General features: G+C 47.7%; 99 protein-coding genes, 6 tRNA genes, 1 other RNA gene, 7 pseudogenes, 1 riboswitch and 1 other annotated feature (2 of these 115 running past the window's edge). Of the genes and pseudogenes, 67 read left to right on the forward strand and 46 right to left on the reverse strand.

Annotation, left to right across the window (positions count from 1 at the left end; genetic code table 11):
• The 15 genes from ABNN70_RS03765 to cspD all read right to left on the reverse strand — a co-directional run.
• Positions 1-549 carry the 5' end (the start) of an MFS transporter gene (locus tag ABNN70_RS03765; protein WP_353948787.1) on the reverse strand. It extends 717 nt beyond the left edge of the window, so only the first 549 of its 1,266 coding nucleotides appear in the window; it begins with the start codon at positions 547-549; its stop codon lies beyond the left edge, outside the window.
• 481 nt (positions 550-1,030) lie between these two features.
• An RNA gene (ffs, locus tag ABNN70_RS03770) (signal recognition particle sRNA large type) lies at positions 1,031-1,296 on the reverse strand.
• A gap of 21 nt (positions 1,297-1,317) precedes the next feature.
• Positions 1,318-1,410, reverse strand: a tRNA-Ser gene (locus ABNN70_RS03775).
• A gap of 112 nt (positions 1,411-1,522) precedes the next feature.
• Positions 1,523-3,712 (reverse strand): anthranilate synthase component I, encoded by a 2,190-nt coding sequence (locus ABNN70_RS03780; protein ID WP_353948788.1) that lies wholly within the window; start codon positions 3,710-3,712, stop codon positions 1,523-1,525.
• A gap of 223 nt (positions 3,713-3,935) precedes the next feature.
• Positions 3,936-4,409, reverse strand: coding sequence for a tRNA adenosine(34) deaminase TadA (gene tadA, locus ABNN70_RS03785; protein WP_353948789.1), 474 nt, complete (start codon positions 4,407-4,409; stop codon positions 3,936-3,938).
• A 112-nt stretch (positions 4,410-4,521) separates the two neighbouring features.
• Positions 4,522-5,787 (reverse strand): uracil permease, encoded by a 1,266-nt coding sequence (gene uraA, locus ABNN70_RS03790; protein ID WP_353948790.1) that lies wholly within the window; start codon positions 5,785-5,787, stop codon positions 4,522-4,524.
• A 125-nt stretch (positions 5,788-5,912) separates the two neighbouring features.
• The gene (locus ABNN70_RS03795; RefSeq protein ID WP_353948791.1) at positions 5,913-6,554 is read right to left on the reverse strand and encodes a Bax inhibitor-1/YccA family protein; all 642 of its coding nucleotides are present in this window, start codon (positions 6,552-6,554) and stop codon (positions 5,913-5,915) included.
• Positions 6,555-6,794: 240 nt separating this feature from the next.
• Positions 6,795-6,944, reverse strand: a complete 150-nt coding sequence (locus ABNN70_RS03800; protein WP_165364225.1) for a YpzG family protein — start codon at positions 6,942-6,944, stop codon at positions 6,795-6,797.
• Positions 6,945-6,972: 28 nt separating this feature from the next.
• The gene (gene sspK / locus ABNN70_RS03805) at positions 6,973-7,131 is read right to left on the reverse strand and encodes a small acid-soluble spore protein K (RefSeq protein ID WP_129928602.1); all 159 of its coding nucleotides are present in this window, start codon (positions 7,129-7,131) and stop codon (positions 6,973-6,975) included.
• Positions 7,132-7,254: 123 nt separating this feature from the next.
• Complete coding sequence (locus ABNN70_RS03810; protein WP_129928601.1) at positions 7,255-7,776, reverse strand: DUF6241 domain-containing protein; 522 nt, start codon at positions 7,774-7,776, stop codon at positions 7,255-7,257.
• Positions 7,777-7,876: 100 nt separating this feature from the next.
• The gene (gene clpP, locus ABNN70_RS03815; protein ID WP_353948792.1) at positions 7,877-8,464 is read right to left on the reverse strand and encodes an ATP-dependent Clp endopeptidase proteolytic subunit ClpP; all 588 of its coding nucleotides are present in this window, start codon (positions 8,462-8,464) and stop codon (positions 7,877-7,879) included.
• A gap of 198 nt (positions 8,465-8,662) precedes the next feature.
• Positions 8,663-9,382 (reverse strand): YjjG family noncanonical pyrimidine nucleotidase, encoded by a 720-nt coding sequence (locus ABNN70_RS03820; RefSeq protein WP_353948793.1) that lies wholly within the window; start codon positions 9,380-9,382, stop codon positions 8,663-8,665.
• Between the two features lie 161 nt (positions 9,383-9,543).
• Complete coding sequence (locus ABNN70_RS03825) at positions 9,544-10,434, reverse strand: RimK family alpha-L-glutamate ligase (protein WP_353949370.1); 891 nt, start codon at positions 10,432-10,434, stop codon at positions 9,544-9,546.
• A gap of 605 nt (positions 10,435-11,039) precedes the next feature.
• Positions 11,040-11,112, reverse strand: a tRNA-Arg gene (locus ABNN70_RS03830).
• Positions 11,113-11,279: 167 nt separating this feature from the next.
• Entirely contained in the window at positions 11,280-11,483 is a 204-nt protein-coding gene (gene cspD / locus ABNN70_RS03835; protein ID WP_129928597.1) for a cold-shock protein CspD, read from the reverse strand.
• A 462-nt stretch (positions 11,484-11,945) separates the two neighbouring features.
• Between cspD and ABNN70_RS03840 the strand changes: the two genes are divergently transcribed.
• Positions 11,946-12,602, forward strand: coding sequence for a deoxynucleoside kinase (locus ABNN70_RS03840; RefSeq protein ID WP_353948794.1), 657 nt, complete (start codon positions 11,946-11,948; stop codon positions 12,600-12,602).
• Between the two features lie 69 nt (positions 12,603-12,671).
• Here the strand turns inward: ABNN70_RS03840 and ABNN70_RS03845 are convergent, their stop codons facing one another.
• The 13 genes and pseudogenes from ABNN70_RS03845 to dnaA all read right to left on the reverse strand — a co-directional run bounded on the left by ABNN70_RS03845 (position 12,672) and on the right by dnaA (position 29,284).
• Positions 12,672-12,818 (reverse strand): hypothetical protein, encoded by a 147-nt coding sequence (locus ABNN70_RS03845; protein ID WP_353948795.1) that lies wholly within the window; start codon positions 12,816-12,818, stop codon positions 12,672-12,674.
• A 25-nt stretch (positions 12,819-12,843) separates the two neighbouring features.
• Positions 12,844-14,129 (reverse strand): annotated as a pseudogene (gene serS, locus ABNN70_RS03850) (serine--tRNA ligase).
• A 39-nt stretch (positions 14,130-14,168) separates the two neighbouring features.
• Positions 14,169-14,391, reverse strand: a binding site (T-box leader).
• Between the two features lie 51 nt (positions 14,392-14,442).
• The gene (gene pdxT, locus ABNN70_RS03855; RefSeq protein WP_353948796.1) at positions 14,443-15,018 is read right to left on the reverse strand and encodes a pyridoxal 5'-phosphate synthase glutaminase subunit PdxT; all 576 of its coding nucleotides are present in this window, start codon (positions 15,016-15,018) and stop codon (positions 14,443-14,445) included.
• 10 nt (positions 15,019-15,028) lie between these two features.
• The gene (gene pdxS, locus ABNN70_RS03860) at positions 15,029-15,913 is read right to left on the reverse strand and encodes a pyridoxal 5'-phosphate synthase lyase subunit PdxS (RefSeq protein WP_129928593.1); all 885 of its coding nucleotides are present in this window, start codon (positions 15,911-15,913) and stop codon (positions 15,029-15,031) included.
• Between the two features lie 197 nt (positions 15,914-16,110).
• The gene (locus ABNN70_RS03865) at positions 16,111-17,451 is read right to left on the reverse strand and encodes a serine hydrolase (protein ID WP_129928592.1); all 1,341 of its coding nucleotides are present in this window, start codon (positions 17,449-17,451) and stop codon (positions 16,111-16,113) included.
• A gap of 117 nt (positions 17,452-17,568) precedes the next feature.
• Positions 17,569-19,035, reverse strand: a complete 1,467-nt coding sequence (guaB, locus tag ABNN70_RS03870; protein WP_129928631.1) for an IMP dehydrogenase — start codon at positions 19,033-19,035, stop codon at positions 17,569-17,571.
• A 334-nt stretch (positions 19,036-19,369) separates the two neighbouring features.
• A complete protein-coding gene (locus ABNN70_RS03875; protein WP_353948797.1) occupies positions 19,370-20,455 on the reverse strand; it encodes an HD domain-containing phosphohydrolase in 1,086 nt (361 codons plus the stop codon).
• Positions 20,456-20,485: 30 nt separating this feature from the next.
• A pseudogene (gene gyrA, locus ABNN70_RS03880) lies at positions 20,486-22,950 on the reverse strand (DNA gyrase subunit A).
• Between the two features lie 132 nt (positions 22,951-23,082).
• Positions 23,083-25,002 (reverse strand): DNA topoisomerase (ATP-hydrolyzing) subunit B, encoded by a 1,920-nt coding sequence (gene gyrB, locus ABNN70_RS03885; RefSeq protein WP_353948798.1) that lies wholly within the window; start codon positions 25,000-25,002, stop codon positions 23,083-23,085.
• An 80-nt stretch (positions 25,003-25,082) separates the two neighbouring features.
• A complete protein-coding gene (gene recF / locus ABNN70_RS03890) occupies positions 25,083-26,207 on the reverse strand; it encodes a DNA replication/repair protein RecF (protein WP_353948799.1) in 1,125 nt (374 codons plus the stop codon).
• Between the two features lie 16 nt (positions 26,208-26,223).
• The gene (yaaA, locus tag ABNN70_RS03895) at positions 26,224-26,445 is read right to left on the reverse strand and encodes a S4 domain-containing protein YaaA (RefSeq protein WP_129928587.1); all 222 of its coding nucleotides are present in this window, start codon (positions 26,443-26,445) and stop codon (positions 26,224-26,226) included.
• 29 nt (positions 26,446-26,474) lie between these two features.
• On the reverse strand, positions 26,475-27,617 hold the full coding sequence (gene dnaN / locus ABNN70_RS03900; RefSeq protein ID WP_353949371.1) for a DNA polymerase III subunit beta: 1,143 nt from the start codon (positions 27,615-27,617) through the stop codon (positions 26,475-26,477).
• Positions 27,618-27,850: 233 nt separating this feature from the next.
• Positions 27,851-29,284, reverse strand: a complete 1,434-nt coding sequence (dnaA, locus tag ABNN70_RS03905) for a chromosomal replication initiator protein DnaA (RefSeq protein WP_129928586.1) — start codon at positions 29,282-29,284, stop codon at positions 27,851-27,853.
• Positions 29,285-29,930: 646 nt separating this feature from the next.
• On the opposite strand from dnaA, the gene rpmH reads away from it, so the two are divergent.
• The 10 genes and pseudogenes from rpmH to ABNN70_RS03955 all read left to right on the forward strand — a co-directional run bounded on the left by rpmH (position 29,931) and on the right by ABNN70_RS03955 (position 38,760).
• Complete coding sequence (gene rpmH / locus ABNN70_RS03910; RefSeq protein ID WP_129928585.1) at positions 29,931-30,065, forward strand: 50S ribosomal protein L34; 135 nt, start codon at positions 29,931-29,933, stop codon at positions 30,063-30,065.
• 245 nt (positions 30,066-30,310) lie between these two features.
• Complete coding sequence (gene rnpA / locus ABNN70_RS03915; protein ID WP_129928584.1) at positions 30,311-30,667, forward strand: ribonuclease P protein component; 357 nt, start codon at positions 30,311-30,313, stop codon at positions 30,665-30,667.
• The gene (gene yidD, locus ABNN70_RS03920; protein ID WP_129928583.1) at positions 30,667-30,939 is read left to right on the forward strand and encodes a membrane protein insertion efficiency factor YidD; all 273 of its coding nucleotides are present in this window, start codon (positions 30,667-30,669) and stop codon (positions 30,937-30,939) included. Before rnpA ends, yidD begins: the two co-directional genes overlap by 1 nt.
• Before the next feature lie 4 nt (positions 30,940-30,943).
• Positions 30,944-31,723, forward strand: a complete 780-nt coding sequence (gene spoIIIJ, locus ABNN70_RS03925; RefSeq protein ID WP_353948800.1) for a YidC family membrane integrase SpoIIIJ — start codon at positions 30,944-30,946, stop codon at positions 31,721-31,723.
• Positions 31,724-31,970: 247 nt separating this feature from the next.
• Positions 31,971-33,349: pseudogene (gene mnmE, locus ABNN70_RS03930) on the forward strand (tRNA uridine-5-carboxymethylaminomethyl(34) synthesis GTPase MnmE).
• 53 nt (positions 33,350-33,402) lie between these two features.
• Entirely contained in the window at positions 33,403-35,295 is a 1,893-nt protein-coding gene (gene mnmG / locus ABNN70_RS03935; RefSeq protein WP_353948801.1) for a tRNA uridine-5-carboxymethylaminomethyl(34) synthesis enzyme MnmG, read from the forward strand.
• Between the two features lie 18 nt (positions 35,296-35,313).
• Positions 35,314-36,021 carry a 16S rRNA (guanine(527)-N(7))-methyltransferase RsmG gene (gene rsmG, locus ABNN70_RS03940; protein ID WP_353948802.1) on the forward strand — a complete coding sequence of 236 codons (708 nt, stop codon included), beginning with the start codon at positions 35,314-35,316 and terminating at the stop codon, positions 36,019-36,021.
• A 95-nt stretch (positions 36,022-36,116) separates the two neighbouring features.
• On the forward strand, positions 36,117-36,980 hold the full coding sequence (gene noc / locus ABNN70_RS03945; RefSeq protein ID WP_353948803.1) for a nucleoid occlusion protein: 864 nt from the start codon (positions 36,117-36,119) through the stop codon (positions 36,978-36,980).
• Positions 36,981-37,145: 165 nt separating this feature from the next.
• The gene (locus ABNN70_RS03950) at positions 37,146-37,907 is read left to right on the forward strand and encodes an AAA family ATPase (protein WP_129928577.1); all 762 of its coding nucleotides are present in this window, start codon (positions 37,146-37,148) and stop codon (positions 37,905-37,907) included.
• Positions 37,900-38,760 carry a ParB/RepB/Spo0J family partition protein gene (locus ABNN70_RS03955; RefSeq protein WP_129928576.1) on the forward strand — a complete coding sequence of 287 codons (861 nt, stop codon included), beginning with the start codon at positions 37,900-37,902 and terminating at the stop codon, positions 38,758-38,760. Before ABNN70_RS03950 ends, ABNN70_RS03955 begins: the two co-directional genes overlap by 8 nt.
• Here the strand turns inward: ABNN70_RS03955 and yyaC are convergent.
• Positions 38,755-39,381 carry a spore protease YyaC gene (gene yyaC / locus ABNN70_RS03960; RefSeq protein ID WP_353948804.1) on the reverse strand — a complete coding sequence of 209 codons (627 nt, stop codon included), beginning with the start codon at positions 39,379-39,381 and terminating at the stop codon, positions 38,755-38,757. The genes ABNN70_RS03955 and yyaC overlap by 6 nt on opposite strands.
• Positions 39,382-39,770: 389 nt before the next feature.
• On the opposite strand from yyaC, the gene ABNN70_RS03965 reads away from it, so the two are divergent.
• The 5 genes from ABNN70_RS03965 to ABNN70_RS03985 all read left to right on the forward strand — a co-directional run bounded on the left by ABNN70_RS03965 (position 39,771) and on the right by ABNN70_RS03985 (position 43,910).
• Positions 39,771-41,153: a glycine--tRNA ligase gene (locus tag ABNN70_RS03965; protein WP_129928574.1), complete on the forward strand. Its 1,383-nt coding sequence runs from the start codon at positions 39,771-39,773 to the stop codon at positions 41,151-41,153.
• Positions 41,154-41,190: 37 nt separating this feature from the next.
• Positions 41,191-41,430 (forward strand): DUF951 domain-containing protein, encoded by a 240-nt coding sequence (locus ABNN70_RS03970; protein ID WP_353948805.1) that lies wholly within the window; start codon positions 41,191-41,193, stop codon positions 41,428-41,430.
• A gap of 115 nt (positions 41,431-41,545) precedes the next feature.
• Positions 41,546-42,646 (forward strand): redox-regulated ATPase YchF, encoded by a 1,101-nt coding sequence (ychF, locus tag ABNN70_RS03975; RefSeq protein WP_129928572.1) that lies wholly within the window; start codon positions 41,546-41,548, stop codon positions 42,644-42,646.
• 364 nt (positions 42,647-43,010) lie between these two features.
• Positions 43,011-43,178 (forward strand): hypothetical protein, encoded by a 168-nt coding sequence (locus ABNN70_RS03980; protein WP_353948806.1) that lies wholly within the window; start codon positions 43,011-43,013, stop codon positions 43,176-43,178.
• Positions 43,179-43,307: 129 nt separating this feature from the next.
• The gene (locus ABNN70_RS03985) at positions 43,308-43,910 is read left to right on the forward strand and encodes a CadD family cadmium resistance transporter (RefSeq protein WP_129928571.1); all 603 of its coding nucleotides are present in this window, start codon (positions 43,308-43,310) and stop codon (positions 43,908-43,910) included.
• Between the two features lie 282 nt (positions 43,911-44,192).
• Here the strand turns inward: ABNN70_RS03985 and ABNN70_RS03990 are convergent, their stop codons facing one another.
• Positions 44,193-45,449, reverse strand: a complete 1,257-nt coding sequence (locus ABNN70_RS03990; RefSeq protein ID WP_353948807.1) for an amino acid permease — start codon at positions 45,447-45,449, stop codon at positions 44,193-44,195.
• Positions 45,450-45,596: 147 nt separating this feature from the next.
• On the opposite strand from ABNN70_RS03990, the gene ABNN70_RS03995 reads away from it, so the two are divergent.
• The 5 genes and pseudogenes from ABNN70_RS03995 (at position 45,597) to rpsR (ending at position 49,651) form a co-directional block, all read left to right on the forward strand.
• Complete coding sequence (locus ABNN70_RS03995; protein ID WP_353948808.1) at positions 45,597-46,541, forward strand: LysR family transcriptional regulator; 945 nt, start codon at positions 45,597-45,599, stop codon at positions 46,539-46,541.
• Positions 46,542-46,815: 274 nt separating this feature from the next.
• Positions 46,816-47,025 (forward strand): annotated as a pseudogene (gene rpsF, locus ABNN70_RS04000) (30S ribosomal protein S6); the annotation flags it as partial.
• Positions 47,026-47,198: 173 nt separating this feature from the next.
• Complete coding sequence (locus ABNN70_RS04005; protein WP_129930918.1) at positions 47,199-48,527, forward strand: IS1380 family transposase; 1,329 nt, start codon at positions 47,199-47,201, stop codon at positions 48,525-48,527.
• A gap of 335 nt (positions 48,528-48,862) precedes the next feature.
• Complete coding sequence (ssb, locus tag ABNN70_RS04010) at positions 48,863-49,384, forward strand: single-stranded DNA-binding protein (RefSeq protein ID WP_129928567.1); 522 nt, start codon at positions 48,863-48,865, stop codon at positions 49,382-49,384.
• Between the two features lie 36 nt (positions 49,385-49,420).
• Positions 49,421-49,651: a 30S ribosomal protein S18 gene (gene rpsR / locus ABNN70_RS04015; protein WP_353948809.1), complete on the forward strand. Its 231-nt coding sequence runs from the start codon at positions 49,421-49,423 to the stop codon at positions 49,649-49,651.
• A gap of 107 nt (positions 49,652-49,758) precedes the next feature.
• Here the strand turns inward: rpsR and ABNN70_RS04020 are convergent, their stop codons facing one another.
• The 4 genes from ABNN70_RS04020 to ABNN70_RS04035 form a co-directional block, all read right to left on the reverse strand.
• The gene (locus ABNN70_RS04020) at positions 49,759-50,331 is read right to left on the reverse strand and encodes a DUF420 domain-containing protein (RefSeq protein WP_353948810.1); all 573 of its coding nucleotides are present in this window, start codon (positions 50,329-50,331) and stop codon (positions 49,759-49,761) included.
• An 83-nt stretch (positions 50,332-50,414) separates the two neighbouring features.
• The gene (locus tag ABNN70_RS04025; protein ID WP_129928564.1) at positions 50,415-51,062 is read right to left on the reverse strand and encodes an HD domain-containing protein; all 648 of its coding nucleotides are present in this window, start codon (positions 51,060-51,062) and stop codon (positions 50,415-50,417) included.
• A gap of 1,246 nt (positions 51,063-52,308) precedes the next feature.
• Positions 52,309-52,770, reverse strand: a complete 462-nt coding sequence (locus tag ABNN70_RS04030) for a chemotaxis protein CheW (protein ID WP_129928563.1) — start codon at positions 52,768-52,770, stop codon at positions 52,309-52,311.
• Positions 52,771-52,842: 72 nt separating this feature from the next.
• Complete coding sequence (locus ABNN70_RS04035) at positions 52,843-53,775, reverse strand: cation diffusion facilitator family transporter (RefSeq protein ID WP_353948811.1); 933 nt, start codon at positions 53,773-53,775, stop codon at positions 52,843-52,845.
• 453 nt (positions 53,776-54,228) lie between these two features.
• Here ABNN70_RS04035 and ABNN70_RS04040 point away from each other — a divergent pair, with 453 nt between their 5' ends.
• The 16 genes and pseudogenes from ABNN70_RS04040 to ABNN70_RS04115 all read left to right on the forward strand — a co-directional run bounded on the left by ABNN70_RS04040 (position 54,229) and on the right by ABNN70_RS04115 (position 69,780).
• Positions 54,229-55,173: a YybS family protein gene (locus tag ABNN70_RS04040; protein WP_353948812.1), complete on the forward strand. Its 945-nt coding sequence runs from the start codon at positions 54,229-54,231 to the stop codon at positions 55,171-55,173.
• A 59-nt stretch (positions 55,174-55,232) separates the two neighbouring features.
• On the forward strand, positions 55,233-57,209 hold the full coding sequence (locus tag ABNN70_RS04045) for a DHH family phosphoesterase (RefSeq protein WP_353948813.1): 1,977 nt from the start codon (positions 55,233-55,235) through the stop codon (positions 57,207-57,209).
• Positions 57,210-57,653 carry a 50S ribosomal protein L9 gene (gene rplI, locus ABNN70_RS04050; protein ID WP_353948814.1) on the forward strand — a complete coding sequence of 148 codons (444 nt, stop codon included), beginning with the start codon at positions 57,210-57,212 and terminating at the stop codon, positions 57,651-57,653.
• Between the two features lie 69 nt (positions 57,654-57,722).
• Positions 57,723-59,089, forward strand: a pseudogene (gene dnaB / locus ABNN70_RS04055) (replicative DNA helicase).
• A 285-nt stretch (positions 59,090-59,374) separates the two neighbouring features.
• Positions 59,375-60,661, forward strand: a complete 1,287-nt coding sequence (locus tag ABNN70_RS04060) for an adenylosuccinate synthase (protein WP_353948815.1) — start codon at positions 59,375-59,377, stop codon at positions 60,659-60,661.
• Between the two features lie 116 nt (positions 60,662-60,777).
• Positions 60,778-60,851, forward strand: a tRNA-Met gene (locus ABNN70_RS04065).
• A gap of 5 nt (positions 60,852-60,856) precedes the next feature.
• A tRNA-Asp gene (locus ABNN70_RS04070) sits at positions 60,857-60,929 on the forward strand.
• A gap of 12 nt (positions 60,930-60,941) precedes the next feature.
• Positions 60,942-61,014: transfer RNA gene (locus ABNN70_RS04075), tRNA-Phe, on the forward strand.
• 304 nt (positions 61,015-61,318) lie between these two features.
• On the forward strand, positions 61,319-62,035 hold the full coding sequence (gene yycF / locus ABNN70_RS04080) for a response regulator YycF (protein WP_129928556.1): 717 nt from the start codon (positions 61,319-61,321) through the stop codon (positions 62,033-62,035).
• Complete coding sequence (gene walK / locus ABNN70_RS04085) at positions 62,032-63,843, forward strand: cell wall metabolism sensor histidine kinase WalK (protein ID WP_129928555.1); 1,812 nt, start codon at positions 62,032-62,034, stop codon at positions 63,841-63,843. Before yycF ends, walK begins: the two co-directional genes overlap by 4 nt.
• Positions 63,840-65,174 carry a two-component system activity regulator YycH gene (gene yycH / locus ABNN70_RS04090; RefSeq protein ID WP_129928554.1) on the forward strand — a complete coding sequence of 445 codons (1,335 nt, stop codon included), beginning with the start codon at positions 63,840-63,842 and terminating at the stop codon, positions 65,172-65,174. Before walK ends, yycH begins: the two co-directional genes overlap by 4 nt.
• Positions 65,171-65,977, forward strand: a complete 807-nt coding sequence (gene yycI, locus ABNN70_RS04095; RefSeq protein WP_129928553.1) for a two-component system regulatory protein YycI — start codon at positions 65,171-65,173, stop codon at positions 65,975-65,977. The genes yycH and yycI overlap by 4 nt, the downstream gene beginning before the upstream one ends.
• 63 nt (positions 65,978-66,040) lie before the next feature.
• A complete protein-coding gene (locus ABNN70_RS04100) occupies positions 66,041-66,829 on the forward strand; it encodes an MBL fold metallo-hydrolase (protein ID WP_129928629.1) in 789 nt (262 codons plus the stop codon).
• A gap of 179 nt (positions 66,830-67,008) precedes the next feature.
• Positions 67,009-68,250, forward strand: coding sequence for a trypsin-like peptidase domain-containing protein (locus tag ABNN70_RS04105; protein WP_353948816.1), 1,242 nt, complete (start codon positions 67,009-67,011; stop codon positions 68,248-68,250).
• Positions 68,251-68,801: 551 nt separating this feature from the next.
• On the forward strand, positions 68,802-69,281 hold the full coding sequence (gene rlmH, locus ABNN70_RS04110; protein WP_353948817.1) for a 23S rRNA (pseudouridine(1915)-N(3))-methyltransferase RlmH: 480 nt from the start codon (positions 68,802-68,804) through the stop codon (positions 69,279-69,281).
• A gap of 250 nt (positions 69,282-69,531) precedes the next feature.
• Entirely contained in the window at positions 69,532-69,780 is a 249-nt protein-coding gene (locus ABNN70_RS04115) for a PepSY domain-containing protein (protein WP_129928550.1), read from the forward strand.
• A 798-nt stretch (positions 69,781-70,578) separates the two neighbouring features.
• On the opposite strand, the gene ABNN70_RS04120 is transcribed toward ABNN70_RS04115, so the two are convergent.
• Positions 70,579-71,472 (reverse strand): SDR family oxidoreductase, encoded by an 894-nt coding sequence (locus ABNN70_RS04120; RefSeq protein WP_129928549.1) that lies wholly within the window; start codon positions 71,470-71,472, stop codon positions 70,579-70,581.
• Between the two features lie 108 nt (positions 71,473-71,580).
• Between ABNN70_RS04120 and ABNN70_RS04125 the strand changes: the two genes are divergently transcribed.
• A complete protein-coding gene (locus tag ABNN70_RS04125; RefSeq protein ID WP_353948818.1) occupies positions 71,581-72,837 on the forward strand; it encodes a DUF2075 domain-containing protein in 1,257 nt (418 codons plus the stop codon).
• Positions 72,827-73,561, forward strand: coding sequence for a tRNA pseudouridine(38-40) synthase TruA (gene truA, locus ABNN70_RS04130; protein ID WP_353948819.1), 735 nt, complete (start codon positions 72,827-72,829; stop codon positions 73,559-73,561). Before ABNN70_RS04125 ends, truA begins: the two co-directional genes overlap by 11 nt.
• A gap of 76 nt (positions 73,562-73,637) precedes the next feature.
• Here the strand turns inward: truA and ABNN70_RS04135 are convergent, their stop codons facing one another.
• Together ABNN70_RS04135 and ABNN70_RS04140 are read right to left on the reverse strand one after the other, a co-directional pair.
• Complete coding sequence (locus ABNN70_RS04135; protein ID WP_353948820.1) at positions 73,638-74,585, reverse strand: NAD-dependent epimerase/dehydratase family protein; 948 nt, start codon at positions 74,583-74,585, stop codon at positions 73,638-73,640.
• The gene (locus ABNN70_RS04140) at positions 74,582-75,913 is read right to left on the reverse strand and encodes a UDP-glucose/GDP-mannose dehydrogenase family protein (protein ID WP_353949372.1); all 1,332 of its coding nucleotides are present in this window, start codon (positions 75,911-75,913) and stop codon (positions 74,582-74,584) included. The genes ABNN70_RS04135 and ABNN70_RS04140 overlap by 4 nt, the downstream gene beginning before the upstream one ends.
• A 155-nt stretch (positions 75,914-76,068) precedes the next feature.
• Between ABNN70_RS04140 and ABNN70_RS04145 the strand changes: the two genes are divergently transcribed.
• Complete coding sequence (locus tag ABNN70_RS04145) at positions 76,069-76,884, forward strand: UTP--glucose-1-phosphate uridylyltransferase (RefSeq protein WP_353948821.1); 816 nt, start codon at positions 76,069-76,071, stop codon at positions 76,882-76,884.
• Positions 76,885-77,197: 313 nt separating this feature from the next.
• Here the strand turns inward: ABNN70_RS04145 and ABNN70_RS04150 are convergent, their stop codons facing one another.
• The 4 genes from ABNN70_RS04150 to ABNN70_RS04165 are packed head-to-tail and all read right to left on the reverse strand — an operon-like array spanning position 77,198 to position 81,027.
• Positions 77,198-78,349, reverse strand: a complete 1,152-nt coding sequence (locus tag ABNN70_RS04150; RefSeq protein WP_353948822.1) for a glycosyltransferase family 4 protein — start codon at positions 78,347-78,349, stop codon at positions 77,198-77,200.
• Positions 78,346-79,104, reverse strand: coding sequence for a glycosyltransferase (locus ABNN70_RS04155; protein WP_165364220.1), 759 nt, complete (start codon positions 79,102-79,104; stop codon positions 78,346-78,348). Before ABNN70_RS04155 ends, ABNN70_RS04150 begins: the two co-directional genes overlap by 4 nt.
• Positions 79,097-80,200 (reverse strand): glycosyltransferase, encoded by a 1,104-nt coding sequence (locus ABNN70_RS04160; RefSeq protein WP_353948823.1) that lies wholly within the window; start codon positions 80,198-80,200, stop codon positions 79,097-79,099. Before ABNN70_RS04160 ends, ABNN70_RS04155 begins: the two co-directional genes overlap by 8 nt.
• A 44-nt stretch (positions 80,201-80,244) precedes the next feature.
• A complete protein-coding gene (locus ABNN70_RS04165; RefSeq protein ID WP_353948824.1) occupies positions 80,245-81,027 on the reverse strand; it encodes a TIM barrel protein in 783 nt (260 codons plus the stop codon).
• Between the two features lie 223 nt (positions 81,028-81,250).
• Here ABNN70_RS04165 and ABNN70_RS04170 point away from each other — a divergent pair, with 223 nt between their 5' ends.
• From ABNN70_RS04170 to ABNN70_RS04220, 11 genes and pseudogenes are all read left to right on the forward strand, one after another.
• A complete protein-coding gene (locus ABNN70_RS04170; protein ID WP_353948825.1) occupies positions 81,251-82,363 on the forward strand; it encodes a glycosyltransferase in 1,113 nt (370 codons plus the stop codon).
• Between the two features lie 152 nt (positions 82,364-82,515).
• Positions 82,516-83,727, forward strand: coding sequence for a pyridoxal phosphate-dependent aminotransferase (locus ABNN70_RS04175; RefSeq protein ID WP_353948826.1), 1,212 nt, complete (start codon positions 82,516-82,518; stop codon positions 83,725-83,727).
• Between the two features lie 177 nt (positions 83,728-83,904).
• Positions 83,905-84,198: a hypothetical protein gene (locus tag ABNN70_RS04180; protein WP_353948827.1), complete on the forward strand. Its 294-nt coding sequence runs from the start codon at positions 83,905-83,907 to the stop codon at positions 84,196-84,198.
• Between the two features lie 133 nt (positions 84,199-84,331).
• A complete protein-coding gene (locus ABNN70_RS04185; protein WP_353948828.1) occupies positions 84,332-84,850 on the forward strand; it encodes a hypothetical protein in 519 nt (172 codons plus the stop codon).
• A gap of 472 nt (positions 84,851-85,322) precedes the next feature.
• Positions 85,323-86,348 (forward strand): NAD(P)-dependent oxidoreductase, encoded by a 1,026-nt coding sequence (locus ABNN70_RS04190; RefSeq protein WP_353948829.1) that lies wholly within the window; start codon positions 85,323-85,325, stop codon positions 86,346-86,348.
• A gap of 340 nt (positions 86,349-86,688) precedes the next feature.
• Positions 86,689-87,660, forward strand: coding sequence for a ketopantoate reductase family protein (locus ABNN70_RS04195; protein WP_353948830.1), 972 nt, complete (start codon positions 86,689-86,691; stop codon positions 87,658-87,660).
• A 130-nt stretch (positions 87,661-87,790) separates the two neighbouring features.
• Entirely contained in the window at positions 87,791-88,984 is a 1,194-nt protein-coding gene (locus ABNN70_RS04200) for a phosphopentomutase (protein ID WP_353948831.1), read from the forward strand.
• Positions 88,985-88,999: 15 nt separating this feature from the next.
• Positions 89,000-90,301 carry a pyrimidine-nucleoside phosphorylase gene (locus ABNN70_RS04205; protein ID WP_353948832.1) on the forward strand — a complete coding sequence of 434 codons (1,302 nt, stop codon included), beginning with the start codon at positions 89,000-89,002 and terminating at the stop codon, positions 90,299-90,301.
• 220 nt (positions 90,302-90,521) lie between these two features.
• Positions 90,522-91,171: pseudogene (gene deoC / locus ABNN70_RS04210) on the forward strand (deoxyribose-phosphate aldolase).
• A 70-nt stretch (positions 91,172-91,241) separates the two neighbouring features.
• Positions 91,242-91,313 (forward strand) — tRNA-Glu (locus ABNN70_RS04215).
• A gap of 255 nt (positions 91,314-91,568) precedes the next feature.
• On the forward strand, positions 91,569-92,771 hold the full coding sequence (locus ABNN70_RS04220; RefSeq protein WP_129928533.1) for an NAD(P)/FAD-dependent oxidoreductase: 1,203 nt from the start codon (positions 91,569-91,571) through the stop codon (positions 92,769-92,771).
• Positions 92,772-92,851: 80 nt separating this feature from the next.
• Here the strand turns inward: ABNN70_RS04220 and ABNN70_RS04225 are convergent, their stop codons facing one another.
• From ABNN70_RS04225 to ABNN70_RS04235, 3 genes are all read right to left on the reverse strand, one after another.
• The gene (locus ABNN70_RS04225; protein ID WP_129928532.1) at positions 92,852-94,156 is read right to left on the reverse strand and encodes an O-acetylhomoserine aminocarboxypropyltransferase/cysteine synthase family protein; all 1,305 of its coding nucleotides are present in this window, start codon (positions 94,154-94,156) and stop codon (positions 92,852-92,854) included.
• Positions 94,157-94,290: 134 nt separating this feature from the next.
• Positions 94,291-94,395: riboswitch (SAM riboswitch) on the reverse strand.
• Between the two features lie 187 nt (positions 94,396-94,582).
• Positions 94,583-96,079, reverse strand: coding sequence for an aldehyde dehydrogenase family protein (locus tag ABNN70_RS04230; protein ID WP_353948833.1), 1,497 nt, complete (start codon positions 96,077-96,079; stop codon positions 94,583-94,585).
• A gap of 114 nt (positions 96,080-96,193) precedes the next feature.
• Positions 96,194-97,162 carry a Gfo/Idh/MocA family oxidoreductase gene (locus tag ABNN70_RS04235; RefSeq protein ID WP_353948834.1) on the reverse strand — a complete coding sequence of 323 codons (969 nt, stop codon included), beginning with the start codon at positions 97,160-97,162 and terminating at the stop codon, positions 96,194-96,196.
• A gap of 587 nt (positions 97,163-97,749) precedes the next feature.
• On the opposite strand from ABNN70_RS04235, the gene ABNN70_RS04240 reads away from it, so the two are divergent.
• The 11 genes and pseudogenes from ABNN70_RS04240 (at position 97,750) to rlmN (ending at position 108,584) form a co-directional block, all read left to right on the forward strand.
• Positions 97,750-98,547 carry a transporter substrate-binding domain-containing protein gene (locus tag ABNN70_RS04240; RefSeq protein ID WP_353949373.1) on the forward strand — a complete coding sequence of 266 codons (798 nt, stop codon included), beginning with the start codon at positions 97,750-97,752 and terminating at the stop codon, positions 98,545-98,547.
• Positions 98,547-99,239: an amino acid ABC transporter permease gene (locus ABNN70_RS04245; RefSeq protein WP_129928528.1), complete on the forward strand. Its 693-nt coding sequence runs from the start codon at positions 98,547-98,549 to the stop codon at positions 99,237-99,239. Before ABNN70_RS04240 ends, ABNN70_RS04245 begins: the two co-directional genes overlap by 1 nt.
• Positions 99,240-99,257: 18 nt before the next feature.
• Positions 99,258-100,001: an amino acid ABC transporter ATP-binding protein gene (locus tag ABNN70_RS04250; RefSeq protein WP_165364228.1), complete on the forward strand. Its 744-nt coding sequence runs from the start codon at positions 99,258-99,260 to the stop codon at positions 99,999-100,001.
• 178 nt (positions 100,002-100,179) lie between these two features.
• On the forward strand, positions 100,180-101,367 hold the full coding sequence (locus ABNN70_RS04255) for an NRAMP family divalent metal transporter (RefSeq protein WP_353949374.1): 1,188 nt from the start codon (positions 100,180-100,182) through the stop codon (positions 101,365-101,367).
• Positions 101,368-101,397: 30 nt separating this feature from the next.
• Positions 101,398-102,156 carry a 5-oxoprolinase subunit PxpA gene (locus tag ABNN70_RS04260; protein ID WP_353948835.1) on the forward strand — a complete coding sequence of 253 codons (759 nt, stop codon included), beginning with the start codon at positions 101,398-101,400 and terminating at the stop codon, positions 102,154-102,156.
• Positions 102,157-102,171: 15 nt separating this feature from the next.
• Positions 102,172-102,971, forward strand: a pseudogene (locus tag ABNN70_RS04265) (putative hydro-lyase).
• 111 nt (positions 102,972-103,082) lie between these two features.
• Positions 103,083-103,796: a 5-oxoprolinase subunit PxpB gene (gene pxpB / locus ABNN70_RS04270; RefSeq protein WP_129928524.1), complete on the forward strand. Its 714-nt coding sequence runs from the start codon at positions 103,083-103,085 to the stop codon at positions 103,794-103,796.
• On the forward strand, positions 103,793-104,785 hold the full coding sequence (locus ABNN70_RS04275) for a biotin-dependent carboxyltransferase family protein (RefSeq protein WP_353948836.1): 993 nt from the start codon (positions 103,793-103,795) through the stop codon (positions 104,783-104,785). The genes pxpB and ABNN70_RS04275 overlap by 4 nt, the downstream gene beginning before the upstream one ends.
• A gap of 112 nt (positions 104,786-104,897) precedes the next feature.
• Positions 104,898-106,241 (forward strand): C1 family peptidase, encoded by a 1,344-nt coding sequence (locus ABNN70_RS04280; RefSeq protein ID WP_353948837.1) that lies wholly within the window; start codon positions 104,898-104,900, stop codon positions 106,239-106,241.
• A 144-nt stretch (positions 106,242-106,385) separates the two neighbouring features.
• A complete protein-coding gene (locus tag ABNN70_RS04285) occupies positions 106,386-107,444 on the forward strand; it encodes an AI-2E family transporter (protein ID WP_240697238.1) in 1,059 nt (352 codons plus the stop codon).
• 60 nt (positions 107,445-107,504) lie between these two features.
• Positions 107,505-108,584, forward strand: coding sequence for a 23S rRNA (adenine(2503)-C(2))-methyltransferase RlmN (gene rlmN, locus ABNN70_RS04290; protein WP_129928521.1), 1,080 nt, complete (start codon positions 107,505-107,507; stop codon positions 108,582-108,584).
• A 323-nt stretch (positions 108,585-108,907) separates the two neighbouring features.
• Here rlmN and ABNN70_RS04295 read toward each other — a convergent pair whose 3' ends face one another.
• Positions 108,908-110,095 carry a glycosyltransferase gene (locus ABNN70_RS04295; protein ID WP_353948838.1) on the reverse strand — a complete coding sequence of 396 codons (1,188 nt, stop codon included), beginning with the start codon at positions 110,093-110,095 and terminating at the stop codon, positions 108,908-108,910.
• A 334-nt stretch (positions 110,096-110,429) separates the two neighbouring features.
• Here ABNN70_RS04295 and ABNN70_RS04300 point away from each other — a divergent pair, with 334 nt between their 5' ends.
• The gene (locus tag ABNN70_RS04300) at positions 110,430-111,689 is read left to right on the forward strand and encodes an MFS transporter (RefSeq protein ID WP_353948839.1); all 1,260 of its coding nucleotides are present in this window, start codon (positions 110,430-110,432) and stop codon (positions 111,687-111,689) included.
• Between the two features lie 97 nt (positions 111,690-111,786).
• Here ABNN70_RS04300 and pepT read toward each other — a convergent pair whose 3' ends face one another.
• A complete protein-coding gene (pepT, locus tag ABNN70_RS04305; protein WP_129928518.1) occupies positions 111,787-113,022 on the reverse strand; it encodes a peptidase T in 1,236 nt (411 codons plus the stop codon).
• A 225-nt stretch (positions 113,023-113,247) separates the two neighbouring features.
• Between pepT and ABNN70_RS04310 the strand changes: the two genes are divergently transcribed.
• From ABNN70_RS04310 to ABNN70_RS04325, 4 genes are all read left to right on the forward strand, one after another.
• Entirely contained in the window at positions 113,248-114,201 is a 954-nt protein-coding gene (locus ABNN70_RS04310) for a TerB family tellurite resistance protein (RefSeq protein ID WP_240697237.1), read from the forward strand.
• A 103-nt stretch (positions 114,202-114,304) separates the two neighbouring features.
• Positions 114,305-114,508: a hypothetical protein gene (locus ABNN70_RS04315; RefSeq protein ID WP_353948840.1), complete on the forward strand. Its 204-nt coding sequence runs from the start codon at positions 114,305-114,307 to the stop codon at positions 114,506-114,508.
• 1 nt (position 114,509) lies between these two features.
• Entirely contained in the window at positions 114,510-114,761 is a 252-nt protein-coding gene (locus ABNN70_RS04320; RefSeq protein ID WP_129928515.1) for a M15 family metallopeptidase, read from the forward strand.
• Positions 114,762-115,320: 559 nt separating this feature from the next.
• Positions 115,321-115,343: the 5' portion of a PTS sugar transporter subunit IIC gene (locus ABNN70_RS04325; protein WP_240697242.1), read on the forward strand. The gene runs 1,006 nt beyond the window's last position; the window shows 23 of its 1,029 coding nt (coding positions 1-23); it begins with the start codon at positions 115,321-115,323; the stop codon falls past the right edge of the window.

Below are 115,343 nucleotides of genomic sequence, written 5' to 3' on the forward strand. Positions count from 1 at the left end.
GATCAGCGCACCGAGTACATAGGTCACAGCATCAATGAGAAACCCCATACGCTTAAGATGATCGGGCAGCAATGCCAGAACGGAAACGGCCAACATCGGCCCGATAATTTTGACACATTCATTTGCCATTTGGAAAGAAGAATTAGCCGTCATTCTGTTCTCCTCTTCAACAGAAGCGACAAGGTATTTTTGAAAAGCGGGGTCCCGGTACGCATTGATAAAGGCAATCCAAAATGCGGCAAGAGCGTACAGCCAAACATTCAACGGAAAGAAAATAACAAGCAAAATAACTAACGCGCTTACCCAGTTTGCCACAATTAATATATTTTTAGGGTTTCTATGTTCGATATAGATCCCGGAAAACTGGCCGCCAATCAGCCCTGCAATCATTTCGGCAGCCGTCAGGATCATCGTCACCAGTACATCCTGTGTGTGATTATAGACGGCTACAATCATCAGCATATAGGTAAACCAGGTACCAAGCTGCGAGATAATAACCGAACCCATTAAATAAAATAAGTCCCGATCTTTTTTAAAAAGCTTAAGCATGCTACCATTCTCCCAATCTTTTTATTAGTCAATCTTTTTTGAATTCTGACGGAAGGGCATCGGCCATTAACGTACTGAGGTAACAGCTTAAGTCCTTGTCGCTCTCTCATTTTTTCATAGAAAATGAGCCGATCACTTTTATCAAATTGTTGTGAATAGTATAATAATGGATTGATTTAATTACAATAGCTTTGGAACGAAAGGGAATAATTTTAGTTCAGCTGGGTCTGATTAAAGAAGGTCAATCATTAATTGACAAAGCCATTTCTATTAATAGAGCATTGGATAACGTGAAGTTCGCCAATGCAATAGTAGAAGAAGTTGAACAAGAAACGGGATTATTATCTTTAAGCCGATAACATGATTCCGTCTAATTGAATAGTGCTGCTGTGCCATATTTCAGAGGATGAAGTAAAAAGATGTCAATAATAAACAGGAGCTGCCGGAAGATTTCCGACAGCTCCTGCTGATATTTTTAACGCCGTGCACCTTTTGTCGATGAGAGCGCCATAAGCGTTTCTTAAGCCGCCAGCTCAGCCCAGGTAGCCCCGCGGCACACGAAAGGTCTCACTTACTGCTGCTTCCTTCCGGACCTGACAGGGTTCGCGAGTTTCCGTTGCGCAGGACCTGAACGTCCACACCACGTACTTAAGGCTGCCTTACAGTGCACAGACCTCGAAAAGGGATTCAACCCCGCTATAGCGGATTGCGGGCTACAGGGCACCGCTGCCTCCCCGTCTAGCACGGCTAATTTGATAACATAACAAATGGCGGAGGCGAGAGGATTTGAACCCCCGCGGCGCCGAACGACGCCCTAACTGATTTCGAGTCAGTCCCCTTCAGCCACTTGGGTACGCCTCCACTGATTAAATCCGTAACGGGAACTAGTTTAACATAAATTGATACCCGATACAAGCACCAGATGAGACCGCACCCGGCAGCGGGCGTCCGCTTCGTTTTCATTGCCGCGCCATCATACAGGCTGGGCGCTGACCATCCGAATGACGTTTTCCAGAATCTTCATACCGACATTTCCTCCCATTGTCATCATCGACTCCGGGTGAAACTGCACAGCAGCTACCGGCAAACTCCTGTGTTCCACAGCCATCACAATCCCGTCTTCCGTTTCAGCCGTCACTTCCAGCGGATCGGATACCACGCGCGCATGAACCGAGTGATACCGCCCGGCTGTGAACGTATGCGGGATTCCCCTGAACAGCATCGAATGAGGATCAGTGATAATGGCAGATGGCTTGCCGTGCACGGGAGCCGGAAGCAGGTCCAGACTGCCTCCAAAATAGCTGACCAGTCCCTGCAGACCAAGACAGATGCCGAATAACGGCAGCCGCCGCTCAAGACAGAGCCGGATCGTTTCATCCATATGATAGCGTTCCGGCCTGCCCGGCCCCGGCGAGAGAACGACCAGATCAATCGGTTCACCGCCTGCTTTAATCATCCGGCGGGCGGCAGAACTGCGAAGCACGGTAACATCAGCGCCAAGATACTGGAAGTAACCTGAAAGCGTGTGGACGAATGAATCCTCATGATCGACAAAAAGCAGATGAAGATTTCGGCCCGGCACCTTCTTTTTCTCCTTAATGACTGGCCCTGCAGGCTCCCCATGTGGTTTGAGCGCTTCAAGGAGTGCCGCCGCCTTGGTCAGTGTTTCCTGCTCTTCCCTCTCCGGATCGGAATCATACAGCAGGGTCGCCCCGACACGAATTCTGGCTATCCCTTTCTGAAGGCTCAGGCACCGGAGTGCAAGCCCTGTATTCATTCTGCCGTCGAAACCGATCCAGCCGACCGCGCCGCCATACCAGCCCCGTGGGGTTTTCTCATGATGTTCGATCCACTTGATCGCTTCAAGTTTCGGTGCTCCGGTAATCGTCACTGCCCACATATGGCTGATAAAGGCATCGATGGCGTCAAATTCCGGCCGAATCAGTCCTTTGATATGATCCACTGTATGAAAAAGATGGGAGTACGCTTCAATTTGCCTGCGTCCGACGACTTCGACGGATCCCGGTACACAAATTCGTGATTTATCATTACGATCCACATCCGTGCACATCGTCAGTTCGGACTCCTCTTTAGACGAACCCAGCAGCGTTTTAATCTGCTCGGCGTCTTCGATCACCGATCCGCGCCTTCTGATTGTCCCGGAAATTGGAGAGGTCTCGACCGTCGCCCCATCCACCCGAACGAACATCTCCGGTGAACAGCCGACGAGAAACTCTCCTTGATTCAGGTGTATCAGAAAGCCGTACGGACTCGGATTAATCTTCTGAAGACGCCGGAAAACTTCGGATGGCCGGCTCTGACAAGGCTGCACGAGCAACCGGCTGGGAACGACTTCAAACAGATCACCCCGTTTGAAAGCCTGCCTGGCTTTCCGCACCATAGCGGCATAATCTCCTTTTCTGTCAGCATCTGCTGACTGCGCCTTCGCGCCATCCGGATGAAACGGAAAGGTTTTTCCTTCCCGTGCCAGGCTTTCCGTAGTCCTCCCACCCACACGAAATTCATAGGAAATGCGGAATGCTTCATTCTTTTCCCGGTCGGCAACAATCAACTGATCCGGCAGATAAAGCTGAAGATCATTCTGCCCGGGATCCCGGCTCTTTGCGAGCGGGAACGATTCAAACTGCAGGATCAGATCAAATCCGAACGCTCCGTATAATCCAAGAAAATCATCGTCAGTCCGGAAGAGGCTCTGAATCTGTCTCAACAGGGTAAACAGCGAGGGTTGCCTGGTCCTGTTCTCTTCCTTCAGGATGGTTTGTGCTCTGCTTTTCATTATGGTGCCCGACAGACAGTCCGGATCCTGTTTTTCAATAGAAAAGGCAGGACTGCTCAGATTATTTTCCAAATAAGCCAGGATAAGCCGTCCGCGGGCATTCAGTGATCGAATCACAAAGGTATCCTTTTTTGCTGTCAGTTCAATAGGCGGATTGACAAAACCAACGTCCCATCTGGAATAGCGTCCTGGAAAATGATACGTACTGGAGTAAAGAGCCCCTTTGTGCTCATCAAGGGCATCAATTAAATTTAAGAGGGATTGATCGGCTGAAACGGGGATCTGAGTACGCGTGATTTCAAGACCGGCACCTGCCGAATAGGCGACGGTCTTCTGCGCGTGGTCTTCCTGTGAGAAAAAGTTCATTTACGGTCCTCCTGTATAAAAGATTTTATACAGAAGAGCATGGTTATTCAGAATGAAGAAAAGGGGAAAAAGAGGTTCGTACTGAACCCTGTTTCATACGTATTCTTTACTTCTCTCAACTCTGCTCTTCTATACTCTGCTCAAACTGAACTGTTCTGTTCTCAGCTGTATTCCTATCATACCCGGACCGCCGTAATAATTCAATCCCCCGACGCTTCACGGATCAGGAATGCTTTCTCCTGCTGCGCAGTTTTTGGAAAAAATCAGACAGCAGCCTGCCGCATGCTTCGCGGAGAACGCCGCTTTCCACCTCCGCTCGATGATTAAAACGCGTCTCCTGCACGAGATTCATCAATGTTCCGGCACAGCCAGCTTTCGGATCCGGTGCCCCGTAGACCAGACGGTCCACACGCGCCAGAACAATCGCCCCGGCACACATCGGACAGGGCTCCAGCGTGACATACAGCGTGCATCCGGTCAGTCGCCACGAGCCAAGTTTCCGGCTCGCTTCGATAATCGCAAGTAATTCGGCATGGGCGGTAGGCTCCTGCAGCTGCTCGCGTCTGTTATGTCCACGCGCGATTACCTGATTGTCCTTGACAATCACCGCACCGATCGGAACCTCACCGAGGGTCTCCGCTTTCTTCGCTTCGACAATCGCAAGCCTCATAAACCGTTCATCTGATTCAGCTGCCATCTGCACGACCTCCCTTCCTGCCTGATTAAAGTATAGCGAACATCTGTCCACCAGACAAAAAAGCATCCGTAAGCCGGATGCCCGTTTATAGAATCATTCACACGACATACTGTTATTCTTCGTTTGACCAGTGCAGCTTGTTCATTAAGGCAAAGAACAGGCTGAGCAGAATGCCGACAAGCGTTGCAAGCCCCATACCATTGAATGGAACAAGACCGATCTGGATCGTCGCCCCGCTGATACCCGCCGCAAAAATAACGGTGGCTAAAATAATGTTCTGGGATTTTGCAAAATCAACTTTTGATTCAACAAAAATTCTAAAGCCGTTCGTCGCAATCACCCCAAACAGAATCAGCGAAATGCCGCCGACAACCGCCGAAGGAATGGTTGTAATCAGTGCGGACAGCTTTCCGATAAAGGACAGCAGGACGGCAATCACCGCCGCACCGCCGATGATCCATGTTGAATAAACACGTGTGATTGCCAGAACACCAATGTTTTCTCCATAGGTGGTGTTCGGAGTGGAACCGACAAACCCGGAAATCACCGTGGAGATTCCGTTACCGAAAATGGAACGGTCAAGCCCCGGGTCTTTCATCAGGTCCCTGCCGACAATGTTCCCGGTCACAATCAGGTGTCCGATATGTTCGGCAATCACCACAAGGGCGGCCGGAAGAATAATTGAGATGCTTGAAAAATCGAAGGTCGGTTGATAAAACGTCGGCAGGGAAATCCATCCTGCCTCAGCAACCGGTTTGAAATTCACCAGTCCGACCCCTATGGCAATGACATAACCGGAGACCATGCCAATTAGAATCGGAATAATCTTGAAAAATCCTCTGAACAGCACCCAGCCGAGCAGCGTAATCGACGCCGTCAGCATCGATGTGACCAACGTCGCCGCGTCAGGTGACCATTTCTGCCCGGCGGCTGCAATCAGTCCGGCGTTCTGCGCCGCCGTCGGAATCAGCTGCAGTCCGATAATAGCGACAATCGATCCCATCGTTACCGGCGGAAAGACAACATCCAGCCATTTTGTCCCGACCAGGTGAACAATCAGTGAAATGATAATAAAGACCAGTCCAACGGCAATAAACCCTCCGAGCGCCGCCTCATAACCTTTGCCTCCGATGACATAGAGCACAGGGGAGATAAAAGCAAAACTGGAACCGAGGTAAGCCGGAATTTTTCCCCGACAGATGAAAATATAAATCAGTGTACCGATCCCGTTCATCAGCAGTATGGTTGCCGGGTCGACTTTGAAGATGATCGGAACCAGAACGGTCGAACCAAACATAGCGAATAAGTGCTGAAAACTTAAAGGAATACTTTCGAGCAGCGGCAGCTTTTCATCTACCTGAATCTCGCGCTGCGACACGTTCAATCCCCCCATATTTATTTTTTCCTGTCTAGTATACCCGATTACAGGCAGGCAAAAAAGGGCAAAAAAAAAAGAGATATCCAATCGAATACCTCCTGTTGCAGGTGACTTATTCAGATCAGTCAGTTCTTCGACCCGATACCGATGAACTGAAGGATATAAAGGAACAGGTTGATGAAGTCCAGATAAATCGATACAACAATCATTGGAATATCTTCATCACTGAACCCGTGTATAGTCAGTCTGCTGAAATCAAACAGGGTATAGCCGATAAAAATCAGAATGCCAAAGCCTGAAAAGGCCATCATGGTCGTACTTGAATAGGGAACAAAAATGCCAACGAGTCCGACGAGAATCAGAGCGATCAGGCCAAGAAACAGAAATCCTCCCAGAAAAGAGAAATCACGTTTGCTGACCATCGCATAGACGGCAATCGCACCAAATGAAGCGGTCGTTACAGTAAACGCCTGAAGGACAAGAGTCCCTCCGAGTAAACCGGTATAAAAGGCAACCGCCGAATACAGAACCAGGCCGGAAATGAACATAAAAGTATACATCAGCATATAGCCGACCGACTGACGTTTTCTGACAAACATCATTAATACAATCAGACCGATTTCCGCAATCCAGAGCGGCAGCCTCAGTGCATCAGGCAGGTACTGCCCGGCATACAGACCGACAGCTGTGGCCAGAAGACCGGTGAAGAAGACCCCAAACAGTTTAGAATAAGGCTTCCGTAACGTGCGAATTGTGAATGTTTCCATAACAGATACCCTCCTGTTTATCCTGTTATCACTTACGTATATGTCACCATCAAAGTTTCCAAAGCCAGAGTATTTTTACAGAATTCCATTTTAAGCAGAGGTTTATACTTTAAAATGGATCACTTCTAACAAGCTTATATTCATTATACATTTACCGTCGGAAAAAACAAAATAATTTAAGTATGAAAAAGCGGTCCCTCTAATCAGAGAACCGCTTTTTCCTGCCCTTCCATCAAGGATTTACTTTTGACGGCGTCTTGCGCTCACTTTCAGAATCTTTCCCGCCTGCGTCATTTCCGTTTCGCCATTAACCTGGACTGACGAATGCGTAGCATGGGATTTTTGAAACAGATCATTTGTGTTGCCGTTAATAACCGGTTCCTTTTTCACGATCATCCCTCCGCGTGCTGGTGATTCGTTACTTGCGCTGATCATTACGATGCGCAGAAAACATACGCTCAGCCGGACGGTCCTTAATTGAACCCTCTGCACGTTTCGACGCGTGCTCTTCTTTTGCTCCCGGCCATAGCTCATTTTCATTCTGAACGCTGTAGGTTGTTCCCGGACGATCCGTCATTTTTTAAAATCTCCTCTCTGAAAGGGTGGTCTTATTATGCTTCTGCACTGTAAAAATATACACACGGGACAAAAAATGGTTTACGAACAGGCAACATCCACCTGCCGGCGCGGCAGATGGACCCTATTTTTTCTTCAGCTGCGAAGCCACATAATCCTTTTCCTCCTGTTTCGTCAGAAGCCCTTCAGCCTTACCCACTGTTCCGCCCTGCAGCTCCCAGATGGCGTTATGATCCTTGTCCGCACGGGAAAAGTCGCCTTTTTCCCAGCGCGTCACTATTTCCTGATAAACCGCTTCATTGATGAACTCATTCTGACCAAGTGCTTCCTGCAGCCAGTTAATTCGGGCTTTCGTTATCTGAATAAATCCCCACTTCTGATCTGCCTTTATTTTCTGATGAGACATTTCATGAATCAGCATCTGCATATCCTCATCTGTCAGGTCATTGATCACCTTATTTTCTCCAAAGGGATTGGTTTTGTCGTCAGGATCTGCCGCGTTAATTTCCTCCAGCATTTTTTGCGTGACCTGGTGTCGCACTTCATTTGTCTGTTGCTTTTGAAAAAAAATATAACCCGCCACGACAAGTAACCCAATCATGAGAAGGCTTCCAATGGCAATGAGCAGTATTCTTTTAATTGTCATCCACTCCCCGTTCTCTCTCTTAAACTCAACTCATCCTACTGTAGAAAACGTGCCGGATCAAGAAAAAACGGGTGCGTCCCTTGCGCACCCGAGTGATCAGTCACAGTGACTGAATGATTTTATCAACAAATCCATAGGATCTGGCTTCCTCAGCGGTCAGGAAGTGATCACGGTCCGTGTCCTTCTCAATCTGTTCCAGAGACCGTCCGGAGGTTTCGGACAGAATTTTGTTCAGCTTCTCTTTTGTCTTCATAATATGCCGGGCAGTGATTTCGATATCACTCGCCTGTCCCCTGGCGCCGCCAAGCGGCTGGTGAATCATAACTTCCCCATTTGGCAGGGAGAGGCGTTTACCTTTTGTTCCTGAAGTAAGAATAATGGAAGCCATAGAGGCCGCCATTCCGACACAGATCGTCTGAATATCCGGCTTAACGAAATTCATTGTATCCAGAATAGCGAATCCGGCTGTTACGGAACCGCCCGGACTGTTAATGTAAATCGATATATCTTTTTCTGAATCCTCGGAAGCAAGAAACAACAACTGGGCAACAATGCTGTTAGCCAGCTCGTCATTAATTTCCGATCCGAGGAAGATCACCCGGTCCTTCAGAAGGCGAGAGTATATATCGTACGAACGCTCACCACGATTGGACTGTTCAATAACATATGGGATAAAAAATGAAGACATGTTTCTTCCTCCTCTGTGTGCAACATCTGTCATTCATGATCAGACAGTTATCTGAAAAAACGCTGTCCGGTATCTCTTTATGAATCCATAATAGCATACATGGAAAGAGAGTGATAACGCCGGAGATCTCCGCGACCGATCCACACTTTTTCTTTATAGAAGCGCAGAAATTTCGAAGGATCCGGAAAAAGGCTTTGATCATAAATTCCGAAATTCCGGACCCCCTCCAGGTCCGCCCAGAATCCCTTTCAGCTCAACCAGACGTTTCATCTGGTAAGTCGGAGCGTATTGACCCGTGTTCTGCACACCGTCCGGATTAAACCAGCAGGTGTCCAGTCCGGCCAGATACCCGCCTTTTATATCTGAACTCAGTGAATCCCCGATCATCAGTGCCTGGTCTTTTGAAAAATCAGGAACCCGGGCAAAGGCATAATCAAAAAAAGCCCGCATCGGTTTCTGATAACCCGCCGTCTCTGACACAAAGATCTTCCTGAACAGCGGCAGAAGGCCGGAGTCACGAAGTCGTCTGAGCTGTGTGCTTCGGACACCGTTGGTAATTACATACAGATTATACCGGTTATGAAGCAGGCGGATCATCTCCAGAGCTCCGTCAACCAGCTGATGTCCTTCGCTCAGATACTCACGGTATTTCTTTTCCATAGCCGGTCCGTCAACCCTCTTACCGTAATGTCGAAACAGACGGGAAAAGCGCTTATTCAGAAGCGAATCCCGATCCGCTTTTCCCTGCTCTATGACCTGCCAGATGCCCTGATTGATCCTCCGGTAATGGGCCATAATCCTGTCGGTCAGTGGGACATGCTGACTGGCAAACAATTTATGCAAAGCCTGATCTTCCGCTGCCCGGAAATCCAGCAAGGTATTATCTACATCAAAAAATAATGTGCTGTATGGTTTCACCGTGTTTCCCCCTGATCATACCGTTCATGATAAGAAACCTGCCCGCTTTATCGAAAAAAGTCCGCCCCGCCAAAATTTCTGCCTGAGCAGGCTGTTTGCAGCTGCGTTTTTTTTGAAAGAACGGATTTTACCCTGTTGGTACATTATTTTGTTCGTACTGACTATTTTTGAACAGTCGGTTCATGCACCTCATGATAAACGGAAGTGGCCACATAGTTAAATAACTCTCTGGGAATATCCACATCCGATACCTTTGAGATGGTTCTGAACCCCGCATTGCCATTAACTTCACAAACCGTAAGCCCATTTTCTGTAAACAGAAGATCAATGCCGCAGAACTCCAGATTCAGCGCTTTTGCCGTTCGGGTACACAGGGAAATTATTTCTTCCGTTGTTTTATAAAGTGCAGCATGTCCGCCTAACGCATAGTTTGCTCTGAAACCGGAGACGGATTTTCTCAGGACACTGCCCAGTACCCGGCCGCCCAGCACATAAACCCGGAGATCCTTTCCGAAACTTTTGTGGATGAACTCCTGACACAGAAAGTATCCCGAAGTCTTTGACCAGGCTTCGTCAAAATCGCTCTTATTTCTGACCAGAAAGACGTTCTTTCCCTGTGAGCCTTCAACTGCCTTCATTACAAACGGCTTTCCGTCAAACTGTTTACGGAGAAACGGATAATTTTTTTCCATCATATAGATCATCCCGGGTGTGGGAATTCCCGCCCGATTGAGGATCTGCGCGGTGACCACCTTATTCCGGGCTTGAAACATGGCCAGGGTTTTATTGATGACTCTAATTCCGGACTGCTCAAGCTGCGAACCGACAATCCGGTTATAACAGCGCATCACGACAAAATCCGGCTTTTGCAGCTTCCTCCCCCGATAATAGAAAACCGGTTTCTGATCCATATCAATGACCAGCTGTTCAATAAAGATAACCGCCAGATCAATATGATGTGTCCCTGCTTCCTCTCTCATCCAGTCAAACGCGTTATTGCCATATCTGTTATGTACCACGGATTCGGAATAGACTATCCATCCGTATTTCATGATGCTCACCAGCTTGTTCTCATGTTCAGTCACTAATGACTATGCCATCCACACTGTCCGTGCTCCTTTACAGTATGTACGGGCTTTTTAATAAACAATCAGGAAGAGATGCCTGTTTCTCAAAAAAATCCGGGTTTTCGACTTTCTACGAGCATAGCACACCGGCCAGGCTGTGTCGATAAACTGACGGATTCTGAAGATACGGATTCATCCCTGCCTGTTCGAGCATTTTCACAGATCAGTAACCTGTATAAAATCTTCTTTTTCGGCAGAAGGTTCCACGTGTAACATATGTGCCCGTATACAGACTTTTTCGCTTTCCCCGTCAGCCATCTTCAGGGCAGGGGAATAATTTTACATTCGGCGCTTTCTGCACGGCTTTATCCTGAAAGCCTGGGAGTCGGCAAATTTGCCGTGTCCCCTCGCTCTAAAAAAAGTGTACTCAAATTTGAGCCGTCGCATTTCCGATAGATCGTTGCATCTTTTACCCGTTATAATCGCTTTTTCAAACTAAAGGGCACCATTCAGGCACCAGTTATCATGCCAGATCAACAAAAGGGATCCGATCAAACGACCGAATCCCTTAATTTAAAAGCATTTTTTAATGGCCCTGGGGGGAATCGAACCCTCGACGCACGGTTTAGGAAACCGACGCTCTATCCACTGAGCTACAGAGCCAAATCTCTGACGCCTTTTTAAGCGACATTCTATATTATACAAAAAGATGAAGGCTTTGAACAGGGCAGGCCATCCTTCATTGAGAATTTTATTAAAAAAACAGTGCATAATAAAAGCAGCCCTTTTTTAGAGAGGACTGCTTCCGTATCACCGGCTATGGCCGAAGATCACAGTTTTACGACGTTTGCTGCCTGAGGTCCGCGGTTGCCTTCAACGATGTCGAATTCAACTTCCTGACCTTCTTCAAGCGTCTTGAAACCGTCGCCTTCGATTGCAGAATAATGTACGAATACGTCATTTCCGCCTTCAACTTCAATGAAGCCGTACCCTTTTTCTGCGTTAAACCACTTTACTTTACCGTTCTGAGCCATAGTATAGCTGCCTCCCTAAAACCTTGCGCTGCCCGCGCGTGAAATAAAACCATCCACCATCTAACACATAATCAGATTACATGAAAACAGACCCCTCCAGAAGTAAAAACTACTACACTTCAGGGAAGGGTCTTCATTCTTACGTCCAGATCTTATATTAAGTAGTAAAATGGTTTATTAAAATATAACACATCTCCCATAAAGTGTCAAGCTTTACAGGATCATTTGAAAACGGAAACGAACCTTCTATATCGCGATTTTACGATATGATGCTTTCATCCGCTTCTGCCAGTTCCATTTTACCCGCTTTATTATTTTTTATTCACTGACCCGAATTCTTTAAATTTTTGTTCGCTTTTCAAACCACTTCTGTCATGATAGACTTAATGGAAATGTAAATGATCTTGTTAGGCAGCCGCTTCCTGACGGCTATTTTTATTTCAGAAAGGCGATTGATTTTTTATGGAAGAAACGCGTGTACCGTCAAAATGCCTGATTACCGTTGCCGGAATGGTCGGTATTGGTAAAACAACGTTCACTAAAGCCCTTGCCCATAAGCTGCATTACCATACTTCACTTGAAAAAGTGGACGGCAATCCATATCTTGATGCCTTTTACAGGGATTTCAAACGATGGGTTTTCCAACTTCAGATCTACTTCCTCGGGGAGCGGTTCAAGGAGTCGAGACGAATCGAAGAATCACCATACGGATTTGTCCAGGACCGTTCGATTTATGAAGACACCGATATTTTTGCCCGAATGCACTATGAAAAGGGGAACATGTCCAGGGCAGACTATCGTACATATACCAGCCTGTTTGAAGCGATGGTCATGACGCCTTACTTTCATCATCCGGACCTTCTGATCTACCTTCGCGGATCACTGGATGCGACAATCCGGCGAATTAACAGACGCGGGCGAGGGCTGGAAAAAGAAACGCCGGTCAGTTACTGGACCGAGATGCATCAGCGCTATGAAAAGTGGATCAGTCATTTCAACTCCTGCCCGGTGCTTCAGATCGATATTGACGATTATGATCTCGTCGGGGATCCCAATTCATTCAGCCGCATCATTCCCCAGATTAAAGACAAACTGGCCAGCGGGGCGGTGAATCGCTGAAATTTTATACCTTTTGATAGGTACAAAAAGCGCGGGATCACCATTTATGCTCCCGCGTTTTTTCATGGTCTATTTTTTATTGCTGCTGTCTTTTTCTTTCACTTTTTTCTTTGCCGTCATTTCCTGCTCTGCTTTTTTCGGATGGAGGGTAATCCCCATATCCTCGATCATTCGTGTCAGTCTGGTCTCAGTATCAACTTTCTGATGAAAGGGCATGTTTTAAAACCTCCCGGACATGGAATTAATTCACAGGCCTGATCACATCATGATTTCTCATGTAGGGACGCAGGGCTTCAGGAATGACTACACTGCCGTCTTCCTGCTGGCAGTTCTCAAGAATGGCTGCAACGGTGCGTCCGACGGCGAGTCCTGAACCATTCAGCGTATGCACATATTCCGGTTTTGCTTTTGGCGCACGCCTGAAGCGGATATTGGCCCGGCGCGCCTGAAAATCTTCGAAATTGCTGCAGGAAGAAATCTCACGGTACGTATGCTGACTCGGAATCCAGACTTCAAGATCGTATTTTTTGGCAGCAGTAAAACCAAGATCGCCGGTACAGATGCTGACAACCCGGTATGGGAGGTTCAGTCTTTTCAATACATCTTCGGCATGACCGGTCAGTTTTTCCAGTTCATTGTAAGAGTCTTCCGGTTTGACGAAGCGGACAAGCTCGACTTTATTGAACTGATGCTGACGGATGATCCCGCGCGTATCACGGCCGGCTGATCCCGCTTCGGAACGGAAGCAGGCGCTGCATGCCGCATACGCAATGGGCAGCTGGTCTCCGCTCAGAATCTCATCACGATAATAATTCGTCACAGGAACTTCAGCTGTAGGGATCAGAAAATAATCTCTTTCGTCAGCGATCTTAAAGGCATCTTCTTCAAACTTCGGCAATTGCCCGGTACCTGTCATGCTGTTACGATTAACCATATAAGGCGGCATCATCGTCGTGTAGCCGTGTTCATCTTCATGAAGATCCAGCATGAAACTGATCAGCGCACGTTCCAGTCTGACGCCGAGCCCCTTATAAAAGACAAACCGGCTGCCCGTCACTTTCGCTGCACGCTCAAAATCAAGAATATCAAGACGGGTTGCGATATCCCAGTGCGGTTTCGGCTCATAACTGAATTTTCCCGGTTCCCCCAGAAGCGGATAGGCTTGTTGTCATGCTCATCTTTACCGACCGGAACGCTCTCATGCGGAATATTCGGTATGGAGAGCATGACTTCGTGAAGGGCACTTTCCACCTGATTCAGTACCCCATCCAGCTGCTTAATTTCCGAACTGACTTTGCGCATAGAGGTAATTAAATCTGAAGCGTCTTCCCCGGCCCTTTTTTTGGCAGCCACCTGGGCCGATACTTCATTTCTCTTTGCCTTTAATACCTCTGTTCGGCTGATCAGATCCCGCCGCTTCTTATCGAGCTTCGGAAACTTCCTGAAATCAGCGAGATCCTCTCCGCGTTTGTCCATCTTCTTTTTAATCTCATCATAGTGATCACGTAAAACTTTCATGTCCAGCATGTGTTTTTCCTCCTGATAAATAAAAATCCCGTCCCAAAAATCAGGGACGGGATTTAACCCGCGTTGCCACCCAAATTGCCGAATTGAACGCTGACGTTCATCCAGCCACCTTAATCATGATAACGGATTTGATCCGCACAGGCATCTTAAGCCTGCTTCACTCTCTGGGATGGATTCATGAGTCATCCTTTACCGCTTCTCATCTCCTGCGGCTCTCTGAAAAAGGATGATGGTCACTACTAATTCCCATCATCAAGTCTGCTTTGGTTTACTTACTAAGAATTTACAATAAACTCTGTAAAAATGCAAGCATTCACCGAGATTCTTCCACAATATTGACAAAATATCGATGCATGCCCCGGTCGGCGGTAAGTTCCGGGTGAAAAGCACAGGTCAGAAAGCGACCCTGCCGGCAGGCAACAATATGTCCTTTATAAGTGGACAGCACTTCCACCTGATCCCCGGCACTTTTAATATAGGGCGCCCGGATAAATACGCCGTTATAATGTTCACCGACGTGTTTAATATTCAATTCCGCTTCAAAACTGTCCACCTGTCTGCCGAAAGCATTTCTTTTCACGTCAATGTCGAGAAGCCCCAGATGGGGACCTTCACGTCCTTCAATTTTTTTGGCCATCAGAATCAGACCGGCACAGGTACCGAAAACAGGACGGGTCTGAGCATACGTTTTTATGGCTTCAAAAAGACCATATTTATCCATCAGCCGGCGCATCGTTGTACTTTCTCCGCCCGGAAGCACCAGACCGTCAAGCCCGTTCAGATCCTCTGTATTTTTGACGGATACGCCTTCCGCCCCGGACTCCTTCAATGCCTGGATATGTTCACTGACGGCCCCCTGAAGCGCGAGAACTCCAATTCTTAATGTCATGACCTTCACCTCATTCTCCGCGATCCTGCATGCGGTCTGCCGGCTGAAGCGTGCCCATATCAATGCCCTTCATTGGTGCACCCAGACCTTTTGACAGCTCGGCAATCCGTTCATAGTCCTGATAATAAGTGGTTGCTTCGACAATGGCACGTGCAAATTTAGCCGGATTTTCCGACTTGAATATGCCGGATCCGACGAAGATACCGTCTGCTCCAAGTTCCATCATCAGCGCCGCATCGGCAGGTGTTGCCACACCGCCGGCAGCAAAGTTGACGACCGGAAGACGCCCGGCTTCTTTGATCTGCAATAATATTTCATAAGGGGCACCCAGTTCCTTCGCATAAACCATAATCTCATCCGGAGACATGCCAACAACTTTACGTACCTGACTGTTAACCAGACGCATATGCCGTACCGCTTCCACAATATTTCCGGTTCCAGGTTCGCCTTTCGTCCGAAGCATGGCTGCGCCTTCTCCGATTCTTCTCGCAGCTTCACCCAGATCACGGCAACCGCAGACGAATGGGACGGTGAATGCTTTTTTATCTATATGAAAGACATCATCTGCAGGTGTCAGCACTTCACTTTCATCGATATAATCCACTTTCATTGATTCAAGAACGCGCGCCTCAACAATATGGCCGATCCGCGCTTTGGCCATCACCGGAATCGTCACCGCATGCTGAACCTCTTCAACAATTTTCGGATCTGCCATTCTAGCGACTCCACCGGCTTTTCGGATATCTGAGGGCACCCTCTCAAGTGCCATAACAGCAGTTGCTCCTGCCTCCTCCGCTATTTTGGCCTGCTCGGCATTGACCACGTCCATGATCACGCCGCCTTTCTGCATTTCAGCCATGCCTCTTTTTACTTTTTCTGTTCCCCTCTGGCCCATGACTAACCCTCCATTAAAATCTTTATTGTTTATTAGCTATTATAAGGCTACTGTTATCTCTGGTAAACCACTGTGTTTTCGTGTGTATTGCAGAATAATGCAGGGCATCTGCCAATTGAACAGGTCGGCACACGACTGTAAGAAAAAGAGCCAGTCCCGGTCAGGTTGCTGGCTCTGTAAATATTACCCGTTTCGCCTTAGAAAAGTCCGGCGATCCATGAAAAGATTCCTGCAAAAAAGTTTCCGATACCCTGGAACATACGTACAATCCAGCTGCTTTTTTCCACCCCTTCGGCAGCGACAACCGGTACCTGGTTATTCTCCTTATAGAGATGTCCGTATGCACCGTCTGTTGCAGAAAGCGTCGCATAGCCTATCTTCTGGCCCTTTTTAACCGGAGCTTCGAGCTGTCCGTCTCTATTCAGCAGTGACTTGTTGAGCGTCACTTTGAAACGGGGATTTGACTCTTCGCCATTCCGGGCAGTCAGGTTCACAGATTGACCAAATGCCGCTCTGACAGAATCTTTTTTGCCATTATTGACTTTAACAGCCTTCTGACCTTTCACGACCTGATTTTTTTTGGCAATCGTTTTCTCTGAAAATTGCTGATAGCCGTAATCAAACAGGGCCCGTGTCTGCCCAAAACGTTCATTTTCGGATGGCGTCCCCATGATGACACTGGCCAGGCGATGTCCATCGCGGTTAACCGTACCGGTGAAACAATATCCGGCCAGATCCGTATGTCCGGTTTTTAAACCGTCAACACCTTCATACTTATACTGGTTCATATTGGCGCCAAATCCCGGAAGCATGTAATTCCAGTTCACCATCTGAACGGGTGAATCAACACCTGCTGTGAAATTCTTCAGAGGGATACTGGAAATCGTCAGTGCCTCCGGATAATCCCTGACCATGTGATAAGCTAATTTGGCGAGATCACGCGCAGACAGCAGATTACTGTCTTTTTCATCGCCGTAGGGGGCAAAATCTCCAAGATCAATATTTTCCAGCCCGCTGCTGTTAATATAGGATGCGTGGGTCATGCCCAGCTTTTTTGCGGTCTTGTTCATCAGATCAACAAAGTTTTTTTCAGATCCGCCTATTTTTTCAGCGAGAGCTATGGTCGCACCGTTAGCCGAATAGATCGCCATCGCTTCATACAGTTCCCTGACCGTATACTGATAATCTTTTCTTAATGGAACATTGGAAAACTCACGGTTCTGAGAAATCTGATAGGCGTAATCACTGATTGACACTTTTGTATCCCAGGTCAGTTTTTTCTGATTAAGCGCCTGCATGACGAGATATTCGGTCATGATCTTTGTCATACTGGCCGGAGGATACACCTGATCTGCATTTTTTTCATACAAAATCTGTCCGCTGTTTACATCAATCAAAATAGCGGATTTTGCTTTTATTCCCACTGTGTCTTCAGCCTGTGCCTTTGGTGTCAGCTGATTTTGAAAAGACAGTGCGACGACGAGCACTAAAGCCAGACTTGCTGCTACAAGAAAACGCAGCGATTTCCTGAAATTCAACCCCTACACCCCCGAAAAAAATTCCTGTTTCAGCCTGTTTATGACAGAAACAAATCCGGACGATTCCGCGCCCGGAAAGATTTATACTATGCATAATCATTATGAATGCGAAAGGCATTATTTAGTAGAGTAATTCGGTGCTTCTTTGGTTATCTGAACGTCATGCGGATGGCTCTCAAGTAATCCGGCGTTAGTAATTTTAGTAAATCTGGCATTTTCACGCAGTTCATTGATGGTATGGGCACCGCAGTAACCCATGCCGGATCTGAGACCGCCGACCAGCTGATAGATGGTATCGGCCAGTTTGCCTTTATAGGGAACCCGTCCTTCAATCCCTTCAGGAACAAGTTTCTTCTGGTTCTCCTGAAAATAACGGTCTTTACTGCCGTGCTCCATCGCGCTGACTGATCCCATGCCACGATAAACCTTAAATTGACGCCCCTGATATATTTCTTTCTCTCCCGGGGTTTCATCCACTCCGGCGAGCAGTCCACCGAGCATGACGGCACTGGCTCCTGCAGCAAGCGCCTTAACAACATCACCTGAATACTTTATCCCGCCATCGGCAATCACGGCTACTCCATGCTTGTCTGCCTCATTTGCGCAATCATAAACCGCCGTGATCTGCGGGACACCCACTCCGGCAACGACACGGGTTGTACAGATGGAACCCGGTCCGATCCCGACTTTAACCACATCAACACCGGCGTCAATAAGCGCCTTTGTGCCTTCAGGTGTCGCGACGTTGCCGGCAATCAGACTGACATTCGGGAACTTATTTCTGATTTCAGCTACTTTTTCCAGAACACCCTTGGAGTGACCGTGAGCGGTATCAATGACCAGTGCGTCCACTCCGGCATCAACAAGTTTTTCAACCCGGATCAGAGCATCACCCGTAACACCGACTGCAGCGGCTACCAGGAGTCTGCCGTGCTCATCTTTTGCTGAATGGGGGAACTGAACCACTTTTTCAATATCTTTTGTTGTGATCAGTCCCTTCAGCACACCGTTTTGATCAACCAGCGGCAGTTTCTCAATGCGATGTCGGTTCAGAATTTTTTCAGCTTCCTTGAGACTGGTACCAACAGGGGCGGTAATTAAATGATCCTTCGTCATCATATCTCCGATTTTAGCCGAATAGTCTTTAACAAAACGCATATCCCGGTTTGTCAGGATACCCACCAGGTGCTGATCTTTATGATTATCAACAATCGGCACTCCGGAAATGCGATATTTGCTCATCAAATGTTCTGCATCAAAGATCTGATCTTCCGGGGTCAGAAAGAACGGATTCGTAATTACTCCGCTCTCGGAACGCTTGACTTTATCGATTTGTTCCGCCTGTTCTTCAATAGACATGTTCTTGTGAATGACACCCATGCCGCCCTGTCTTGCCATGGCAATCGCCATTTGTGATTCTGTCACCGTATCCATACCCGCACTGATAACAGGAATATTAAGTTTCAGGGTTTCGGTCAGCCTGGTTCCTACCGATACATCGCGTGGCAGGACATCTGAAGCGGCCGGAATGAGCAGCACATCATCAAAAGTCAGCGACTCCTTGGCAAACTTGTCTTCCCTCAACATGATTTACCTCCATGAGATAATTGATTTTTGGATTTTTTCTTCCGAAAATTTTAATGCTAGCGTAACAACTCACCAGGCACCTGTCAAGAATCCGCATTGAAATTCTATTTTTCTAAGTCACAGGCGTGTTCAGGGCCGGAAACAGTCAAGGGACACAGAACCCTTACTTATTGCTTTTTTTCATGCGTCTGTCGATTTCCGCCCCGTATGCCCGCTTTCTGCGGCGATTCGCAGGCTACCCCGTTCATAAGCTGCGAGACTGGCTCGACTTTCCGGCAGGAGCCTGCATCTTTCGCTCCAATCCACATGAAGCATGGTGAACCTGGTTTGTTTATTTGAAGTCAATCTGTTCTATCGTGATCTCCCGATGATCAGATAATGAAAAAATCATCTGGTTATCAAGCCGGATCATCGGACGGGTCGGCTGATGATCCGGTACAAAGGTAATTTCCCCGTGCTGATGATTCGACAGTCGGGCGTTCATCCCGATAAACAGAGTCATCACGGCGTAACAGAATTTAGCAAAGACATATCCCGATAATCTGCCATAAGCGCAGCGGGCCAGATGATCAAGGTGGCGGACGGGCCAGCCTGCTGCGCCTGCTTTATCTTTTTCACTGATAAAGCTGTCACAGACAGCAAGGATTTTTCCATATATATTGATCCGTTCTCCACGCAGGTGCAGGGGATAACCGCTCCCGTCTTCGCGCTCATGATGCTGAATGACTGCGAGTATCAGCGATTCCCGCAAGGTCGGGACACCCTTCAGCATATTATAGCTGTCCAGCACATGCCTTTCATATAGGGCATGTGCCTGTCCGGGAACATCATTTGCCCGCCTCACAAGAGAAGGAGGAAGTTTAGCCATGCCACAGTCAGCAAGCATCCCTGCAAGACCCATCTGATAAACATTGCCCGGATCAAGTCCTGCCTTCTTCCCGAGAAAGCCAGAGACCAGACCCATTGCTACACAACGTGCTTCAAAACTGCGAAGGGAAGTTAAGTGTAACAGAAAACCGGCAAACCAGACGGGATCCGCCAGACTGCGTTTCAAAAGTGGCATCATATCTTTCCTGAATAAGCCGATGTTCACCGGTTCACCGGACTGCCACTGCTTAAAGAAGAAACGATAAGAGGAAACAGCCTGTGCGAATACGGCATCAAGCAGAGAATTGGCTGTCTTTGCAGAGGAAGGGGCGTCTGCTGCGAGACGGGCATTTTGTCCGGAAGTCTGATCTGTATTCTTCTTTTTTCCCGCCGGCCGGACATCGATACGGTCAATCAGAAAGGCATGAAGAACAGCAAAATGTATGTCCTTAAGAACTGTTCCTGCCTTGATCAGCGGTTTGTCCGATTTTGAGAAAACGTCCCTTCTCAATACATCACCCGGTCTGCATTTATCTGTTTTTACCAGCATCCTCTCTCCTCATTCCTCAGAGATCTTAAATTATTCTTTATCGGATACTTCCTCTGTATCTTCATCGTCATCATTCTTCTGGATACGGGCAATCGTCGATACGCTGTCTCCTTCATCTACACGGATCAGAGTGACTCCCATCGTGTTTCTTCCCAGCCTGGATATGCCTGAAACCGGCATCCGGATGATCACACCATGCGCTGTGATAACCATCAGATCTTCATCTTCATCGACGGTCCGCATGGCAATCAGTTCACCGTTTTTTTCGGTGATGTTACAGGTTTTCAGTCCCTTTCCGCCTCTTGTCTGTCTTCTGTATTCACTGCAGGGCGTTCTCTTGCCAAATCCCTTTTCTGTCACAATCAGCACATCGTTTTGATCGCCTGCAATCCCCATGCCGACGACTTCATCGCCGGGATCCAGGGAGATCGCCTTCACGCCGGCAGCTGTCCGGCCCATCGGACGGACCGCATTTTCGTCAAAACGGATCGCCATCCCTTTCTTTGTCCCGACAATAAGATCACTTTTTCCATCGGTCAGGCGTACAGCAATCAGTTCATCTTCGTCCCGGACTGTAATGGCATACAGTCCAGCTTTACGGATATTGGAAAAATCACTCAGTTGCGATCGCTTCATAATTCCATTCTTTGTTAAAAAGACGAGGTAATGATCCGCATCAAATGATTCGACAGGGAAGAAGGCAGTGATATGTTCTCCCTTATCAATTTGGATCAGATTGATAATCGGAATGCCCTTAGCTGTGCGACCCAGTTCCGGGATTTCATAGCCCTTCAGTTGATAAACCCGTCCTTTGTTCGTGAAAAAGAGGACATGATGATGCGTGTTTGTCTGGAAAAGATGCTCTACAAAATCATCTTCATTTGTCCCCATGCCTCGAATGCCACGTCCACCGCGGTTTTGATTTTTATAAGTGCTGACGGGCATCCGCTTAATATAGCCATTGTGGGAGACCGTAATGACGATATCTTCTCTTTCAATCAGATCCTCATCTTCCAGCAAATCGGATCCAAAGGTGATTTCTGTCCGCCTTTCGTCATTAAATTTTTCTTTAATTTCTCCAAGCTCTTTACGGATGATCTGCAGTACTTTCTGCTCATCGGCAAGGATCGCCTTCAGTTCCGCAATGCGTTTGACCAGATCCGCGTATTCCTGCTCAATTTTCTCACGCTCAAGTCCTGTCAGTCGCTGGAGACGCATATCAAGGATCGCCTGTGCCTGAACTTCAGTCAGTGAGAAATTATTCATCAGTCCCGTGCGGGCGATATCGGCGGTCTTGGAGTGACGGATCAGGGAAATGACTTCATCCAGATGATCCAGTGCGACGCGCAGACCTTCGAGAATATGAGCCCTTGCTTCTGCCTTCTTTAATTCAAAAGCTGTTCTCCGGCGAATGACATTTTCCTGATGCGCCAGATAGTAATGCAGGCACTCTTTAAGAGTCAGCACTCTCGGTCTGCCGGCGACGAGAGCCAGCAGGTTAATACCGAAACTGGTTTGCAGACCCGTGTGCTTGTACAGATTATTCAGAAGGACATTTGCATTGGCGTCACGGCGAACCTCAATCACCATCCGCATTCCCGGCGGTCGGATTCGTCACGCAGATCAGTGATTCCTTCCAGTTTTTTTTCTTTTACCAGATCGGCAATTCTTTCGATCAGTTTGGCTTTATTGACTTGATAGGGGAGTTCGGTAACAATAATGCTTTGTTTTCCGCTTGCCTGCTGTTCAATATTAACTTTTGCCCGGACGATAATCGACCCGCGACCGGTCCGGTAAGCCCGCTTGACACCTTCGCGTCCCATGATCAGACCGCCGGTTGGAAAATCCGGTCCTGGAATATACTTCATGATTTCTTCTGTTGTTATATCGGGATTGTTACTCAGAGCCAGTACAGCGTCGATCACTTCACCCAGCTGATGAGGGGGGATGTTCGTTGCCATCCCGACTGCAATACCGGACGCACCGTTTACAAGCAAATTTGGAAAACGTGAAGGCAGGACAACAGGTTCCTGCTCCGATCCATCATAATTAGGCTGAAAATCGATTGTATCTTTCCGGATATCGCGGACCATTTCCATCGATATTTTTGACATTCTTGCTTCTGTATAACGCATCGCTGCGGCCGGATCTCCGTCGACCGATCCGAAGTTACCATGACCGTCAACGAGTTCATAACGCTGGCTGAAGTTCTGCGCCATGCGTACCATCGTATCATAGACAGCCGTATCCCCGTGGGGATGATATTTACCAATAACTTCACCGACAATACGTGCCGATTTCTTATAAGCTTTATCAGACGTGATACCCAGTTCATTCATGGCGTATAAAATCCGCCTGTGAACCGGTTTCAGACCGTCCCTCACATCAGGAAGGGCGCGGCTGACGATGACACTCATCGCGTAATCAAGAAATGATGTGCGCATTTCATGCCCGATGTCCACGGGTTTTATTCTTGATTCATCTTGATCTGTCATCTTTTTTCCTCCTTACCGGGCGGATTCATGCTTATTTCACAGGATGAACCTTTTCCCGATGATTGTGATAAACGTAAAATCCGTATGCTTCCAAACGTCACCTGTTTCCTGTCTGAGTATGAGGGTGTTGTTTTACACATCCAGATTCTGAACGAAATGGGCGTTCTCCTGAATAAAATCGCGTCTGGGTTCAACGCGGTCTCCCATCAGCATTTCAAAAATCTGGTCTGCTTCCATGGCATCCTCAAGATTGACTTTCAGCACCACACGATTCTGCGGATCCATGGTGGTCTCCCAGAGCTGTTCAGGATTCATTTCACCAAGACCTTTATATCGCTGCAGGGCAGGTTTTACATTTTTAGGAAGTGATTTCTGAATTTTTTCCAGCTCGCGATCATTATAAGCGTACCGAAGTGTCTTTCCGTACTGAACCCGGTAGAGGGGAGGCTGGGCAATCAGGACATATCCGTTCTCCAGAAGAGGGCGCATAAAGCGATAGAAGAACGTTAACAATAACGTCCGGATATGTGCGCCGTCCACATCGGCATCGGTCATAATAATGATTTTGTGATATCTGGCTTTCTCCAGTTTGAAATCTTCTCCGACACCGGTTCCCAATGCTGTAATCATCGCCCGGATTTCAGCGTTTGACAGAATTTTATCCAGCCGCGCCTTCTCAACATTTAAGATTTTCCCTCTGAGAGGCAGGATAGCCTGGAACATCCGGTCACGGCCCTGTTTGGCCGAGCCGCCGGCCGAATCCCCTTCGACGATATACAGCTCGGAAACAGAGGCGTCCCGCGATGTACAATCGGCGAGCTTTCCAGGCAGTGACGTACTCTCCAGACTGCTTTTACGTCTGGTCAGTTCACGGGCTTTTTTGGCAGCTGTCCGGGCACGTGAGGCGACAATTCCTTTATCAATGATCATCCGGGCAACATCCGGGTTTTCATAAAGAAACCTGGAAAAACTCTCAGAAAACAGGTTATCTGTAATCGTACGGACTTCCGGATTCCCGAGTTTGGTTTTCGTCTGTCCCTCAAACTGCGGGTCCGGATGTTTGATCGATATAATCGCGGTCAGACCTTCCCGCACATCTTCACCGGAAAGATTCTGATCATTTCCCTTAATCAGCTGATTCTTTCTTGCATAATCGTTAACCACGCGTGTCAGAGCCACTTTAAAACCGTATTCATGCGTACCACCTTCATGCGTATGAATATTATTGGCGAATGAATAAATCTGACCGGAGTATCCGCTGTGATATTGCATGGCGATTTCAACCTTGATGCCGTCTTTTTCCCCGTCAAGATCAATGGGCTCGTGCAGCACTTCTTTTGATCGGTTAAGATACTCCACATACGAACGGATTCCGCCCTCATAGTGAAAACTCTCTTTCCTGTCCTTTTCACGTCGGTCTTCAATCGAAATGCGGATATTCTTATTAAGAAAGGCAAGTTCACGTACACGGACTCTGAGTGTATCATAATCGAAATGAGTCGTTTCCTTGAAAATTTCAGGATCCGGAATAAAGTGGGTGGTTGTTCCTGTCCGGTCGGCATCACCGATAATCTTCAGATCCGCAACCGGTTTTCCACGGTGATATTCCTGATAGTATACATGACCGTTTCGATAAACTTTTACCCACATCGTTGTCGATAGTGCGTTGACGACTGAAGCGCCGACGCCGTGCAAACCGCCGGATACTTTATATCCGCCGCCTCCGAATTTTCCTCCGGCGTGAAGTACAGTCATAATGACTTCGACCGCCGGCCGACCGACCTTTTTCTGAATGTCGACAGGAATGCCGCGGCCGTCATCCATTACAGTTACGCTGCCGTCTTTCTCAATAATGACCTGAATATGGTGGCAGAAACCGGCCAGCGCTTCATCGATTGAATTATCGACAATTTCCCAGACCAGATGGTGCAGACCTCTGACTCCGGTTGTGCCAATATACATTCCGGGTCTTTTGCGGACAGCTTCAAGCCCTTCGAGGACCTGAATCTCGCTCGCATTATACGATTGTTCCACGTTCTCTTGATCACTCATGATAACCCACCTAACTTGGTGTCATCCGACACATAATCTCTTAAAATCTGTCACCACTACCGGTGCTGAATGCCATAGAGTTACTCGTGCATGGGTTCCACTTTCCCCTGACTGATGCTGAAAAGTGTCGCCCTGTCCAGCAGGCCCTGATCCAGACCATCAATGGATGTAGTCGTTACAAAGGTCTGGACTTTCTGCCTGAACACACTCAAAAGATGTGTCTTTCTGACATCATCCAGCTCACTCAGTACATCGTCCAAAAGAAGAAGCGGGTACTCGCCCACTTCTTCTTTAATCAGCTCAATCTCTGCCAGCTTGACAGAAAGGGCGGCCGTCCTCTGTTGCCCCTGGGAACCGAATGTCTGTACGTTACGCCCGTTGACAAAGAATTGCAGATCGTCTCTGTGCGGACCGAACAGGGTAGATCCTCTGTCCAGCTCACGTTGTTTTAAACGCCGGTAACTGTTCTTGTAAGCTTCTTCTATTTTTGACTGTTCGCTGTCTATTGATACGTCGTGGACGGAAGACTCATAAACAAGTGACAGCTGTTCCCGCCCGTCACTGATTTCCGAATGAATTGCCGAAGACCATTTATTCAGCCGGGAGACAAAGCTCAGCCTGCGCCGGACGATTTCCGACGCCAGGGTTATCATGGACTCTGTCAGAATATCCAGCAGTGAATCCCGGCCTTTTTTCTGCCGCATCTCATCCCGGAGCAGAGCATTCCTCTGTTGCAGCACCTTCTGGTAATCACTGAGGAGATGTAGATAGACGGGAGCGATCTGTCCCATTTCCATATCGATAAATCTTCTGCGGACAGAAGGGCTGCCCTTGACCAGATTCAGATCCTCAGGGGCAAACATGACAACATTACAATTGCCGACATATTCACTGAGACGCCTTTTTTCAAGATGATTGACACGCGCCTTTTTGCCTTTTCCGGAAATAATCAGTTCAAGGGGGAAAATATCTCCGCGCCTGGCCACTCTTCCCTTTATTTTACCATAATCTTCATCCCATTTGATTAAATCTTTATCATGGGAGGTGCGCACGGATTTGGCCAGGGCGAGAACATATATAGCTTCAAGAAGGTTGGTTTTCCCTTGTGCATTTTCTCCCAGAAAAACATTGACCATTGGCGAAAAAGACAGTTTCTGCCTGTCATAATTTCTAAAATTTGTTAATTCAATTGATTTAAGTATCATCGCGGGGCAATCCCCCTCATGAACGACTGATGACAAATTCACCCATTCCGGGCACTCTGATCAGGTCGCCATCCCTTAATTTCTTCCCGCGGCGCATTTCATGATCTCCATTGACATAAACTTCTGTCGATGAGAGAAAATATTTGGCTTCGCCACCTGTTTGAATGATGCCTTCAAGTTTAAGCAATTGACCCAGTGTGATGAAGGCCTCATTGACCTTCAGTCTGACTGTTTTCATCATTTCGCCTCACTTTTTTTCCTCAACGGTTAAAAAGTTCTGATGGGAAGAATCAGCATCAGAATATTATCATCGCCGATCGGACGGATAATAATCGGACGCATGGGACCGACAAAATAAATACGTACATTACTGTCATCAATTTTCCCCAGGGCGTCCATCATGAATTTGGCACTGAACGCAATACGCATCGGCTCTCCTTCAAATTCTTCAACCTGTAACGTTTCAAAAACGCGGCCCAGTTCCAGGGACTGGGAAGAAATTTCAACGTGTCCATCCTCCGCCCGGAGTTTCACAATGTTGTTCCGTTCCTCCTTAGCCAGGATGGAAGCCCGTTCGATCGCCTGGTATAGTCCTCTGGTTGGAAGGGTGAGCGTCGTTTTACTGTCCTGAGGAATCAACCGCGACGTATCCGGATAATTTCCATCCAGGATCCGGGAGTAGAATTGGACATTATTCAATTGAAACAGGATCTGATTTGATGTCATTACAAGGTCTGCATTTTCGTCATCGTTATCATCCAGAAGCTTTACCAGTTCAGTTAAACTTGAGCCGGGGATGACAACATCTCTGGATTCCTCAGCTGCGCTTCCGGATGCAACCGGGACAGACCGCTGTGCCAGGCGGTGACTGTCCGTTGCGACACAAGCCAGTCTCCCGTTTTTCAGACTCCATTTGACACCGGTCAGAACCGGGCGCGTTTCTGATACGGATACAGCGTAAACGGTCTGTCTGATGACGTCACGTAAAAGGTCTTTTCGGATACTGATGACTTTTTTCTCATTGATGACCGGCAGATTCGGATATTCCTCCGGATCAAGTCCGTTTAAGTTAAATTCAGAAGAACCTGAAGTGATCTTAGTAATCTGGCGGCTGTCTGACTCTATAAGAATTTTATCATTGGGGAATTTACGAACCACTTCGGAAAAAAGACGTCCCGGAAGAACGACACTTCCCGGCGTATCGATAACAGCTACTTCCTGATCCTGATCTTCAGCAGGGATAAAGGACATGATCGAAATATCGGAATTGCTTCCTGTCAGTCGAATGCCGTCAGGATCTGCTGAAATTTTAATGCCTGTGAGTATAGGAATGGTGGTTTTTGATGAGACAGCCTTCATCACCTGGCTTACGGCTTCAGCAAGCCTGTTTTTCTGAACACTGACATGCATTGTCAGTGTTGTGCCCTGATTCGTGTCTTGCATTTCTTGCATGATTCTTTCCCCCAATATGTTATAAGAAATAAGATACAGTAATCATAGTAGTAAGACCTGTGGATTTGTGGGTAAATGGCTTCTACCGTGAAAAGCACAGTTATCCACCTGTTCATAAGCTGTGGATAAAATGAATACTGTTATTTACTGTTATGCACAGTCCTGTGTATGACCGGTACCCCATCCGCAAGCTATTGGACTCTTGCCGGAGATTTCAGCTGGTCAATTAAGCCATTGACTTTTTTCTGAAGTTCACGGTCGACAGATAATTGTTTTGTGATTTTTTCATGAGCATGAATAACCGTAGTATGGTCACGGCCCCCGAATTCTTCACCGATTTTCGGAAGCGAATAATCCGTCAGTTCACGAGCAAGATACATGGCAATCTGTCTTGGAAAGGCAATGGACTTAGTCCGGCGCTTTGCTGCAAAATCTTCCAGACGCAGATGATATTCAGCACCGACAGCCACTTGAATATCCTGGATCGTGATTTGCTTCGGCCGGGCAGAAGGAATAATATCTTTCAACGCTTCTGCCGCAAGATCGACGCTGATATCCTCATTGTTCAGTGATGAAAAAGCGATGACACGGATCAGGGCGCCTTCCAGTTCACGAATATTGGTGTCGATCTGATTGGCGATATAGATCATGACCTCATTGGGTATATCCAGACCTTCTGCTTTTGCCTTTTTTCTTAGAATAGCAATACGGGTCTCAAGATCAGGCGGGGTGATATCTGTAATCAGCCCCCATTCAAACCGGGAACGTAAACGGTCTTCCAGTGTCGGAATTTCTTTTGGCGGCCGGTCGCTTGAGATGACAATCTGTTTGTATTCTTCATGGAGCGCATTAAATGTATGAAAAAACTCTTCCTGTGTCTGTTCTTTTCCGGCGAGGAACTGAATATCATCTATGAGCAGGACATCAACGTTCCGGTATTTATTACGGAATTCCACCGTTTTATTGTCACGAATGGAATTAATAAATTCATTAGTGAATTTTTCAGAAGACAGGTAAACAACGCGAGCGGCCGGATTATGTTCGATTACATAGTGTCCGATCGCATGCATCAGGTGCGTTTTCCCCAGTCCGACCCCGCCGTAGATAAAAAGCGGGTTATAGGCTTTTGCCGGCGCTTCGGCGACTGCCAGAGAAGCGGCATGAGCAAAACGGTTTCCGGATCCGATGACAAAGGTTTCAAATGTATTTTTTGAATTCAGCATACTGTTATTAATCTCATCGAGACTTCTTCGATCAGTTGCACCGGAACGCTCAACAGGGTGCCCGGGGCTGTTTCTCTGACTGAAGTTCGCCGGCTCACTCTTTCTTTTTGGAGTTGTGCTGTTTCCCTTTTTATGACCGAGGCTCCCTTTATTTTTCTGCGGGATAACAAACTGGATGCTGTAGCGAATTCCAGTTATTTCCATAAGTATATCTGAAATCAGACGGGAATAATGTTCTTCCAGCCAGTCGCGTGAAAATTCATTCGGGACGCTGATAATCATGTTTTGTCCGTTTACAGCCTGTGCCTGAGTTTCTTTAAGCCATGTCTCAAAACTGGGTTTGCTAAGTTTCTTTTTAATGATGATCAGTGCCTGATCCCATATTTCTTTCAGGTTGTTCAATGCTTTGCGGCCCCCCCTTGTCTGATGAAATACATAAAAAAAGCAAACGCCAACAGTCAGACTGGATGATCACACAGCCTGCGGACGATTCACTGCTTTCACCTGTATACCCTGCTTTTTTTGCTTATCCACAAAATGTGCAGTTGAAAAATGCGTATTTTGTCGAACAGATTGAAGTTATCAACAGATGTTAACAACCTGTGGATAAAACAACTAACATCTGTGCTAAACGTCTTGAAGATTTATCCACAGGCAGTGGATAAATCTGTGCATTAACGGACTTTTCGACGGATTCAAGTACTATGATCATATCAAAAAAGCACCGATAAAGCAATGATCGCCAAAAGTTATCCACAGTGAATAACTTTTGCACATGGGCGTTGTACACAGCCTGGTAATTTGTTAGGAACATGTCGATAAAACGTGAAAAAAATCGAAGGAGGAGAAATAATTATCCACAGAAGGTGGGGACGCATTTCAGGACGGTGGCGTCCTGGAAGGACGGTTGACTTTCACAAAAAAAATAATTATAATAAGTCAGACTGGTTTTGATTAGAGAATAATGAATGGATAAAATGAGATCCGACCTATATGTTTGAACGAGGCACCGATTTTATTTATCGATTTGTATGGGAGGTGTATGAAAGTGAAGCGTACCTATCAACCAAATAAACGCAGCAGAAAAAGAGTGCATGGTTTCCGTGCGAGAATGGCGACAGCAAAGGGCCGCAAGATTCTGGCAAACCGCCGGCGCAAGGGAAGGAAAGTTTTGTCTGCGTAAAGCCACTGTCAGCATTGCAGTGGTTTTTTTCACACTATAATAGAGTTTGAAATTTTTACGAAAAGAAAAAGGGTTGAAAAACTGAAACCCCCGGATGCGTCAGGGGCTTGCCTGCGGGCCGGTTTTTCTTCATCAGGTCATGCGGGACAGGCAATAACGCAATGAGGGGACAGTTATTTCTTAGTTCGATGATCTATGATTAATATGCTACACAGGGTAAAATGATGTCCCACTGGAGGGACAAAATGAAGACAATTCAGAGACTAAAGAAGAACGAAGATTTTCAGGTTGTTTTTAAAAAAGGGAAATCATTCGCCAACAGACAGTTTGTTGTCTACGTACTTCGGCATCCCGGTCAGCCCTGTTCACGGCTGGGTCTGTCCGTGAGTAAAAAGATGGGCAATGCTGTCATGCGGAATCATATAAAAAGGTGTATCAAGGAAATCTTTCGGGATATGGCAGACAGACTGGAGCCTGGAAATGATTACATTATTATCTCTCGACGTCCGGTACGAACCATGTCCTATCATGAAATGCAGGGCAGCCTGATGCATGTTCTCAGAAAAGCAGGCGTAATAGCCGAACATAAGGACGAGTTATAATGAAATATATTTTTATATTTTTGATCCGCATCTATCAGAAATTTATATCACCTTTCACGCCGCCTTCATGCCGGTTTTACCCAACCTGCTCACAATATGCGCTGGAGGCCTTTTCGCGGTTCGGCGTTATTCGCGGTGGATGGCTGACAGTCAGGAGGCTCCTGAAGTGTCAGCCCTTTCATCCGGGAGGCTTTGATCCTGTGCCGGAAAAAAAAACCGGACACAGACATACAGGTATGATAACATTTCGTTCGGATCGACCGAGGAGGTAACATTTTGCGTAAACGATTAATTGGTGCGGGACTGCTTGTTCTGATTGTCGTGCTGCTCACAGGCTGTACGAATTTGAATGAACCGATTACCGCAGAGAGTGGGGGTTTCTGGAGTCATTATTTCGTATATCCTCTCTCATGGTTTATTATTGAAGTGGCCAAGATATTCTGGAACAGCTATGGCATTGCGATCATTATCACCACGTTGATTGTTCGACTCGTGATTTTGCCATTGATGGCCAAGCAGGTCAAAAGTTCTCAGGCCATGCAGGAGCTGCAGCCGAAAATTAAAGCCCTTCAGGAGAAATACAGTTCCAAAGATCAGAATACGCAGCGCAAGCTTCAGGAAGAACAGATGAAACTCTTTCAGGAAAATCACATCAATCCGCTCGCCGGGTGTATGCCTCTCCTGATTCAGATGCCTATTTTGTTTGCCTTTTATCAGGCCATCATGCGCACATCGGAGATTAAAACACAGTCTTTTCTGTGGTTCCAGCTCGGCGCTCCTGATCCCTATTACATCTTGCCTGTGATTGCTGCAGCGACAACCTTCCTGCAGCAGAAGATCATGATAGGCAGAATGGGGAACGCGAATCCGCAGATGACCATGATGCTTTACGTCTTCCCGCTGATGATTGCGATTCCGGCTTTGTATTTCCCATCAGCACTGGCCCTTTACTGGGTTGTCGGTAATATCTTCATGATCTTCCAGACGTATATTATTTACGAGAAGCATGATGACAAAGAGAAACCGGCTGAAGGCTCCAGAAAGAAGAAAAAATAACCGCAAGGGTAGATCTATAGAGTTTTCGGGGAAAAGCACGCATTCAGCGCGCTTTTTTCTCACTATAAAATTTTTTGAGGAAAAAAGGGTTGAAAAAACGTTGCCTCTGGCAGTGCCCGCGTCCTGCCAGTCGGCAAGTGTTCTTAGACGTGTAGATTCTGTTTGCATAGCCGTAGTGTGGTCTCGTGAAACTGGATCAGCTGACAGACATCCGGGAGAGAGACTTATCAGAATTGGGGTGATAAAATTGGATTATGATACCATTGCGGCCATCTCAACACCTGCCGGTGAGGGAGCGATCAGTATTGTCCGATTGAGCGGACCTGATGCTATTCAGGCGACAGATCGGCTGTATAAAGGAAAAAAGAGACTGACAGCAGTTCCTTCGCACACGATTCATTATGGTAAAATAATCGATCCGGACACAGAACGTATCGTTGATGAGGTAATGGTTTCGGTCATGAAAAAACCGAAGACTTATACGCGGGAAGACGTTGTAGAAATTAACTGTCATGGCGGCATGATAAGTGTAAACCGTGTTCTGGAACTGATTCTTGACCAGAACGTGCGAATGGCAGAACCCGGTGAATTTACGAAAAGGGCGTTTCTGAACGGGCGCATTGATTTATCTCAGGCTGAAGCGGTTATGGATCTGATCCGGTCGAAAACAGACCGGGCAATGAATACAGCGATGGATCAGATGGAGGGTAAACTATCCAGACTTGTCCGTAAACTGCGGCAGCAGCTGCTGGACATTCTGGCTTCGGTTGAAGTCAATATTGATTATCCGGAATATGATGATGCGGAAATCGTAACCAATCAAATGCTCGATGATCGCTCAAAGAAAGTCAGGAAGGAAATTGATCACATTCTGGCAACAGCCAGACAGGGAAAGATTCTGAGAGAAGGGTTGTCTACAGCGATTATTGGCCGGCCGAATGTGGGTAAATCGTCTCTCCTTAACCAGCTGGTGCATGAAAATAAAGCAATTGTGACCAATGTACCGGAACGACACGTGATATTATAGAAGAATATGTGAATATCAACGGTATACCACTGAAACTGATTGATACAGCAGGCATTCGTAAGACTGAGGATGTGGTGGAAAAGATTGGCGTAGAGCGGTCGCGGAGGGCCCTTCGTTCAGCTGATCTGGTTCTGCTCCTGATTAATTATCACGAGAGCCTGACAGAGGGGGACAGAGAACTATTTCAGTTGATTAAGGGAACACCGGCGATTATCATACTGAATAAGACGGATCTTTCCTGCGGTGTTTCACTGGAAGAGGTCAATCGGCTGGCAGAGGGAAACCCGATTATCCGGACATCCCTCTCTAAGGATCAGGAACTCTCCGAATTGGAGAACAAAATCTCTTCGCTGTTCTTTGAACGGGGCCTCTCACAGAATGAAGAGGTCTGCGTTTCTAATACGCGGCATATTGCTTTGCTGAAAAAGGCACGTGCGGCAATCACTGACGCGATCCGCGCTTCAGAGAAGGGTATTCCTGTCGACATGGCTCAGATTGATGTGAAAAGGACATGGGAAATTCTGGGTGAGATTGTGGGAGACACGGTTTCAGACAGTCTGATTCATGAATTATTCTCGAAGTTTTGCCTTGGAAAATAAGAAAACGCCTTTGAATAGATATTTTTAAATCAATCAAAAAGGGTGGAACAGTTATGAAAACATATCAGGCCGGCACGTATGATGTGATTGTCGTTGGTGCCGGACATGCGGGTGTTGAGGCCGGCCTTGCAGCAGCAAGGATGGGTGCGAAGACACTGATGCTGACGATCAGTCTGGAAGGCGTCGCTTTTATGCCATGCAATCCGTCTGTCGGCGGCCCGGCCAAGGGTGTTGTGGTCAGGGAGGTCGATGCACTTGGTGGTGAAATGGCTCACAATATAGATAAAACGTATATTCAGATGAGAATGCTGAACACCCGAAAGGGACCTGCCGTCCGGGCGCTGCGTGCTCAGGCAGACAAACAGCTTTATCAGCGTGCCATGAAGCAGACTATTGAAGAAACAGAAAATCTGACCTTGCGTCAGGGCATGGTAGAAAAACTGATTGTGGAAGACGGGGTCTGCAGGGGAGTTGTTGTCGCGACCGGAGCAAAGTACCTGGCAAAAACGGTTGTTCTGACAACAGGCGTCTATCTGAAAGGGAAAATTATTATCGGTGATCTGGAATATGAGAGTGGTCCGAATAATATGCAGGCTTCGGTCAAGCTGTCGGACTGTTTGCGAGAACTGGGATTCGATCTGGTCCGGTTTAAAACAGGCACTCCGCCGCGTGTTAATGGACGGACTGTTGACTATTCCAAAACGGAAATTCAGCCCGGTGATAAGCGGCCTCTTGCATTTTCCTATGATACCACGCAATTTGTCAAAGATCAGATTCCCTGCTGGCTGACGTACACCAATCCTGTGACTCATCAGATCATCCATGATAATTTGGACCGTTCTCCCATTTACTCCGGTGCCATCGTCGGTACCGGACCAAGATACTGCCCGTCAATTGAAACGAAAATTGTCCGTTTCAGTGATAAAAGCCGTCATCAGCTTTTTCTTGAACCCGAAGGACGGGAAACAAGAGAAGTATACGTTGATGGTCTGTCGACGAGCCTGCCGGAGGAGATTCAGCGAAAGATGCTGGAGTCCATATCCGGGCTGGAACACGCGGAAATGATGCGTCCGGGGTATGCTATCGAATACGATGCTCTTGTTCCGACGCAACTGTGGCCGTCGCTTGAGACAAAAAAAATCTCAGGACTTTTTACGGCTGGTCAGATTAACGGGACATCCGGATATGAAGAAGCAGCCGGGCAGGGGCTGATGGGCGGCATTAATGCGGCACGTAAAGCATCTGGTCTGGATCCGATTATTCTTGACCGTTCGCAGGCTTACATCGGTGTGCTAATTGATGATTTGGTCACCAAAGGGACAAAGGAACCTTATCGTTTACTGACTTCACGTGCAGAATATCGCCTGCTTCTCCGTCATGATAATGCAGATCTGCGTCTGACGGAGCTCGGTCATCAAATTGGTTTAATCCCTGAAGAACGGTATCAGAGATTTTTGAGAAAGAAACAGATGATTGAACACGAAAGAAAACGCCTTGCTTCTTTGACTGTCAAGCCTTCTGAAGCTGTGAATGCGTTGCTTGCGAAAAAAGGTGCAACAGCAATTCGGGAACCCATCAGAGCTGACCGACTGTTAAAGAGACCGGAACTCGATTACCATGATCTGGTCACTCTGCTGCCGGATGACGGGAACCAGATTCCCGAAGAAGTTGGTGAGCAGGTCGAGATTCAGATAAAATATGAGGGCTATATTAATAAACAACTGCAGCAGGTAGAAAAAATGAAACGCATGGAACAGAAAAAGATCCCTCAGGATCTCGACTATGAGGCAATTGACGGGCTGGCTACGGAGGCCAGACAGAAATTAAGCAAAGTCCGTCCGATATCGGTAGGTCAGGCTTCACGGGTTTCCGGCGTGAATCCGAGCGATATTGCCATTCTGCTGGTTTATCTGGAACAGGGCAGACTGGCGAAAACAACCGGCTGACAGCTCTTGGAGGAACAAATGAAATATCTCGAATCAATACTGTCAAATCAGGGATTGCAGCTTTCTGAAGTTCAGAAAAAACAATTTGACCTGTATTTCCAGAAACTTGTAAAATGGAATCAGAAAGTGAATCTTACAGCAATTACCGAAGAAAAAGAGGTCACGGTGAAACATTTTTATGATTCACTGACACCGGCCTTTTATTTTCCCTTCAGTAGCGGCATGACACTCTGTGATGTCGGTTCGGGGGCGGGTTTTCCCGGGATTCCTTTGAAAATCATGTACCCCGGGCTTAAACTGACCTTGGTTGATGCCCTGAAAAAAAGGCTGTCTTTCATTGAATCACTGACAGGGACACTGAATCTGAATGATGTCCGGCTCTACCATGACCGTGCAGAAACGTTTGCACACAGGAGGGGTATTCGTGAGTCTTTTGATATTGTGACTGCCCGGGCGGTGGCGCCTCTTTCTGTACTCTGTGAATATTGTCTGCCCCTCAATCGGACAGGGGGGACATTCATTGCTCTTAAAGGAGCAAATGCCAGTCAGGAGATCTCCAGTTCTGACCATGCTCTCCATGAGCTCGGCGGAACACTTCAGCGATCCGTTTCTCTGGATCTGCCTGATCTTGCCGGTAAGAGGACCCTTGTTTTTATTAAAAAAACAGGCACAACGCCTGTAAAATACCCAAGAAAGCCTGGAACGCCTTCCAGGAAGCCATTGTGATGTTTCACGTGAAACATTGGGGTTAATTGCCGGAAGGAATTCAAAGCTGTGCAGCCGAAATAGATAAAAGGCGGCCGTAAAAGGGTGGTGTCAAAATGAAACATTCTTTATCTCATCTTTTTAATCAGGATCATGAAGACAGTGCTACATTCACTCACAGTGAAAATGATGAGACCCACGTACAGGAAATAGAAATAAATAAAATTGTTCCAAATCCGTATCAGCCGCGTTCCATTTTTAATGAAGAAAAACTGCGGGAATTGGCAGCTACCATTAGGGAACATGGTGTCATACAACCCATTGTGTTGCGCCCTTCAGGGGATCATTTTGAAATTATCGCAGGAGAAAGACGTTGGCGTGCGGTCTCTTATCTGGGGTGGGAAAAGATTCCCGCCATCATTAAGCATCTTGACGAAGACCAGACGGCTTCCATTGCATTAATAGAAAATCTCCAGAGAGAAGAACTGACAGCTATAGAAGAAGCAATGGCTTATGCACGATTAATGGATATCAACGGGTTAACACAGGAGGGACTGGCTCAGCAACTGGGGAAGGGGCAGTCCACCATTGCCAATAAATTAAGGTTGCTTAAATTACCTTCATCCGTTCAAAGCTCTATATTAGAAAAAAAGATTACAGAACGTCATGCCCGTGCTTTACTTATTCTGAAAGATCCGGAGAAACAGGAAAAGCTTCTGAAAGATATTCTGGAGAAACAATTGAACGTCAAACAGACAGAATTTCGTGTAAGAAAGCTTCTTGAAGAAGGTAAAGGAAAGAACGAGAAGAAAAACCGCAAACAAAGGCGACAATCCTTGAGCAGGGATACCCGAATCGCCGTAAATACAATCCGTCAATCCGTACACATGGTGACCCGTTCGGGTATGCCGATTGATACGGAAGAAGAGGATATGGGCGACTTTTATCAATTTACAATCAAAATTCCAAAAAATAAATAAACAAATGATGAATGCGTGAACTGAATAGTGAACAATGAGTTATCCGGCAAAGATTCTGACGAGCCCTTTGCTGGATATTTTTGTGATTCAATATTAATGATCATCGATTGATCTTTTCATGGTAAAATAAAAGATAGCAATTGAGATTTGAGAGTAGGTGTAAGTGTGAGTAAAATTCTGGCTATTGCCAATCAAAAAGGCGGTGTCGGCAAAACCACTACGGCTGTTAATTTGAGCGCCTGTCTTGCGACACTTGGCTGTAAGGTCCTGCTTGTTGATACTGATCCTCAGGGAAATGCAACAAGCGGTTCGGGTGTGGACAAAGGGGAAGTGGATGAATGTGTCTATGATGTCCTTGTTGAAGAAACCGAAGTGGCGGGTGTTGTGAAGCCATCGGCCATTGAGAATATGGATGTACTTCCTTCAGCCATTCAGCTGGCCGGAGCAGAAATCGAACTTGTTCCGACCATTTCACGCGAAGTTCGGTTAAAAAAGGCGCTGGATAAAGTAAAAGATACATATGATTACATCATCATAGATTGCCCACCCTCTCTGGGTCTTTTGACCATTAATGCCCTGACTGCTTCGGACGCAGTCATCATACCGGTTCAGTGCGAATATTATGCGCTGGAAGGACTGAGTCAGCTGCTGAATACCGTACGGTTAGTACAGAAACATTTGAATCATCATCTGGCCATTGAAGGCGTCTTGCTGACTATGCTGGATGCCAGAACTAATCTGGGACTGCAGGTGATCCAGGAAGTGAAAAAGTACTTTCAGGATCATGTCTTTCACACAATTATCCCGCGTAATGTCCGCCTGAGTGAAGCGCCCAGTCATGGCAAGCCGATCATTATCTATGATTCCCGCTCAAGAGGTGCAGAGGTTTATCTTGATTTTGCAAAGGAAGTGATGACTGGTGACTAAAGCTTTGGGGAAAGGACTTGATGCCTTCTTCCCCACTGCATTTTCAGGTGATCTGGACAATGCAGTGGAAAGTGTTGCCCTGGAAGATCTCAGACCCAATCCATACCAGCCAAGAAAACAATTTGATGAGGCGGGACTGGATGAGCTCGCCCGGTCGATCAGAATGCATGGAATCATTCAGCCGCTTGTGGTCAGAAAAAGTATCAAAGGTTATGACATCGTTGCCGGAGAACGCCGCTTTCGCGCGGCAAAACGTGCAGACCTCAAGAAAGTTCCTGTCGTCATTAAAGAACTATCAGATAATGAGATGATGCAGATTGCCCTGATTGAAAATCTGCAGCGGGAAAATCTGAATCCAATTGAAGAAGCAACAGCGTACAAGAAACTGCTCGATGGATTGAAGCTGACACAGGAAGAACTGGCAAAAAAGCTGGGTAAAAGCAGACCGCATGTGGCCAACCAGCTGCGCCTGCTGCAACTGGATGGGAAAGTTCAGAAATTACTTGAGGAAGGAAAACTCTCCATGGGCCATGGCAGGGCACTTGTCGGTTTGAAAGATAAAAAGCAACTGATTCCGGTTGTCAATAAAGTCCTAAAAGAGCAATTAAATGTGCGTCAGCTTGAAGCACTGATTCAAAAACTCAATCATCATGTTTCACGTGAAACATCAAAGAAAAAAACATGGACCATGCCTCCGGAACTGAAAGAAAAGGTGGACGGAATTCGTGAACGACTGGGTACCTCGGTAAAAATAAAACCGGCAAGAGCAGGGGAAAAAGGAAAGATTGAACTGGACTACTACTCAGCAGACGATCTGTACCGCCTGCTGGAACTGATCAATCATCCCTCATAAGGAATGTGCTGAATCATCGGAAAACGGCCTGCCTGTCAATATCGATCGTTTTTCCCGGGAAAAGAGAGCAATATATAGACTGCGACTAATCGCCCTGGAAAGTTTCATGACGAGGCTGAGTCGTGTGTTTTGCAGAACGGCATACTCCATATACCCGCTTAAGTTGACGATGCCGGTGATATTCATATCGCCGACGGGGGGAAGCTTCTTATTTACTCCTGATCCGGGTCTGACAGGTCCTTCAGAAACACAGACTTTTCCTACATGATGCCGGTGGCCAAGGCAGGCATCGACAGCGATGATAAACGGATGATCATGCATCGCCTGTACCTCCTCCATGGTATTCTGAAGATTGACGGCGTGTACCGGCTGATCGAGAGTGCCATATATATGTGTATTATTCAGAGTATATTGCCGGAGATGCATCCCCACCAGCGGTCCCAAAGCATCCCCTGTTGAACGGTCCGTCCCGATGCAGACAATGACAATAGAATAAGCGTCCGCTTCTTTTGGCAGATGCCTGTTTATGGCGGAGACAAGAGAAACATGGGCATCGGGATGGATATAACAAAAAGCTTCCTGCCGGTTTTTCATGAATGCGCTGTTTGTTCTCAGATTCATAGTTTTCGCTCCTTATTGGTGTAGTAAAGTATACGGCAGATTTTTAAAGCTTATACATGATCAATGAAAAAATTCAGCGGGTATCATTTTTTTAGAAAATAGGCTATACTATAAATCGAAAACAATCAGGTGAAATCCCTGAATCTATATCAGACAATGAAGGAAAAGAGTATCCGGAAGAAGCATCCATACAGAGAACCAGGAAGGGTGAGAACCTGGCTGGAGAGCACCGGAGAAGGCGTTCCTGAGTCTCGCTTCTCTTTTAGAGTGGGTGCTTTCATAGCATCAATTAGGGTGGAACCGCGTGAGCAGATAAAAGCTCTCGTCCCTGGGTCAGACTGGCCTTTGGATGAGAGCTTATTTATATTTGATGAAAAGGAGCAAAATAGATGGCAGAATCAATGGAGCAAGTCGTTAAGCTGGCGAAACAGCGAGGCATCATTTTTCCAGGATCTGAAATTTACGGGGGCCTGGCAAACACCTGGGACTACGGGCCGATTGGTGTGGAGCTGAAAAATAATGTAAAAAAGGCCTGGTGGAAAAAATTTGTACAGGAATCACCGTACAATGTTGGATTGGATGCCGCCATCCTGATGAATCCGAAAACGTGGGAAGCCTCAGGACATGTCAAAAACTTTAATGATCCAATGATTGACTGTAAGAATTGCAAATCCCGCTTCCGTGCGGATAAACTGATTGAAGAATATATTCCAGCCGATAAGCTGCCCGGACCGGTTGACGGACTGGATTTTTCAACCATGGAACGATTGATTGAAGAACACAGCATCAAGTGTCCGGAATGCGGAGAACATGATTTTACACAAATCCGGCAGTTTAATCTGATGTTTAAGACCTTTCAGGGGGTAACCGAAACACAAAAAGATGAAATTTTTCTTCGTCCGGAAACGGCTCAGGGTATCTTTGTGAATTTTAAAAACGTCCAGCGAACCATGAGGAAAAAGATACCGTTTGGGATCGGACAGGTCGGCAAGGCGTTCAGAAATGAAATCACACCGGGTAACTTTACGTTCAGAACGCGTGAGTTTGAACAGATGGAACTGGAATTTTTCTGCAAACCGGGTGATGATAAAAAATGGTTTCAATATTGGCGTACGTTTGGCTATGAATGGGTGAAATCACTGAATGTTTCACCGGATCACCTCAGGCTGCGTGATCATGAAAAAGAGGAACTGCCGCATTACAGTAATGCAACGACTGACATTGAATATCTCTTTCCGTTCGGTTGGGGAGAACTGTCGAGTCTGTCCTCACGCACGGATTATGACCTGCGCCGGCATATGGATGTTTCCGGAGAAGATCTTCATTACATTGACCAGAATAATAATGAAAGATACATTCCTTATGTCATTGAGCCTTCACTTGGTGCTGACCGTGTGACGCTGGCTTTCCTTACTGAGGCCTATGAGGAGCAGGAAATTAATGATAAGGAGAGCCGGACCGTTCTCCATTTTCATCCGGCACTGGCCCCTTATAAAGCAGCGGTTCTTCCTCTCTCGAAGAAGCTGGGTGAAAAAACCCGGGCCATTTATCAGCAGCTGGCGAAGGACTTCATGGTTGATTACGATGAGACAGGTTCGATCGGTAAAAGGTATCGCCGGCAGGATGAGATCGGAACACCGTTCTGCGTCACCTATGACTTTGATTCACAGGAGGACGGTAAAGTGACGATACGTGATCGTGACACAATGGAACAGGTGCGTCTGCCAATAGAAGATGTCGCCTCATTTATCAGTGAGAAAACAGCATTCTGAAACAGGAGAAATCCTGTATCCGAGGAGGAATGAATTTATGGCCAAACCGAGGATAGCGTTCGATCTGAATGATATAGTTGAAATGAAGAAGGTACACCCTTGCGGAGAGAACCGATGGAAAGTCATCCGCATGGGTGCAGATATACGCATTAAATGCCTGGGGTGCGGGCACAGTGTGATGATGCCCAGAGCAGAGTTTCAGAAAAAGATTAAAAAAGTTTTGGAACACGGAGCCGATGAAAATCAGAAAAATGCAGATGAATCCTCATTTTTATGAAGAACCGGCTGGACTTTCAGGCAGGGTCTGTACTTGATGAGGACCGTGCAATGGTCAGAAACAGACGAACGTGATTAATGAAACAAGGATCTTGTGATCCGGGGAGTGACTATTCATGAGTTTGACAACAGGAATCGTCGGCCTGCCGAATGTTGGCAAATCAACATTGTTTAATGCCATTACACAGGCGGGTGCGGAGATGGCGAATTATCCATTTTGTACCATTGAACCGAATGTCGGGATTGTGAGTGTACCGGATAACCGGCTGGATCAGCTTACGGAAATGTATCATCCGAAACGTACAGTTCCAACAACATTTGAGTTTACTGATATTGCAGGGCTGGTGAAGGGTGCCAGCAAAGGTGAAGGACTCGGCAATCAGTTTCTGGCGAATATCCGTCAGGTTGATGCCATCTCTCACGTTGTTCGCTGCTTTGATGATAAAAATATTACACATGTAACCGGCAAGATCGATCCGATTGATGATATAGAAACAATCAATCTCGAATTAATTCTGGCGGATCTGGAACAGATTACTAAGCGTCTTGACCGGGTCCAGAAACTTGCAAATCAGAAAGAGAAGCAGGCGATCATTGAATTATCCGCTTTGAATAAGCTGAAAGCGGCTTTTGATGCGGGGAAGCCGGCCCGTCACGTTGATTTAACGGACGAAGAGGAAGCAGCTATTAAGCCATTTAACCTGCTGACCAGAAAACCTGTTCTGTATGTCGCAAATATCTCAGAAGACGATGTGGCGAAACCAGACGAGAATCCTCATGTCCGGGCAGTCAAAGATTATGCAGAAAAAGACGGTGCTGAAGTCATTGCTATTTCAGCCCGTATTGAATCGGAAATCGCCGAGCTGGATCCCGATGAAAAACAGGCTTTTCTTCAGGATCTGGGGCTTAAAACTTCCGGCCTTGACCGACTGATTGCGAAATCTTATCAGCTGCTGGGGCTGGCGACTTACTTTACAGCGGGCGAAAAGGAAGTACGTGCCTGGACGTTCAGAAGGGGAACAAAAGCGCCACAGGCCGCAGGAATCATTCATTCGGACTTTGAACGGGGATTTATCCGCGCGGAGATCGTTTCATATGATGATCTGATTTCAGCCGGATCGGAAACGGCAGCAAGAGAACAGGGACACCTGCGCCTGGAAGGCAAGGATTATGTGATGCAGGACGGCGATATCGTCAACTTCAGATTTAATGTCTGAAGTAGCGCGTGGCGATTCGGGAAAAGGATCAGAAAGACCGTGGCCTTACTGGATACGTATGAAAGCCAGCTGGATGAGGATGAGCGGATCAAACAGGTGGAGAAACTCTGAACGTACCTGACGCGGTACTGAGAGCACCTGTTTGGCTGACGTGAAGTGCTGACTCAGGAGGGGTAAGCGCAGTGCGCCGGCCATCTGGCGGGTGTACATTTTCAGAAAGTTTCATCTTCTGTCTGATGCGAGATTCCGAGAAAACCCTGACACATGCCTTCCTTCTCGAGCAAAAAGGTAACAACGAAAACAGGATCTGCTGCCGCTATCGGCTGACCGACGACGACAGAACGTCCGGCAGGCATCTGTGAAAATGCTGAATGAAGAAAGTGCGTCTTATCCGATGGACTTTCGGATGATTCAGCCGTTGAAAAATATCTCATGTTTTCCGGAAATGCGTCTCAAAAAACAGGCGGCGGGCATTCAGTTCCCCAGCGCGCTTTATGGTTGTGTGTCCGTCGGGCCTTGCGCCTTTATGTAAGCCGCCTGATCCGGTTCCGATTGCAAGGGAGGCATAACAAACAATCAACGTAGTCTGCATGACTGAATTCTGTGATACGGAAACCTTTTCCACTGTGCTTTTCACAATCAATCTGGGAGGAGCTGAGGCATGGTGATGTCGACGATTCTGTCGGCCGTTTTTTCTTTTATCGCGACAAGCATCGATTACGTGATTATATTAGTCGTCCTTTTTTCGGAATTTAAGAAGAAAAAAGGCGCGACAAGAGACATCGCGCTCGGACAATATGCAGGAATTACTGTTTTACTTGTGGTCAGCGTGCTGGCGGCATTCGGCCTCGCTTATGTGCCGCAGCGATGGGTCGGCCTGCTCGGCTTCGTGCCGATGTATCTGGGGCTGAAAGTCTGGTTCGGCGGCGGGGAAGACGACGAAGGCGAAGAAGAGGAAATCATTGAATCAAGCCATAGATTCAGCAAACTGGCTCTGAGTGTTACCGCCATCTCACTGGCAGCGGGCGGCGATAATCTCGGGGTATATATTCCGCTATTTACCACTTTAAATTTGTTTGATCTCGTTCTTACTATTGTGATCTATTATCTGATGGCGGCAGTTCTGCTTGCCTTCAGCCGCAGCCTGACCGCGATCAGAGGCGTTTCAGAAACTGTTGAAAAATATGAAAAGTTCATCGTTCCGGTCGTTTTCGTCGCACTCGGGTTCATGATCCTGTTCGAAAACGGGACGCTCGTTCTCTGACACCGGGTCAACTTTTTTAGCAGACCAATAACAGATCCGCTGCTGTTTCCATCCGTGCCCGTTTTTACCAGTTTAAGAAAGCGGATACTCGATGAAGCGCGGCGAAAATAAGCATCGATCTGTTGTTGCAAGGTCGGGGACAGACCGAAAAAGAAAAGACATTGCCGGTTGCGATCCGATGTTTATCGGCGGCTGATTTTTAACTGCTTATTTTCATACAATAGAGCGATTGCTGGCATCCGTCGTTCTGCTTACGCCAGCGCTACGACCCCGTCCTTTCTTTTAATGTTCTTTTTTCCGGATGGAAGAGGCAGGATGCCTGGCATGTACTGTGCGAAGCCATGTCCAGACGGTCATTCCGACGATTGCGACGAGCACCCATTTAGCTGTGAAGATCAGCAGTGACAGAAGGCCGATACCAAGAAAAACAGAGCTCCATCGTATCCATTTTTCCTCCAGAAGGCGAAAAGCTGCCACAAGGCCGAGAAAAGCATTGCCGAGAAAAAATGTGTTGGCGATGGCGATGATCTGAACGAGGGTGATCAGCCGCAACTCGGCCAGCAGAAAAACTGTCAGGTGGACGGAGAACATAACGCTGAGCGCGGCAACGGGTACACCTTTTTTATTCCGATAAGCAAGAGGCGCCGGAAAGATACCTTTGTCGGCTTGAGCAGCGATAAGCCGGGAGACGCCGCCGATGACCATTATAACGGTGCTCAAACATAACGCGGCCGTGATCAGGGCGATCAACGGTTTTGCCTGGGAGCCGAAAAGAGAGCTAAGAATGAGATCCAGTTTTCCGCTGACGGGGACATGAAGCTTTTCCGGATCCACCCACTGCACAGCCGCCGCGACGGTCAGCGAGACAACGGCGATAACAAGACAGCTAAATATAATTGCCCGGTGAATCGTTTTTTTCGGCTGTCTGACTTCTCCGGTGTAGTTGCCGATAACCTCCCATCCGACAAGGCACCAGAACAGGAGTAGCAGGCTGTAGCCAAAAGCCGGCAGCTGGAACGGCGTCGAAAAGTCGATGCGTCCGCGGGCAACAAGCAGGGAATGGAGGGCACCGCTGACGAGGAGTAAAGTAATCGAACTGGACAGGATCAGCGAAAGCCTGCCCAGCGACGCGATGCTCATCGAAACAGCCGCATAGACAAGCATCAGCAACGCCAATAAGATAAAGGGACTGTCTTTCCCAGTCCACAGGCTGAGATAATCGGAAGCGGTGCTCAGCACGGCAATCGGCCCAAGACATACCGCGATGATCAGAAACATGGCGCCGAGATTTCGAAACGGTTTGCCGAGCGCCTGTTCGACGGCTTGCGCCGCCCCTGAATCACCTGGAAACCGAATGTACAATCTGCCAAACACGGCAGCAAACACAAAACTGACGATCATCGTCAGAAGCCAGGCTACGAGCGCGTAATCTCCGATCGTCCGGAAGATCAGCGGTGGAAGAATGATGATGCCGGATCCGAGAATCGGACCGATGATCAGTCCGCTCAGCAGGATCGGGCCGATTTTTTTCTTCCGCATGTCTTTCATCCCCCCTGTTTTTTCTTGAACCTTTTCATCTTTCGCAATATATTAAGTGTAACAGTGGTTTTTCAATCGGTAAAACGGATAATTTCGAATAAAACGATCGATAATTTCAATGAAACAAGCGGAAGGAGGATTCATCACGTGGAGATACGCCAGCTGCAGACGTTTATCACGGTAACCGACGTCAGGGGATTCAGCCGGGCTGCCGACAGCCTTGGCTACGCACAGTCAAGCATAACGGCACAAATACAGGGGCTGGAAGCGGAGATCGGGATACCTTTGTTTAACCGGCTCGGTAAAAAAATTACACTGACTGAAGCAGGAAAGCGGCTGCTCCCTTATGCCCGCCAAATCGTTGCGCTGCACGATTCGGCTCTGGCACAGACAAAAGAAAGCGGCATTCCGTCCGGAAAGATCGTGATCGGAGCCCCGGAATCACTCGCTGCTTATCGACTGCCCGCGGTGATTGACGCGTACCGCAGGCGCTATCCCCATGTGAAAATCATTTTGAAGCCGGGGATGTGCCAGCAACTGAGAGAGGAAGCAAAAAATGGTGAACTGGATGTTGCCTTTCTCCTGCAGGAAGAAGCGACGTTTCCCGATCTTCACACGGAAGTGCTCGTTCGCGAACCGATGGTGCTGATTGCCCCGCCACAGCATCCGTTAACGAAATCGGCGCGGCTCCGGCCAGCCGATCTCCAGGAAGAGCCCATTCTTTCAACGGAGCCGGGTTGCCGCTATCGGGAGTTGTTTGAAAGTTACATGAACCGGTGCGGAACGCCTGTCAGGACCGATCTGGAATTCTGGAATATCGAAGCAATCAAACAGTGTGTCATGTGCGGACTCGGCATTGCGTACTTGCCCTATGTAACGGTGAAATCAGAAATCAGGCAAAACAGACTGGTCGTTCTGCCGTGGCAGGACGATATCGTTCCGGTTGCGACCCAGCTCGTCTATCATCAATCAAAGTGGCTGTCCTCTGCCCTGCAGGCGTTTCTCCGGATGCTGCGTGTAAATGCACAGATGTGGCGGGAAGAAGTTGCCGATTTCGATCCGACCGGTTCACTGAGTAAAGGCAGTGGCTGATTCGTTCCGGACGAATACCTCATCCATAGTGGCAAGCATCGAGATGATCGCCATGAGTAACAGAAAGCACGTAAAAAGCGACGACAAAATGAGATATGAAAGGCTGTACCGTTTACAGCAAGACAACACAACGATGAGAATACCCGGCACGACAGAATCGGCCGCCCAATTTTTCTTGCATTGAAAGATAAAGTATGCTATCATTTTAATCTATGAGTGAGTAAACTTGCTCTCTGCTCCGTTGAGGGGCCGCTTAGTCCAAAGGGAGGTGAAAATCGTGCGCAAATATGAAATACTGTACATCCTGCGTCCGGATTTGGAAGACGATCAGGAAAAAGCCGTTAAGGAAAAGGTTGCTTCCATCCTGACGGATAATGGCGCCGAAATCAATGATGTCAAGGAAATGGGCAAACGCCGACTGGCCTATGAGATCAATGATTATAATACCGGTGTCTATGTTGATTTGTTTGTAACAGCCGACAATAAAGCAACCTAGAATATTCATGGCCCGCGGTATGAACTTTACTTGTCGTTGAGCCACCAAGGTTTACAGCGATTTTCACTTTTCACCTGAAAAGTGAAAAAAGGAAATGAAAAAGGAGCTCATTCCTTGTATGATTAAGTTAAGCGAAAACAAACATACAGGGGGCTCCTCATATGTCCAGTGTAAAGGAATCAACGTTCCACTTCAATAAAAAGATTAAGGCCAGTTTCTCAGGCGGCGCGCTTTCTTCTGATTCCGGCTTATTACTTTATCGAGAATTCGATGAAAAGACTGGCCTCAGTGAGTTGATCCAGGAAAAACTGTACGTGAACGATCCGGTCACTCATGCCAGGCACACCAACCCAAAGGTGGTGATTCAGAAAATCTATCAGCACCTGGCTGGCTATCACACCGACGACCAGGCCGATGAGTTGGGAACAGATCCCATATTCACGACCCTGCTTGAGAAGAAGCACCTGGCTTCCCAACCGCGGCTGTCCCGCTTTAATCAACGCGTGGATGCCGACACCGTTCAATCGCTGGAAGCCGTCAATCAAGCTTACCTGGATCGACTCTATGCCCTCAGGCCCAGTCAGCAGGTAGTGCTTGACGTGGATTCAGCCAATTTTGAGACCGCCGGGCATCAGGAAGGGACGGCCTACAATGCCCATTACCAGGACACCGGCTACCATCCGCTTCTCCTGTTTGACTCGCTGACCGGCTACTGCCTGAAAGCCGAACTACGTTCCGGCAATGTCTACACCTCCCGTGGTGTCGTCGATTTTATCCGTCCGGTGCTGGCACACTATCGCTCGCTCAATCCCGGACAGGATCTGGCCGTCCGGGGAGACAGTGGCTTCGCCGTTCCCGGGCTGTACAGCTTGTGTGAGGAAAAAGAGGTTTTTTACGCCATCCGTTTGAAGGCCAACCCCCGGTTGGCTGAAAAAGCACAGCGGCTTGTGGAAGCCCGTCAGAAAAAGCACGCCATGCCAGTCGGTTCTTCAGTCGTGTTTTATCGTGAATTTCAGTACCAGGCGGCTTCCTGGGATCAGGCCCGGCGAGTTGTTGTGAAACTGGAGCGCCCGGAAGGTGAGCTCTTTTTCCAGCCGACCTTTATTGTCACGAATATGAGCCTTCCCGCTAAACGCGTCATTAAATTCTATCAAAACCGGGGCACGATGGAAAACCTGATCAAGGAAGGCAAGAACGGTTTTGCCTTTGATCAGCTGAGCAGCACCCGTTTTGAAGCCAACGCGGTGAAACTGCAGATTCGTATGCTGGCAAGCAATATTGAAGCCGGGTTTCGCCTGCTCTGTCTGCCGAAATCCGCTAAAAAGAAGCGGCTTTGTATGGATACTGTGCGCCTTCGCCTGATCAAGATTGCCGGCAGGCTCGTTCATTCCGGCCGTTCGCTCATTTTCCGACTCTGCAGTCACTGTCTTTACCAAAAGGTCTTCCGGCAGACGCTGGATCAAATCCATCGGTTGCCGGCATTGGCATAGTGTCCAGACCATCAATCTTAAAAAATTCAGAATTTCTGTTGGAAACGACGGGATTCGTCTGCCCTGAAAACGAGAAAATGGCTGTCCGCATGTTCCATGCGGGCCAACAGGCATTCAAAATCATCGTTAAGTTGTTCGCTTAGTAAAAATCTGTAAAATCCTTTGCGAAATTACCACCTAAACCATAGAAAATAAGCTGCTATGAATAATTCAGGAAGCAATTAATGAATTTGATCGTCTTGTGAAAATCAATGATGATGTCATTCGATTTATGACCATTAAAGACGAACGCAAGCCGGAAGAAGTAAAATAAAACAGGAATCGGGGGGATTCTGTTGATTAATCGGGTCGTGCTTGTCGGACGGCTTACCAAAACTCCGGAACTCCGTTATACACCAAATGGAGTGGCTGTAACAAGTTTTACCCTTGCTGTGGACCGTCCGTTTTCAAATCAGCAGGGTGAACGTGAAGCAGATTTTATTCCGGTAGTTGTCTGGCGCAGACAGGCAGAGAATGTGGCGAATTTCCTGAACAAGGGAAGTCTGGCTGGTGTCGACGGACGGATCCAGACACGCAATTATGAAAATAATGAAGGCCGGAGAGTATATGTGACCGAAGTCGTTGCCGACAGTGTTCAGTTTCTTGAACCCAAGGGTGCAAGACACAATGGTACTAATAACGGAGGGAATGCCGCTCCTGCCCCCACAGGAGATCATAACGGCTACGCCTCGCAGAAACAACAAGCGAGGCGCCCGAATGAAAATGGCAACAGTGATCAGAATGCCCCTTCTTTTGACGATCCCTTCGCAAATGACAGCAAACCAATCAATATATCGGATGATGATCTGCCGTTCTGACAGGCATCCGACGAATAAAAGAGGAGGTGCACGGATATGGGTATGCGCAGATCTCGCGGTAAACGCCGTAAAGTATGCTATTTCACAGTAAATCACATTACTTATATTGATTATAAAGATGTTGATCTGCTGAGAAGGTTCATTTCCGAGCGAGGAAAGATCCTGCCCCGTCGTGTAACAGGAACCAGTGCGAAGTACCAGCGTCCGCTGACCAGAGCGATTAAACGCGCCCGTCAGATGGCCCTGCTTCCCTATACAGCGGAATAAACAGATAAAAAAGCAGTGGCAGCCAAAAAGGCTGCCGCTGCTTTTTTAAAGTATCAGAAAAACGAATCCTCTGGCGGCGTCTGCGGTTTGCCGGTCAGCAATGTTCCTTAATAATAAGGAGCCATCATCAGATAGACAACGACGCCTGTCAGGCTGACATAGAGCCAAATTGGCATGGTCCAGCGAACAATCCGTTTATGCTTTCGCACCTGCATCGTCCAGCCCCAGACCGTTGCAAACGGAGCAAGGAAAACAACCAGGGCGGCAAGTGTACTGTGCGTAATCAGAATAAAAAAGTAAATCGGGCGAACCGATCCGGTACCGCCGAAGTGTGCAGGCGGGGCAATAAAATGAAAGGAAAGATATGACAAAAGGAACAGAAAGGTTGTCGTGAAGGCAGCAAGAATAAATCCGCGGTGCAGATTAATCTTTTTTTTCTTAATGGCAATAAGTGCGGCGACAAGAAAAATAAAGGTAAAACTGTTAAATACGGCGTTAAGTTTAGGAAGAATATAAATATCGTCGTTCACTTTCCCCTGATAGCCAATAAATGGTGCAAAAAACAACAGCAAAATGGCGACATTGGCAAGGATTGCGAAAGTGATGATCGGGAGGGCGTAATTCTTCCCTTTTTTGTCATGTATGCGTTCAGTGTCTGCCCTTTGTATCCTTTTATCCATTATGACTCTCCTTAACTTTCAGATTAACATTCAATCTCACTTTCTATGATAGGGGAGAACCGTAATGGAAGCAAGAAGAAGCCTCAGGGGTTATCTTTGTTTTCAGAAAGCAGATTTGTCGTAATTTCTTTGATCCGTTTCTGCTCGGTTGTTTCCTCTTCAATCAATTCTTTCAGGATCACATGGATAAAATAGGAGACTGACGGCATTTCTCTGAATTTGATAATCGAGGACAGAGCTTCCTGATAAATCTGGAAAAACAGGGGCTCAGGGTTTCCCTTCTGTATTTCGCCGTATGCTTCATAAAGCAGATCGATCTTATCAGCAACGGACAGGATGCGTCCTTCGAGTGAATCGTCTTTTCCTTCTTTAAATCGGCTTTCATAGACTTTCCTGAATTCAGGAGGAAACTGATGATCCAGAAATTCCTGTGTCATGGAACCTTCCACCTGAGAGAAAAGCTCTCTTAATTTAGGGAGTGCATATTTGACCGGGGTTTTAATATCCCCTGTGAACAGTTCGGAATAATCATGATTAATAGCCCGTTCATAGACTTTTTTCCAGTCTACCGTGTGACCGCTTTGATCTTCTACTGTCGCGAGAAACTGAGCGATTGTCGCGACTTTAAAAGAATGACTGGCAACGGAATGCTCCTGATACTTGAAAACGCCCGGGCAGCGATAAATACCTTCCAGGTCCGAAAGGCTTTGAAAATATTTATGAATGCCCATCATTAATTCCCCCTTTCATATCATGTCTGTGTACTCTGAATAAATAATTCTGATCAGTATAGACTTCATCAGGAAAAGAGTCAACGGGTTTGTTCTGTTTCGAACTTTTTACGATGTTGATTTTTTCTTTTTTATCTCAAACAGGAATCCGTTATTTTTCGCATTGTCAAAGCTTTGCCTGCTGATTTTGTTAGATTTTCTCATGATTTTTGAAGTGATTCCCGAATGAGCTGAAAAAAGGCAGACGGCTCCTGTTATCCACAATTTTGGTTTTTAAAATGGCTGGTGATGGGGTTATCCACATGTGGATAACTTTTCAGACGGTAACCCGGCTTCTCATTTTTTCCGATTGTTTTTCTTTGATACGTTTCAGAGCCTGCCAGCATCACGAGAGAGCCGGTCCGCATCGGATATGCATTTTTGTCATGCCTCGGATTGTGTGCACTTCAAAACCGGGGGAAGCGCCCAGCCGACTGCTGACTCGCTCAACGGCTGTCCGTTTATTGTAGAGCCGTTGCGGCTTATAGTTCGCCCGATCAACAGGCGTGAAGACACGCCGATTGTCGGAAAATGACACCCTCATACCCTGAGTGATCAGGCATGAGGCTGGCCTCTTACAGGTGAGTCCTTACCGTTTGGCCGGGCCAATCTTCTTCAGCGTATTGTGAATCCTTTCAAAGTAGCCATAGGCTATGTCCCGTCTTGGAGAGCTTTCATCCCACTTTCCTTTAAATAGGATGTTTTGTGCTTAGAGCAAAAAGTAAAATAAGCGGATACTTTCCGGTTAGGGGCAGAACGGCACGCTTTTCGGAGGGGAGATAAGCAGAATTTTTTCCGATTAGGCCAGGCAAAAAGCTCCTTTATCCCGTTTCTCTAGTCAATAGGCGGAATCTCTCCACCTATTTTAGTTATTCATAAATTTAATTACCGAGTAAGTAGAATTTTTCCGTCTATTCATCTGACCATGCGCTTAACTGATCCCCCAACCGATAAGAGCACATCTCAGGAAACCTCCACCTGTATTTTTCATCATGTTGGGATAAATTTCCCCGATCGTCCCAGATTTTTGATCATACGACTTCAGAATTTCCCCTGTTTTGGGAGAAAATAATTTCAGAATTCCTTATCATCCCTTTTAATCCACATTGCAATCAGCTTTCCATTTCTTAAGAAGTATGACGGATAGACGGTTGAGAAAAGCCGGGTCACTGGCCGCGTCTGCAGCTTGTCGGTCAACAGGTTCTCTTTAATATCCGGCACTTTTTCTGACGGATTGATTCAGCCGGCTGATGTTCGCCATGACAGCGCCACTGTCTAAAAGCGGCAGTTCTTTATCCTTCAGGAGGACCTTTTTTGATCGGAGGGGCAGATCACAGGCATATAGTTGTTCAGAAGAAAAGGAAATCGTGTCCCGGACAGCGTCTGCTTCAAGGGCACAGGCCCCGGAAGCAGACTGGCAGATGATGTATTTTTTATCCTCCGGCTTCAGTGCAGGGGAATATCCCGCCTCTAACAGTCCGGAAAGATCGAACAGAGGAAGCACTTCGCCTCTGTTTAGAATCAGTCCTGCAAAACAGGGATGCGTGACCGGAACATCAATTGCAGGAATGGGTTCAAGAATTTCCCGAACGTCACGTATCAGGAGTCCGACTGTTATGTCGCCGATGAGTAAGGTAAGGGCGACGTGGGTTGTTGTATCTGATGACATCAGTTGCACCTTCTGTTCATAATTTGATTCTTTATCACCTGTAGAATATATCGGTGTGTCATCGGATAATGATTATTTTTTTAAATCAGGAACAGAATCGGGTTCGACAATTTTCTTTCCCTCATACCAGGGATTGATGTGGATCAGGACTTCTTCTACATCAGGAAATTTCGCCATGATTTTTTTGCGAATCTCCTCTGTAATGTCGTCACCTTCCTGAATATTCAGGGAGGCGGGCAGACGGATCTGGGCATCAATCAGGATAACGTTACCGTGTTCCCTTGCCCGCAGAATATCGATCTTTTTTACTTCCGGAAAAGAAAGAAAGACCGCTTTGTACTTTTCCTGTATGTCTTCATCGACACTGCTGTCCATAAGCACATTGGTCGTTTTTTTTATCATAATCACAGCAATTCTCAGTACGAGAAAAGAAACGACAATGCCGGCAACAGGGTCGCAATAATGTGAATAAGGCAATCCCAGAATCTGACCGATCCATCCGATACCCAGTCCGACGGCAGCGGCAGATGAGGCATAGATATCGGCCAGATGATCAGAAGCAGTCGCCCGCAGGCTTTTGCTGTGATAAGCTAAAGCTGCTTTATTTGTATAAATATACAGGAACCATTTCCAGACAGCAGAGACAGCAGCTGCAGCAAACGCCCACACGCTGACGGGTGAAGCCGGTTCGAAAAGGGCCCTGACGGCATCAAAGATCAGAAATGCTGCAGCAGCAATGAGTATCAGAGCAACAAAGGCAGAAGAGATATCTTCCGCCTTGCCATGCCCGTAAGGATGTTCGATGTCGGCGGGATGGTTCGACCATTTCATTGATCCAATGGTTGCGACAGACGCGATCACATCCCCTCCGTTATGAACACCGTCGGCGACGAGTGCGGTACTGTGGAAAAAGATACCGAAGACAATCTTGATCACAGTCAGAAAAAAGTTGCTGATCAGGCTGACCCATGCGGCGAACAGGGCTTTTGGACCTTCATAGGGCATGATTATTCACCCCGCTCACAAAGTTTGCCTGAGGCAAATTATTCATCATAAAAGACAATCCGATTTCGAATTGTCTTTTAAAAGATATATTTTGTTTATATTTATTCATATCCGCATACATACGGCATCAGCTCTCCAGAATTGCCGACAAACGGTCGGAACGTAAAAACACCCGCTTCAGTATTTCATACCGGCGACGGGCTTCATGTAAAACGCTTTCTTAATTATATTATCGAGACTATTATACACATGATACAGAGAAAAGACAAGGCAGAGGAATCGCCCTCTTCGTAAGGCTTCCAATCGGTCCTGTTTTTATATTATAATGAAACTTATGGGCAGTATCCGTTAATCTGCCTGATCATTCCAGGAAATGGCTCGTTTAGATCCCGTAGCAGACTGCCAGTAAAATGGTTATGTTGTACGTCCGTTCCTGTACAGAGGTGCCTGATAATGAAGAATAAAAACGCCCTGTTTCATGGGCTTTTGACACTCTTGTTTCTGAGTCTGTTACTGATTGTAACGGTATATGTGCCAGCTGTCTCTTTGCTGACAATCTGGCTGATACCGGTTCCACTCATGTATCTCACAGCAAAATTTAGCTGGCCATATGGATTGGCCGGGTTCATTGCTGCAGCGGCGGTCCTGCTTATTATTCTGCCTGGACCGGGAGCTGTCATTCCGATCTTTTTCATGATCATTGGGTGTGTCATGGGAGAGATTATCCATCGTAAGAAGCCCGCATTTGCCGTCCTTCTGGGAGGAAGTCTTGCCAGTATTGCCGTTCTGATTTTGTATCTGGCCTTTTCCGTTCTTGTCATGAAATTCAATCCCATTACGGCATTTAAAGATATTGCGTCGCAGTCTATTGAACTTTCACTGAATCAGTTCGGCTCCCTTCTGAATCAGGATAAAGGGAAACTGCTTGAATTTTACAGAAACCAGCTGGATTATCTGGGTTATCTGGCGCCCTCATTGCTCGTCATGATCGGCGTTTTTTACTCGCTTATTGTTGAGCTGATCGCCCTTCCCCTTCTCAGGTTGCTGAAGGTGGATGTCCCCGGATGGATCCCTTTTCGGTCATGGCAGGTTCCGAGGAGCCTGATCTGGCTTTATCTGTTCGTCCTGGTTATCCAGTTATTCGTGCCGGCTGAGTCTGGAACATCATTCTATACGGCCCTGATTAATATAGAGTTTGTGTTCCAGATTTTACTTGCTATCCAGGGGCTGAGTTTTATTTTTTATTTTATGTACGTGAAAAAAGTGCCCATTGCCGTACCCATCCTCATAACAGTCGTTGTTCTGATTTTCAGTTTTCCACTGCTGCAATTGGTGTGGATATTGGGTATAATTGACCTTGGTTTCAACCTGCGCAAACGTATCCGCGGGAAACAGTAAAGTAAGGAAAATGAATCATGCGAAACAGGCGGAATATGGGCCTCAGGAGCTGAATAGACGTGTCAAATAAATTTAAACATCGATGGCGCAGCGACCTGCTTATTATCCTGGGTGTGCTGTGTCTTCTCTTTATCACATTCACGGCGTTCCTGAACTGGATGCTTGCTCTGGCCGGACTGGTTATTCTCGCCCTTGCCATCACCTGGTTTATTTTTAATGAAACGCAATTTGATAAAGAACTGATTGAGTATGTTGCCGGACTCTCTTACCGACTGAAAAAAGTCGGAGGTGAGGCACTGCTGCAAATGCCGATTGGTATTATCCTGTACGATGATACAGGAGAGATCGAGTGGTGCAATCCGGAAATGGACACCATTGCCGGAAGTCATACGACGCACATAGGTAAAGCCCTTGATGATATTTCCGGTGAGATTAATCAACTCATTTTGTCGGATAAAGACTCGGATATTCTTACGATAAGGGACAGGAAGTACAGGGTACGGCTGAGACGGGATGACCGTCTGCTCTATTTTGCCGATATCACAGATGTTCTTGAAATTAAGAAGAATTATTATAATGAACAATCGGTTCTTGCCCTTATTTTTCTTGATAATTATGACGAAGTGACACAGGGGCTGGAGGATCAGGTCAGGAGCACAATAAATAATGAAGCGACTTCCCTGATTAAAGCCTGGGCACAGCATTACGGGATCTATTTGCGCCGTACTGCCTCCGACCGCTTTCTTGCGGTGATGAATGAAAAACTGTTAAAACATGTAGAAGCAGATCATTTTTCCATTCTTGATCAGGTACGTAAAGTCACGGTACCATTAAGTCATATTCCTTTGACACTCAGTATCGGTGTCGGGGCGGGTGCGGAATCACTTGAGGAACTGGGCACGTACAGTCAGTCGGCACTTGATCTCGGGCTGGGTCGTGGCGGTGACCAGGCCGTGATTAAAAGGCCGGACGGAAATGTGAAGTTTTATGGTGGAAAATCTAACCCGATTGAAAAAAGGACCCGTGTCCGTGCCAGGGTCATCTCCCATGCTCTGTCCGAACTGATGCTGGAAAGCGATCAGGTGATGATTATGGGCCATCAGGCACCGGATCTTGACGCCATCGGTTCCTGCATCGGATTGTTGAAAATTGCCCATGCCAACGGCCGGAGCGCGAAAATAGTGATGGATCGTCAGAAAAATGTCACAGGTGTTGCCCGACTGCTTGACGAAATAAAAAAGCACAAAAATCTGTGGACAAGCTTCATCTCTGCAGAGCAGGCCCATGCCGAAGTCACCAGGCGGACGCTCGTGATTGTTGCAGATACGCACAGGCCGTCGATGGTCGTCGACCGGACACTGCTTGATGATGTTCACCGGGTGGTTGGGATTGATCATCATCGGCGCGCTGAGGAATTTGTAAAAGATCCTGTCCTGGTTTATATGGAGCCCTATGCCTCGTCGACATCGGAACTGGTGACGGAGCTGCTGGAGTATCAGTCGAATGAGCGTCCACTTGACGTCATTGAAGCGACAGCGATGCTGGGCGGTATTGCCGTTGACACGAAGAATTTCACCCTCCGCACAGGGTTTCGTACATTTGATGCAGCCTCATATCTTCGGGCACATGGCGCAGATACAATTCTTGTTCAGAAATTTTTAAGTGACGATCTTGAGCAGTTTAACCAGCGTGCCGCACTCATCCACAGGACAAAGATCTATCGCCCGAAAGTTGCGATTGTGACTGGTGATCAGGACAAGACCTATGATCAGGTGCTGCTTGCCCAGACAGCAGATACACTGCTGATGCTGGAAGGAATCAGGACCTCTTTTGTCATTGGTATGAGAGAGGATGGGAAAGTGGGTATCAGTGCCCGCTCGCTCGGTGATATGAATGTCCAGATCATAATGGAGAGTCTTGGGGGCGGCGGTCATTTAAATACTGCTGCGACACAGCTCGAACACGAGAGCGTCTCATCGGCGGAAGAAAAAGTGAAACAGGCGATTGACCGTTATATTGAAGGAGGTTTGTCATAAATGAAAGTCATTTTTGTGAAAGACGTGAAAGGAAAAGGCCGTTCAGGCGAAATCAAAGAGGTCTCTGAAGGCTATGCCCGCAATTATCTGTTTCCACAGAATCTGGCTGTCGCGGCAAATAAAAGCAGCCTGAGCCAGCTTGCTGCAAGAAAGAGGAAAAAGAAACAGAATGAAGAAAAAGAACGTCAGGAAGCTGAATCATTGAAAGCAAAAATCGAAAAAGTAACCGTTGAGCTGCAGGCAAAATCAGGTGAAGGAGGCAGATTGTTCGGCTCGATCACGAGTAAACAAATTGCCCAGGCACTGAAAAAGATGGATATCACCATTGATAAAAGAAAGATCGACCTCGCTGAGCCGATTCGTTCACTTGGATACACGGATGTTCCGCTGAAACTGCACCCGGATGTAACAGCAAAGGTTAAGGTACATGTGCAAGAACAGTAAAATGTCTGAAACAATATTTTTTTCATGCTTCAAGACCTGAGAGTGGGTGCCTAAGGGAGGAGAAAGAAAATGAGTGATTTATTTGCTGACCGGACTCCTCCGCACAATACGGAAGCGGAGCAGGCGGTGCTGGGTGCCATATTTCTGGAACCCGCGGCAGTCGTCACAGCTTCAGAGCTTCTCGTACCCGAGGATTTTTACCATACCGGCAATCAGCTGATCTTTTCCGTTATGCTGAGTCTGTCTGATCGAAATGAGCCGGTTGACGTTGTCACAGTGACCAACGCTCTGCAGACGGGAAAACACCTCGAAGAAGTTGGCGGGGTCTCCTATCTTGCGGATTTGGCCGGTTCAGCGCCGACAGCAGCAAATATTGAATACTACTGTCATATTGTTGCGGAAAAATCACTGCTCCGCCGGCTGATCCGTACAGCCACACACATCGTTTCCGATGGCTATACCCGGGATGATGATGTGGAGACGATCGTTGACGATGCCGAACGGGAGATCCTTGAAGTCTCCGAACGGAAGCGGGCCGGTGAATTCCGCCCGATCAAAGATGTCCTGATCGAAACATACGATAATATCGAAGCATTGCACAGTCGTAAAGACGATGTGACGGGAACACCAACGGGATTCATGGAACTGGACCGGATGACTGCCGGCTTTCAGAAAAGTGATCTCATTATTGTTGCCGCCCGCCCATCCGTAGGTAAGACGGCCTTTGCCTTGAATATTGCTCAGAATGTGGCCACGAAAAGTGATGCCAATGTAGCGATTTTCAGTCTGGAAATGGGCGCCCGTCAGCTGGCCATGCGTATGCTCTGTGCTGAAGGAAATATCGATGCCCAGAAGCTGCGTACAGGAAACCTTGAAGATGATGACTGGCAAAAACTGACAATGGCGATGGGCAGCCTGTCGCGTGCCGGAATCTATATTGACGATTCACCGGGATCCGGGTTAATGATATACGGGCAAAATGCCGGAGACTTAAGCAGGAAAAAGGACTGGATCTTGTGATCATTGACTATCTTCAGCTGATTACGGGGACAGGCAGCATGCATCGCCAGGAAAACCGGCAGCAGGAAGTGTCCGAGATTTCCCGGACACTAAAAGCTATGGCACGTGAACTGGATGTGCCGGTCATTGCCCTGTCACAGCTCTCAAGAGGTGTAGAAGCACGTCAGGACAAGCGCCCCATGATGAGCGATATCCGCGAATCAGGCAGTATCGAGCAGGATGCCGATGTCGTCGCTTTTCTCTATCGGGACGATTATTACAATAAAGAAAGCGAAAAACAAAACATTATCGAAATTATAATTGCCAAACAGCGTAATGGTCCGGTAGGCACCGTCGAGCTGGCTTTTATTAAGGAATACAATAAGTTTGTCAATATTGACAGGAAACATCAGGACGACATTCCCCGTGGTGCATAAGTCATTTTATCTGCTTTTTGAATGTACAAAAATGAAATATGAAATTTTTGCGGAAGCTACTGCCGGGGGTCAGAGACTTGTCGGCAGGCACCTTTTCTTCGTAATAAATCCGAACGAATCTGGTTTTTTAAATACAAATGTTCGTATTTTGCATTGACTTATACAGAGGAGACCTGTTAGACTGAACAGGGATCTTTGATGCCCGAAATTTACCGGATGTATAAACAAGTTGCAAACTGGAACAGAAATTTTAAATTTTTAAGGATGAGCTAGGGGGCTGGATGGATGTCTTCTGTAGTTGTTGTTGGTGCTCAGTGGGGCGATGAAGGAAAAGGAAAAATCACGGATTACCTTTCGGAAAATTCAGAAGTGGTCTCCCGTTATCAGGGAGGCGACAATGCCGGCCACACGATCGTCTGGAATGGCAAAACGTATAAATTAAGACTGATGCCGTCGGGAATCCTGTATTCTGAAAAAATCTGCGTTCTCGGTAATGGCATGGTGATCAATCCAAAATCGCTCTGCAACGAACTGGACTACATGGAGAAAAGGGGCATACCGACTGATCATCTGCGCATCAGTAATCGCGCACATATCGTACTGCCTTACCATATCAGACTGGATATTCTTGAAGAAGAACGAAAAGGTGCATCAAAAATAGGAACGACTCAGAAAGGGATCGGGCCGGCTTATATGGATAAAGCGGCGAGAACCGGGATTCGAATGGCAGATTTGCTTGAACCGGAGACGTTCAGAGAAAAACTGTTAAGGAATCTGGCACAGAAGAATCGTCTGCTTGAAAAAATGTATGAGAGCGATGGCTTTAATATTGACGATATTTATGGTGAATATCTGGCCTATGGCGAGCGGCTGCGCCACCTCGTCTGTGACACTTCGGCAGTCCTGAATGAAGCTCTGGATGCCGGGCGGCGCGTGCTGTTCGAAGGGGCGCAGGGTTGCATGCTGGATATCGATCAGGGGACCTATCCTTTTGTGACCTCTTCCAATCCGGTTGCCGGGGGTGTGACCATAGGCGCCGGTGTCGGCCCGACAAAGATTAATCATGTTGTGGGCTGCGCAAAGGCTTATACGACACGCGTGGGTGACGGTCCGTTTCCTACTGAACTGACCAATGCCACTGGTGACCGGATTCGTGAGACGGGTCATGAGTATGGAACCGTGACGGGCCGGCCGCGCCGGGTCGGCTGGCTGGATACGGTTGTTCTGCGTCATTCCCGCCGCGTCAGCGGACTGACGGACCTGTCACTGAACTGTGTCGATGTGCTGACCGGGCTTGAGACAGTAAAGATCTGCAAGGCGTACGAATATAACGGCGAAGTGATCCATGAGTTTCCGGCAAGCCTGAAGGTTCTGGCGGCCTGCAAACCGGTTTATGAGGAAATGCCGGGCTGGTCGGAGGACATCACGGGAGCCCGTTCACTTTCTGATCTGCCGCAGAATGCGCGTCACTATATGGAACGCATTTCTCAGCTGTCCGAAGTGCCGTTATCCCTCTTTTCTGTTGGACCCGACCGGTCGCAGACGATTGAAGTGCGCAGTGTTTTTGCCTGAAGAAAAATGAATCTGATTGCAGGCAGAGAAACAGGTGCTGATAAAAAGCTTGCTATTCTTATCCTGGGATGGTACAATATTGTCTGTGCCGCAAAAGGGCAATCAGATTTTATTGTCGCGGGGTGGAGCAGTTCGGTAGCTCGTCGGGCTCATAACCCGAAGGTCGCAGGTTCAAATCCTGCCCCCGCAATTAATGGGTCCGTGGTGTAGTGGTTAACATGCCTGCCTGTCACGCAGGAGATCGGCGGTTCAAATCCGCTCGGACCCGCATTACATATATGGCTCGATAGCTCAGTCGGTAGAGCAGAGGACTGAAAATCCTTGTGTCGGTGGTTCGATTCCGCCTCGAGCCATGTTTCATCGGACATAATATGGCGTGAATGCCTTCGGAACAATTTAAGACCTCCGGATCATCAGGATCCGGAGGTCTTGTTTGTCCTTAAATGTCGTATAAAAGGTTTAGAAGGATGTAGCTAGCCACCGGAGGCGTTATGACAGCCCCGGAATGATTATGGTAAAATGAGTGGGAACATGGAAGGATCCCCGATCCGGAATTCTTTTACCGGAGGCGGATACCTGAAGCAGCTGAGTGATTGATAGATGATTAAAATAGAAAATAAAACGATAAAAAAATGAAGACAGAGGAGGTTCACCGGAATGGACAGCAAGATATTAGTCGTAGATGATGAGCAGCCAATTGCAGATATCCTGCAGTTTAATCTTGAAAAAGAAGGGTATCAGGTCGTCTGTGCTTATGATGGCGGCGAAGCACTCGAGAAGGTGGAACAGGAGCATCCGGATATGGTCCTGCTGGATGTGATGTTGCCGGTAAAAGACGGAATGGAAGTCTGTCGTGAAATACGAAAAAAATATACCATGCCAATCATTATGCTGACGGCGAAAGATTCGGAAATCGACAAGGTCCTCGGGCTTGAAATGGGGGCCGATGACTATGTCACAAAACCGTTCAGCAATCGTGAATTAATTGCCCGGGTGAAAGCCAATCTGAGGCGGCACAAGGCTGAATCAAGTGAACAGAAGAAGGGCAGGGAGAATAATATTGAAATCGGTGACCTGGTTATTCATCTGGATGCTTATGTCGTCACCAAACGGGGTAAGGTCATTGAACTGACCCACCGGGAATTTGAATTGCTGCGTTATCTCGCTGAACACATTGGTCAGGTCATGACCAGAGAAAACCTTCTTCAGACGGTATGGGGTTACGATTACTTTGGTGATGTCCGCACGGTCGACGTCACGGTCCGGCGCCTGCGCGAAAAAATAGAAGATAACCCAAGCCGGCCGGAGTGGATTGTGACCAGACGGGGCGTCGGATATTATCTCAATGCCCCTGACCAGGAGAAGTCGGAATGAATAAAGTCGGTTTTTTTAAATCGATTCAATTTAAAATTGTACTCGTTTACACCCTGCTCATTCTTCTGGCCATGCAGTTAATTGGTGTTTATTTCACTGATCGCCTGAAAACGATGCAGCTCGATAGTTTTGAAGAGACGCTGGTCAGCCAGAGCAACCTGATCGCCGCGAATATCAGTGAGGTCCTGAGAGAAAACAAAGATACAGATACGAGTCCGTCGAATCTTTCAGATCAGATCAGCAGCCAGTTTTCTGATCTGGACAGTGACTTCCGGGAAGTCGAAGTGATTGATCAGAACCGGGTCATTGTCGCAGCGGACAACCAAAGTGCTGTTGGGAAAACGACAACAAACAGCCTGATTCTGCAGGACCTTCGCGCGACATCGACAAACCGATACAGAATGACTAATGGCAGCAGTGGTGAGCGCGTTAATATTGTCACTGTCCCCATCGTGGTGGGAAATCAGCATTATGGCGTGCTCTATGTGGAAAAAAGTTTTGAAGGAGTTTACGATCAGCTGCGGGAAATCAATCAGATCCTCGCTGCAGCGACTATTTTCTCCCTTCTTGTGACGGCCGTTCTTGGCTTTTTTCTGTCCAGAACCGTCACGAAGCCACTTGTACAGATGCAGCGACAGGTTCTCGCCGTGTCGCAGGGAAACTTTAATCGAAAAGTGGAAATGACGGAAAAAGATGAAATTGGACAGCTGGCGGCTTCATTTAATAACATGACGGCAAAATTACGTGAAGCAACGGCAAACACCGAATCGGAACGAAGGAAGTTAAAGTCTGTCCTGACCTATATGACCGATGGGGTCATCGCAACCGATCGCAAAGGCAACGTCATTTTGATGAATAACCGGGCAGAGGATCTCCTGGGTGTGTATCGCCATGACGTGACAGGCAATTCCATTCTTGATCTGCTCAAAATCCGCAAAGATTATAAGATCATGGATCTGTATAATCTGACGGATTCGATTGTCCTGGATTTCAGCACAGATACAGATACGATACTCCTGAGGGCCAATTTTTCCGTGATTAAAAAAGAAAATGGCCTGACCAGCGGGCTCATTGCCGTTATTCATGACGTCACAGAACAGGAGCAGGTTGATATGGAACGTCGCGAGTTTGTTGCCAATGTGTCGCATGAACTGCGAACGCCTCTGACGACGATGAAAAGTTACCTGGAGGCGCTTCAGGATGGGGCTGTAAAAGATGAGCGGCTCGCGGCCAAGTTTCTTGATGTCACCCAGCGGGAAACAGAACGCATGATCCGTCTGGTCCGCGACCTGCTGCAATTGTCGCGGCTGGATTCAAAGGATTACAAGCTCAATCTGCAACGTACGGATTATATTACTTTCTGCGAACAGATTATTGACCGATTCGAAATGACGAAGAATCAAAATATACAATTTGTCAGGAAATTTCCCCGGGGAGGTCCCTGTTTTGTTCAGATTGACCGGGATAAACTGACACAGGTGATTGATAACATTATCTCTAACGCCATGAAGTATTCGCCGGATGGCGGGATCATTACTTTTGCAGTGATCAAAAAAGGACGCAAGATCAGGACCATGATTAAAGATCAGGGCGTTGGTATTCCGAAAGAAAATCTGACGAAAATTTTCAACCGTTTTTACCGTGTGGATCGTGCCCGGTCCCGAAAACTGGGAGGTACAGGTCTCGGCCTGGCCATTGCAAAGGAAATGATTGAAGCGCAGGGTGGAGATATCTGGGCGGAGAGTGAGTGGAATCATGGGACAACCATCCACTTTATTCTTCCTCTTGACCAGGAGGGTGAACAATGAACAGAGAAACCTTTAAATCTATTCTATTGGCCATTCTCGTCCTTGCCAGTGTTGCTATGACCTGGAATATCTGGTTTTACAAGGCGGATTTTCAAAAATATCAGGGTCCTTCGACGTCGGCGACCACGGTCTCCATTGCAGAAGCACGTCGTTTAACCGATGTTGTGCGCCCGTCGCTTGCTCTGGAGCACACGGGAAATGAGGTGATGGGAAAGGACAGGAGCAGTGAAATCACGCCGGTCTATAATGTCTATCTGTCGGCAGAATTCAGTCAGGTCGTGCCCAATGCCAGACAGAAGCCGCCGCTGAAAAAGAATGGCTCCACTTCTTATGAAATTATATTTCCGGCTCCACTTACCGGCGATACCCTGAAAAAGGTCTTCCATTTTGATCAGGATGAAGAAGAGATTCCGAAACACGTTATGGTAGATCGAGTCGAGCTGTATACCCCCGGGTCTGAATCCGGACTTATGGCGGTATTTCGTTCAGAAAATGGGCGCGATCAGTTTACTGCACTTGTTGGTAAAGTCGATACTCGCCGTCTGAATACCCTTTTTTCCAAAGGTGAGAACAGAACGTTCAGCAAATTTTCATTCAATCGAAAGATCACTTATCTGCCTGATGAAGAAACGACCATCAGGCCGGTTGTGTTGTACTTTGAAAAAACGCCGGCGGAATCCTTCATTCCCGTCCTTTTTACCGATCCCAGAAATGTTGTCCGTTCCAGGGATAAGAATGCGTATACCGACTGGGCAAGTCAGCTGGAGACAACATCGACCATTCTTCAGTATGTCAACCCGGGAATCAGTGGCGGTAACGAAGCGATATCAGATCCCATTGTCCACAGTTTTGATTTTATTAATAAATACAAAGCGTGGACCGATGATTTTATGTACGATGGACTCTCCATATCGAACGAAGGAAAACAGAATACCGTTGATTTCCGCATTTTGCTTGGCGATTATATGCTTTATAATACAGAATATTACCCCAACATGTATTTAACGATGATGGAACTGACCTGGAAAAGTCAGGAACTCTATCATTTCGACCGAACACTTCTGACTTTAACACGCATTGATGCACCAGGGGAAGTGACACTGGAATCCGGACAGGATATACTTGATAAACTGAGAAGGGCCTCGGTATCCATCCATAATATTCAGGATATGGCGATTGGATACAGGGTAAATAATCCAAAATCTGAGAGTATTCATTCTTTAAAGGCGATGCCGGACTGGTTTTATAAGATTGGCGGTCAGTGGTATTCTGCAACGGAAACGATCACCCCGCCCCAGCTGAATCAAACGAAGGAGCAGGATGCACCATGAACTGGAGTAAGACAAAATCGATCTTTATCATCTGCTTTCTCCTTCTGGATGCCTTCCTGATCTTTGAACTTTATCTCAGACAGCAGGATGAAGGAATGGAAGGGCCAGCCGGATCGACAACCGGGACTAATTCATTTCGAATTGAAACAGAATTGCCCTCGACACCGCAGGATGTAACTTTTCTCAGAGGGACACGAACAGATTTTTCGAAAGAAAAGGAAAATGTGACCAATCTGGTTAATCCGACCGGCGCAACGGTCCGTCAGAAAGTCGGCATAGAGGATGACGGCATGCAGCTGCACAGCACATTCGATCAGCCGGTTAAAGCTCAATCGAACGGCATCGAACTGCAGAAACGTCTTCTGAATCTTGTTTACCAGGGTCAGAACTATACATACTGGCAGTCGAATAAGGAAACCGGAACAATGGACTATGCTCAGCTGTACGATGGGCGACCGGTGTTCATCAGTAAACGCAGCAATGTGCAAATGCTTGAGTTCACCGTGACCGATAACCAGATCACCGGCTACAGGCAAAGTTATTTTACTTTTAAAAAGTCCAATACGGTTGATGTGATCAGTGCAGCTCGTGCAATTAGTAATCTGGGGAATTCAACAGACCTTCTGGATAATGAGCAGCCGCGCATTACCGGGATAGAACTTGGTTACGTAAATCTGGTTGGTGATGCCGGATCGGATCCTCTTATTTTTATCCCGGCCTGGAGTATTCATGTCAAGACGAAACAGGGAACTTCTGAATATTTTATTAACGCTGTTTCGGGTAATCTTCAGTCCATCGAATAATCTGAAACAGACAGATGAGAAAGCGGCCTGAGGGGACAGGCCGTGGAGAGAGGAAGACAGACCATGCAGTACAGCGTACTTGCGAGCGGAAGTACAGGAAATTCACTTTATATTGAAACGCAGCAGCATAAACTGCTGATTGACTGCGGACTGAGTGGCAGGAAGATGGTTGCCCTTCTGGGTGAAATAGGGAAAAAAGCGGAAGATATCGATGCCATACTGGTTACGCATGAGCACAGTGACCATGTGCGCGGGTTAGGTGTTTTCGCCCGGCGTTTTCATACACCGGTTTATGCCAATGAAAAAACCTGGCAGGCAATGGCGTCGACGATTGGCCGCATTCCGGTTGAGCAGAAGTTTACCTTTCGTGCCAATTCGGTAAAAAGTTTCGGAGATCTTGATATTGAATCTTTTTCAGTGTCGCATGATGCCGCGGATCCCATGTTCTATGTGATTCATGACCAGGGTAAAAAGATGACGCTTCTCACAGATCTTGGCTATGTTTCCGATCATATCAAAGGATTAATCCGAGATTCAGATACTTATGTGATCGAAGCGAACCATGACACGGAAATGCTGATGATGGGTCGGTATCCCTGGAGTGTTAAGCGGAGAATTCTGGGGGATACCGGTCATATATCCAATGATGAATCAGGGATTGCGCTGACAGAGGTGCTGGGTAATCGGACGAAGAGCGTGTATCTGGCCCACCTGAGCCGGGACAATAACATGAAAGAACTGGCCAGAATGAGCGTCGGGCAGCGCCTTGAAGATCAGGGGCTCCGTATTGGGCGGGATCTGAGCCTTTATGATACGGATCCGGAGCATGCGACAGATTTAAAGGCGATGTAGGTTTAAATGATCCTGTATACGGAGATCCTTTGGAAAAACATCCGCTTTTTTTGATGTTTATAAAAATAGTCACATAATTTTCATAAGAATAGTAATTGGTGCTACATTAAGCTTAAAGGATGAATCGAGGATGCGCCTTTCGATTCTGATAGCAATGTGAGTAGAGGAGGATTATCGGTATGGGCTTTTATGATGAGGACCACTCAAATGAGAGACCAGACAACGGTTCACGACCCGCACGAAGAGGCGGGAGAGGACGGGGTGCCTGGTTCCTTGCCGGCTTTATCGGCGCAGTTGTCGGTATGGTTTGCTTTTTGATCTTCGCACCGGTACTCTCCGATTTGGGCATTCTGCCTTATTCAGTGACGACCGGTTCAACAGATCAGAATACAACGAATACGTTAAATCCGTCGATTAATCGCGATGTCAGGGTAAACGTCACGTCACGGATTACCGATGCAGTTGATAAGGTGTCCCCGGCTGTCGTTGCCGTAATTAACCTGCAACAGGCTAATTTTTTCGATAATCAGTATACGGAAACCGGTATTGGCTCAGGCATTATTTATAAACGGGCCGGACCCTACGCCTATATTGTAACGAACAATCATGTCGTTTCCGGTGCCAGCAGAGTCGAGGTTCGGCTGAACGATAATGACAAGGTGGAAGCTAAGGTTCTGGGGAAAGATGCGCTTTACGATCTGGCCGTTCTGCGTATTCCTTCATCCAATATTAAAACCATTGCAGAATTCGGGAGCTCTTCAGCACTGAAACGCGGGGAAACGGCCATTGCCATCGGGAATCCGCTCGGTTTTTCCGGATCGGTAACGGAAGGTATCATCAGTTCGACCAACCGGACGATTCCTGTGGAAACGAACAGTACATCAATGGAAGCACAGGTCCTGCAGACCGATGCGGCGATTAACCCCGGAAACAGTGGCGGAGCGCTGGTTAATATCGCCGGACAGGTGGTCGGTATTAATTCATCGAAAATTGCATCAACCGGATCAAGCAGTGACGGTTCTGTCGAAGGCATCGGTTTTGCCATTCCAATCGATACGGCAAAACCCGTAATCAGCCAGCTTGAAAAAACAGGTAAAATACAGCGGCCAATGCTCGGAATCAGTATTGTGGACCTGTCGCTCGTACCTGCAGACGAGGCAAGTCAGCTCCAGCTCCCCGGTAATGTGAAACAAGGTCTGGTTGTTACGGATGTCCAGACGGGGAGTCCGGCATCAAGGAGCGGACTGGAACCTGGAGATGTAATCACTCAGATCGAGAACCATAAAATAAAAAGTTATATCGAGTTCTCGACGTATATGTATACACATCTTCATGCCGGTCAGACGGTCAATATTAAATACTACCGTGCCGGTAGATTACACAGTACACAGCTGAAGCTTGGAAGCAAGACCTTTTCTTGATCAACATAGAATGAAATAACAGGTAGCCCCCGGTTAAACCGGAGGCTATTTTTTTTAAAATTTCAGCGTCAGATTTACTGTGCGGTACTCCCCTTTCTTCGGGGCTTCTGAATTCAAATGATTTTTTGCAAAATGGGCTGCGTGGGGATAACCTGTGGATGAAGTGCCTGACTTATAAACAAGTTATGCACAATCGGTAGCAAACAGTTGATAACTGCAAAAAAATTTCAGAATCCTGTGCTAAAATGAAAAAGATGTGTGCATATTGCAATAAAGGCCGCCTGATGCAGAGATGATGTGTGAGATCAGTCATTTCCCCTATATGCAGGATCTATGTGACAGGGCAGTCTCTGCTCAAAACGGTTTAAGAAAACGATAAAAACCATTTTGCTCATGAACCAGGGAGCAATTATCCACAGGGGGACAGAGTTTGACTTTTTTCGACAGGCATATGTCGTAGCAAACGCCTGATTCCATACATAATGTGGATAGTGCCTGTGGATATGTGCATAAGTTCTGTGTATAACTCATGTATAAGGTTGGGATAAGTTGTGAATATCCATATTCTTTGTGTAGGGAAACTAAAGGAAAAATATTTCAGATTGGGCATTGAAGAATACAGTAAACGGCTGCGTTCATATGCTCGTGTATCGATTACCGAAGTGGCCGATGAAAGGGCACCGGAAACATTATCTCAGGCTGAGATCAGGCAGATTAAACAGGCAGAAGGGGATCGTCTGCTAAAGAAGATTCCCGCTCAGACCTATGTCATAGCCCTCGCCATACAGGGCAGGCAGCTGTCTTCAGAAGATTTCGCAGAAAAAATCGGTGAACTTGCTACATACGGACACAGCGATATTACATGTGTTATCGGCGGGTCAAACGGGCTGAGTGATGAGGTCCTGCATCGCGCTGATTTTCAACTTTCCTTCTCAGCGTTCACCTTTCCTCATCAACTGATGCGTCTGATCCTGATCGAACAGATTTACCGGGCGTTTAAGATTATCCGGGGAGAACCGTATCATAAGTGAGCACTGTTAAGAAGCGTCAAAGTTCATCTCAATGTCTTTGACGCTTCTACCTTTCCGGCTAAATCCCCTTTAAATGGTGTCATGACTTCCTCTCCTTAAATCACATACTTTTGGTGTATGAACCTATTCAAAACATTAAATGGAATCAAAATAAAAAGTCCACATGACAGGGGCTTTTTTGTTGCACCAAAAATTTGTCGGATACATATGGATAAATGGGTTGAATCTTTTAATGAGGAGGAAATTTTCAGTGTATGAAAATTTTTATCATGATAATCCGACGCCGATGTACAGGCAAAGAATTACAATGCAACAAGCTCAGGAAATTGCCCTTCAGCGTGTACCTGGGACAATTCTGCATGTAGATATGGATTTAGAAAATGGTATGCTGATTTATGAAGTTTTCATTCTAACACCGGAAAACAGAATATTCGAAGTGGAGATTCTTGCAAGGTCAGGGAGAATCATAAAAATAGAGGAAGAAAATGATTTTGATTAATACCGGCCATTGGGGAACCAGGGTCAGTCCCTGATAAAAGCGGTCACTTTCGATTTTGATGCTGCTCCTGGAGTTATTGCACCCTCCACTTTCCATGATCTGTCATGACCAAATCACGGCGATCCCCCGCTGTTTTTCATTTAAGGCGGGTCACTGAGTTCCGATTGAGGAATATTCGGTTGACGCACTCCAACGTCGGAATGCCTCATCCAGGCGTTTCCATACCGTTGGTCGTGCGCAGCTGTCACGTCATCGAAGGATGGCGCTTTTTCTTGATCGGTATTTAGAAAACGTTGAAGCAGTGTACGGACCGTCATGAGATGATCGGCTTGATCTGTTCGACTTCCGCATTTCAACACTTTGGACAGATGATTTGCGCAGAAAAAAGGTCTGGCATTGCTGACAGGTGGTTCCCTAAATCAGGGGGAAAAATTCCGTTTAACTTAGTAATAAAGGGTAAACGCGAGCTTCAATAAACGGAGGAATTCCGTCTATTGACTCGGAAAATGTGGAAATAGAGGATTTTTCAATGCGTAACCGGAAAAATTCCGCTTATGATACTCTGAAACCCTTTTTATTCTGCACTTAACCGGAAAATTTCCGCTTATTGCGACCGGACGCCTGTTATGAGCGCTCCGAACCCTTAGCCTTCAACCGCCAGCATCGTTTGAAGCAGGTACAGCTTAGTGGCCGAACGACGCCCTTTTCCCGCTTTTCATGAAGTAGCGAAAGCCTTAAAGATCCGGAAAGTGGAATAAAAAACTGTCATCCTCTGCGAATGACAGTTTTTTCAGTAACTCAGGCAATCGGTAAGCCACCGGTGATGCCGAAGACCTGCGCGGTGATGTAACTTGCTTCATTGGAGGCAAGATGGACGTAGGTCCCGGCAAGCTCGGCCGGCTGGCCGGCACGTTTGAAAGGCGTCTCGTGGCCGAATTTCGGAATGTTCCCGGAGAGCTGCCCGCCACAGATCTGCAGGGGTGTCCAGATCGGACCGGGAGCGATTGAATTGACACGGATGCCCCTGGGAGCGAGTTCGGCAGCCAGTCCTTTAGTGAAATTAACAATGGCGGCTTTTGTCGGTGAATAGGTGATCAGGTCCGGCGTTGGCGCGTAAGCCTGTATCGACGATGTGGTTGTAATGGCGGAGCCTTTTGGCAAAAAGGGCAGCGCGGCTTTCACCGTCCAGTACATGGAAAAGACGTTGACTTCAAATGTTTTCCGAAGCATATCTGTTTCCACGTCTTCGAAGCTTTTATAGGCCTGCTGGACGCCGGCAACAAGTGTCAGAATATCAAGACCGCCGAGTTCTTTTTGAGCGGTTTCCACCATTTTTCTGCAAAAGGCCTCATCAGATAAATCCCCGGAAATAAGAACGGCTTTCTGACCGGCTTCCTCAATCAGCGTTTTAACCTCATCCGCATCCGGCTGTTCGAAAGGCAAATAGTGGATGGCCACATCCGCTCCTTCGCGGGCATAAGCAATAGCTGCCGCCCGGGCAATCCCCGAATCGCCGCCGGTAATCAGTGCCTTTCGTCCCTGCAGACGTCCGGATCCCTTATAAGTTTTTTCACCACAGTCAGGTACCGGAATCATTTTTGACTGAAGTCCGGGCCTTGCCTGTTCCTGTTTCGGATAGGTGCCAGAGGTATAAAGCTTCTTTGGATTTTCAACAGGTGACTGAATGCTCATGTAACTCCCTCTTTCAATTATTTTATGGTTCGTCTCAGGTTACTTTTTCGAATAAATGGCTTTTCTGTGTTAAAATCGGTAATAATATGTGTTTGCAGGAGACGAAATATGCACCTTTCAGATAACAAGGCCGTTCAGCGGGAACGTGAAAACGCATCGATCGTTAAACTTTCTCCGTTCAGGACGCTGTCAGAAGAACAGAAAACGTTGAAAGATAAAATTATCAAATTTTGCAGAGCGCATGTATCGGGCCGGAAAGCGTCGGTATTCGTCATTCACGGGGATGCGGGGACTGGCAAGAGTGTGCTGCTGAACACGGTTTTTAACGAGATTCAGACACAGTCCCGGAGCGATGTCGCAGGCCCGCTGTATCAGACAGATAACCGTCTGATTGTGAATCACCCGGAAATGTTAAAACTTTACAGGAACATTTCTGAAAAGCTGAAACATGTCCGGAAAAAAGACTTTGAGAGGCCGACCACCTTTATTAATCAAATGCATAAAAAGGCGGCCCGTGCGGATATTGTGCTGATCGATGAAGCACATTTACTGCTTACGAAAAGCGATAAATATAACCGTTTTTATCAGAACAATCAGCTGGAAGAAATACTGAAACTCAGCCGGGTGGTTGTGCTGGTTTTCGACGAGAAGCAGGTATTGAAGCTGAAAAGTCACTGGAGCACGTCCTCTCTTCAGGAGATCATCGGTCAATATCCGACGGTGTCCTGTTCCCTGACGCGGCAATTCAGAATGCATGCCCATGAAGATGTATTGAAATGGATTGATCAGTTCGTACATAAGAAGATTGCTCCGTTTCCTGAAAAACAGGCGTTTGATTTTCGTATTTTTGCTGATCCGGGGGACATGTACCACGCCATCAAGGAAAAAAATGCGCGGGTTCACCTTTCCCGGATGGTCGCGACGTATGATTACCCATATAAACTGGATGGCAGGGACTATTTTATCCGGGAGAAAAATTTCGTGTGCCGATGGGATCGCTATAAACCGACGGCGAAAAAGGCATGGGCGGAAAGAGAGGACACGATTGATGAAGTCGGCTCCGTTTACACGGTTCAGGGGTTTGATCTGAATTACGTCGGAGTGATTCTCGGACCGTCGGTTTCTTATGATGAGGGGCGGGACAGGCTCTTGATCGATATTGATAAATATCAGGACCAGGCAGCTTTTGTCAATCGCTCAGATCTTGACAGCCCGGATCAAATCAAAGAACGGATCATTCTGAATTCAATCAATGTACTGATGACGCGTGGTGTACGCGGTTTATACCTGTATGCCAGCGATCCGAAATTAAGGCACAGGCTGTTATCCTTACAAAGGCGGCGGACATCCGGTTATGAACTATAAATTGATGATTGAATATGACGGCGGGCGATATAAAGGCTGGCAGCGTCTCGGCGCAGAGGAAAAAACGATTCAGGGGAAAATTGAACAGGCTCTGTCGCAGCTTGAAGGCAGGCCAGTGGAAATAGTCGGAAGCAGCCGGACCGATGCCGGGGTCCATGCGCTGGGACAGGTCGCAAATGTCAGGCTGGACACCCCTCAGACGGGAGACGGGATCAAGAATTTTCTCAATCATTATCTGCCGGAAGATATCAGTATCACGCGCATCACCAGGGTTCCTGAACGCTTTCACGCACGCTATCATGCCAAAGGAAAAACCTATCTGTATAAGATCTGGAACGGGGATTATTCACATCCGTTTCTGCGAAAATACAGCATGCATATTCCGGAGAAACTGGATCTGGGCAGGATGCAGAAGGCAGCCTCTTTTTTTATCGGGGAGCATGATTTTACCGCTTATTCAAATGCAAAATCAAAGAAAAAGTCGTCTGTCTGCCGGATCACGTCTCTGGACATTGAAGAGCAGGACGGTCTGATCCAGATCCGGATCTGTGGTAATCGTTTTCTCTATAACATGGTCAGGAAAATAGTCGGTTCATTGATCGAAGCGGGGCTCTGCCGGCTTGACCCGGATCAGGTTCCTGAAATCCTGAAGGCAAAAAAAAGAAATCGGACCGGGCGGCTGGCAGAAGCGCGCGGCTTATATCTGGAAAGCGTGGACTATTGAAAAAGGGTAAGCGTCATGCTTCCGGCCTTTTTTCCGCTAAAATCAAAACCGATTCTGAGAATCGGTTGGGTGTCGTCTATAAGGCATAAGCAGAACGGATATAGGCAATTTCGCAGGCAAGGCCTTCTCTGAGCGCTACTCTCGGGTCGTAATCCAGAAGCGTCTGAGCGTTTGATATATCAGCCCATGTGTGTTTGGGTTCTCCGCGGAGTGCCGGTAAATATTCGATTGCCGCTTTTTTCCCTGTCAGCTGTTCGATGATGGCGAGGGTTTCATTGATCGTTGCCCGTTCTTTTCCGCCGATATTTATCGTCTTTCCAATCAGACCGTCCTTATCAACCATTGCAGAAAGACCCGCGATACAGTCATCGATATACGTAAAATCTCTTGACTGATGTCCGTCGCCGTACAGCGTGATCGTATCGTCTGTCAGAATTTGCCTGATAAAGCGATGAAAGGCCATATCGGGCCGCTGTCTCGGTCCATAGACCGTAAAGAACCGTACAGTAATTACAGGAACAGCGAAGCTCTTACGATAGACATAACATAAATGCTCGCCGGCCAGTTTGGTCAGCCCATAAGGGGAAAGAGGTGTCAGGCTCGTGTCCTCCGCCACTTTCCCCTGCTTATCTCCGTACACGGACGAGGTCGAGGCATAAATAAACTTCTGCAGTGGTTGATTTTTGGCAGCTTCAAGCAGTCGCTGCGTTACCTGAATATTGTTTGTCACATAGGGATCAAAGTCCTTCCCCCAGCTGGAGCGGACGCCGGGCATGCCGGCGAGATGATAGACGATGTCAACGTGATCCAGCAGGCGTTCCAGGTCCGCTGTCAGCAGATTTTCGTGCAACAGCGTAAAACGCGGATGATTTTCCAGCCTGGTCAGATTAGCTTTTTTTAAAGACGGAGGGGTCGGACCGATGAAGGTATCCACTCCGGTCACATGAACCTGCTCATTCTCAACCAGTTTTTCACAAAGATGGGAACCGATGAATCCGGCAGCGCCGGTTACAAGAATGTTCATGGCCTTGCCACGCCCAGATAGCGCAGGCCCTGTTTCCGGATCGTGTCGGGTTTGATGCAGTTGCGGGCATCAAGGATCAGATCGCCATTCATCTTTGCTTTGATCTCTGCCCAGTCCAGATCGATAAATTCTTCCCAGTCGGTCGCGATCACGACGGCATCAGCTTTCTCGACGGCTGTCTTGATCTCGCTCACCTGACTGACATGGGGCACCGGCGGGCCCGGCAGTTTCGCCTCAGGGTCATATGCGCTGACCGTGCAGCCGAGTTCGCTGAGCTTTTGAATCAGAGCCACACCGGGCGAATAGCGTGTATCGTCCGTGTTTGGCTTGAAAGCAATACCCAGCACAGTCACTTTCTTTCCGGACAGATCCGGGAGTGCTGAACGCAGTTTGTCAAGATAGACATCAATCTGCGAGTGGTTGACGGATTGAACAGCACGCAGAAGGACAGGGTCTACGTTCTTCAGCCCGGCGTTATACACGAGTGAACGGACGTCCTTCGGGAAACACGATCCCCCATAGCCGATACCCGCCTGGAGGAAATGCGGACCGATGCGCGGGTCTGTTCGGATGCCTCTGGCCACATCCTCAATGTTTACTTCAAATGCGTCGCAAATTCGCGCAATTTCATTAATGAACGAAATTTTGGCAGCCAGAAAGGCGTTTGACGTATATTTAATCAGTTCCGCTCCGGTTAAGGAGGTCACAACATACGGGGCATCAATTTTCTGATAGATGGCCTCAATAACAGGCAGAGACCTGTGATCCTCTTCACGCTTTCCGACAACGATTTTGTCCGGATGGACGGTGTCGGAAATAGCGCTGCCTTCCCTTAAAAATTCAGGATTGGAGATGACATCGAATAATTGCGGATCCACGCCTTTATTTTTCAATGTCCGGCAGATCCATTCGTTGGTCCCCGGTGGTACGGTACTTTTTGTGATAATCGTTTTGCGGGTGGTCAGTTCACCGGCAATGAAATCGATAACGGATCGGACATAGGTCAGATCTGCCTGACCGGATGGTGCAGAAGGTGTCCCGACAGCAATAAAAACGACGGGATATTGATTCAGAATTCCGGCTTCGGGTACACTGAAGCTCAGACGCGCATGATTTCTTTGAATCATTTCTTTTAAACCCGGTTCAAAAAAAGGTACCTCACCGGATGTTAAGGCTTTGATTTTTTCACTGTCTGTATCCAGACAACGCACATGATGACCGAGCTCGGCCAGTACCGCTGCCGACGTCAGGCCTACATAGCCGGCACCGATTATACAGATATCCAAGTTTCCAACAGCCCCTTTAACGCGTGGTTTACGAGTTATCATATTAATCAAAGCTGCGGATTGTCCCGTACAATCGTCTAAATACAGGGTTGGAATCGCCTGTTTGCAGTGAATTTATGAAAAAGAGGAAAACGCAGTGACCGCTTGTATGCCTGCGAATAAGATATAGCATTCTGGCAAAGAAGGGGGGAACACAAATGGTCAGGAAAGCGATTATCCCTGCTGCCGGATATGGTACAAGAAGTCTTCCGATTACCAGGGTCATCCCTAAGGAAATGTTTCCGATTCATCACAAACCCTCTATTCAGTACGTCGTGGAAGAAGCCGTCTCTGCGGGCATCGAGCAGATTCTGATGATTGTTTCCCGTTCCAAGAATATGATCATAGATTATTTTGATGAGTCGCTTGAACTTGAGATGTATCTGCAAAAGGCGAACAAATTACACTTACTGTCTAAAGTGAAACGTCCTGACGTTCAGATTCTTTATACGCGTCAGCCGTTTGCCGGAGGGCTGGGGCAGGCGATCCGTCTGGGGCAGCATTTTATCGGGAATGATCCTTTTGCCGTCCTGCTCCCGGATGATCTGGTTATCGGCGAAGGAATCAAAGAGTTGATCGATGTTTATCAGGAAGAGCATGGCTCTGTTATCGGATTGAAAGAGGTTGAAGAAGAGCAGTTGAAAAATTATGGTGTGATTGACGGCGATCCGATTCGGAATGATCTTTTTTCTATTAAAGGGGTTGTGGAAAAACCTCAGGAGAATCCGCCGTCCCGCCATGCGATCATCGGCAGATATGTTTTTACTCCGGAGATTATGGCTGCATTGGAAAAGGTTCAGCCTGATCGTGGAGGAGAGATTCAGTTAACCGCCGGGATTCAGGAACTGCTGGCTGCACAGCCCTGCTATGGTAAGGTGATTTCGGGACAAAGATTTGATGTGGCCTCTGAAAAAGATTACATCGATTTACAGCTGCAGATGTACCGGCAGCATGCAGATCACCAGGGGAAATAATAGATTGAAAAAATGTTTGCCGGCTGGCAGATCGAGCGCCGCCAGAGGCTTAGTTTTTCTGATGCTGTTTTCCGCAAAAATTTAAAAAACAAAAAAACGGTTCCGGTTGCGGATCCGTTTTTCCTCATTCGGTTTATCCTGCATGAACGGGCGTACCCTCTCTCAGGGTCGTGGGGATGAGCGAACAGGCCTGGGTCGCAGAAGCCCGATGGATTCAACGAACAATCAGCGGGGATGACGCCGGCTGAAAGTGAGGACGCCCTGTCGCAGGGCACGTCCTGTCCATAAAACCCCCACTGATTGACGTTTCACTTTATTTCTCAGCCTGTCTCGTTACAGTCTGATACAAGGTTTCCAGTTCATCTGCGACCCGCTGAAAATTATAGATTTCTTCCACTTTTGATCTTCCGGCCCGGCCCATTTGATCGGCCAGATCCGGATCGGCCAGCAGCGGGTTCAGCACCTGCGCAAAGGCCCGGGGATCCTTATAACGCCTGATGATCTTTGCAGCTCCATCGTTCAGAAATAATTCCGGATTTCCCCCGCGTGCGGTGGTGACGACGGGCAGGCCGGCAGCCATCGCTTCATAGTGTACGCGTGCGAGCGGTTCCTTCCACTGGGAGGGACAAATAAAGATATCTGATGCGGCAAAATATTTCGGAATTTCCTCAACAGGAACATAGGATGTGAAGACCACTCGCTCCTCGAGTTCATCGGCTGCCTGTTTCAGTTTCTCAATATAGCCGCTCGGTGCATCGTCCGCATACCATTTACTTCCGACGATGAGTAATCTGACCCGGCCGGATGTTTCAGAGAGTTCCTTCATGGCTTCCAGAATCAGGTGGCAGCCCTTCTCAGATACCAGTCTTCCGACGAAGAGCAGTACCCGTTCATCACCGGCGATCTGATAACGCGCCCGGATCTGGTTCCGCCATTCCTTCCCTTTCTCAGACCATACAGGTGCATACTCGTTTGTATCCACCCCTGTATAAAGGACATGTGTTTTTTCTTCAAGTCCGGGGAATTTCGCGACCGTATCCTCAGCAACAAACCGGCTGACAGTCAGCACCTGATCGGCTTCCTGCAAACAGCCTGCCGCAAGGTGACGATCCATTTTCAGCGTGTCGTAAATCAGATTATGCAGAGACAGGAAAAGCCGGGCATCAGGCGCAGCCTGGCGAAGTTCAGCGAGCCACCCGGGACGGTTATAAACCTGGATCAGATCGAATGCCCCAGCTCTGATGCTTTCACAGACGTGCGGAAAAAAAACAGACCGGTCAAAGCGGATCCAGGTCACTCCGCCGGACTTTTCATGGACAGGGAGTGCCGGATCGGTAATGGAAAACACGGTCACATCGTGAGATCGGGCAATCAGCGGAGCAATCTTTGAAATCAGAAGCTGGATGGCTCCCCCTTTAACCGGTGGACACGGCCCCCGGTCGGAACAGATGAAGGCGATCTTCATCGCGCTTTCCCCTTACTTTTTTTCTTCCCGTATTTTTTGTCCAGTTCGATCAGACGCTTATCGTCCCAGCCATATAATGCCAGGGTATGATCCCGTATTTCCGGATGGTGGATCCGGATGCTCAGACTGCTTCGGTTCTCACCGTGAAGCCAGTATTCACACAAAGGTTCTTCAAGACAGTAACCGCGGTAATACTCAGCAAGCCGCAGCCACATATCCCAGTCCTGGGAATACCAGTAGTCTTCATTGAACAGTCCGGCTTTGTCAAAGCAGGCTTTATGAACCAGCAGTGTCGATGTCCGGATGGTAAATTTACGTGAAAAAAGGCAATACTGCAGATGCTCCCGGCTTTTACAGGTAAGGGGTTTACGCAGCTTGGTTCTTTTGCCTTTTTCATTGACATTATAGTACCAGCTGTAAAGAAAACGGCACTCAGGGTGTTCGTGAATGAAGGCCATCTGTTTTTCCAGTTTATCCGGCAGGAACCGGTCGTCGGAATCACAGAGGGCGATATAGTTGCCTCTGGCGAGACGGATCCCGGCATTCCGTGCAGCAGAAGGCCCTTTATTTTCCTGATAAATGTAGCGAATTTTATCTCCAAAAGCTTTTAACAGATCACGGGTATCGTCTGTTGAGCCGTCATCTACCACAATAATCTCATAATCGCTGTAAGACTGGGCTAATACGCTTTTCACTGCCGCGACAGTAAAAGCTCCGCGGTTATAAGTTGGGATGATGACACTGATTTCAGTCATCGGTGCGCTCCTTTCCCTGCATGTTCCCTTTTTCAAGAACAGAATCATAAATGCGTTCAAGTTCGTCGATCTGGCGCTCGGCATTGAACTGCCGCTTTACCGTCTTTCTTCCTTTTTTTGCCATCTTACGCCACCGGTCCGGGTGACGGATCAGCCAGATCAGTGATTCGGCAAGCGCATCCGGGTCTTTTTCAGGGACAAGAATCCCGGATTCTCCGCTGCGTACCAGTTCGGGAATGCCCGCATGCTTTGTTGAGACGACAGGCAGTCCGGATGCCATGGCTTCTTTTAATACATTGGGTATCCCTTCCTGATTTCCATCAGGTGTTCTGGTGCTGGCCAGCGCAAACAAGTGGGCTTGTTGCATTTCCCTGACAATATCTTCATATGATAGTGCCCCCGAAAAAGTAACGGCATGATCTAATTTGAGTCCTTTGACCAGATTTTCCAGATCGGTACGCAGCTTTCCATCGCCGACAATGCGCAGTCTGGTGCCAGGGAACTGACGATGCACCTTCTGGAAGGCTTCGATCAGGTACTTCATCCCCTTTTTTTTCACAAGCCGTCCGACAGAAAGGATGGTGATCGATCCATCTAAGGGGACGGGGGTATGCCGGAATGGAAATTGTTCGATGTTAATGCCACTGTGATGAACGTGTATTTTATGTTTGGGGCACCCGTACTTCACCAGAATCTTTTTCATGTTATTTGAGGTTGCCGTGAAGGCATCGCTTTCGGAGAACAGCTGCTCCAGACGTCCATCATATTTTTCCATCGACCGGACATTCGTCGGCAGATCAAAACCATGGAATGAAGTCAGTACAGGGATGTCCAGTTCCTGCCGGATATCCAGCAGCTCGACTCCCGTTACACCGAACCGTGCGTGAATCAGATCGACCTGTTCTCTTGCGAGGATCTCTTTTAATTCATCTCGCGTCCTGTAGATGAAAACCGGATCAAAAGGGAAATTTCTTCGGTTCATTTCTTTCTTGCAGCAGACCAACGACGTGTAGGTTTTCAGATCAATTAATTCTGAATAGATGAATGTCTCGCTGATGGGTAAGAACCAGTTCCGTATGACGGCTACCTTGCGCACGGGATATCACCACTTTCCGTATTTTTTGCATCGCATGCCGCCCGTCAGGCAGAAGGTAAACTGCTGAAATACTGTGCACTTTCAATCATCGGCCGGCAGTCATTGTTGTCTTTTAAGCCGATTTCAAAGATAAAATCTTTGTGTATCAAAAGAGGCTTCAGATTGATCCAGTCAATTTTTCCCTTGCCCAGTGGCAGGGCATCATGTCGCTTGCCTGCACTGTCGACAAGGTGGAAGTAACGCACCTGCTTCTCAACTTGTTCTGTCACTTGCTTCAGCCTGCGGTTGCTCCCTTTTAAAGAAATGAAGGCATGACTGATATCCAGGCAGAGGGCGAGATGCAGCGGCTCAATGATTTCGGAGAGGACGTGCGGGTTGGCAAAAGAGAAAAGGCCGGCTGTTGTGTTCTCCCAGAGAAAACAGTCACCGCCCTTCTGAACCAGCTTTTCAATACGGGTTCTCATGTTTCGACTCGCAGAACGGCCGCTGAGAAGCGAACTTTCGGATCCGGAATAGTGCGCATGAATCACGCATAACACGTCTGCCTGCCGGCACAAATCGGCAAGGCGCCTGCATGACCACTGATAATAGCTGGTGATTTCCGGATTCCGGCTCATGATGTCCAGCCTGATCTGCCTGCAGGTCACGGGCTGATGTAAATAGACTTTGATCCCCGCCTGTTTTAACTGAAAAAGGGTATCCAGCAGTTCCTGCGGCTTCTGTATATCTTCTTCAGTCAGCTGAAGTTCAATGATCTCCGGCAGATACTTCAGCCGGTCGGCTAATTGCCGGGAATCCAGACCGCATTTTAAACGAATAAATGGCATACCCCGCCCCCGTTTCCGCAATTTTTTCCTGCCTGGTCTCAACTGCACGCAGGAAAGTTCATCATAACTGTATTCATGACCATCCGGAAATGTTCCCCCGTCAGGTCCGTGATGCATCTGATCCTGCAATTTTTCTCTGAGCGGCAGTCCATAAGTGTATGCATCATGACTGGCCGGATCATAGGATAGAAAAAGCAGATTGACAGAGGAAGGAGTGTCCGGTGTGATTCACTATGTTGTGGGGCGGAATCTGGGCCATCTGAATAAGTGTGTGGCCAATCTTGCCCGGTTTGCGGAGATCAGTGATGAACCGGTTACCATCTACGCGTTTAAAAAGTCACATGAATGGCTTCGCTCAAATTTCACACACGGAAAGATCGAGCGTTATATCAATCCTCAGAAGAAGGCTGAAACGCTTCTGAATGCCGGTCTGGTCATGCATGACTGGAGGGATGAAATACGCTTTCTGAAAAAGGAACGTACGGGTACCGGGCCGGTTATTGGCGGCGTTTACCACAGTGATCTTTTCGACTCAGAAGAGGATACGGAGCCGGCCAGAAAGTTCAAACGACAGATCCGCGGGATCGCCCAGGAATCCACGGATATCTTTTTCCACATCAACATCAAGCAACCGGAATATGTCCCTCAGCTGTCCACCTGTTATGTGCCGATTCCGATCATCGCGCGGGATATCACTCAATCACCGGAAGAGGTGAAGAAAAGGCTGGGCCTTCAGAAAGACGAGCCTTTTATCCTCATCCAGATGGGCGGGGGAGCCGGGCGTTTCCGATATAAATTCATCAATGAATGGTACGAAAAAATCAATCAGATTCATGTGAGGCCGTACCGGATTGTGATCGGCGGCCAGCTTGAGGGCGGGGACTTTATGTTTCATGATGACAGGGTTCGGGCCCCTTTATTTGCTAATGGGCGGAATTTGATTCATGCGGCGGACATGGTTATCAGTAAGCCTGGGATGGGCATCCTGATGGACTGTATTTCGACAGGGACGCCGCTTCTTGCTCTGCCTGCGGATACAAAGGAGCGTGAAGCGAAAAACAGGATGCTCCGTGATTTGACCGGTTCGGATATCTGTCTGGCCGACAATCGGATGACACCGCGGGATCTGGAGGTCCATATCGCCGAGCTGATGAGTCAGAAAGCGCATTTTATAAAAACGTGCCGTACGGTCCCGGTCATCGGTGCAGATGTGGTGGCTAAAAGCATGAACATGCTGTCAGGGTGTACACTGAAGGAATTACCGGATGTGTATCAGGAGATATTAAAAATCACTCCGTTTTCTGTTCCTGATCAACCTCCTCACCCCTCGCTGTAATCCGTAATAAAGTGAAGCTTCAATCCGTGGGGGGTTTCTGCCCGTGTCTGTCCTCTCTGTCCTCAGATATCCGCTGCGGACTTCCCAGGGCTGCCCGAAGACAGGTATAATAGCATAAGGATCGAATTAAAAGGGCAGAGGAGACGAAAAAAATGATCAATCAGGAATATAAAGCCATGATCGGGAAGAAATCGATTATTCGTAAACTGGCCGAATACGCAACGCGGCGCTCAGAAGAGATTGGCCGGGAGAATGTCTTTGATTACACGATCGGTAATCCTTCCGTACCGGTTCCGCAGGCTTTTACTGATAAGCTGGTGGAACTGGCGACGAGTCATGATCCGGTGGCTGTACACGGCTACAGTCCGAGCCTCGGGATTACGTCCGTACGGGAGAAAATAGCTGCTTCATTAAGGAGACGTTTCGGACTGGAGTATCGGAAGGAGCATATCTTTATGACTTCCGGGGCGGCGGGAGCAGTTGCTCATGCCCTGCGCGCCGTCACGGTCCCTGGTGACGAAGTGATCACCTTCGCCCCCTATTTTCCGGAGTATAATCCCTATGTCAATAAGACCGGGGCGGTCCTGAAGATTGTTCCGCCGGATACAGAGACTTTTCAGATCAATTTTGCAGAGTTTGAAAAAATGCTCTCATCAAAAGTGATGGCTGTCCTGATTAATACACCGAACAATCCGTCCGGCATCACCTATTCAACAGAGACCATTAAGAAATTGGCCGCATTCCTCGAGGACCGGGAGAGGGAATATGGCCACGATATCTACCTGATCTCAGATGAACCGTACCGGGAAATTGTCTTTAAGGGAGTTGATGCACCCTACGTGGCGGGACTTTACCACAACAGCATCACCTGTTACTCATTCAGTAAATCACTCTCGCTTCCGGGGGAGCGGATCGGGTATGTTGCAGTTAACCCCGCCTGCCGTGACGCGGAGCTGATCGTTGAGATGTGCGGTCAGATTTCAAGAGGGATCGGCCATAACTGTCCGCCTTCGATTATTCAGCTGGCAGTCGCGGAGGTGGCTGATCTGACTGCCGACCTGTCGGTTTATGAAACCAACATGAACATCCTTTATCATGAACTGACCGGCCTCGGTTTCTCGTGTGTAAAACCGGGCGGGACCTTTTATATGTTTCCTAAAGCTCTGGAAGAGGATGCAGTTGCTTTTTGTAAACGCGCCCTCAAATATGATCTGATCCTGGTTCCGGCGGACAGCTTCGGATGCCCCGGTTATTTCCGGATGGCCTACTGCATGTCGACAGAAAAGGTCAGACGGTCGCTTCCCGCGTTCAGAAAACTGGCAGCAGAGTATCGGCAGATCGGGGAACGGAGCGGTCAGGCTTGAAAATCAGGGGCATCAGGCCGATGTAAAAGATAAGCGTCTTTTTGGCGTACCGGCGTTCTGCTGTGAAAAAGTGATGCTATATCGATTCACCACACGCCGGCATGCATGGGTACGGAAAACCTAATGTGTTTTTACTGAACCGTGTGTGCCATACGGAGAACAGCGGTTAATAGAGTAATGACCTTTGGAAGATTGGGTGTCCTGCTATGCCGGGAGCCGGGGAAGGAAGACCGTGAGTTATCTTTTTTCACATTCGCTCTGTTCTCTTTGCCTGATCGCATGCTGAATGATACCATGGAGCATATTAAGGACAGGCCGCCGCTTCATCAGGTGATCATCGATGCCGCTCCGGATGAGATCAGACAGATTCGGGATACCGTGTTTGCTCTGGAAATGCGGACGGGGAGAATTTCAGCAGGTACACGTTCGATGTTCACCTGGGCACAGGCAAGTGTCTGTCTCTTTACATAGATGCGCTGAAACAGCTGTCATCTGTTCCTGATAGATCGGTTTCCCGGAATACTTGACCGTGCTGCCTGCAGCACAAAAGAGGACGCGATACGAAATGCTTTGGAATCCTATTTAACCGACGGGAGTGGTTCTTATGAAAAAAATCATTATTGTCCTGTCAGTGGCAGCTATGCTGATGCTCAGTGCCTGTGCGGCCGACACGCAGACGCGTGACGGAGAATCTGCCACCGGCGATCAGACATCATCCACGGTGAAGAGCTCCTCATCTGAAGGGATCTCTTCGGATCGTTCGGCTTCTTCCGACACTTCATCTGCGGATCAGTCCGTCGCTACCGATGCTTCATCCTCTGAAGAGCAAACGGCTGCCCCATCTGAGGGTGAATCGGTAAGTTCAGGTTCAGGCGAATCTGAGAAGCAGAACGCACTGGAGGCGGTTGTTCAGGCTGCGGGATATACACTGGATCAGGTCTATGCGGAAGTGCAGGATGACGGGGCCTTTTATTCTATTGAACTCCGGGAAAATCATTCCGATGACCCTGCTGCAGATCCTTCTACCGCGCCTTCCATTGGCTTTTTCCGGTACGATAAAGACAGCGGCAGGGTGACAAAGCTTGATATTGTCAGCAACGAATATAAGGAACTGACCCATTAACCGGCATACGCCACCGGATGTTTTATTATTCGTAACCTCCAGGAAACTCATTATTTTAATAATGAGAGGAATGGGATTCAAATTAAAAACACAACGGCGTGTTTTTTTTTGTTCATGCCTCAGGGGATCTGTTGGTATCGTTTCAAATTTTATTTCAGAAGCCGGATTAGCTGGACAAAAAACAGCCCGATTTTCACAAAAACATCACTTTTAATCCGTTGTGATTCATTGCTGCCTGATAAGGTCGATGGTATAATTTTTACTGTAGAGGGTTGCTTTCTGATATTTTTTTCCTTACTGGAGAAGAATAAAAGCAGCCGGTAAATACTGACTGGTCTTGGAATGTAGAGACGGCTCATTATTAATCTTGTGAAGGCGATCACGTAGCATGGTTTTCACAGGTGAAGGTGCTTACAGCCCGGTGCTCAGAAGCGTCGGGTGAAGAATAAAAATTCTGGGAGGATGTTTAGGCATGGCTTTTAAAATCATTGCGTATGGCGTTGAACCTTACGAAGAACACCTGTATGGTGAACTGAACAAATATGGTTATGAAGTAAAACTGGTCAATGATCTTCTGACTGCTGATAACGGTGATCTCGCAAAGGGTTTTGACGGAGTGCTGCTCTTCGTTAACTGCCTGGCTGACCGTGCAAACCTGAAGAAATTCAAAGATTTCGGAATTAAATATGTTTTCACACGTACAGCCGGATTTAACCACATTGATCTTCAGGCTGCTGCAGACTTCGGTCAGGTGGTTGCCCGCGTTCCGGCATATTCTCCGAACGCTATTGCTGAACTGGCTGTATCGCTCGGGACATCCCTGAGCCGCAGCACGGTTTATACAACCGGCAGAACAGCAAAGCTGAATTTTGAAGTAACGGAAACGATGTTCAGCCACGAAATCCGTAAAAGCACGGTCGGCATTGTCGGCACAGGCCACATCGGTTGCGTAGAGGCTGAATTGTACAAGGGTCTCGGTGCAAAATTGCTGGGCTATGATATTTTCCAGAGTGATTTTGCCAAGAAACTGGTTGAATTCAAGGAACTGGATGACCTGCTTGCTGAATCGGATATTGTCAGCCTGCACCTCCCTTACTTCCCTGGAAAGAACGAGAACTTTGTTAACGATGACTTCATCAACAAAATGAAAGACGGCGCTATTCTGGTTAATACGGCCCGTGGTGAACTGGTTGATGAAGCGGCTGTTGTCAGGGCGATCAAGAGCGGCAAACTGAAAGGATTCGGTGCAGACGTTCTGACCGACGAAGCCCGTTTCTTCGGTAAGGACTTCTCCAAGGGTGAAACATTCCCCGACGCAACGATCAAAGAACTTGTCGAACTGTATCCGAAAGTCCTGATTACGCCGCATGTTGCCGCTATGACTGACGAAGCAGTTTCCAACATGATCTCCACCAGCTACGATAACTTTAACAAGGCACTCAACGGCGGGGACCTTGGCAGAGCAGAAGTCAAGCTTCCTGAACCTGCGAAAAAATAAAAATTATCCGGAAAATCCTGGCTGGGCCTGAATACAGGTCCAGCCGTTTTTTTGCTCATGCAAATATTCTTAATCTTTTTTATTGACAAACCATTACTTTCTGGTTAAAATAACAACACTCACTAAAAATTGTTTCACAAGGGATGTTTGTTATGTTCCGTACAGAAAAAAGCGAAAATCGAGTCTTGTTGATTAGTCAGGACCTGACAAAGATCATCTGAAATCGATGATACTCTGCCGGGTCCTGTTCGCATCTGTACGGGGTCCGAAAAGCCCCATCCAAAGTTACGGGATGGGGCTTTATTTTTCAAAAAATATAAGAAAAAGGAGACGAAACAGAATGAAGATTGTCGTCATTGGAGCGGGTGCCATGGGCCTGAGATATGGTGTCCTGCTGCAGGAAGCAGGGAATGAAGTCCAGTTTGTTGATACATGGGAACAAAATGTCGAAGCCATTAAGAAAAATGGGGGTGTGGTGGTTACCCGAGACGGAGAAAACCCCCATCTGGTTCCGGTCAGGGTCTCTTATCCTGAGGAATACCACGAAACGCCGGAACTCGCCATTGTCTTTATTAAAGACATGCATACGGTCGAAATGATGGAACGCTGCCGCCACTTTATCGGGAAAAACACCTATGTTCTGACCAATCAGAACGGCTTTGGCGGCGCTGAATATATTGCTCAGTTTGTGGACAAGGAAAAGATCATTGCCGGAACAGCCATGATCGCAACGGTCATGAAGGGACCGGGAAAAGTGGACTTTGTCGGCAAGCGTGGGACGGGTCATGTCCACATTGTCAGAAGAGAAGGTAAACCGGATGCCTTTATTTATAAAGTGGCCGATGAAATGGAGAAAGCGCTGATGCATCCGACTGTAAAGACAGATTATCTGGGGACCGTCTGGACCAAACTGGTTTTCAATTCTGTGGTGAACACGCTGTGTACGTTAATGAATATTAAGATGGGACAGTTTGCGGCCTATAAGAATGCGGAGGAAATGTCCCGAAGGCTGATTTATGAAGCGTATGAAGCAACGGATGCTGAAGGTATCAAACTGGAAGTGACGCGGGATGAACTGGTGGAACAGGTCATGTATGTTTCAAGAGTTTCCAACCCGCTGCATTATCCGTCAATGCATCAGGATATGTCAACCAACAGGCCGACCGAGGTGGATTACATCAATGGAGCCATTGTCCGGCTGGCTGAAAAGCATGGACTGAAAGCGCCTTATCACTCGATGCTGGTTGATCTTGTTCATCTCAAGGAAGTTTCGCGAAAATATAGTGATCCTGTCAAAGCCAGTGCCAGTTAAACCATGAAGGCTCCGGGCCTGCCAGCTCCGGAGCCTTTTTGCGGCTTTTTTCCGGTTAGAGTAAAATATGAAGGAGTGAAAAAATAAAATGATCGGGCCATGCTGCCCGATGCATATACAGGAGGAGCATATGGCAAATCAATTCAGAAGGATCCATATTATTGTGCTGGATTCGGTGGGTATTGGCGAAGCATCGGACGCGGAAAAGTATCACGATAAAGGCTGCGACACACTGGGACATACTGCAGAAGCAATGGGAGGCTTAAACGTCCCTGAGCTGGAGAAGCTGGGACTTTCCAACATTCGTCCGGACAGACCGATCAGGGGGGTAACGGTTCAGGAGCATCCCGCCGCCTTTTTTACAAAAATGCATGAAGTTTCCGCAGGGAAAGACAGCATGGATGGCCACTGGGAAATGATGGGGCTGCCCGTCATGACCCCTCTGCATACTTTTCCTGATGGATTTCCTGATGAATTGATAAAAAAAATCGAGAAGTACAGTGGCAGAAAGGTGATCTGGAACAAGCCGGCAAGCGGGACGGAAATTATCAAAAAATTTGGCGAGCGTCAGATGAAAACCGGAGAACTGATTGTTTACACCTCAGGAGATTCCGTGCTGCAGATCGCCGCACATGAAGATATCATCCCGCTTAAGGAACTTTATGATATCTGTGCGTATAGCCGCAAACTGACGATTGATGAACCATACCGTCTCGGTCGGGTGATCGCAAGGCCGTACATCGGTGATCGGGCAGACCGTTTCGAGCGGACGGCGAACCGGCGCGATCTGACGCTGGAGCCGTCAGGGAAAACGGTGCTGGACAGCCTGCTTGAAGCAGGGGTTGATACGCTCGCTATCGGTAAGATTAATGATATTTTCAGCGGGCACGGGATAAAGAAGGGCTGGCACACCGTCAGCAATGAAGATGGAATGAATCGTCTGATACGTGTGCTTGAGCAGGATTTTCATGGACTCAGTTTTACCAATCTTGTTGACTTCGATGCCAAATACGGACATCGCCGGGAACCTGTTTTATTCGGCAGAGCACTTGAAGCTTTTGATCATCAGCTTCACGATGTGCTGGAAAGACTGCGGCCTGATGATCTGCTGATGATCACAGCCGATCATGGAAATGATCCCGGCTTCAGAGGCACGGATCATACACGTGAATACGTCCCGCTTCTTGTGACTTCACCCCGTTTTTCGGAAGGAGCAGCGCTGCCTGTCCGGGAAACCTTTGCTGATATGGGTGCCACGGTAGCTGAAAATTTTGCTGTGCCGCTTCCGAAAACGGGTCGCAGTTTTCTCGGAGAACTGAAATGAAACGGAGCTGATCACATGCGTATGGTCGATATCATTACCAGAAAAAGAGACGGATATGAACTGACACCGCAGGAGATTCGTTTTTTCATTGATGGTTATGTCAATGGCACAATTCCCGATTATCAGGCGAGCGCCTTTACAATGGCTGTCTATTTCAGAGATATGACAGACAGAGAGATTGCGGCCTTAACCCTGGCTATGGTTCATTCCGGTGAAACAGTTGATCTCTCCGGTATTCAGGGTATTAAGGTTGATAAGCATTCAACCGGGGGCGTCGGTGATAAGACGACGCTCGTTCTGGCTCCTCTGGTTGCGTCAGTCGGGGTGCCGGTGGCTAAAATGACCGGACGCGGTCTTGGTTTTACAGGGGGTACAATAGATAAACTCGAATCAATACCCGGTTTTCATATTGAACTGACCCCTGAACGCTTCGTCGAACTGGTCAATAACAACCGGATTGCCGTGACGGGTCAGAGCAGTGCCCTTGTACCGGCCGATAAAAAATTGTATGCACTCCGTGATGTGACTGGCTCGGTTGAGTCCGTACCGCTGATCGCAAGTTCGATCATGAGTAAGAAAATAGCTGCCGGGGCCGATGCCATTGTTCTGGAAGTCACAATGGGTAACGGCGCGTTTATGAAAGATGAAAGGGGCGCTGCGCGTCTTGCGGAAACAATGGTTCATATCGGGCAGCATGTCGGAAAGAAAACGGCGGCAGTGATTACAGACATGTCGCAGCCGCTTGGTTTTGCAGTCGGTAATGCGCTGGAAGTTAAAGAAGCGATTGACACACTGAAAGGACGCGGCCCGGAAGATCTGAAAGAGCTGGTTCTGACACTGGGCAGTTTAATGGTCATGCTCGCCGGTGCCGCATCAGATGCAGATGAAGCGCGCAGGAGACTACGGGCGTCACTGAAGAACGGCCGGGCACTGGAGAAGTTCAGAAGCTTTATCGTCAATCAGGGCGGGGATCCTGATGTGATCGATCATCCTGAGCTCTTACCGTCTGCTAAATACCAGATTGACCTTCCGGCACGGTCTTCAGGGCGGATCACAGCGATGCATGCGAAGAGGATCGGTCTGGCCGCGATGCAGCTGGGCGCAGGAAGAGCGGCAAAGGGGGATGCCATTCATTATGATGCCGGCATCGTACTGCATAAGAAAATAGGTGATCAGGTTCGAAAGGGAGACGCGCTGCTGACGATTCATACCGACACCGAGACGATCGAAGAGGTGAAAGCCGGACTCTATCAGGCAATTGAGATCGGACCAGAGTCTGCCGAGCCGCCACTGATTCACCGGATTATTACTGAATAAAGTGAAATTTCAATAAGTAGTGGGCTTTTCGGATGCACAGGACGCCCTCGTTTTTTGCCTGCGCGCATCCGCCACTGATTGTTCGTTGAACCAACCCATCAGGCTGCTGCGGGCAGTGATCCTCCACCCGGGCATGTTTGTTTACTCCCATGACCCTGAAGTGGACCTGCCCGTTCATGCGGTTCATGTGGGATAAAGGCAATTGAAGGAGCGATTTCAGATGGGGAATCTGGCAAAATATATCGATCAAACGGCACTTCAGGCAGATGTCACAGAGAAGGATATTGAGAAACTGACCGGGAGGCCAGACGCTTCGGTTTTGCCTCGGTCTGTGTTAATCCTTACTGGGTCAGCCTTGCAGCACAACAGCTTGCCGGATCAGATGTCCATGTCTGTACGGTCATCGGCTTCCCGCTTGGGGCGGGAACGGCTCAGACGAAAGCGTTTGAGACGACTGATGCCGTGCAGAATGGTGCGGACGAAGTTGACATGGTCATCAATATCGGCGCGCTGAAAAGTGGCCGCGAGGACAGGGTCCTTGATGACATTAAAGCCGTTGTCCGGGCAGCGAAGGGAAAAGTGCTGGTCAAAGTGATTATTGAAGCGTGTCTGCTTACCCGCGAAGAAAAGGAAAAAGCCTGCAGACTGGCAGTTCAGGCCGGTGCGGATTATGTAAAGACCTCAACCGGATTTTCAACCGGCGGGGCAACTGTTGAAGATGTGGCGCTGATGCGCAGGACTGTCGGGGCACGCGCGGGTGTTAAAGCAGCCGGCGGTATCCATACCAGGAAGGAAGCTGAAGCGATGATCGCTGCCGGGGCAACAAGAATTGGTGCAAGCTCAGGCGTTAAAATTGTAATGGGGAAATAAAATCCGGGACTTGAAAAATGAGGGTCATGTATGCTATAATCCTTGTCGTGCCCTTAATAGGGTATATGATAGGGCGTTGGGCAAGTGGTTAAGCCAATGGATTCTCATTCCATGATCACGGGTTCAATTCCCGTACGCCTTATACTTATGGATAAAAAAAGTCACTCTGCTGACGCTTCGTCGTGCAGAGTGACTTTTTGTGTATTCAAAATCTCTGGAAACGCCGGCAATCTCCCAATCGTCAGGTATTTGATAATAAGAGTTGAAAGCGTTTGCAATTCGCGATAAAATAAAGGTGGATCAAATGTGAACAATTTGTGACGTGATAAATTTCACATTGCGGTTCTCTGATGAATCAACTATTTATATCAGATTGTACGGAAGGGAACGAACAATAATGAAGAAAAAAAGAATTGTTATTCTTGGTGCAGGTTATGGTGGGCTTCGGACATTGAAAAAACTGCAGAACATGCATATCAATGCCAGTCTCGTGTTAATTAATAAAAATAATTATCATTGTGAAACGACCTCTCTTCATGAAGTGGCTGCGGGTTCCTCGGATGCCCGGGAAATCTGTTATCCGATTGATTATGTCATTGACCGGAAGCAGACAGCATTCATTCAGGATACCGTGCTCCGTGTCGACAGAGAGGAAAAGCAGGTCATTCTCAAAGAGCGTCCGCCGGTAAAATATGATTACCTGCTGATTGCACTCGGATTTGAGTCAGAGACTTTTGGTATTGAAGGGATTCATGAACACGCCCTGGCTATTTCGGATATTCCGTCAGTTGAACGGATTCGCAAACATATCACAGATCAGTTTGATGCCTGGCAGCAGGATAAGGAGGAGGAACATCTGACCATTGTGGTTGGAGGTGCGGGGTTCACCAGCTTTGAACTTCTTGGGGAGCTTACAAACCGTTTGCCTGTGCTCGCCCGTCGATTTGGCATCCATCCGAAAAAGGTACGTGTGATCTGTATCGAGCCGAGTCCCCATGTGCTGCCGATGTTCGATCGTAAGCTGGCTGATTATGGGACACGAAAACTGCTCGCGCGCGGTGTTGAGTTTGTGATTGGACGGGTCAACCGGCTGGTTCCCGGTCACATTTATTATCGAAATGGCAATGAAATGCATGTCATTCATGCCGGCACATTTATCTGGACAGGAGGGGTTCGCGGGAGCTCAGTCATTGAGGCCTCCGGATTCAACCAGAAGCGCGGACGTGTCCGGGTTAACGACGATCTGACAGTGCCCGGCTATCCGGATATCATGATTATCGGCGATTGCTCGGCAGTAATCGATCCTGAAAGCGGCCATCCCTATCCCACAACAGCCCAGATTGCTCTGCAGCAGGCAGATTGTGCAGCATGTAACCTGCATGCACGTATCGAAAATCGGCCCGTAAAAGCTTTTGTTTATAAATGCAAGGGAACCGTCTGCTCGCTGGGCAGGAATGATGCAATGGGTGAAGTGATGGGGAAAAATCTCAAAGGCTACCCGGCTTCATTTATGAAAAAAGTCATTGAAAACCGCTCTCTGGCAAAAGTCGGTGGTGTTGAAACGATGCTGAAAAAAGGCAGATTCAGCTTCAGCAAATAATGAGGTGTACAAAAATACAGCCCGCTCTGTCAAAAAAACAGGGCGGGCTGTTTTATATGATGTCCGATTAAATAGCGTAATTACTTGCTGCTGACCGGTTCAGGGATTTTGGCAAGGGCCTGATCCAGATCCCAGATAATATCATCTACATCTTCAATACCGATCGATACACGGATCAGATCCGGTGTGACGCCTGCAACCGCCTGCTCTTCAGGTGTCAGTTCGGCATGTGTTGTACTTGCCGGGTGAATGATCAGTGATTTCGCATCGGCAACGTTAGCAAGCAGTGAGAACAGTTTGACATTGTTAATTAATGTTTTGCCGGCTTCCAGACCGCCCTTTACGCCGAATGTGAAAATCGAACCGGGACCTTTCGGGAGATATTTTTTAGACAGTTCGCGGTACGGGTTCCCTTCCAGTTCAGGGTAGTTGACCCAGGTGACCTTCGGGTGATTGTTCAGGAACTGAGCCACTTTGCGTGCGTTCTGAACATGACGTTCAACACGGACCGAGAGGGATTCAAGCCCTTGGAGGAAGTAGAAAGCGTTCTGCGGGCTGATGGTTGCGCCGGTATTTCGGAGCAGCTGAACACGGGCCTTCGCAGCGAATGAAGCCGGAGCGAGATCCGCATAAACAAGACCACCGTAGCTCTTGTCTGGTTCTGTAAAGTCAGGGAATTTGCCACTTGCACGCCAGTCGAACTTACCGCCGTCGACAATGACACCGCCGATTGCTGTACCATGGCCACCGATGAACTTTGTCGCTGAATGAACAACGACATCGGCCCCATATTCAATCGGACGGATCAGATAAGGCGTCCCGAATGTGTTATCGATAATAAACGGAATCTTATTTTCGTGGGCAATTTTTGCGACTGCTTCGATATCAAGTATATTGATCTTCGGGTTGCCGATCGTTTCACCGTAAACAGCTTTTGTTCTATCGTCAATCGCTTTTCGGAAGTTTTCCGGATCATCCGGGTCTACAAATTTAACGGTAATGCCGAGTTTCTTCAGGGTGACGGAGAAGAGTTCATAAGTACCGCCGTATAGCGTACTTGCGGAAACGATATTGTCGCCGCTGCTTGCAACATTCAGCACCGAATAGACGATCGCGGCAAGGCCTGAGGCGGTTGCCAGCCCGGCAACGCCGCCTTCCAGGGCGGCGATACGTTTTTCAAATACATCTTCTGTCGGGTTCATGATACGGGCATAAACATTGCCCGGCCTTTTCAACTGGAAGAAATCCGCAGCCTCATCCGCATCTTTGAAAACAAATGAACTGGTCTGATAAATCGGAACCGCCCGGGCGCCGGTTGCCGGATCCGGTACCTGTCCGGCGTGCACCTGCAATGTTTCAAAACCAAATTTTCTTTCTTCTGCCATCTTAATCTCTCCCTATACCCTTAATTTTTTCATTAAATAAAATCTTAGATCGGAAAGAGTTACAGATTGGAAAGAGCTGCTGTATGAAAAAGCTGCTTCCCGCAGAGAGGAAAGCAGCTTTTTCGCCGATTCTTTTCTTATCTGCCAGAATTTAATCTGCTGGAATTAACACCATACACGATTGCCGTGCTGGTTGTCGGGCTTCGCAGGGCCAGTCCCTCCGCCACTCTTGATAAGATTTATTTAATTGTTTTCAGTTTATTCCCATTTTTGATTTTTGTCAATACAAAATAACAAGTAATTCGGTAGTTTTTATATTAATTGGACCGGGTGCCGATCGGGAATCCCGGACTTGTGATGCAAAAAAGGGAAAGAGCATCATGCTCTTTCCCTTTATAAAGGCATGTATCTGCCCGACAGGCACAATCAATACAGACCTTCAGTGGATTCCTTTGTACTGATAAAAATGTTCTTTGTCTGGGTGTAAGCATCCAGAATACTCTTGTAGGTTTCACGGCCGATACCGGATTTCTTGTAACCGCCAAAAGGTGCACCGGCAGGCAGCTGGTTGTATGTGTTAACCCACATACGGCCGGTACGGACACCGCGGGCAACTTTAAGGGCCGTGTTCAGATTGCTGCTCCATACGGCGCCGCCAAGGCCGTAATCCGACTGGTTAGCCAGTTTGATGACTTCGTCCGCATCTTTAAACTTGATGACTGTAGCAACCGGCCCGAAAATTTCTTCCTGAGCGATTCTCATGTCGTTTGTTGCATCAGCAAGCAGCGTCGGTGCCATAAATACACCTTTGCCCAGATTGCCGTTTTCCAGCTTTTTACCACCGGTGACCAGCTTAGCACCTTCATCCTGGCCGATTTTTACATAATCAAGGATTTTTTCCAGTTGACGTTTATTCACCTGAGCGCCCATCTGAACGCCGTCTTCCCACGGCAGTCCGACTTTAACTTTATCAAATGCATCTTTCAGAGCGGCCAGGAATTTATCATAAATCCCTTCCTGAACGAAGAGGCGGGAGCCTGCGCAGCATACCTGACCCTGGTTGAACAGGATGCCGAGCTGGGCGCCTTCGATAGCGCGATCCCATGGTGCATCGTCGAAGAAGATATTGGCCGACTTGCCGCCAAGTTCCAGAGTAGCCGGAATCAGGCGCTTTGCTGCAGCATCAGCCACTTCATAGCCAACCTGAGTGGATCCGGTGAATGCCAGTTTAGCAAATCCCGGGTGATGCAACATATAATCACCGGAATCTGAGCCGCGGCCTGTCACAACGTTAACAACGCCGGCCGGAAGCACCTGATCGAGCAGTTTGGCAAATTCGAGCAGACTCAGTGATGTTGAAGATGACGGATGAATGACGACTGTGTTTCCTGCTGCAATCGCCGGGGCGATCTTCCAGGCAGCCATCAGGAACGGGAAGTTCCAAGGAACGATCTGACCGACAACTCCGATCGGTTCCTTCAGGTTAATCGTTAATGTATTTTCATCCAGAGCTTTTGCTGTTCCTTCTTCAGAACGGATCACACCTGCGAAATAGCGGAAGTGGTCTGAAGCCGACGGTACATCGACATATTTTGTTTCACGGATCGGTTTCCCGTTGTCCAGTGTTTCCACAAGTGCCAGATGATCGGCATTTTCATCAATCAGGTCGGCAATTTTCAGAAGAAGGGTGCTTCGTTCCTGAATACCAACTGTTTTCCATGTTTCAAATGCTTTTGTAGCTGCCTCTACCGCGGCATCTACATCTTCGTGGCTCGCATTTACGAATTCGGCGAGTTTTTCACCGGTACTGGGATTGTAACTGGTTATCTTACGCCCGTCTGAACCATCGACCCATTTCCCCCCGATATATAATTTATAATCTGTGTCGACTGCATGTTCCAGAACTGTACTTTGAATGCTCATATACAGTAACATCCCTTTCTCGTAATAGAGTTATATTGTTTACGCTTTCATTCTAATCTACTTTTTAGAAAATGAGAAAATATTTGCTCAGCCGCTGATCCGGATGTGTCTGTATTATTCAAACGGATAACGAATGCCCCACTGATCACGTACCTGCGTCATGATATCCACCACATCCCGTGTCAGAGGCAGCGTTTTTTCGACACGTTCACCCCGAACGGCAGCGTTCATATCGTTGAATTCATAGACCATGGCATGAGCGGTGCTCCCGGCTTCGATCGTTTCTACCTTGCCATCAGGATAAGTCAGGGTTGCCTGATCAGCACGGGGGAAATTGTCAACTGTAATATAGGCTCTGTCCCCTGTGACAATACCGCGCTTGGGCAGTTTGGCCCGCATGGTTAATGTGACTGTTGCCATCTCGTCATCTTTATTTTTCAGGATAATGCCTGATGACTCATCGACACCTGTCTCGAATTTTTTCACTGCCGTCAGTACCTGATCAGGCTGGCTCGACAGGAAGGAACGGACAAAGGACAGAGCGTATGTGCCGATATCCAGGAGGGCTCCTCCGGCAAGATCCTTACTGAAAAAGCGGTTCCTGACGTCATACGGTTTCAGACTTCCGAAGGTGACATTGACCATTTTCACTGTACCGATTTTCCCGCTGTTGATTATTTCCCGTAATTTCCGGTACAGTGGCATATGAAAAATCGTCATGGCCTCGGCCACAATCAACCCTTTTTCTTCAGCCAGACGGACGACCGGATCAAGCTGTCTGCTGCTGACTGTAATCGCCTTTTCACATAAAACGTGCTTCCCGTGCCTCAGGGATTTAAGAAGATACGCGTAATGGCTGGAATGCGGGGTCGAAAGATAAATTACATCGATATCAGGATCCGCAAGCATCTCATCATAACTCCCGTAGGCTTTTTCAATATGATGCTGTTCTGTAAAAGCTTTGGCCCGTCCCAGGTTTCGCGACCCGGCCGCGTAAATCGTTCCACCGGCCGCGTGTATCGCATCGGCAAATTCAGCAGCAATTCTTCCCGGGCCAAGGATGGCCCACTTCAGTTCCTTCATTATTGTGATCACCTCATATGGTGTTTTCTGATCAGGCGCATGCCGCCCTTTCAATCCTGCAGCAGCCGGCGCGCAGGATTTTTTTAACGTATCGTGACCCGTAGCACCCTTCCCCTTGAAATTGGAAGAATGTGCAAAATGGAGTAATAGGTGCAAAATAACGGTTAAAGTATAACTTTGCTGCATGGTAGTGTCAAAGAGAGAGAACCTCCTCTGCTGATGGATTGAAAGTGACTTACAGAGTGCGGAATGTGTTGTGATGAGAAAAAACAGTGACAAATCACTTTTAATCAGAATTGCGAGGATGTATTATGAACAAAATATGACACAGAATGCCATTGCCGGTGAACTGGGGAGATATCGGACGACGGTGGAAGCAGCCGGGGGTCTCGGAGCCCTGCGAGGCAGGTACATGAATACGCTTGTGACGACCGACGAAGCGCCCGTGCCATTCTTGAAAGGGCAGATTAACCTGGATCGGAAGACTTGTTCTCTCTACTTAATGGATGTTAAAATCAAGAAGTTGACAAAATATATCTATTTACTCGGAATGAAGTACTTCCGCCTCAGAAGGGAACGAAATGATCATGAAGAAATTATTTACAGGCATCATACTTATTGTTCTGGCTGCAGCGCTTGCCGCATGTGGTCAGGACAACGGATCGGATGCAGGAACTGGAAATCTTGCCGATCAGGTCAGGGAGCGGGGCGTTCTCAAAGTTGGAACGGAAGGGACTTACGCGCCCTATACTTACCATGACAGTAAAAGCAATAAACTGGTCGGCTTTGACGTAGATGTGATCCGTGAAGCAGGAAAACGGATGGGTGTCAAAGTAGCATTTAATGAATCAAACTGGGATTCTCTTTTTGCCGGACTGAATGCGAAAAGATTCGATACGATTGCCAATGATGTCGGAGTGACGCCAGACCGTCAGAAAAAATATGACTTTTCAAGGGCATATTCGACATCACAGTCCGTCATTGTCACAAGAAAGGACAATCATAAAATAAATGCACTTAAAGATTTGAAGGGTGTCAAAGTTGCTCAGGGGTTATCAAGCAATTACGGTGAAATGACGAAAAAGGCAGGAGCGGTCATCACGGGTCAGGATGATTTGTCAAAAGCCCTGAAACTGGTCAGTCAGGGCAGAGTTGAAGCGACTGTTAACGATCAGGGAGCGGTCCTGCAGTACTTTAAAACAACAGGGGATAAGAATTTGAAGATAGCCGCCGTTATCCCGTCAAATGCAGCTGACATTGCTTTTCCGGTAGTGAAAGATAGCGGGCTGGATAAGGTGCTCTCAGAGCAGCTTGAAGCGATGAAGAAAGATGGGACATTAAAGCAGATATCCGAAAAATATTTCGGAAAGGATATCAGTAAATAATGTTTTCCCTTGTAACAGGCACGATCACCATAGACTGGGAGCTGGCTGCGCAGTCTTTCTGGCCGCTTCTGCAGGGAGGGTTAGTCTATACCCTGCCGCTGGCTGTGATTTCCTTTTTCTTCGGATTGATCATCGCAATTTGTATGGCCATTTTCCGTCTGTCGCATAATTGGCTGCTACAGCGTATTGCCCGGGTCTATATCTCAATTATTCGCGGGACTCCGCTGCTTGTTCAGCTGGCGATCATTTTCTACGGACTGCCTGATCTTGGAATCAGAGTCAGCCCCTTTCCGGGGGCAATCATTGCTCTGTCGCTGAATGTCGGCGGTTATGCAGCTGAGACGATCCGTGCTTCGATCCTTTCGGTGCCGAGGGGTCAGTGGGAAGCCGGCTATACAATTGGGATGGGTTATGCCCAGACGCTGCGTCGGATTATTTTGCCCCAGGCAGCTCGTGTGTCGATTCCGCCTTTGTCGAATACATTTATCGGTCTGGTTAAAGATACGTCACTGGCTTCCACGATTACGGTAACGGAGCTATTCCGGAGAGCTCAGGAAATTACCGCGACGAGTTATGATTTTCTGCTGCTCTATTCCGAAGCGGCGCTGATTTACTGGCTATTCTGTTTCGTGCTTTCCATTATACAGGGACGCATTGAGTCAAGACTCGACCGGTTTACGGAACGGAATTAATGGAGGTGGATGAATATGCTGCTCAAGGTCAGCGGCATCGAAAAATCATTCTCAGGTAAACGGGTACTCAAGGGCATTGATTTCTCACTTGATGAGGGAAAGGTCCTGGTTATCATAGGCCCGTCCGGATCGGGGAAAACGACCATTCTGCGCAGTCTTAATCTGCTCGAGGTGCCGGAGAAGGGTCAGCTGCAGATTGATCATCTGCAGGTCAGATTCGGTCAGCCGATCAATCAGAAGATGATCAGAACCATCCGGCGTAAATCAGCCATGGTTTTCCAGAGTTTCAACCTGTTTCCGCATAAAACGGTCCTGGAAAATGTGATCGAGGGACCTGTCCAGGTCCAGAAGAAACCTGAAAAGGAAGCCATTCAGGAGGCAAATGAGATCCTGGAAAAAGTCGGTCTTGGGCAGCACAGGGATAAGTATCCGTATCAGCTTTCCGGCGGACAGCAGCAGCGGGTCGGTATTGCCCGGGCGGTTGCTCTAAAGCCGAAACTGCTGCTCTTTGACGAACCAACTTCTGCCCTGGATCCGGAACTGGTTTCCGATGTCCTGGGTGTCATGAAAAACCTGGCAAAAGACGGATGGACGATGGTCATTGTGACACATGAGCTGAGGTTTGCCGGAAAGGTAGCGGATGAAGTGCTGTTTGTTGATGACGGGATGATCCTGGAACGGGGGACGCCTGAAGCTGTTTTCAATCATCCGCAGCATGAACGGACCAGGCAATTCCTCAGCAGAGTGCTGAAAAATATGTAATCTGTTTAGACTGGCAGTCCGGAAAACCTTCCGGACTTTTTTCTTTATACGCGGAAATGGTACAGACCGTCCATAGTACCCGAATTCCTGTTTGTAGACATGCCTGCAATCAGGTATAATCGCTTATATATATTTTATTACGGAGGTGACTGATTTGGAGATAAATAAGAGACAGGCCATGAATGTGGCTATGGGAGCTGCCTTTCTCATGGCCATGTCGGCAGTGGGTCCCGGTTTTCTGACACAAACAGCAGCTTTTACCGGGCAGCTTGGCGCGGACTTTGGATTTGCCATATTAGTCTGTATTTTAGTGGACATAGGCGTTCAGCTGAATATCTGGCGGATCATCGTCATATCCGGGAAAAAAGCGCAGACGATTGCTAATGATCTGGTCCCCGGTCTCGGTTTTCTGCTGACGGTTCTGATTGTCATCGGCGGATTAACGTTCAATATTGGCAACGTTGGCGGTGTCGGCCTGAGCTTTAATGTACTCTTTGGCATGACACCGGAAAACGGGGCATTAATCGGCGGGATCATTGCTCTGGTGATTTTCCTTGTGCGTCATGCGTTAACGGTGATGGATCGGACTGTTCAGGTACTCGCCGTGATTACCGTTCTGTTACTGGTCTATATTCTGGCCGTCAATGCCCCTCCGGCGGGTGAAGCCATCACCCATTCATTTGTTCCGACAACTTTTGACTTTTATTCAATTGTCACCATTGTTGGCGGGACCGTCGGGGGGTATATCTCTTTCTCCGGTGGTCACCGGCTGCTCGAAGGTGGATTAAAGGGAAAAGAGAGTATTCCTTATATTAACCGTGGTGCTCTGACCGGGATCAGCGTTGCCTCTGTCGTCCGCATCATGCTGTTTCTGGCCGCATTAGCCGTAATCGCTGACGGATATAAACTCAATCCGCTTAATCCGGCGGCCAGTATTTTTCAACATTCTGCGGGGGACTTTGGCTATAAGTTCTTCGGCATCATTTTGTTTGCAGCCAGTCTGACCTCGGTTCTTGGGTCGACCTTTACATCAGTGTCCTTTCTGGATTATTCTAAATCTGAGGATAACAACAGTATTTTCAAAAGGATCCGTCCTTATCTGATTATTTTCTTTATCATCTTTTCGACCGCTGTTTTCTATTTTATTGGGAACCCGGCAAAAGTTCTCGTTGTTGTCGGTGCGATTAACGGGCTGATTCTTCCGATTGCTCTGGCAATTCTTCTGATTGCAGCGACCCGAAAGAAAATTATGGGGAAAGCTTACAGACATCCTCTGTGGCTCTCTATTTTCGGCTGGATTATTGTTGTGTTCATGGCCTATGCCGGCATTCAATCCGTGATCAAAGGGTTTTCGAATCTATTCTGAAACAAGGAGAATGGAAGGAGATGGAGATGCATGACTCAAATTGATCTGAACTGTGATTTGGGAGAAAGTTACGGACACTACGTCATCGGTAACGATCAACAGGTGCTTCCATTGATTTCATCGGCCAATATCGCCTGCGGGTTTCACGCGGGCGATTTTTCAGAGATGCACCGGACCGTAACGGCTGCACTCAGAAATCATGTGGCACTTGGCGCGCATCCCGGTCTACCCGATCTCATGGGATTTGGCAGGAGGGAAATGAAGGTGACATCTCTTGAAGTCTATGATATGGTGGTCTACCAGATTGGTGCGCTAAAGGCGGTTGCTGCTGCGCAGAAGGCTGCTCTGAATCATGTTAAACCCCATGGTGCACTGTATCATATGGCCTCGGGTCATAAAGAAATGGCAGATGCCGTGGTGCAGGCGATCAGGGATGTGGATCCGGCCCTGAAACTTTTTGCAATGGATGGGACCCATCTGGCAAAAGCCGGCGAGAGATCCGGCCTTCATGTCATTCATGAAGTGTTTGCCGACCGAACCTATCAGGCTGACGGATCACTGACCCCGCGCTCACAGCCTGATGCATTGATTACGGACACCGCGCAGGCGATGAAACAAGTGATGCAGATGATCAGGGAAAAAACGGTAACAACTGCCGGAGGAAAGAAGGTTCCGGTACGCGCGGAAACGATTTGTGTCCATGGTGACGGGGTTAAAGCACTGGCTTTTGCCGCTGAGATACGCCGGGGACTTGCAAAACAGGGACTGACAATAGCCGCCTGGCACTGAAGGGGAGCGATAATGATGATAGATTCCGCAACATTATCTGACCGGCATCCCGCTGAGGTCCGCCAGTTGATCCGGGAAGGGCAATGGGATAAACCGACGAGTGGTCTGGCGAATGGATATACTCAGGCTAATCTGGTCATTCTTCCCAAAAGTATGCCTACGATTTTCTGCTGTTCTGCCAGCGTAATCCCCGGCCATGTCCACTCCTTGAAGTGCTGGATACCGGTAATCCGTCAGTCCGGGAACTGGCAGACGGCGCTGATATTCGTACGGATCTTCCGAAATACCGGATTTACCGAAAAGGGCTGCTCAGTGAAGAATTAACAGATATTAAATCCGCCTGGCGGGAAGATTTTGTCTCCTTTCTGATTGGCTGCAGTTTCAGCTTCGAGCAGGCACTGCTTCAAAATGATATTCCTGTGCGTCAGATTGAGCAGCACTGTAACGTTCCAATGTACAAAACCAATATCGCCTGCCGCCCCGCCGGTATTTTTCAGGGCCCGCTGGTTGTCAGTATGCGTCCGATGACGGAAAAGCAGGCGATCCGGGCTGTTCAGGTGACGAGTCGCTATCCATCTGTTCACGGCGCGCCAATCCATATCGGCAGTCCGGAAAAGATCGGCATTGCAAACCTGTCTCATCCGGACTTTGGTGATGCTGTGACGATCAAAAGCGGAGAAATTCCCGTTTTCTGGGCCTGCGGTGTGACCCCGCAGGCGGCTGTTATGGCAACAAAACCGGAATTGGCCATTACCCATGCACCCGGTCATATGTTGATCACCGATCGTAAGGATAGCACATTCAGTATTCTGTAATTCTTTTTTTGCTTTGTACATTTTCACTGCATGACGAATCAACCGGCAGTGTGCAAAGTACGAGGGCAAACAGTAAGTCGTGACCGACCTGTTTGACGGGAGGGTGAGAAAATGAGAGTTGAACCGTTTGGCGATCAGGCTGTTCGCGTCATCCTGGGCGACCGGATTGCCCCGTCTGTTCAGAAAAAAATCAAACAGTTTACGGAACGTTTCGACCGGCAGCCCTTTGCCGGTTTTATTGAATATGTACCGGCCTATACCAATGTTGTTCTTTACTATGATCCTGTTGTAGTGATTCGCCACGGGAGGAAAGATCTGCCGGCACAGGAGCAGGTCTGTCATTATATTCAGGCGCTGCTGCAGGACGAAGAGAAAGAAAAGGGGCAGGAGGCGTCCCGCAGGCGGGTACGCATACCGGTATGTTACGGCGGCGATTTTGGTCCCGATCTGGTGCAGGTTGCGGCCTGTCACAACCTGACTGTAAAACAGGTTATTGCCAGACACTCAGCCCCCAGCTATCTGGTCTATATGCTGGGCTTTACCCCGGGTTTTCCCTTCTTAGGGGGTCTTCCTGAAGAACTGGCGACCCCGCGCCGTAAATCTCCGCGCCTGAAAATTGCGGCCGGCTCTGTGGGTATTGCCGGGCAGCAGACGGGTGTTTATCCGCTTGAGTCTCCGGGCGGCTGGCAGATTATCGGGCGGACGCCTGTTGCCCTGTTCAGACCGGAATCCAATCCGCCGACCTTATTAATGCCGGGCGATATCGTTACGTTTGAACCGATTACCGAAGCTGAATTTAATCGGATCAGGGGGCAAAAGTCATGACGTTAACCATCATCCAAAAAGGTTTTGCCTCATCTGTACAGGACATGGGCCGTCCCGGGTACCAGCGCTACGGTATTATTGTAGGCGGCGTAATGGATCGTCCATCGGCAAGTCTGGCCAACTGGCTGGTGGGCAATCCGGAAACAGCTGCTTTAATTGAGTTTTCCTTTCTGGGACCGGCCATTTTGTTTACTGAACCGGCTCTGTTCGCTGTAACCGGTGCATATTGCCGGCCGAAACTGAATAATCGGGACATTCATCCCGGACACCCTTACTTCGCCGACGAAGGGCAGATTCTGACCATCGGTGGGCTGATTTCAGGCAGCCGGGGTTATGTGGCTGTGGCCGGGGGAATCGATACACCCTTATGGCTCGGCAGCCGCTCTACCAGTGAAAGGGCCGGAAAAGGAGGATATAAAGGCCGGCGATTGAAGGAGACTGATCAGTTACCTGTCGGGAAACCTTCGAAAGTGGCCGAAGAACTGATGCAGAGGCCTGAACGTCTGGCCGGCAAATGGTATTACGCGTTCAGACGGACGTACAGGGGCAGGCAGACGGTCCGCGTGATGCCGGATACACTCTGGCCGCAGTTTTCAAAAAAAAGCCGGGTGGCCTTTCTTTCCACAGATTATCGGGTGACAGGATCATCGGATCGCATGGGTTACCGGCTCAGCGGAGAAAAACTGATGCTCGATCAGCCCATTGAACTGTATTCGGAAGCCGTCACCGAAGGATCGATTCAGGTGCCGGGAAACGGACAGCCGATTATCCTGATGACAGATCATCAGTCAACAGGCGGTTATCCCAGGATCGCCCAGGTCGTCTCAGCCGATTTACCACTTCTTGCCCAGTTGCCACCGAACAGCCTGCTTCATTTTAAAAAGATAGCTGCCGGAGAGGCGGAACAGCTGCTGATGCGCCAGCGTATTGAAATGGAACAGTTACATACGCAGATCGACCGCCGGCTGAAGCTCCTGGTAAACGAGTAACAGATATGTCAGAAAATTTTACATAATAATTTGAACAAGTTTGCGCTTTTTGCTAAGGCCGTTTTTTTGGCATATAATGATTTTGGAAAGGTATATGGAGGGGGAAAAAGAGTTGACAAAAGAGATTTCTGCATCGATGGTCGCTAAATATTCCGACAAGATTCAGACAAAGCCGAAAAACAGGATCATCAAAGATGCAATTATGAAAAACGGGATTAACGCGGCAACCCTTAATAATGACGCAGTTGTTTCTATGAATCCGGTATTCTCCGAAGATATTGATACCGGGAAAGTGACAAATCAGAAAATGAGCGGGCGCTGCTGGATGTTCGCGGCACTGAACACATTCCGTCACAAACTGAACAGCACATTTGATTTAAAGGATTTTGAGCTCTCTCAAAATTACACGATGTTCTGGGATAAATTCGAGAAATCCAATTATTTTCTTGAAAGCATCATTGACACGGCCGACAAACCGACTGACGGCCGGCTGGTATCCTGGCTGCTCGCGACACCACAACAGGACGGCGGCCAGTGGGATATGCTTGTTTCCATCATTGATAAGTATGGCGTTGTACCGAAACAGGTCATGCCGGAAACATTTCAGAGCAGTCGTTCAGTGGAACTTAACCGCCTGCTGAATGCCAAACTGCGCGAAGATGCCATCCATTTAAGAACATTGTTTGAAGAGGGTAAATCACGTCAGGATCTTGAAGCCGTAAAAGAAGGACAGCTTGAAGATATTTACCGGATCCTGGTCTTCTCACTCGGTGAACCTCCGAAAACATTTGATTTTGAGTACCGCGACGAGGAGAAAAAGGAGTTTCACAGAGAGATTGGAATTACACCGCAGGAATTCTATAAGAAGTATGTTGGACTCAATCTCGACGATTATGTCAGCATCATTAACTCACCAACCAAAGATAAACCGTACAAAAAGACCTATACGGTTCAGTATCTGGGTACGGTGGTCGGTGGACGGAAAATTAAATATCTGAACGTCGATATGGAAACACTGAAAAAGCTGGCAATCCGTCAGATTAAAGATAAAGAAACCGTCTGGTTTGGCTGCGATGTAGTTCTTTACACAGAACCGAAACTCGGCATTATGGATAAAGCTGTTTTTGATTATGATACAGCATTCAGTACGAAATTCAGCCTGACTAAGGCACAGCGTCTGGACTACAAACAGAGCTGCCTGACACACGCCATGGTCCTGACCGGCGTCAATCTCGTTGATGGTAAACCGAACCGCTGGAAAGTGGAAAACAGCTGGGGCGAAGACCGGGGTCACAAAGGCTATTTTGTGGCAAGCGACAAATGGATGGATGAATTTACATACCAGGTTGTTGTCAACAAAAAATACCTGCCTGACGAACTGAAAGCTGCATATGATCAGAAACCGATTGAACTGAAACCATGGGATCCGATGGGTGCCCTTGCTTTGATGAAATAAATGAGGATACAGACAAAAGCCGCCTGAAGAATATTTCAGGCGGCATTTTTTTATGAAAAAATTCCTTTGCATTGCCGTTTTAAAAACATTACACTTATAAAGGATACCTGCACCTGATCGGAGCACGGCAGGTGAATAAACGGAATGGGGAAACGGCAACTCATGAATAGAATTATCGACTATCTGAAACGACAATCCGTGAGACGGGTACTGATCTTTGCCTTACTGATTTTCATCTTATATCTGGTCAGAAGCCTGATGGATCTCCTCCTTCTGACATTTATTTTTTCTTTCCTTATCGATCGTCTGGAAACCTTTGTCCATCGGAAACTGAAGATTCCGAGGCGTCTTGTTGTCATCATTCTCTATTCACTGATTGTTGTCGGTATTTATGCTGCCGTGACGGTCTATCTGCCGATCATTGCCGAACAGACGGTGCAGCTTTATCATTCCATTGTTACAACGATCCGGGATTTTCGCGGGTCTGTTCTGATCAATGCGATTGTCGATCAGCTGCAAAGAAATAATGTTGACGAATACCTGAGATCAGGTGTGAAATTTATTATTACATCATTCACTTCTTTCAGTACCTTTGCCATTGATCTGTTTCTTGCTCTGCTGCTCAGTTTGTTCTTTTCTCTGGAAAAGGAACGCGTAATTCAGTTTACAAAGGGCTTTAAAAAGAGTAAAATCAGTTTCTTATATAATGAACTGGCGTTCTTCGGCAGCCGGTTTGTCGAAACCTTCGGGAAAGTACTTGAGGCACAGTTTATTATTGCACTGGTCAACACAGCTATTACTTCTGCGATTCTGGCTCTGCTTCACTTTCCGCAGTTATTCAGCCTGATTATTATGGTATTTGTTCTCAGTCTGATCCCCGTTGCCGGCGTCGTGATCTCACTGATTCCACTCTGCATCATCGGCTATACGATAGGCGGCATCCGTGATGTAATTTATATGGTATTGACCATCCTGGCGGTACACGCCATCGAAGCTTATGTCCTGAATCCGAAGCTGATGTCGGCAAAGACGGAGCTGCCGGTTTTCTTTACGTTCGTCATATTAATTTTTTCGGAGCATTTTTTCGGTATCTGGGGTCTGATCGTCGGTCTGCCGATTTTTGTCTTTCTGATTGATGTCCTTGGTGTCTCATACAAGCGTCCGCCGAAAAAGCTTCCCTTCAGACGAAATAACGCTCATTAACAGGTGTCAGGCGGTCCCCATCATAGAGACCGGATGTAACAAAATGAAAGAGGTAAAAACATGGATAAAACATCCATTTATGGATTAACATTCAATCAGCTGGAAGACTTTTTGCTTGATCACGGTGAAAAAAAGTTTCGTTCAGCGCAGATTTGGGACTGGCTCTATGTAAAACGCGTCGACCGGTTCAGTCAGATGACAAATCTGTCGAAAAAGGGTATTCATCTACTGGAAAACTCTTTTGTCATGGGGACACTGAAACTCGAGACGGCTCAGAAAGCAAAGGACGGAACGATAAAATATCTGTTCCGGCTTAAGGACGGTAATCTGATTGAAACGGTTCTGATGCCGCATGAGTATGGCCTGTCGGTCTGCGTGACGTCGCAGGTCGGCTGCAATATCGGATGCAGTTTCTGTGCGAGCGGACTGCTCCGGAAGAACCGTGATCTGACAAGTGGTGAAATGGTAGAACAGGTGCTTGCGATACAAAAACATCTGGATCAGCAGGAGCAGGGAAAAGGTGAACGTGTCGGACACGTGGTTGTCATGGGTATTGGTGAGCCTTTTGATAATTTTGATCACGTGATCAGTTTTCTGCGGATTATTAATCATTCAAAAGGGCTGTCAATCGGTGCACGGCACATTACGGTGTCGACCAGCGGGATCGTACCGAAAATCTACACCTTCGCTGATATTGACTGGCAGATCAATCTCGCCATCTCACTGCATGCACCAAATAATGAACTGCGCAGTCGGATCATGAAAATCAACCGGGCCTGGCCAATCGAAAAACTGATGGATGCGGTTGACTATTATCTGAAGAAAACCAATCGCCGGATTACCTTCGAATATATTATGCTGAAAGATGTTAATGATCATAAGGAGGAGGCGCTCCAGCTGGCGAAACTGCTGGAAAATAAGCGCCATCTTGCCTATGTCAACCTGATTCCTTATAATCCTGTAGAGGAACATCCGGCGTATCAGCGCAGCAGTAAACAGGCGGTTTCCGCTTTTTATGAAACGCTGAAAAGGCGCGGGATTAATGCCGTCGTGCGTAAGGAATTCGGGACGGATATCGACGCGGCCTGCGGGCAGCTCCGGAGTAAGCAAATGAACAAAGAGCGTGTGCGGAAGCCATGACTTGCGGCTTGTTTTCTGAAATGATCATTTATCACAAAAAATAAGAGGACACCTGTTTATTTTGAAGCAGGCGTCCTCTTTGTTGTAAGGAGCCACTGGTTCCGTTTGCCACGGATCTAATAAATGCCGGCTCTGTTCTCAAGGGTTCGGCATTTAGACAGAAGACCGGGTGTGGCAGATTCCGAGTTTAATATACCTTATACGTTTCACCGTTCAGTCTTTTGCAAAAGTTTGTACAGTCTTATAATAGCAAATAAAAAAGAGCAGAAAGCTACCTCAAAGAGGGCGCAATCTGCTCTTTACTCTGGTCTGTCTGACCTGTTTCAGGATTCATATTTGATTTTATTCACGGATGACGGTGTGACGTCATGGTCATGAGACACACCGGCCGGCTGTAATTCATCGTCCGGGATATTCAAAATGAAATTTACAATATTTTCCGGACTCTGTGGATCTACGTATTCCCGCTGTGACTTTTTGATCTGCCGAAGCATGGCGACATTGTTTTCGAGCAATTCATTGATTGTCGGAACAAGGTCGCGCGTTGAATGACAGGTGATAGCCAGGTGATACTTTTCCGCAAATCTTGGATTTCCGGCTTCCTGTCCGGGGAGTGCACCGGTGATGACGATCGGCGTATTGCATGAAACCGCCTCCATCATCACGTTCGGGCTGCTGCGGATAAAAGCGATATCCGAGGCGGCGATCAAATCCTGGATATTCTGCGTAAAGCCGTAAATTTTCACCTTGTCACCATATTTCTTGCCAAGCGACTTTTTCAGGTGTGCCTGTAATTTTTCATTACGCCCGGCCACGATGGTAATGTTGAATCCGAAGGCTTTGATAAGTGTTTTTGCCATCCGGCCCATATTACCGACCCCTTCGCCGCCACTCATAATCAGTGCATTCAGCGGTTTATTCGGCGCGTACTGGTCATTTCCGGTGACGCGGGCGGGGTTGTAGAAGCGTGAGCGGACCGGAAAGCCGAACACTTTAATCTTATCCGCTGGGACGCCGAATTCAATACATTTGGCTTTGGCTTCTTCTGTCGGACTGATGATATAATCTGCCCGCGGATCCGCCCAGAACGACGTAATACTGACAAGGTCGGCAATCAGCGTAACAAAAGGGATATGAATATGGTTTTTCTCAAGGATATTCAGGACCGAGCCGTTAAAGTTCGGATGGACCGTCAGGATCAGATCCGGCCTGACCTTGTCCAGAAGTTCCAGAAATCTCGTTTTTATCTTAAGTTCAATCAGATGATTAACGAAGGATGATTTGACGGATGTATAATCCCATATTACCTTCCACAGCTGTTCCGATGTTCTGGTAATCGGACCGTACATTTTGCCAACCTTGAGCAGCGTATTGCCGCCCAGTGAAAAGCCGTCGACAACGTGAATGTTTACATCCGGTACAATGTCAAATTTCTCGCTCAGGGCTTCGGTAATGCTCTTGTGGCCATGACCGGTGTAATTAGAAGAAATGATGAGTATGTTTTTGATCATCGAAGATATCCTTTCTCTAACATTTGGACTGGCACGCTGGACAAGCAGTCTTTTCTGTCTAGAATACATTGTATGATAAACTGGGACAAGAAACAATTTTTTTCGTGATGTATTTGTAAATCTTTAATAGTCAAAGCTTAACATATTGTGATAAACAGCAGTATTTCATGCGATTTAACGGTAAGGAGACGCTTTTGATGTCAATGCAGAGAGTAAGAAATATTTATGCGATATCGGTATATGTCAGCCTCGCGGCGTTTGACAATATCGTGATTGGTTTGTTTCCTCCGCTTTTTTCAAACATTTCCCGGATCTGAATGTGGCGATCTCATCAATGGGAGTCATTTCGGCAGTGAATATTCTTGCCACATCCTTTTCCTCACTTTTCTGGGGCTATCTTTCCGGAAAATACCATCGAAAAAGATTGATTATTGTTGGCACACTGATCTGGGTAGTCGGTGTCTTTCTGACGGCGTTCAGCGGTTCGTTTATTCAGCTGCTGATCTACCAGATTATTACCGGTATCGGCCTGGGCTGCGTGGCGTCCATCGGTTTCAGTGCGCTGACGGATTACGTACCCTACCGGTCGCGCGGGACAGTCCTCAGTCTGTGGGGGATGTCACAGGGCTTCGGCGGGATTGCCGGTGCCCTGATTGCTTCGATTATTTCGACTATGTCGAGCTGGCGCCTCCCCTTTGAGATCCTCGCGCTGATCGGCATGCTGCTGGTTGTGTTATATTTTTTTGTTGATGAACCAAAATTTGGAAGTACAGAACCTGAGCTGCAGGCGATGATGAAAGGCGGGCAGAACTATGCTTATCGGATTAGTCTGGGCCAGGTGATGACGATGCTCGGCAAAAGGAGCAATCTCCTGCTTTTTCTCCAGGGTTTTTTTATGAATATTGCCACCGGAAGTCTGATCTGGCTGCCGACTCTCTATATATCGAAAATTGAAGAAATCGGATACGGGCACAAGACAGCCATGATTGTCGCTGCGTTCCTGTTCGGAATTTTTCAGATCGGCGGGACCCTCTCCTCCTTTTTCGGCTATCTTGGCGACGTGCTTCAGCGCAGGAGTTATAAGGCACGGGCCTTACTTACCGCTGCACTTGTTCTTTTGACCATGCCTTTGTATATTCTATTATTTATTTATCCGATCGATCAATTATCACTGCCGGATACAACCAATTCGCTGCAGCTGTTTGTCAGCCTGATTGGTCAGCTGTTATTCAATCCGTGGATCCTGCTACTGTTTCTGATTTCTTTTCTTGCGTCTGCCGCACAGTCGGCTAATACGCCGAACTGGCTGGCACTGATCACAGATGTCAACCTGCCGGAACATCGTGGTGCAGTTTTCAGCATCGCCAACCTGGCGAACAGTCTCGGCAGAACAGCAGGTAATCTTGGAATGGGTGCCCTTCTCGCGGTGTTGTCCATTTACCTCCATTCGCCTGGTGACTATATTTTAACAATGACGCTGCTTCAGCTGCCATTGATTCCCTCTGCGCTTTGCTACTACATCATGGCCCGCTATAATGTGCGTGACATCCGCTCGGTGAAGCAAACATTAAAGAGACGCGGGAGAAATGCCTGAAAAAAAACTGCTTGTTTGCTGAACGGTTATATCTTCTCGTTGTAAAGAAAGACTCCCGGGCCGCTGATCTCGTCCCCGGGAGTTTTTCAATCCTCGATTATTTTGCTTTTTCGGCAAACAGGCGGATGATTTCGATGATGGTCTGAGTGGCTTTAACCATATTATCAACAGAGATGTATTCATATTTGCCATGGAAATTTTCTCCGCCGGTAAACAGGTTCGGCGTGGGAAGCCCCATGTAGGAGATCTGGGCCCCGTCTGTACCGCCGCGGATCGGCAGCACCTGGGGCTCGATGTCGAGATTCTTTAATGCCTGATAAGCGACGTCGAAGACTTCCTTATGTTCCTCAACTTTTTCCTTCATGTTGTAATATTGATCTTTAAGCTGGAGATTAACCACAGAGTCGCCATATTTCTTCTGTATTTTCCTGACTGTTTCCTGAATAAAGGCCTTTTTTGCGGCAAATTTTTTCTTGTCAAAATCACGGATAATATAGATCAGTTTCGACTGTTCCACATCACCGGTAAATGAAAGCAGGTGGTAAAATCCTTCATAGCCTTCTGTCTTTTCCGGTGCTTCATCCTCCGGAATCTGGTTCTGGAACGCAATCGCTATCTTTATTGAGTTCACCATCTTGCCCTTGGCTGAACCCGGATGGACATTGCTGCCGTTGAACGTCAGTCTGGCCTCGGCTGCGTTGAAATTTTCATATTCCAGGCCGCCGAGCGCGCCTCCGTCGACGGTATAGGCCAGCTTAGCACCGAATGCAGCGACATCGAATTTATGCGGGCCGCGTCCGATCTCTTCGTCGGGCGTGAAGGCGACACGTACCTTACCGTGTTTGATTTCCGGATGGTGCAGCAGGTAGTCCATAGCGGTCATAATTTCGGATATCCCTGATTTGTCATCGGCACCGAGCAGAGTAGTCCCGTCGGTTGTAATCAGCATATGTCCGACATATTTCTTCAGCTCAGGGAATGTTTTCGGACTCAGCACGACTCCTTTATCTTTGTTTAAAACAATATCCGTTCCGTCGTAGTCTTCGACGATCTGAGGTTGGACACCTTCCCCGGTAAAGTCAGTTGCCGTGTCCACATGGGACATGAATCCAATCGTCGGCACTTTTTTATCGGAGTTTGCCGGCAGAGTGGCCATGACATAACCATTTTTATCCATAGTGACGTCAGCCATGCCAATTTCATGAAGCTCATCCACCAGCCTGCGGGCGAGAACAAGCTGGCCGGGTGTCGACGGACAGCCCGGTTGATCGTCGTTTGACTGTGTATTTACTTTCACATACGAAGTAAAGCGTTTAATGATCTCTTCCTTCACCAGACCCAACTCCCTTTTTTCGTTACTAACGTTATCTTATCACGACTGGACGCTTTCTACACGAGCCGGAAGATCACCCGGTTAAAGAAATAAAGAGGCTCACCACCCTTTAAATCCGTATTTCCGGACAGGTATGCGGCAATTTTGTGCATGCCGCGCCGAAAATTCTGATATATTGTTTGTATACAGATTCGGGACATGGCATCAGAGAAGGGGTTTGGATTGATGGAATTCATCACGAGATTGATATCTGCGGTGATTGCAGCCGTGATCGCTTCAGCCAAAGGCAGGAACATCATCATATGGTTTATCCTCGGCTTCCTTTTTGAATGGATCGCGCCTGTCATTGTGCTGATCATTCCGGCGGCAAAGAAGAGAAGGGTTTTCCCGGGCAGAGGGAACAGGTCGGACATGCGCTGGCGAAGAGGTGTATCCGGTACGTGCCCGTATTGCGGAAGTGATGTGATTATTGATGACATCCCTGGAAAATGGACCTGTCCGGACTGCGGCCGATCATTTATCTATGGCGAAGACGGACGGTTTTACCGAATCCGGGAAGATGGAATCAGCCGGCAGATCGGACTGATCACTACCCTGTTTGCCAGAGCAGCTAAAAGTGACGGCGTGGTCACCGAGGATGAAATTGCCCAGGTTGACCGGATTGTCCGTGGAGCTTTCCGGCCGAATCATCAGGAACTTCGCCGGATCATGAAAATATTTAATGAATCCCGGTATTCATCCGGACGAGTTGAGGATGTCGCAGAGCAGCTGTACCGGTCTGTCGCCGGGCGGCGGGATATTCTGACGGATACATTGACCGCACTTGTTGCAGTTGCTGCTGCAGATGGCCGGTTCACTTCAGAAGAAGAGACTATGATCCGCAGCGTGGCAGGTGTTTTTGGCCTTGATGGGGTTTATGAACAGATTAAAGCGGAGTTTTTTGACAGGGCAGGGTTGCGGGAAAGCGGGCCGGATCTGGCTTCCTGCTACAGACTGCTTGGCTGCAGTGCAGACGATTCAAATGAGGTCATCAGAAAAAGTTATCGGCACCTCATCAAGAAGAATCATCCGGACCTGCTGATCAGCCGCGGGGCTTCAGAAGAAACGGTCCGGAAGGCGAATAAAAAGATTGAGGCTGTCAAGGAAGCTTACGAACAGATTATGGCAGCCCGTGCCTGAATGCAACCGATTGGTCCAGCCTGTTATTCAGGGAACAGTTTGAGATACGGGTGAATGATCAGAAAAAGATAAAGAGACCTGTCTGGCGCTGCAGGCTAACCGCATGGATCAATGGCATGTCCCGCTCCTGAAATCAACGTTTTCCCTTCTTGTTTTCTTCAGCACCTGCCCGGAACGCTTCGGAACCTGTTTTTCAGAAAAACTGTGGCAAAAACTGATTGATATAGCTGATCGGCTGCCTGAGCCGTTATTTCTTGTTCTGAGTGATGCTGGAGGATCGCTCAAAGCGCAGCGGTGGGCGGGTTGAAATGGGCACGGCATGCGACGATTTGACGCAGCGTGCCCATTCGGACGATTTTGAGACGAAAATGGAACTTTCGAAAAAGGAGCGGCAGGTAAGGGATCATCGCCTTTTTCACAGGAAGGTGATAAAGAATGCGGAATTTACGCCAAATCCGACAGAATGGTGGCACTATTCGTACGGCGATCAGACCTTTGCCTGTACACAGGATACAGATTCGCTGCACGGACGTGCCGGGCTGAACGGATATGACAGATAATCTTACAAAAGCGAAAGCCATTCAGCGCGACCTGAAGCCATTTTCCGGACAGAATACAGCAATTTGCATTTCACAGAAAATTTTATGAAAAAGATGAATTTAGCTATTTACAACCTGAACAAACTCTGTTAGTATCATTGTCAACCACAAAAAACAAATTTTTTAAGGAAGTGAGAATATGGGTCCGGCCATGAACAGCATACGAGTGAAAGGCTTGATTCGAATTATTTTGCGCTTGCGCACATAAGGACTGAAACACAAACCATTCAATTGAAATGGCATTGTTTGAGTCCAGCTTAGCATCTCCAAAGAACGGGCGCTCAGGCAATCGCAAAACAGGCGCCTATCCAGAAACGAGCGGATGGGTTTTTTTATTCACTCATTTCCGGAAAGAGAAAGAGTTTGGTTGACTTATTTTTTGAAAGGCAATCCCTAAGATTGAATATTCAAAAAAATAGAAAATATCAGGGAGAGAAAAAGGATGAAGGATGCTAAACAAACGAAATCAGAACCAGCAGAAAGGACAGCGGGATCAAAAAAGAAAGAGCCTGCGAGGAAAATGAGTTTTAAAGACTATTTTAT

It is taken from the genome of Sporolactobacillus sp. Y61 (assembly GCF_040529185.1).
In the GTDB taxonomy this organism is placed as follows: domain Bacteria; phylum Bacillota; class Bacilli; order Bacillales; family Sporolactobacillaceae; genus Sporolactobacillus.

Bases quoted from the DNA above. Each gene is read 5' to 3' on its own strand.
- ABNN70_RS03780 (WP_353948788.1), bottom strand. From the start codon at position 3,712: ATGAACTTTTTCTCACAGGAAGACCACGCGCAGAAGACCGTCGCCTAT.
- tadA (WP_353948789.1), bottom strand. From the start codon at position 4,409: ATGGCAGCTGAATCAGATGAACGGTTTATGAGGCTTGCGATTGTCGAA.
- ABNN70_RS03795 (WP_353948791.1), bottom strand. From the start codon at position 6,554: ATGGAAACATTCACAATTCGCACGTTACGGAAGCCTTATTCTAAACTG.
- sspK (WP_129928602.1), bottom strand. From the start codon at position 7,131: ATGACGGATCGTCCGGGAACAACCTACAGCGTTCAGAATGAAAATGAG.
- ABNN70_RS03810 (WP_129928601.1), bottom strand. From the start codon at position 7,776: ATGACAATTAAAAGAATACTGCTCATTGCCATTGGAAGCCTTCTCATG.
- clpP (WP_353948792.1), bottom strand. From the start codon at position 8,464: ATGTCTTCATTTTTTATCCCATATGTTATTGAACAGTCCAATCGTGGT.
- ABNN70_RS03825 (WP_353949370.1), bottom strand. From the start codon at position 10,434: ATGAAATACGGATGGATAGTCTATTCCGAATCCGTGGTACATAACAGA.
- cspD (WP_129928597.1), bottom strand. From the start codon at position 11,483: ATGGCTCAGAACGGTAAAGTAAAGTGGTTTAACGCAGAAAAAGGGTAC.
- ABNN70_RS03840 (WP_353948794.1), top strand. From the start codon at position 11,946: ATGGAAGAAACGCGTGTACCGTCAAAATGCCTGATTACCGTTGCCGGA.
- ABNN70_RS03845 (WP_353948795.1), bottom strand. From the start codon at position 12,818: ATGCCCTTTCATCAGAAAGTTGATACTGAGACCAGACTGACACGAATG.
- pdxT (WP_353948796.1), bottom strand. From the start codon at position 15,018: ATGACATTAAGAATTGGAGTTCTCGCGCTTCAGGGGGCCGTCAGTGAA.
- pdxS (WP_129928593.1), bottom strand. From the start codon at position 15,913: ATGGGCCAGAGGGGAACAGAAAAAGTAAAAAGAGGCATGGCTGAAATG.
- ABNN70_RS03875 (WP_353948797.1), bottom strand. From the start codon at position 20,455: ATGCTGGTAAAAACAGATAAATGCAGACCGGGTGATGTATTGAGAAGG.
- gyrB (WP_353948798.1), bottom strand. From the start codon at position 25,002: ATGAGTGATCAAGAGAACGTGGAACAATCGTATAATGCGAGCGAGATT.
- recF (WP_353948799.1), bottom strand. From the start codon at position 26,207: ATGATACTTAAATCAATTGAATTAACAAATTTTAGAAATTATGACAGG.
- yaaA (WP_129928587.1), bottom strand. From the start codon at position 26,445: ATGAAAACAGTCAGACTGAAGGTCAATGAGGCCTTCATCACACTGGGT.
- dnaN (WP_353949371.1), bottom strand. From the start codon at position 27,617: ATGCATGTCAGTGTTCAGAAAAACAGGCTTGCTGAAGCCGTAAGCCAG.
- rnpA (WP_129928584.1), top strand. From the start codon at position 30,311: ATGAAGACAATTCAGAGACTAAAGAAGAACGAAGATTTTCAGGTTGTT.
- yidD (WP_129928583.1), top strand. From the start codon at position 30,667: ATGAAATATATTTTTATATTTTTGATCCGCATCTATCAGAAATTTATA.
- mnmG (WP_353948801.1), top strand. From the start codon at position 33,403: ATGAAAACATATCAGGCCGGCACGTATGATGTGATTGTCGTTGGTGCC.
- rsmG (WP_353948802.1), top strand. From the start codon at position 35,314: ATGAAATATCTCGAATCAATACTGTCAAATCAGGGATTGCAGCTTTCT.
- noc (WP_353948803.1), top strand. From the start codon at position 36,117: ATGAAACATTCTTTATCTCATCTTTTTAATCAGGATCATGAAGACAGT.
- yyaC (WP_353948804.1), bottom strand. From the start codon at position 39,381: ATGAATCTGAGAACAAACAGCGCATTCATGAAAAACCGGCAGGAAGCT.
- ABNN70_RS03965 (WP_129928574.1), top strand. From the start codon at position 39,771: ATGGCAGAATCAATGGAGCAAGTCGTTAAGCTGGCGAAACAGCGAGGC.
- ABNN70_RS03970 (WP_353948805.1), top strand. From the start codon at position 41,191: ATGGCCAAACCGAGGATAGCGTTCGATCTGAATGATATAGTTGAAATG.
- ychF (WP_129928572.1), top strand. From the start codon at position 41,546: ATGAGTTTGACAACAGGAATCGTCGGCCTGCCGAATGTTGGCAAATCA.
- ABNN70_RS03980 (WP_353948806.1), top strand. From the start codon at position 43,011: ATGCTGAATGAAGAAAGTGCGTCTTATCCGATGGACTTTCGGATGATT.
- ABNN70_RS03985 (WP_129928571.1), top strand. From the start codon at position 43,308: ATGGTGATGTCGACGATTCTGTCGGCCGTTTTTTCTTTTATCGCGACA.
- ABNN70_RS03990 (WP_353948807.1), bottom strand. From the start codon at position 45,449: ATGCGGAAGAAAAAAATCGGCCCGATCCTGCTGAGCGGACTGATCATC.
- ABNN70_RS04005 (WP_129930918.1), top strand. From the start codon at position 47,199: ATGTCCAGTGTAAAGGAATCAACGTTCCACTTCAATAAAAAGATTAAG.
- rpsR (WP_353948809.1), top strand. From the start codon at position 49,421: ATGGGTATGCGCAGATCTCGCGGTAAACGCCGTAAAGTATGCTATTTC.
- ABNN70_RS04020 (WP_353948810.1), bottom strand. From the start codon at position 50,331: ATGGATAAAAGGATACAAAGGGCAGACACTGAACGCATACATGACAAA.
- ABNN70_RS04025 (WP_129928564.1), bottom strand. From the start codon at position 51,062: ATGGGCATTCATAAATATTTTCAAAGCCTTTCGGACCTGGAAGGTATT.
- ABNN70_RS04030 (WP_129928563.1), bottom strand. From the start codon at position 52,770: ATGTCATCAGATACAACAACCCACGTCGCCCTTACCTTACTCATCGGC.
- ABNN70_RS04035 (WP_353948811.1), bottom strand. From the start codon at position 53,775: ATGCCCTATGAAGGTCCAAAAGCCCTGTTCGCCGCATGGGTCAGCCTG.
- ABNN70_RS04040 (WP_353948812.1), top strand. From the start codon at position 54,229: ATGAAGAATAAAAACGCCCTGTTTCATGGGCTTTTGACACTCTTGTTT.
- rplI (WP_353948814.1), top strand. From the start codon at position 57,210: ATGAAAGTCATTTTTGTGAAAGACGTGAAAGGAAAAGGCCGTTCAGGC.
- ABNN70_RS04060 (WP_353948815.1), top strand. From the start codon at position 59,375: ATGTCTTCTGTAGTTGTTGTTGGTGCTCAGTGGGGCGATGAAGGAAAA.
- yycF (WP_129928556.1), top strand. From the start codon at position 61,319: ATGGACAGCAAGATATTAGTCGTAGATGATGAGCAGCCAATTGCAGAT.
- walK (WP_129928555.1), top strand. From the start codon at position 62,032: ATGAATAAAGTCGGTTTTTTTAAATCGATTCAATTTAAAATTGTACTC.
- yycH (WP_129928554.1), top strand. From the start codon at position 63,840: ATGAACAGAGAAACCTTTAAATCTATTCTATTGGCCATTCTCGTCCTT.
- yycI (WP_129928553.1), top strand. From the start codon at position 65,171: ATGAACTGGAGTAAGACAAAATCGATCTTTATCATCTGCTTTCTCCTT.
- ABNN70_RS04100 (WP_129928629.1), top strand. From the start codon at position 66,041: ATGCAGTACAGCGTACTTGCGAGCGGAAGTACAGGAAATTCACTTTAT.
- ABNN70_RS04105 (WP_353948816.1), top strand. From the start codon at position 67,009: ATGGGCTTTTATGATGAGGACCACTCAAATGAGAGACCAGACAACGGT.
- ABNN70_RS04120 (WP_129928549.1), bottom strand. From the start codon at position 71,472: ATGAGCATTCAGTCACCTGTTGAAAATCCAAAGAAGCTTTATACCTCT.
- ABNN70_RS04125 (WP_353948818.1), top strand. From the start codon at position 71,581: ATGCACCTTTCAGATAACAAGGCCGTTCAGCGGGAACGTGAAAACGCA.
- truA (WP_353948819.1), top strand. From the start codon at position 72,827: ATGAACTATAAATTGATGATTGAATATGACGGCGGGCGATATAAAGGC.
- ABNN70_RS04135 (WP_353948820.1), bottom strand. From the start codon at position 74,585: ATGAACATTCTTGTAACCGGCGCTGCCGGATTCATCGGTTCCCATCTT.
- ABNN70_RS04140 (WP_353949372.1), bottom strand. From the start codon at position 75,913: ATGATAACTCGTAAACCACGCGTTAAAGGGGCTGTTGGAAACTTGGAT.
- ABNN70_RS04145 (WP_353948821.1), top strand. From the start codon at position 76,069: ATGGTCAGGAAAGCGATTATCCCTGCTGCCGGATATGGTACAAGAAGT.
- ABNN70_RS04150 (WP_353948822.1), bottom strand. From the start codon at position 78,349: ATGAAGATCGCCTTCATCTGTTCCGACCGGGGGCCGTGTCCACCGGTT.
- ABNN70_RS04155 (WP_165364220.1), bottom strand. From the start codon at position 79,104: ATGACTGAAATCAGTGTCATCATCCCAACTTATAACCGCGGAGCTTTT.
- ABNN70_RS04165 (WP_353948824.1), bottom strand. From the start codon at position 81,027: ATGCCATTTATTCGTTTAAAATGCGGTCTGGATTCCCGGCAATTAGCC.
- ABNN70_RS04175 (WP_353948826.1), top strand. From the start codon at position 82,516: ATGATCAATCAGGAATATAAAGCCATGATCGGGAAGAAATCGATTATT.
- ABNN70_RS04180 (WP_353948827.1), top strand. From the start codon at position 83,905: ATGACCTTTGGAAGATTGGGTGTCCTGCTATGCCGGGAGCCGGGGAAG.
- ABNN70_RS04185 (WP_353948828.1), top strand. From the start codon at position 84,332: ATGAAAAAAATCATTATTGTCCTGTCAGTGGCAGCTATGCTGATGCTC.
- ABNN70_RS04190 (WP_353948829.1), top strand. From the start codon at position 85,323: ATGGCTTTTAAAATCATTGCGTATGGCGTTGAACCTTACGAAGAACAC.
- ABNN70_RS04195 (WP_353948830.1), top strand. From the start codon at position 86,689: ATGAAGATTGTCGTCATTGGAGCGGGTGCCATGGGCCTGAGATATGGT.
- ABNN70_RS04200 (WP_353948831.1), top strand. From the start codon at position 87,791: ATGGCAAATCAATTCAGAAGGATCCATATTATTGTGCTGGATTCGGTG.
- ABNN70_RS04205 (WP_353948832.1), top strand. From the start codon at position 89,000: ATGCGTATGGTCGATATCATTACCAGAAAAAGAGACGGATATGAACTG.
- ABNN70_RS04220 (WP_129928533.1), top strand. From the start codon at position 91,569: ATGAAGAAAAAAAGAATTGTTATTCTTGGTGCAGGTTATGGTGGGCTT.
- ABNN70_RS04225 (WP_129928532.1), bottom strand. From the start codon at position 94,156: ATGGCAGAAGAAAGAAAATTTGGTTTTGAAACATTGCAGGTGCACGCC.
- ABNN70_RS04230 (WP_353948833.1), bottom strand. From the start codon at position 96,079: ATGAGCATTCAAAGTACAGTTCTGGAACATGCAGTCGACACAGATTAT.
- ABNN70_RS04235 (WP_353948834.1), bottom strand. From the start codon at position 97,162: ATGAAGGAACTGAAGTGGGCCATCCTTGGCCCGGGAAGAATTGCTGCT.
- ABNN70_RS04240 (WP_353949373.1), top strand. From the start codon at position 97,750: ATGAAGAAATTATTTACAGGCATCATACTTATTGTTCTGGCTGCAGCG.
- ABNN70_RS04245 (WP_129928528.1), top strand. From the start codon at position 98,547: ATGTTTTCCCTTGTAACAGGCACGATCACCATAGACTGGGAGCTGGCT.
- ABNN70_RS04255 (WP_353949374.1), top strand. From the start codon at position 100,180: ATGAATGTGGCTATGGGAGCTGCCTTTCTCATGGCCATGTCGGCAGTG.
- ABNN70_RS04260 (WP_353948835.1), top strand. From the start codon at position 101,398: ATGACTCAAATTGATCTGAACTGTGATTTGGGAGAAAGTTACGGACAC.
- pxpB (WP_129928524.1), top strand. From the start codon at position 103,083: ATGAGAGTTGAACCGTTTGGCGATCAGGCTGTTCGCGTCATCCTGGGC.
- ABNN70_RS04275 (WP_353948836.1), top strand. From the start codon at position 103,793: ATGACGTTAACCATCATCCAAAAAGGTTTTGCCTCATCTGTACAGGAC.
- ABNN70_RS04285 (WP_240697238.1), top strand. From the start codon at position 106,386: ATGGGGAAACGGCAACTCATGAATAGAATTATCGACTATCTGAAACGA.
- rlmN (WP_129928521.1), top strand. From the start codon at position 107,505: ATGGATAAAACATCCATTTATGGATTAACATTCAATCAGCTGGAAGAC.
- ABNN70_RS04295 (WP_353948838.1), bottom strand. From the start codon at position 110,095: ATGATCAAAAACATACTCATCATTTCTTCTAATTACACCGGTCATGGC.
- ABNN70_RS04300 (WP_353948839.1), top strand. From the start codon at position 110,430: ATGGGAGTCATTTCGGCAGTGAATATTCTTGCCACATCCTTTTCCTCA.
- ABNN70_RS04310 (WP_240697237.1), top strand. From the start codon at position 113,248: ATGGAATTCATCACGAGATTGATATCTGCGGTGATTGCAGCCGTGATC.
- ABNN70_RS04315 (WP_353948840.1), top strand. From the start codon at position 114,305: ATGGATCAATGGCATGTCCCGCTCCTGAAATCAACGTTTTCCCTTCTT.
- ABNN70_RS04320 (WP_129928515.1), top strand. From the start codon at position 114,510: ATGGGCACGGCATGCGACGATTTGACGCAGCGTGCCCATTCGGACGAT.